This window comes from Megasphaera paucivorans (assembly GCF_900103535.1).
Taxonomy (GTDB): Bacteria; Bacillota; Negativicutes; order Veillonellales; family Megasphaeraceae; genus Megasphaera_A; species Megasphaera_A paucivorans.
On sequence record NZ_FNHQ01000005.1, the window covers coordinates 1 to 115,343 of the forward strand.

The 115,343-nt window shown below is 47.5% G+C and carries 111 protein-coding genes and 1 rRNA gene (1 of these 112 running past the window's edge); 18 read left to right on the plus strand and 94 right to left on the minus strand.

Annotated elements, in window-relative coordinates; translation table 11 throughout:
• The 26 genes from BLR11_RS03160 to uxaC all read right to left on the minus strand — a co-directional run.
• Positions 1-150: ribosomal RNA gene (locus BLR11_RS03160) — 16S ribosomal RNA — on the minus strand; the annotation flags it as partial.
• Between the two features lie 403 nt (positions 151-553).
• Positions 554-2,383, minus strand: a complete 1,830-nt coding sequence (gene glmS / locus BLR11_RS03165; protein ID WP_091648126.1) for a glutamine--fructose-6-phosphate transaminase (isomerizing) — start codon at positions 2,381-2,383, stop codon at positions 554-556.
• A 276-nt stretch (positions 2,384-2,659) separates the two neighbouring features.
• The gene (gene glmM / locus BLR11_RS03170) at positions 2,660-4,015 is read right to left on the minus strand and encodes a phosphoglucosamine mutase (RefSeq protein ID WP_091648128.1); all 1,356 of its coding nucleotides are present in this window, start codon (positions 4,013-4,015) and stop codon (positions 2,660-2,662) included.
• Positions 4,016-5,620, minus strand: a complete 1,605-nt coding sequence (locus tag BLR11_RS03175; protein WP_091648130.1) for an NAD(P)/FAD-dependent oxidoreductase — start codon at positions 5,618-5,620, stop codon at positions 4,016-4,018.
• Between the two features lie 15 nt (positions 5,621-5,635).
• The gene (locus BLR11_RS03180; protein ID WP_245675066.1) at positions 5,636-6,556 is read right to left on the minus strand and encodes a CdaR family protein; all 921 of its coding nucleotides are present in this window, start codon (positions 6,554-6,556) and stop codon (positions 5,636-5,638) included.
• The gene (gene cdaA, locus BLR11_RS03185) at positions 6,553-7,371 is read right to left on the minus strand and encodes a diadenylate cyclase CdaA (RefSeq protein WP_091648134.1); all 819 of its coding nucleotides are present in this window, start codon (positions 7,369-7,371) and stop codon (positions 6,553-6,555) included. The genes BLR11_RS03180 and cdaA overlap by 4 nt, the downstream gene beginning before the upstream one ends.
• Positions 7,372-7,545: 174 nt before the next feature.
• Positions 7,546-7,977 carry an RrF2 family transcriptional regulator gene (locus BLR11_RS03190; RefSeq protein ID WP_091648135.1) on the minus strand — a complete coding sequence of 144 codons (432 nt, stop codon included), beginning with the start codon at positions 7,975-7,977 and terminating at the stop codon, positions 7,546-7,548.
• A gap of 109 nt (positions 7,978-8,086) precedes the next feature.
• Positions 8,087-9,085, minus strand: coding sequence for an inorganic phosphate transporter (locus BLR11_RS03195; RefSeq protein ID WP_091648137.1), 999 nt, complete (start codon positions 9,083-9,085; stop codon positions 8,087-8,089).
• Positions 9,078-9,707 (minus strand): DUF47 domain-containing protein, encoded by a 630-nt coding sequence (locus tag BLR11_RS03200; protein WP_091648138.1) that lies wholly within the window; start codon positions 9,705-9,707, stop codon positions 9,078-9,080. The genes BLR11_RS03195 and BLR11_RS03200 overlap by 8 nt, the downstream gene beginning before the upstream one ends.
• A gap of 212 nt (positions 9,708-9,919) precedes the next feature.
• Positions 9,920-10,681 carry a triose-phosphate isomerase gene (tpiA, locus tag BLR11_RS03205; protein WP_091648140.1) on the minus strand — a complete coding sequence of 254 codons (762 nt, stop codon included), beginning with the start codon at positions 10,679-10,681 and terminating at the stop codon, positions 9,920-9,922.
• 29 nt (positions 10,682-10,710) lie between these two features.
• Positions 10,711-11,892, minus strand: a complete 1,182-nt coding sequence (locus tag BLR11_RS03210; protein WP_091648142.1) for a phosphoglycerate kinase — start codon at positions 11,890-11,892, stop codon at positions 10,711-10,713.
• Positions 11,893-12,036: 144 nt separating this feature from the next.
• On the minus strand, positions 12,037-13,050 hold the full coding sequence (gene gap / locus BLR11_RS03215; protein ID WP_091648143.1) for a type I glyceraldehyde-3-phosphate dehydrogenase: 1,014 nt from the start codon (positions 13,048-13,050) through the stop codon (positions 12,037-12,039).
• Between the two features lie 28 nt (positions 13,051-13,078).
• A complete protein-coding gene (locus tag BLR11_RS03220) occupies positions 13,079-14,101 on the minus strand; it encodes a sugar-binding transcriptional regulator (RefSeq protein ID WP_091648145.1) in 1,023 nt (340 codons plus the stop codon).
• Positions 14,102-14,143: 42 nt separating this feature from the next.
• Positions 14,144-15,157 carry a type I glyceraldehyde-3-phosphate dehydrogenase gene (gene gap / locus BLR11_RS03225; RefSeq protein WP_091648147.1) on the minus strand — a complete coding sequence of 338 codons (1,014 nt, stop codon included), beginning with the start codon at positions 15,155-15,157 and terminating at the stop codon, positions 14,144-14,146.
• A gap of 304 nt (positions 15,158-15,461) precedes the next feature.
• Positions 15,462-16,733 carry an MFS transporter gene (locus BLR11_RS03230; protein ID WP_091648149.1) on the minus strand — a complete coding sequence of 424 codons (1,272 nt, stop codon included), beginning with the start codon at positions 16,731-16,733 and terminating at the stop codon, positions 15,462-15,464.
• A 27-nt stretch (positions 16,734-16,760) separates the two neighbouring features.
• Positions 16,761-17,840 carry a mannonate dehydratase gene (gene uxuA / locus BLR11_RS03235; protein ID WP_091648151.1) on the minus strand — a complete coding sequence of 360 codons (1,080 nt, stop codon included), beginning with the start codon at positions 17,838-17,840 and terminating at the stop codon, positions 16,761-16,763.
• Between the two features lie 243 nt (positions 17,841-18,083).
• Positions 18,084-18,773 carry a GntR family transcriptional regulator gene (locus BLR11_RS03240; RefSeq protein ID WP_218118709.1) on the minus strand — a complete coding sequence of 230 codons (690 nt, stop codon included), beginning with the start codon at positions 18,771-18,773 and terminating at the stop codon, positions 18,084-18,086.
• 206 nt (positions 18,774-18,979) lie between these two features.
• Complete coding sequence (locus BLR11_RS03245; protein ID WP_091648152.1) at positions 18,980-19,558, minus strand: undecaprenyl-diphosphatase; 579 nt, start codon at positions 19,556-19,558, stop codon at positions 18,980-18,982.
• 20 nt (positions 19,559-19,578) lie between these two features.
• Entirely contained in the window at positions 19,579-19,893 is a 315-nt protein-coding gene (locus BLR11_RS03250; RefSeq protein ID WP_143006394.1) for a hypothetical protein, read from the minus strand.
• Between the two features lie 16 nt (positions 19,894-19,909).
• Positions 19,910-20,458, minus strand: coding sequence for a DUF1700 domain-containing protein (locus tag BLR11_RS03255; protein ID WP_091648156.1), 549 nt, complete (start codon positions 20,456-20,458; stop codon positions 19,910-19,912).
• Positions 20,459-20,773: a PadR family transcriptional regulator gene (locus BLR11_RS03260; RefSeq protein ID WP_091648158.1), complete on the minus strand. Its 315-nt coding sequence runs from the start codon at positions 20,771-20,773 to the stop codon at positions 20,459-20,461.
• 226 nt (positions 20,774-20,999) lie between these two features.
• Positions 21,000-21,419 (minus strand): HIT family protein, encoded by a 420-nt coding sequence (locus BLR11_RS03265; RefSeq protein WP_176762852.1) that lies wholly within the window; start codon positions 21,417-21,419, stop codon positions 21,000-21,002.
• 16 nt (positions 21,420-21,435) lie between these two features.
• Positions 21,436-22,881: a glycoside-pentoside-hexuronide (GPH):cation symporter gene (locus BLR11_RS03270; RefSeq protein ID WP_245675067.1), complete on the minus strand. Its 1,446-nt coding sequence runs from the start codon at positions 22,879-22,881 to the stop codon at positions 21,436-21,438.
• 39 nt (positions 22,882-22,920) lie between these two features.
• On the minus strand, positions 22,921-24,414 hold the full coding sequence (locus BLR11_RS03275; RefSeq protein ID WP_091648159.1) for a UxaA family hydrolase: 1,494 nt from the start codon (positions 24,412-24,414) through the stop codon (positions 22,921-22,923).
• Between the two features lie 3 nt (positions 24,415-24,417).
• Entirely contained in the window at positions 24,418-25,887 is a 1,470-nt protein-coding gene (locus BLR11_RS03280; RefSeq protein WP_091648161.1) for a tagaturonate reductase, read from the minus strand.
• 27 nt (positions 25,888-25,914) lie between these two features.
• Complete coding sequence (gene uxaC / locus BLR11_RS03285) at positions 25,915-27,324, minus strand: glucuronate isomerase (RefSeq protein WP_091648163.1); 1,410 nt, start codon at positions 27,322-27,324, stop codon at positions 25,915-25,917.
• Between the two features lie 293 nt (positions 27,325-27,617).
• Here uxaC and BLR11_RS03290 point away from each other — a divergent pair, with 293 nt between their 5' ends.
• Positions 27,618-28,616 carry a LacI family DNA-binding transcriptional regulator gene (locus BLR11_RS03290; protein ID WP_091648164.1) on the plus strand — a complete coding sequence of 333 codons (999 nt, stop codon included), beginning with the start codon at positions 27,618-27,620 and terminating at the stop codon, positions 28,614-28,616.
• A 132-nt stretch (positions 28,617-28,748) separates the two neighbouring features.
• Here the strand turns inward: BLR11_RS03290 and BLR11_RS03295 are convergent, their stop codons facing one another.
• Positions 28,749-29,861 (minus strand): alkaline phosphatase family protein, encoded by a 1,113-nt coding sequence (locus tag BLR11_RS03295; RefSeq protein ID WP_091648166.1) that lies wholly within the window; start codon positions 29,859-29,861, stop codon positions 28,749-28,751.
• Positions 29,862-29,999: 138 nt separating this feature from the next.
• Between BLR11_RS03295 and BLR11_RS03300 the strand changes: the two genes are divergently transcribed.
• Positions 30,000-30,890: a LysR family transcriptional regulator gene (locus tag BLR11_RS03300; protein WP_091648307.1), complete on the plus strand. Its 891-nt coding sequence runs from the start codon at positions 30,000-30,002 to the stop codon at positions 30,888-30,890.
• A gap of 82 nt (positions 30,891-30,972) precedes the next feature.
• On the opposite strand, the gene gpmI is transcribed toward BLR11_RS03300, so the two are convergent.
• The 6 genes from gpmI to BLR11_RS03330 all read right to left on the minus strand — a co-directional run bounded on the left by gpmI (position 30,973) and on the right by BLR11_RS03330 (position 37,514).
• The gene (gpmI, locus tag BLR11_RS03305; protein WP_091648167.1) at positions 30,973-32,502 is read right to left on the minus strand and encodes a 2,3-bisphosphoglycerate-independent phosphoglycerate mutase; all 1,530 of its coding nucleotides are present in this window, start codon (positions 32,500-32,502) and stop codon (positions 30,973-30,975) included.
• 17 nt (positions 32,503-32,519) lie between these two features.
• On the minus strand, positions 32,520-33,557 hold the full coding sequence (gene gap / locus BLR11_RS03310; protein ID WP_091648170.1) for a type I glyceraldehyde-3-phosphate dehydrogenase: 1,038 nt from the start codon (positions 33,555-33,557) through the stop codon (positions 32,520-32,522).
• A 212-nt stretch (positions 33,558-33,769) separates the two neighbouring features.
• A complete protein-coding gene (gene gap, locus BLR11_RS03315) occupies positions 33,770-34,855 on the minus strand; it encodes a type I glyceraldehyde-3-phosphate dehydrogenase (protein WP_091648171.1) in 1,086 nt (361 codons plus the stop codon).
• 154 nt (positions 34,856-35,009) lie between these two features.
• Complete coding sequence (locus BLR11_RS03320) at positions 35,010-35,765, minus strand: YdcF family protein (protein ID WP_091648173.1); 756 nt, start codon at positions 35,763-35,765, stop codon at positions 35,010-35,012.
• A 15-nt stretch (positions 35,766-35,780) separates the two neighbouring features.
• Positions 35,781-36,374, minus strand: a complete 594-nt coding sequence (locus BLR11_RS03325; protein ID WP_091648175.1) for a hypothetical protein — start codon at positions 36,372-36,374, stop codon at positions 35,781-35,783.
• Between the two features lie 141 nt (positions 36,375-36,515).
• The gene (locus tag BLR11_RS03330) at positions 36,516-37,514 is read right to left on the minus strand and encodes a nucleoid-associated protein (RefSeq protein ID WP_091648176.1); all 999 of its coding nucleotides are present in this window, start codon (positions 37,512-37,514) and stop codon (positions 36,516-36,518) included.
• A 172-nt stretch (positions 37,515-37,686) separates the two neighbouring features.
• On the opposite strand from BLR11_RS03330, the gene BLR11_RS03335 reads away from it, so the two are divergent.
• On the plus strand, positions 37,687-40,305 hold the full coding sequence (locus tag BLR11_RS03335; RefSeq protein ID WP_176762853.1) for a 3'-5' exonuclease: 2,619 nt from the start codon (positions 37,687-37,689) through the stop codon (positions 40,303-40,305).
• A gap of 15 nt (positions 40,306-40,320) precedes the next feature.
• Here BLR11_RS03335 and BLR11_RS03340 read toward each other — a convergent pair whose 3' ends face one another.
• Positions 40,321-42,255, minus strand: a complete 1,935-nt coding sequence (locus BLR11_RS03340) for a DnaB-like helicase C-terminal domain-containing protein (protein ID WP_176762854.1) — start codon at positions 42,253-42,255, stop codon at positions 40,321-40,323.
• Between the two features lie 396 nt (positions 42,256-42,651).
• Here BLR11_RS03340 and BLR11_RS03345 point away from each other — a divergent pair, with 396 nt between their 5' ends.
• Positions 42,652-43,827, plus strand: a complete 1,176-nt coding sequence (locus tag BLR11_RS03345; RefSeq protein WP_091648181.1) for a pyridoxal phosphate-dependent aminotransferase — start codon at positions 42,652-42,654, stop codon at positions 43,825-43,827.
• A gap of 65 nt (positions 43,828-43,892) precedes the next feature.
• Positions 43,893-44,219 carry a transporter substrate-binding domain-containing protein gene (locus BLR11_RS03350; RefSeq protein ID WP_176762855.1) on the plus strand — a complete coding sequence of 109 codons (327 nt, stop codon included), beginning with the start codon at positions 43,893-43,895 and terminating at the stop codon, positions 44,217-44,219.
• Between the two features lie 175 nt (positions 44,220-44,394).
• Here BLR11_RS03350 and BLR11_RS03355 read toward each other — a convergent pair whose 3' ends face one another.
• The 13 genes from BLR11_RS03355 to BLR11_RS03415 form a co-directional block, all read right to left on the minus strand.
• Positions 44,395-45,483 carry an iron-containing alcohol dehydrogenase family protein gene (locus BLR11_RS03355; protein WP_091648185.1) on the minus strand — a complete coding sequence of 363 codons (1,089 nt, stop codon included), beginning with the start codon at positions 45,481-45,483 and terminating at the stop codon, positions 44,395-44,397.
• A gap of 117 nt (positions 45,484-45,600) precedes the next feature.
• Positions 45,601-46,929, minus strand: a complete 1,329-nt coding sequence (locus tag BLR11_RS03360; protein ID WP_091648187.1) for an aminotransferase class III-fold pyridoxal phosphate-dependent enzyme — start codon at positions 46,927-46,929, stop codon at positions 45,601-45,603.
• 179 nt (positions 46,930-47,108) lie between these two features.
• Positions 47,109-48,245, minus strand: coding sequence for a PucR family transcriptional regulator (locus tag BLR11_RS03365; RefSeq protein WP_091648189.1), 1,137 nt, complete (start codon positions 48,243-48,245; stop codon positions 47,109-47,111).
• Between the two features lie 73 nt (positions 48,246-48,318).
• Positions 48,319-49,503 (minus strand): transporter substrate-binding domain-containing protein, encoded by a 1,185-nt coding sequence (locus BLR11_RS03370; RefSeq protein ID WP_091648191.1) that lies wholly within the window; start codon positions 49,501-49,503, stop codon positions 48,319-48,321.
• 55 nt (positions 49,504-49,558) lie between these two features.
• A complete protein-coding gene (locus BLR11_RS03375; protein WP_091648193.1) occupies positions 49,559-50,437 on the minus strand; it encodes a carbon-nitrogen hydrolase family protein in 879 nt (292 codons plus the stop codon).
• Positions 50,438-50,454: 17 nt separating this feature from the next.
• On the minus strand, positions 50,455-51,684 hold the full coding sequence (locus tag BLR11_RS03380) for a Zn-dependent hydrolase (RefSeq protein ID WP_091648195.1): 1,230 nt from the start codon (positions 51,682-51,684) through the stop codon (positions 50,455-50,457).
• 18 nt (positions 51,685-51,702) lie between these two features.
• Positions 51,703-52,395 (minus strand): ATP-binding cassette domain-containing protein, encoded by a 693-nt coding sequence (locus BLR11_RS03385; protein WP_091648197.1) that lies wholly within the window; start codon positions 52,393-52,395, stop codon positions 51,703-51,705.
• On the minus strand, positions 52,392-53,156 hold the full coding sequence (gene urtD / locus BLR11_RS03390) for an urea ABC transporter ATP-binding protein UrtD (RefSeq protein WP_091648199.1): 765 nt from the start codon (positions 53,154-53,156) through the stop codon (positions 52,392-52,394). Before urtD ends, BLR11_RS03385 begins: the two co-directional genes overlap by 4 nt.
• Positions 53,157-53,159: 3 nt before the next feature.
• Positions 53,160-54,266, minus strand: coding sequence for an ABC transporter permease subunit (locus BLR11_RS03395; RefSeq protein ID WP_091648201.1), 1,107 nt, complete (start codon positions 54,264-54,266; stop codon positions 53,160-53,162).
• A 15-nt stretch (positions 54,267-54,281) separates the two neighbouring features.
• On the minus strand, positions 54,282-55,145 hold the full coding sequence (gene urtB / locus BLR11_RS03400; protein WP_091648202.1) for an urea ABC transporter permease subunit UrtB: 864 nt from the start codon (positions 55,143-55,145) through the stop codon (positions 54,282-54,284).
• An 872-nt stretch (positions 55,146-56,017) separates the two neighbouring features.
• Complete coding sequence (locus tag BLR11_RS03405) at positions 56,018-57,556, minus strand: capsule assembly Wzi family protein (RefSeq protein ID WP_091648204.1); 1,539 nt, start codon at positions 57,554-57,556, stop codon at positions 56,018-56,020.
• Between the two features lie 150 nt (positions 57,557-57,706).
• The gene (locus BLR11_RS03410; protein ID WP_091648205.1) at positions 57,707-58,249 is read right to left on the minus strand and encodes a hypothetical protein; all 543 of its coding nucleotides are present in this window, start codon (positions 58,247-58,249) and stop codon (positions 57,707-57,709) included.
• Between the two features lie 66 nt (positions 58,250-58,315).
• A complete protein-coding gene (locus BLR11_RS03415; protein WP_091648207.1) occupies positions 58,316-58,888 on the minus strand; it encodes a hypothetical protein in 573 nt (190 codons plus the stop codon).
• A 258-nt stretch (positions 58,889-59,146) separates the two neighbouring features.
• Here BLR11_RS03415 and BLR11_RS03420 point away from each other — a divergent pair, with 258 nt between their 5' ends.
• The 3 genes from BLR11_RS03420 to BLR11_RS03430 all read left to right on the plus strand — a co-directional run bounded on the left by BLR11_RS03420 (position 59,147) and on the right by BLR11_RS03430 (position 61,616).
• A complete protein-coding gene (locus BLR11_RS03420; protein ID WP_091648208.1) occupies positions 59,147-59,674 on the plus strand; it encodes a DUF6803 family protein in 528 nt (175 codons plus the stop codon).
• 132 nt (positions 59,675-59,806) lie between these two features.
• Positions 59,807-60,508 carry a response regulator transcription factor gene (locus BLR11_RS03425; protein WP_091648210.1) on the plus strand — a complete coding sequence of 234 codons (702 nt, stop codon included), beginning with the start codon at positions 59,807-59,809 and terminating at the stop codon, positions 60,506-60,508.
• The gene (locus tag BLR11_RS03430) at positions 60,501-61,616 is read left to right on the plus strand and encodes a sensor histidine kinase (protein ID WP_091648212.1); all 1,116 of its coding nucleotides are present in this window, start codon (positions 60,501-60,503) and stop codon (positions 61,614-61,616) included. Before BLR11_RS03425 ends, BLR11_RS03430 begins: the two co-directional genes overlap by 8 nt.
• An 89-nt stretch (positions 61,617-61,705) precedes the next feature.
• Here BLR11_RS03430 and BLR11_RS03435 read toward each other — a convergent pair whose 3' ends face one another.
• The 6 genes from BLR11_RS03435 to BLR11_RS14570 all read right to left on the minus strand — a co-directional run bounded on the left by BLR11_RS03435 (position 61,706) and on the right by BLR11_RS14570 (position 66,649).
• A complete protein-coding gene (locus BLR11_RS03435; protein ID WP_091648213.1) occupies positions 61,706-63,067 on the minus strand; it encodes a sigma-54 interaction domain-containing protein in 1,362 nt (453 codons plus the stop codon).
• 192 nt (positions 63,068-63,259) lie between these two features.
• Positions 63,260-64,414, minus strand: coding sequence for an acyl-CoA dehydrogenase family protein (locus BLR11_RS03440; protein ID WP_091648215.1), 1,155 nt, complete (start codon positions 64,412-64,414; stop codon positions 63,260-63,262).
• A gap of 12 nt (positions 64,415-64,426) precedes the next feature.
• On the minus strand, positions 64,427-65,086 hold the full coding sequence (locus BLR11_RS03445) for a 3-oxoacid CoA-transferase subunit B (RefSeq protein ID WP_091648216.1): 660 nt from the start codon (positions 65,084-65,086) through the stop codon (positions 64,427-64,429).
• Positions 65,087-65,101: 15 nt separating this feature from the next.
• Entirely contained in the window at positions 65,102-65,860 is a 759-nt protein-coding gene (locus BLR11_RS03450; protein WP_091648218.1) for a CoA transferase subunit A, read from the minus strand.
• Between the two features lie 208 nt (positions 65,861-66,068).
• Complete coding sequence (locus tag BLR11_RS03455) at positions 66,069-66,557, minus strand: protease inhibitor I42 family protein (RefSeq protein WP_091648220.1); 489 nt, start codon at positions 66,555-66,557, stop codon at positions 66,069-66,071.
• A complete protein-coding gene (locus BLR11_RS14570; protein WP_281240839.1) occupies positions 66,524-66,649 on the minus strand; it encodes a hypothetical protein in 126 nt (41 codons plus the stop codon). The genes BLR11_RS03455 and BLR11_RS14570 overlap by 34 nt, the downstream gene beginning before the upstream one ends.
• A gap of 415 nt (positions 66,650-67,064) precedes the next feature.
• On the opposite strand from BLR11_RS14570, the gene BLR11_RS03460 reads away from it, so the two are divergent.
• The 3 genes from BLR11_RS03460 to BLR11_RS03470 are packed head-to-tail and all read left to right on the plus strand — an operon-like array spanning position 67,065 to position 68,707.
• Positions 67,065-67,394, plus strand: a complete 330-nt coding sequence (locus tag BLR11_RS03460) for a BMC domain-containing protein (RefSeq protein WP_245675068.1) — start codon at positions 67,065-67,067, stop codon at positions 67,392-67,394.
• A gap of 45 nt (positions 67,395-67,439) precedes the next feature.
• The gene (locus BLR11_RS03465; RefSeq protein WP_245675069.1) at positions 67,440-67,928 is read left to right on the plus strand and encodes a EutP/PduV family microcompartment system protein; all 489 of its coding nucleotides are present in this window, start codon (positions 67,440-67,442) and stop codon (positions 67,926-67,928) included.
• 29 nt (positions 67,929-67,957) lie between these two features.
• Positions 67,958-68,707: an MIP/aquaporin family protein gene (locus BLR11_RS03470; RefSeq protein WP_091648223.1), complete on the plus strand. Its 750-nt coding sequence runs from the start codon at positions 67,958-67,960 to the stop codon at positions 68,705-68,707.
• Between the two features lie 451 nt (positions 68,708-69,158).
• On the opposite strand, the gene BLR11_RS03475 is transcribed toward BLR11_RS03470, so the two are convergent.
• From BLR11_RS03475 to BLR11_RS03490, 4 genes are all read right to left on the minus strand, one after another.
• Positions 69,159-70,067, minus strand: a complete 909-nt coding sequence (locus BLR11_RS03475; RefSeq protein WP_091648224.1) for a metal ABC transporter substrate-binding protein — start codon at positions 70,065-70,067, stop codon at positions 69,159-69,161.
• 212 nt (positions 70,068-70,279) lie between these two features.
• Positions 70,280-71,806 (minus strand): DHA2 family efflux MFS transporter permease subunit, encoded by a 1,527-nt coding sequence (locus tag BLR11_RS03480; RefSeq protein WP_091648226.1) that lies wholly within the window; start codon positions 71,804-71,806, stop codon positions 70,280-70,282.
• Positions 71,803-72,867, minus strand: coding sequence for an HlyD family secretion protein (locus BLR11_RS03485; protein ID WP_218118711.1), 1,065 nt, complete (start codon positions 72,865-72,867; stop codon positions 71,803-71,805). The genes BLR11_RS03480 and BLR11_RS03485 overlap by 4 nt, the downstream gene beginning before the upstream one ends.
• A 73-nt stretch (positions 72,868-72,940) precedes the next feature.
• On the minus strand, positions 72,941-73,555 hold the full coding sequence (locus tag BLR11_RS03490) for a TetR/AcrR family transcriptional regulator (protein WP_091648228.1): 615 nt from the start codon (positions 73,553-73,555) through the stop codon (positions 72,941-72,943).
• 180 nt (positions 73,556-73,735) lie between these two features.
• Here BLR11_RS03490 and BLR11_RS03495 point away from each other — a divergent pair, with 180 nt between their 5' ends.
• On the plus strand, positions 73,736-74,242 hold the full coding sequence (locus tag BLR11_RS03495) for a GNAT family N-acetyltransferase (protein WP_091648229.1): 507 nt from the start codon (positions 73,736-73,738) through the stop codon (positions 74,240-74,242).
• Between the two features lie 166 nt (positions 74,243-74,408).
• On the opposite strand, the gene BLR11_RS03500 is transcribed toward BLR11_RS03495, so the two are convergent.
• The 24 genes from BLR11_RS03500 to BLR11_RS03615 form a co-directional block, all read right to left on the minus strand.
• A complete protein-coding gene (locus BLR11_RS03500) occupies positions 74,409-75,584 on the minus strand; it encodes an ABC transporter substrate-binding protein (RefSeq protein WP_091648230.1) in 1,176 nt (391 codons plus the stop codon).
• A gap of 164 nt (positions 75,585-75,748) precedes the next feature.
• Positions 75,749-76,453, minus strand: a complete 705-nt coding sequence (locus BLR11_RS03505) for an ABC transporter ATP-binding protein (RefSeq protein ID WP_176762861.1) — start codon at positions 76,451-76,453, stop codon at positions 75,749-75,751.
• A 10-nt stretch (positions 76,454-76,463) separates the two neighbouring features.
• Positions 76,464-77,234, minus strand: a complete 771-nt coding sequence (locus tag BLR11_RS03510) for an ABC transporter ATP-binding protein (RefSeq protein ID WP_425433748.1) — start codon at positions 77,232-77,234, stop codon at positions 76,464-76,466.
• Complete coding sequence (locus BLR11_RS03515; RefSeq protein ID WP_245675070.1) at positions 77,206-78,183, minus strand: branched-chain amino acid ABC transporter permease; 978 nt, start codon at positions 78,181-78,183, stop codon at positions 77,206-77,208. Before BLR11_RS03515 ends, BLR11_RS03510 begins: the two co-directional genes overlap by 29 nt.
• A gap of 3 nt (positions 78,184-78,186) precedes the next feature.
• On the minus strand, positions 78,187-79,158 hold the full coding sequence (locus BLR11_RS03520) for a branched-chain amino acid ABC transporter permease (protein ID WP_245675071.1): 972 nt from the start codon (positions 79,156-79,158) through the stop codon (positions 78,187-78,189).
• A 128-nt stretch (positions 79,159-79,286) separates the two neighbouring features.
• Positions 79,287-79,607: a P-II family nitrogen regulator gene (locus BLR11_RS03525; protein ID WP_091648237.1), complete on the minus strand. Its 321-nt coding sequence runs from the start codon at positions 79,605-79,607 to the stop codon at positions 79,287-79,289.
• A gap of 321 nt (positions 79,608-79,928) precedes the next feature.
• Positions 79,929-80,099 (minus strand): transposase, encoded by a 171-nt coding sequence (locus BLR11_RS03530; RefSeq protein WP_091648239.1) that lies wholly within the window; start codon positions 80,097-80,099, stop codon positions 79,929-79,931.
• Positions 80,100-80,434: 335 nt separating this feature from the next.
• Positions 80,435-81,562 carry a 1-propanol dehydrogenase PduQ gene (locus tag BLR11_RS03535; RefSeq protein ID WP_091648241.1) on the minus strand — a complete coding sequence of 376 codons (1,128 nt, stop codon included), beginning with the start codon at positions 81,560-81,562 and terminating at the stop codon, positions 80,435-80,437.
• Positions 81,563-81,577: 15 nt separating this feature from the next.
• A complete protein-coding gene (locus BLR11_RS03540) occupies positions 81,578-83,011 on the minus strand; it encodes an aldehyde dehydrogenase family protein (RefSeq protein ID WP_281240840.1) in 1,434 nt (477 codons plus the stop codon).
• A gap of 20 nt (positions 83,012-83,031) precedes the next feature.
• Complete coding sequence (gene eutJ / locus BLR11_RS03545; protein WP_091648245.1) at positions 83,032-83,841, minus strand: ethanolamine utilization protein EutJ; 810 nt, start codon at positions 83,839-83,841, stop codon at positions 83,032-83,034.
• A gap of 13 nt (positions 83,842-83,854) precedes the next feature.
• Complete coding sequence (locus tag BLR11_RS03550) at positions 83,855-84,499, minus strand: phosphate propanoyltransferase (RefSeq protein ID WP_091648247.1); 645 nt, start codon at positions 84,497-84,499, stop codon at positions 83,855-83,857.
• Between the two features lie 61 nt (positions 84,500-84,560).
• Positions 84,561-84,869 (minus strand): propanediol utilization microcompartment protein PduA, encoded by a 309-nt coding sequence (gene pduA, locus BLR11_RS03555; RefSeq protein ID WP_091648250.1) that lies wholly within the window; start codon positions 84,867-84,869, stop codon positions 84,561-84,563.
• Positions 84,870-84,925: 56 nt separating this feature from the next.
• Positions 84,926-85,186, minus strand: a complete 261-nt coding sequence (locus tag BLR11_RS03560) for a EutN/CcmL family microcompartment protein (RefSeq protein WP_091648251.1) — start codon at positions 85,184-85,186, stop codon at positions 84,926-84,928.
• Positions 85,187-85,204: 18 nt separating this feature from the next.
• Positions 85,205-85,804 carry a BMC domain-containing protein gene (locus BLR11_RS14720; RefSeq protein ID WP_091648253.1) on the minus strand — a complete coding sequence of 200 codons (600 nt, stop codon included), beginning with the start codon at positions 85,802-85,804 and terminating at the stop codon, positions 85,205-85,207.
• Positions 85,805-85,822: 18 nt separating this feature from the next.
• A complete protein-coding gene (locus BLR11_RS03570) occupies positions 85,823-86,566 on the minus strand; it encodes a hypothetical protein (RefSeq protein ID WP_091648255.1) in 744 nt (247 codons plus the stop codon).
• A 20-nt stretch (positions 86,567-86,586) separates the two neighbouring features.
• Positions 86,587-86,865 (minus strand): propanediol utilization microcompartment protein PduA, encoded by a 279-nt coding sequence (gene pduA / locus BLR11_RS03575; RefSeq protein WP_048513691.1) that lies wholly within the window; start codon positions 86,863-86,865, stop codon positions 86,587-86,589.
• 40 nt (positions 86,866-86,905) lie between these two features.
• On the minus strand, positions 86,906-87,700 hold the full coding sequence (pduB, locus tag BLR11_RS03580; protein ID WP_091648256.1) for a propanediol utilization microcompartment protein PduB: 795 nt from the start codon (positions 87,698-87,700) through the stop codon (positions 86,906-86,908).
• A gap of 13 nt (positions 87,701-87,713) precedes the next feature.
• Positions 87,714-88,649 (minus strand): glycyl-radical enzyme activating protein, encoded by a 936-nt coding sequence (locus BLR11_RS03585; protein ID WP_091648258.1) that lies wholly within the window; start codon positions 88,647-88,649, stop codon positions 87,714-87,716.
• Between the two features lie 37 nt (positions 88,650-88,686).
• A complete protein-coding gene (locus tag BLR11_RS03590) occupies positions 88,687-91,269 on the minus strand; it encodes a glycyl radical protein (RefSeq protein WP_091648259.1) in 2,583 nt (860 codons plus the stop codon).
• Between the two features lie 279 nt (positions 91,270-91,548).
• Complete coding sequence (metK, locus tag BLR11_RS03595) at positions 91,549-92,721, minus strand: methionine adenosyltransferase (RefSeq protein ID WP_218118712.1); 1,173 nt, start codon at positions 92,719-92,721, stop codon at positions 91,549-91,551.
• Positions 92,722-92,747: 26 nt separating this feature from the next.
• Complete coding sequence (locus BLR11_RS03600) at positions 92,748-93,647, minus strand: PocR ligand-binding domain-containing protein (RefSeq protein WP_091648318.1); 900 nt, start codon at positions 93,645-93,647, stop codon at positions 92,748-92,750.
• Positions 93,648-93,787: 140 nt separating this feature from the next.
• The gene (locus BLR11_RS03605) at positions 93,788-94,336 is read right to left on the minus strand and encodes a BMC domain-containing protein (protein ID WP_091648261.1); all 549 of its coding nucleotides are present in this window, start codon (positions 94,334-94,336) and stop codon (positions 93,788-93,790) included.
• Between the two features lie 3 nt (positions 94,337-94,339).
• The gene (locus BLR11_RS03610) at positions 94,340-95,662 is read right to left on the minus strand and encodes a 4Fe-4S dicluster domain-containing protein (RefSeq protein ID WP_091648263.1); all 1,323 of its coding nucleotides are present in this window, start codon (positions 95,660-95,662) and stop codon (positions 94,340-94,342) included.
• 231 nt (positions 95,663-95,893) lie between these two features.
• Entirely contained in the window at positions 95,894-96,568 is a 675-nt protein-coding gene (locus BLR11_RS03615) for a hypothetical protein (protein ID WP_091648265.1), read from the minus strand.
• 350 nt (positions 96,569-96,918) lie between these two features.
• On the opposite strand from BLR11_RS03615, the gene BLR11_RS13930 reads away from it, so the two are divergent.
• Positions 96,919-97,089, plus strand: coding sequence for a hypothetical protein (locus BLR11_RS13930; RefSeq protein WP_245675072.1), 171 nt, complete (start codon positions 96,919-96,921; stop codon positions 97,087-97,089).
• A gap of 242 nt (positions 97,090-97,331) precedes the next feature.
• Here the strand turns inward: BLR11_RS13930 and BLR11_RS03620 are convergent, their stop codons facing one another.
• A complete protein-coding gene (locus BLR11_RS03620; protein WP_218118713.1) occupies positions 97,332-98,162 on the minus strand; it encodes a helix-turn-helix transcriptional regulator in 831 nt (276 codons plus the stop codon).
• A 704-nt stretch (positions 98,163-98,866) separates the two neighbouring features.
• On the opposite strand from BLR11_RS03620, the gene BLR11_RS03625 reads away from it, so the two are divergent.
• From BLR11_RS03625 to BLR11_RS03635, 3 genes are read left to right on the plus strand one after another with little or no spacing between them, the layout of a single operon-like run.
• Complete coding sequence (locus tag BLR11_RS03625; RefSeq protein ID WP_176762856.1) at positions 98,867-99,487, plus strand: TetR/AcrR family transcriptional regulator; 621 nt, start codon at positions 98,867-98,869, stop codon at positions 99,485-99,487.
• A gap of 56 nt (positions 99,488-99,543) precedes the next feature.
• Positions 99,544-100,650, plus strand: a complete 1,107-nt coding sequence (locus tag BLR11_RS03630) for an efflux RND transporter periplasmic adaptor subunit (protein ID WP_091648271.1) — start codon at positions 99,544-99,546, stop codon at positions 100,648-100,650.
• A complete protein-coding gene (locus BLR11_RS03635) occupies positions 100,647-103,691 on the plus strand; it encodes an efflux RND transporter permease subunit (protein WP_091648273.1) in 3,045 nt (1,014 codons plus the stop codon). Before BLR11_RS03630 ends, BLR11_RS03635 begins: the two co-directional genes overlap by 4 nt.
• 480 nt (positions 103,692-104,171) lie before the next feature.
• On the opposite strand, the gene BLR11_RS03640 is transcribed toward BLR11_RS03635, so the two are convergent.
• From BLR11_RS03640 to BLR11_RS03655, 4 genes are all read right to left on the minus strand, one after another.
• On the minus strand, positions 104,172-105,035 hold the full coding sequence (locus BLR11_RS03640) for an isocitrate lyase/PEP mutase family protein (protein ID WP_091648274.1): 864 nt from the start codon (positions 105,033-105,035) through the stop codon (positions 104,172-104,174).
• Between the two features lie 14 nt (positions 105,036-105,049).
• Positions 105,050-105,928: an isocitrate lyase/PEP mutase family protein gene (locus BLR11_RS03645; RefSeq protein WP_091648276.1), complete on the minus strand. Its 879-nt coding sequence runs from the start codon at positions 105,926-105,928 to the stop codon at positions 105,050-105,052.
• Between the two features lie 38 nt (positions 105,929-105,966).
• Complete coding sequence (locus BLR11_RS03650) at positions 105,967-107,334, minus strand: MFS transporter (protein WP_176762857.1); 1,368 nt, start codon at positions 107,332-107,334, stop codon at positions 105,967-105,969.
• A gap of 194 nt (positions 107,335-107,528) precedes the next feature.
• Positions 107,529-109,427, minus strand: a complete 1,899-nt coding sequence (locus BLR11_RS03655) for a sigma 54-interacting transcriptional regulator (RefSeq protein ID WP_176762858.1) — start codon at positions 109,425-109,427, stop codon at positions 107,529-107,531.
• Between the two features lie 427 nt (positions 109,428-109,854).
• Here BLR11_RS03655 and BLR11_RS03660 point away from each other — a divergent pair, with 427 nt between their 5' ends.
• Both BLR11_RS03660 and BLR11_RS03665 read left to right on the plus strand, forming a co-directional pair.
• Positions 109,855-110,403, plus strand: coding sequence for a helix-turn-helix domain-containing protein (locus BLR11_RS03660; protein ID WP_091648280.1), 549 nt, complete (start codon positions 109,855-109,857; stop codon positions 110,401-110,403).
• Positions 110,404-110,418: 15 nt separating this feature from the next.
• Positions 110,419-111,084 (plus strand): YczE/YyaS/YitT family protein, encoded by a 666-nt coding sequence (locus BLR11_RS03665; protein ID WP_091648282.1) that lies wholly within the window; start codon positions 110,419-110,421, stop codon positions 111,082-111,084.
• A 214-nt stretch (positions 111,085-111,298) separates the two neighbouring features.
• On the opposite strand, the gene BLR11_RS03670 is transcribed toward BLR11_RS03665, so the two are convergent.
• From BLR11_RS03670 to BLR11_RS03705, 8 genes are all read right to left on the minus strand, one after another.
• Positions 111,299-111,934, minus strand: a complete 636-nt coding sequence (locus BLR11_RS03670; protein ID WP_091648284.1) for an RNA polymerase sigma factor — start codon at positions 111,932-111,934, stop codon at positions 111,299-111,301.
• 234 nt (positions 111,935-112,168) lie between these two features.
• Entirely contained in the window at positions 112,169-112,393 is a 225-nt protein-coding gene (locus BLR11_RS03675) for a DUF2922 family protein (protein WP_091648286.1), read from the minus strand.
• 38 nt (positions 112,394-112,431) lie between these two features.
• Positions 112,432-112,647: a DUF1659 domain-containing protein gene (locus BLR11_RS03680; RefSeq protein ID WP_091648289.1), complete on the minus strand. Its 216-nt coding sequence runs from the start codon at positions 112,645-112,647 to the stop codon at positions 112,432-112,434.
• 78 nt (positions 112,648-112,725) lie between these two features.
• Positions 112,726-113,262 (minus strand): N-acetylmuramoyl-L-alanine amidase family protein, encoded by a 537-nt coding sequence (locus BLR11_RS03685; RefSeq protein ID WP_091648291.1) that lies wholly within the window; start codon positions 113,260-113,262, stop codon positions 112,726-112,728.
• A gap of 62 nt (positions 113,263-113,324) precedes the next feature.
• The gene (locus BLR11_RS03690) at positions 113,325-113,564 is read right to left on the minus strand and encodes a hypothetical protein (RefSeq protein ID WP_091648293.1); all 240 of its coding nucleotides are present in this window, start codon (positions 113,562-113,564) and stop codon (positions 113,325-113,327) included.
• Positions 113,565-113,599: 35 nt separating this feature from the next.
• Positions 113,600-114,148, minus strand: coding sequence for a hypothetical protein (locus BLR11_RS03695; RefSeq protein WP_091648295.1), 549 nt, complete (start codon positions 114,146-114,148; stop codon positions 113,600-113,602).
• Complete coding sequence (locus tag BLR11_RS03700; protein WP_091648298.1) at positions 114,072-114,863, minus strand: phage replisome organizer N-terminal domain-containing protein; 792 nt, start codon at positions 114,861-114,863, stop codon at positions 114,072-114,074. The genes BLR11_RS03695 and BLR11_RS03700 overlap by 77 nt, the downstream gene beginning before the upstream one ends.
• Before the next feature lie 370 nt (positions 114,864-115,233).
• A protein-coding gene (locus BLR11_RS03705; RefSeq protein WP_176762859.1) for a GGDEF domain-containing protein crosses the window boundary here: on the minus strand, positions 115,234-115,343 show its 3' portion. The gene runs 781 nt beyond the window's last position; only the last 110 of its 891 coding nucleotides appear in the window; its start codon lies beyond the right edge, outside the window; it ends in the stop codon at positions 115,234-115,236.

Sequence of the window (115,343 nt, forward strand, 5' to 3'; positions counted from 1 at the left end):
CCCATCCTGAGGGCAGGTTGTTTACGCGTTACTCACCCGTTTGCCACTCGGTCTTTCAAGAAGCAAGCTTCTTGAAAAGCCTCGTTCGACTTGCATGTGTTAAGCACGCCGCCAGCGTTCGTCCTGAGCCAGGATCAAACTCTCCATGATATATGAAGAGCCATTCGGCTCATTCTTGCTATTGTTTTTGGTTCGTTTTCTTACTCGTTTTGACGTCTTGTTTCCAAGACCTCGCACTCTGGCGTTTGTTTGTTCGTTACATTGTTCAGTTTTCAAAGGTCATTGCCGTCTCGCGACGACTTAATTAGTTTACCATCATCACGAGTTCTTGTCAAGCATTAATTCGAAAAAACTTTTTTTCAAATTCCATTAAAATGATTGCTCATATCTTAATAGTTGCTCACGTCTTCCCTGATGGTTTGTTTATTATATCATACAAGCAGCATTTAGACAATAGAAAAAAATAGAAAGTTCTATGATTTTATAAAAAACCACCGTGATACACAACTAGGTGTATCACGGTGGTTACCGTGTGCTAAAAGAGTATACGTGTTTATTCCACGGTAACGCTTTTTGCCAGATTACGAGGCTTATCTACATCGTTGCCGCGAACGACAGCCGTATAATACGCCAGCAGCTGCAGCGGTATTACCGTCATAATAGGAACGACGAAATTAGAGGTTTTCGGTATGGTAATAATAGCATCCACACATTTTGCCACTTCTGTATCATGTTCCTGCACGACACCTACCACAAATGCATCCCGGGCTTTTACTTCCTTGATGTTGCTGATCATTTTTTCTTCTACGTTCCGCTGTGTAGCCAAGGCAATAACAGGCACGCCCGATATGATCAAAGCGAGTGTTCCATGCTTCAATTCCCCGCCGGCATAGGCTTCTGCATGAATATAAGAAATTTCCTTGAGTTTTAGTGCCCCTTCCATCGCCAAGGCATAATCCATGGAGCGTCCGATAAAGAAAACATCTTCTTTTTCCTTAAACTGGTTCGCATAGGCATGAATATCTTCCACATGGTCGAAAATCTGCTGGCACTGATCCGGTACATTCATCAGATCGCTCAAGATATTTCCTTCTAATTCAGCATCCAATTCGCCGTTCAGCTGTCCCATATACAAAGACAGCAGCAGCAGCGCTACCAATTGCGTAGTATATGCCTTCGTCGAAGCCACGGCGATTTCCGGTCCGGCCCACGTATATACAACTTGATCCGCTTCGCGGGAAATAGACGATCCCAGGACATTGGTAACGGCCAGCGAACGCGCTCCGCGGCGCTTGGCTTCTTTCAAAGCCGCCAGTGTATCAATGGTTTCGCCGGACTGGCTGATGACGATGCACAACGTTTTATGATCCGTCAACGGATCTCTGTATCTGTATTCCGAAGCAATATCTACTTCCACCGGGATCTTGGCGATTTTTTCAATAAAATACTTCGCCAGCAATCCGGCATGATACGCCGTACCACAGGCGGTAATCAAAATTTTGTCGATGGATTTAACATCCTCCGGCGTCCATTTCAATTCGTCAAATACGACATGCGTGCCATCATTGGCGATACGGCAGCTCATAGTGTCGCGAATCGCTTTCGGCTGTTCATAGATTTCCTTCAGCATGAAATGTTCAAATCCGCCTTTTTCTGCGGCTTCGGCATCCCAATTTACTTCAAAAACTTTTTTGGAAATAGGAATTCCTTCATAATCGGTAACCCAGATTTTATCCTTCTGGACAATCGCCATTTCCTCGTCGTTCAATATGTATGTACGACGTGTATAGCTTAAAATAGCCGGGATATCAGACGCAATATAATTTTCTCCGTTCCCAAGACCAATAATGAGCGGATTATCCCGTTTGCTGCAGATAATCTTATCCGGTTCAAAGCGGCACATGAACACCAGCGAGAAGGATCCGCGCAGACGCAGCAATACGTGGCGTACGGTGCTGGCAAAATCGCCGTCGTACATGTCGGCACACAAGTGTGCGACTACTTCTGTATCGGTTTCCGACTTAAAATGATACCCCTTGCCGATCAGTTCTTCCTTCAATTCCAGATAATTTTCGATAATGCCGTTATGAACAACAGCAAAATCTCCCTTTTCATCGGTATGCGGATGAGAATTCATGTCGGACGGGCCTCCGTGCGTAGCCCAGCGCGTATGTCCGATACCAACAGTTCCTACGTTCGGATGTTCCTCTACTACCTTTTGCAGATTGACCAGCCGGCCAACCTTCTTCTGTACGGTGATTTTGTCATCATGATACACGGCAATTCCGGCAGAATCATACCCTCGATACTCCAATTTTGCCAAGCCATCCATCAAAAATTCCGTTGCCTGACGATCACCAATATAACCTACGATACCACACATATGTTTAGACCTCCTAGCCTATTCTACTTCTTATGATGAGTTTGTCCACCGCGTTACCGCTGTGTTTTCCCAACATATGACGACTGAAGCTGCCGAGAGACATCCGCTGAAAACTCGATACTTCTCTACCTCGTCTACCCGGAACCCCGTTCCCGGGTACTAGCGCTATCCATTTTACGAACGGATTTCCAAACGCCTATAAAAAAAACAGGATGGAATCATAAAGAGATTCCATCCATACATTTTAATATAATCGGGTCCATTGGTCAATACCCTCTATTTTGCAGGTCCCATTTCATGCTCTACTACCGCAACAATATCATCCACGATCCGTTCCAATTGCTGCTGATCGGGACCTTCCGCCATAACCCGGATCAACGGTTCCGTACCGGAAGGACGGACAAGGATACGCCCATCTTCTCCCAGTTCATCTTCACCGGCCGCAATAGCTGCCATGATCAAGTTATTTTCTTCCCATCCCGATTTAGTCTGAACACGGATATTTTTCAAAATCTGCGGATATTTGACCATCATATCCGATAATTCAGATAATGGCTTGTTTTTGTTCTTCATAATAGTGAGCAGCTGTACAGCCGTCAGCAAGCCATCTCCTGTCGTGTTATAATCGGAAAAAATAATATGTCCCGATTGTTCTCCGCCGAGACAATATCCGTTTTTACGCATATTTTCCAATACATACCGGTCTCCTACGGCCGTGATTTCGCTGCGGCAGCCGATCTGCTGCAGCGCCTTATGAAATCCGATATTGCTCATAACCGTACCGACAACCGTATCATACTTCAAATGCCCGTCTTCTTTCAATTTGAGCGCGCAAAGCAGCATAATTTGATCGCCGTCCATTTCACGGCCCTTTTCATCGACAGCCAGACACCGATCGGCATCGCCGTCGTTCGCGATTCCCAAATCAGCCCCATGCTCCAGAACAGCTTTCTTTAAGCTTTCCAAATGAGTCGAGCCGCACTTATCATTAATATTGACGCCATTGGGTTCGTGATGAATCGCGATTACTTCGGCTCCCAGGCGCCGGAAAATTTCCGGTCCCAAAACAGAAGCCGAACCATTCGCCCCGTCATGAACAAGTTTAAGGCCCGTCAAATCCACATTGGTTGTGCTCAACACAAAATTCATATATTCCTCCTGCAGGTTATGCCAGTCGGAAATAGTCCCGATTGCTTCCCCCGTAGGGCGGCTGTGCAGTCCGCACTGTTCATCCTTGAGCATATATTCTTCCAGTTGATCTTCCTTTGCATCGGGCAGTTTAAAACCATATTTGTCAAAGAATTTAATGCCATTGTATTCAAACGGATTATGTGAAGCCGAAATCATAATTCCCGCATCCAAATGATGGATACGTGTCAAATAAGCGATTGCCGGAGTAGGAATAACGCCCACCATATAGCAATTCCCGCCAACAGACGCAATACCTGCTGCCAAAATAGAGGCTAACATCGTACCGGAACGGCGTGTATCCCGTCCGATAAGAAATGTCGGATGTTCCTTATCCCGACCGAAAATATAGGCAGCAGCCCGGCCTAAATGATATGCCAACTCCGGTGTCAATGTATCATTTGCAATGCCTCGTACCCCATCAGTTCCAAACAATCTTGCCATTTAAATTCCCTCCAAAAGTTTGTATTTGTTGATGATTTCTATTGCCGTTTCCATTCCATCGATCGATGCACTCATAATGCCGCCTGCATACCCGGCACCCTCACCGATGGGGTATAGTCCCGGCACGCCGGAAGCTGCACGGTCTTCCCCCCGCACGAGCCGGACGGGAGCACTCGTTCTGGTTTCAACTCCGGTCATGACCACCCCGCTGTTATCAAATCCGTGTATATGCCGTCCGAAATACGGCAGTGCCTGTTCCAGCGTCGCACTGACAAAATCAGGCAGTACGGTATGCAGATCTACCCAGGCAACGCCGGGTTTATAGGAATACACGAGCGGTTTGGCATCTGTCTCAGGGCGCTTCAGAAAATCTCCGACCGTTTGCGCCGGTGCGCAGTAATTGCTCCCTGCCGCTTCAAAGGCTAATCGTTCATAATGCCGCTGGAATGCAATGGCTGCCAACGGTCCGGTACCGCCTATATCCTCTGTCGATACGTTGACGACCAGTGCACTGTTGGCAATGCCGCTGTCGCGGTGATACAGACTCATGCCGTTGGTAACGACCATGCCTTCTTCTGATGCCGCTGCTACGACGACACCGCCGGGACACATGCAGAAGGAATAGGCGGACCGGCCATTTTTATCATGGTATACCAATGCATAATCCGCTGCATCTAATCCCAGTTCGGCTGCGGGGCAGCCATATTGCGACTGGTCGATCATATCCTGCGGATGTTCGATCCGCACTCCCATAGCAAAGGGTTTTCTCTCCATGACAATACCCTTGTCGTACAACATCTGATACGTATCACGGGCACTGTGACCGATTCCTAACACAACAATGTCTGTCGGAATTTCCTCTGCATCATTTACGGTTACCGAACGTACCGCTCCTGCCGCATCCCGGTTAACCGCGGTTACACATTGATTAAAATAAACATTGCCGCCCATCTCTTCAATGGTATGGCGCATATTTTTCACGACATCCCGCAATATATCCGTTCCCACATGAGGATTGTAGGCATACATGATTTCCTCCGGCGCACCGGCTTCTACAAATTGCTTCAAAATCATCGGTATGAGCGGATGATTGACACGCGTCGTAAGTTTTCCATCGGAAAATGTCCCGGCTCCGCCCTCTCCGAATTGAACATTGGACGCAGCCCGGAACGCTCCTGTCTGCCAAAACTCTTCGACATGCCTGGTCCGTGTATCCACATCACAGCCCCGTTCCAATACGATAGGGCGGTACCCATATTGGGCAAGCAGAAACGCCGCCGCCATACCGGCAGGTCCGGTTCCCACAACAACAGGACGGTTAGACAGCGCCAGCGGCCCCGGCACGATGGAAATCGGATCCGGTTCCGTTATCCGGCGGACATCCTTATCCTCCTGGCAGCGGGTATACACTTCTTTTTCATTTTTCAAACGTATATCGACGGTAAACACAAAATAAATTCTCGGTTTACGGCGTGCATCAATAGACCGACGCACAATACAGATATCCGTAATATCCTGCCAATTACAATGGAGCTTATATGAAATTAATTTCTCCAAGGTCTTTTCCATCGGCACTTTTGTCCGGATATTTAAAATACGTAACACAAGTATCTCTCCTTTTTACTGATCCGGCTCAACTTCAACACGTATTTGTACCGTATCCGGATTCATGACGACACCATCCAAAGGCGGAATCGCCACTTTCCATTCTCTATTCTTTTCCAGCCCGTCGACGCTGATAGGCATCAAGTTAATTCGATCAATATTCTTGACTGCATTGGCATTGCCGCGGATTTCTATTTCATTCGGCGTAATGACCACCTGTTTCATATGCACCTTAGGAGACAGTGCTCCATAGGTAATGAGATTGACCGGAACCTTCTTTGCCACGGCATTATGTGTAAGCGTAACCTTCACATTGCTCTGCCACGGCGTAATTTCAAGACCTTCTACCGGATTTCCATCCTTCTGCAGCAAATGAATCGGCGCCATCAATGAGAAATCCTTTACCTTGCCATCGACAGGAATATCGATCGCAACCCGATCGATTTTGTTGATTAATCGACGTGCACCACTAACAATAACCTTTTCTGGAACTAATTTCAAGTTTTCCACGGAAATATTTTCTTCCAAGCTGCCGACTAAATGCGGCGTGATCTGGAATTCCTGCACGGCGTAGACATCGATATACAGATTGGCAGTAGTCGTACTCTGCTTCTTCAGCTCCGTACCTGCTGGCAGTTCCAAATGGATCGGCACGGTCGTCTCTCCTTCTTCCGCCTTGCTCAGGTCAATATATGCTTTAATATCCGATGCCCCTATATTGATGATCGTATTGCGAGGTCCCGACAAACGGACATATACCGTCTTAGGCGCATTGGTCGCAATGTACTTGGAATCCAGATTTTCTATAACGACCGGAACCGTATAGCTTCCTTCACTCGTGGGATTTTGCTGATAAATAACTACAAACCAAAGCACAATAGCCAAAAGCAGGCAAATAATCTTTAGCTGCCAATTTTTACCTAATGTTTTCATCATTTCGAAGGCCTCCATTTAAAGATATTTGCCAATCCTTTAGAAGGTCTATTTAAAAATGTCATCAATACATTGCGCAATGCCGTATTATCCAAATGCCGATAAATATGACCGCCGTACGTATACGAAACAGATCCCGTTTCCTCACTGACAACAACGACAACAGCATCTGCCAATTCACTGATGCCGATGGCCGCCCGATGACGCGTTCCCAGCTCCGTCGACAAAGAACGATCTGAAGTTAATGGCAATAAACACCCCGCCGCCATAATCTTATTCTCACGTATAATAACCGCTCCATCATGAAGCGGCGTATTGGGAATAAAAATATTGCCCAATAATTCCCGTGAAATTTTGCCATCAATCGCAATTCCTGTATCGATATAGTCATTAAGCCCTACTTCTCTTTCAAAGACGATCAGGGCTCCGACTTTTTCCTTTGATAAATTATCTACGACCGCTACGACTTCATCCAAAAGCCGTTCCACTTCCTCCAAGCTGATGACCTGTCCGGAACGCAGAAAACGGCCGCGGCCGATTTGTTCCAGCGCACGCCGCAGCTCCGGCTGAAACACTACCGGAAGAGCTACCAGAATAATCGTCATCCCCTGCTGCAGCATCCAGTTAATAACGTGCAGATCGAGGATCCTGCTGACTACCGTAACCACGCCCAGAACCAGCAGCCCTTTCACCAAGGCAACGGCCCGGGTATTGCGGATCAGCATGAATAATTTGTAAAGAACAAAAGCAACCAGAATGATATCTAATATATCCAGTAGTCTAAAGCTGCTGATAAATCCTTGCATCGGAATAAACATATGCGCTCCCCATATATAAGAAAAATACACTATTCACAAAAAATAACCTTATCATCATATGTAGTCTTATTTTACTATATATTTTGCATAATGGCAAAAATATGACAAAAATAAACGTGGTATACATAAAATATATACCACGTCCGCTGCCACAGTGTCGGTTAGATCACCTATTCATTTATTAGCATGAAACGTTCTTTCTTGTTCTGCCAACCCTTCAAAATTAATAGCCTTCAGCCGTTCTGCCAACTGATGCTGGATGTCTGAAAAAGCTCCGTAAATAGCACACATACCGCCGCATTCGCGTGTACAGGAACTCATGTCATGCAAGCAGCGCTGTAACTCCGTCTGTCCCTCTACTGCTTCTATGATATCAAACAATGTAATTTCTGATGGATGACGCTGCAAAGCAAACCCGCCATCCACACCGCGGTAGGATTTCATAATGCCTGCCGCCGTAAGGCTCCGCATGATTTTTAACAAAAAGCGTTCGGGAATATGTTGATTTTCAGCCAATGCCGCTCCGGTCATTTTCGTTCCTTCCGGCAGTGAGGCCAGATACAATACCATTCGAAATGCATAATCCGTAGCTTGATTCAATTTCATGTGATGACACCTCCCATGCCGCCATTATACAATAATTAACCGAAAAAGTATAGTTTAATGCGTAAAAAAAACTGCATAAGCAGCTCGCCTTATGCAGTAAAAGCAATCATTACAAACCAAACAGCACTTTCATAATAGAATAAATAATAGCGGAAATAAGAGCACTGGTCGGAATCGTAATGACCCATGCCAACAGCATGCTGCGGGCAACTCCCCAATGAACGGCGCGAACGCGTTCTGCCGAACCGATCCCCATAATAGAACCGGATACGACATGGGTAGTAGAAACTGGCAGATGCAGGAACGTTGCGGTAAAAATAACAATGGAAGAATTCAAATCAGCAGCAAAGCCGTTGATCGATTCCATCTTGAAAATTTTGGTTCCCATCGTGGAAATAATACGCCAGCCGCCGGCCGATGTACCTAATGCCATAGACGTAGCACACGCCATTTTGACCCAGATCGGTATTTCCAAGGTATCTATATATCCTCCGCTCAATAACGCCAGTGCGATGATTCCCATAGCCTTCTGCGCATCATTGGATCCATGAGAAAACGCCATCAAGCTGGCCGAAACAAGCTGCATCTTGCGAAATTGGTGATTCAGTGTAATAGGCGAAAAATTACGAAATATCCATAACAGGGCGATCATGACAAAATAACCGGTTCCTAACGCAACGATTGGAGAAAGTATCAATGCCATCACGATTTTTCCGATACCGTAATAGGATAAAGCCTGCGGTCCCACACTGACCGTAACTGCGCCGATAACGCCGCCGACCAGGGAATGGGACGAACTGCTGGGAATACGATAATACCAGGTAGCTAAATTCCAAATGATCGCACCGATCAAAGCTGCGACAATAACTTCCAAACTGATGCCGGCAGGATTCACTACGAGATCGCCGCCTATAGTTTTTGCGACCCCTGTACTGATCATTGCCCCTGCAAAATTAAGCGTAGCCGCCATCAAAACAGCATGGCGAGGTGAAATAGCACGGGTCGAGACACTCGTGGCAATGGCATTCGCCGTATCATGAAAGCCATTTATATAATCAAAGAGGACAGCAAATAAAACGACTGTCCATATGACCCAATGCTCAGGCATACTTTAACACAACCCGTCTGAACGTAATGACTAAATCCTCGCAATCATCAATAACATCCTCCACGGACTGAAGAATTTCCTTCCATTTGATGATTTCAATGGGATCCTTGCAATCCGTAAACAACTTCGCCATTTCCGAATGATATAAATCATCACCTTCTTGTTCCAGTGCAAGAATCTTATTACTGCGGGCTTCGACTTTCAAATAATCTTTTTTCAGATTTTTCATATACGCGATATTTTTCCGGGTTTCCTTAATGGACTTAGCCGCAATAGACGCCAGCTGCTTGGCCCCTTCCGTTGCATCCCCGACTTGGTATATGCACATCTTATCCATGATTTCCTTAATCGCGTCAATGGCATGATCCAGCTGATCAATAAGCTGCTGAATATCTTCACGGTCCATAGGGGTAATAAACGTTTTCTGCAGCCGTTTCATTGTTTCCATGACCAGCTCATTGGCCTTACCTTCTAATACAGAAATTTGTTCCAAAGCTTCGTTTTTTTCGACATCGCCATCCATAGCCTGCTTCAATAAATTTGCAGCTTCATAGCAAAGCTGGGCATGTTGTTCCAATAACGAAAAAAATTTTTCTTCCTTAGGCTTCAATCGGAATGCCATAATAATCAATTCTCCTTATAGATGTAAGAACAGAGCATATAACGATACATGCTCTTTACAATAAATTATAGCATAGGAAAATTCATTAATCTACACATAACCGCCATCTACCTTAAAAATATTAACAACTTTAAAATGCAAAATTTGCATACGGCCATGCAAAAAACCGGCATCCAGAGTAATTTCCCCCTTGATACCGGTTTGACGATAGACTATTTTATGACTGCATGGTCAATAATATCCATGAAGTCATCGGCCTGCAAACTGGCGCCGCCAACCAAGGCTCCGTCAATATCCGCACACTGTGTAAGCGCTGCTATATTGCCGCCTTTGACGCTGCCGCCGTAGAGAATGGAGATCCCGTCCGCAAGAGACGGATCATACAATGTCCCTATCTTATGCCGGATAATAGCGCATACCTCCTGCGCTTGTTCATGCGTAGCCGTCCTGCCGGTACCAATCGCCCAAATCGGTTCATACGCAATAACGACCTGCGTCATATCTTCTGCCGCAACATCAGCAAAAGCCTGTTGGATCTGTCCTTCAATCCATACTTTCATTTCGCCCCGTTCTCGTTGTTCCAGCGACTCTCCGCAGCAGACGATAGGAGTAAGCTTGTGAGAAAGGGCGGCCTTTACCTTCAAATTTACCGTTTCATCTGTTTCATTAAAATATTCACGGCGTTCTGAATGGCCGATAATCACATGGGTAACACCAATGTCGACCAGCATAGCCGGTGAAACTTCACCGGTGTACGCCCCCGTATCCTTCCAATGCATGTTCTGGGCGGAAATGGTTACAGAACTCCCGGCAGCAATCTGCACCGCAGACGCCAAATAGGGGAATACCGGAGCTACAACGACCTCCATACCCTCTTTTGCCGTGACTCGCGCAGCCAGTGATTGCAAGACAGCAGCACCTTCTTCTCCGGTATGATTCATTTTCCAGTTACCTGCAATAATTGTTTTTCTCATGAGCTTAACTCCTTCTCTTCATTGCTATATTATTTATCGGATAAAGCTTCAATTCCCGGAAGCTTTTTACCTTCCAAATATTCCAGCGAAGCACCGCCGCCGGTGGAAATATGACTTATCTTATCAGAAAGTCCCGTTTTATTGACAGCCGCAACGGAGTCTCCGCCGCCGACGATAGAAACAGCCTGCGAATCAGCTACAGCCTTGGCAACCGCCTCCGTGCCGCGGGCAAACGCTTCCATTTCAAATACCCCCATCGGACCATTCCAAACAATAAGCTTCATAGAATCCAGGACCTTGGCAAAGGCCTGCCGGCTTTGACTGCCGATATCCAGGATCATCCAGTCCGCAGGAACCGCATCAATGGGCACTTCTTCTTTATCTGCATCATTAGAAAATGCAGAAGCCACAACGACATCCGTCGGCAGCATAAGCTGCTTTCCTTGCGTTTTAGCCTGTTCAATCAGACTCTTAGCCAATTCGATTTTATCCGTTTCCACTAAGGATTTTCCAATCGAATAGCCCATTGCCGCAATAAACGTATTGGCCATGCCGCCGCCAATAATCATGACGTCGATCTTTGGCAGCAGATTGGAAATAACTTCAATTTTGTCGGACACCTTGGCGCCGCCGATAATAGCGGCAAAGGGATGGGCCGGATGACTTACCGCGCCGCCGATAAAGCGGATTTCCTTTTCCAGCAGGAACCCTGCCGCCATAGGCAAATAAGCCGTAATGCCGGCAACTGACGCATGCGCGCGGTGAGATACGCCGAAGGCATCGTTGATGCCGATTTCAGCCAATCCCGCCAATTGACGGGAAAATTCGGGATCATTTTTTTCTTCTTCTTTATGGAAACGAAGATTTTCCAGCAGCAGTATTTGTCCCGGCTGCAACGCATCTGCCATAGCCTGCACATTGGCACCGATGCAGTCCGGTGCCATCTGCACGGGTACGCCAAGCAGTTCGCTGAGTCTGCCGGCAACAGGACGCAGCGAATACGCAGGAACTGCCTGTCCCTTAGGACGTCCTAAATGACTGGCCAGTATCACTTTTGCATGATGTTCCAGCAAATAGCGGATCGTCGGCAAGGTCGCCTGAATCCGTGTATCATCCGTGATAGTACCTGCATCATTCAGGGGTACGTTAAAATCAGCCCGTACAAATACTCGTTTATTATCTACTATTATATCGGTTATATTTTTTTTCATACTATCGTCCTCCTTTATATAACACCCGGCATCGTGTGCCGTTATATTACATATAGTTCTTAACGCTATACTTAGTATATAACGAATGCGCGACGGAGTACACCCCCGCCGCGCATTACATCCCACTTATATATATTACGCAGCCTAATGGCAAAAACCTTTGCGGGCAAGGAATTTAACAAGATCAATGACCCGGCGGGCGTAACCCCATTCATTATCATACCAAGCCAAAATTTTTACCATGCCGCCTTCCATGGTAATATTTAAAGGCAAATCAATGGTCGTCGTATTTTCATTTCCTCTAAAATCAACGGAAACAAGTTCATCCTCTGTCCAGTCGATGATCCCTTTGAAAGGTCCTGCCGCCGCTTCCTTAAATGTACGTTTCAATTCCTCTGCCGTAACTTCCGTGTCTAATTCCAAAACGATATCGACAATAGAAACATCGGGAGTCGGCACACGAACAGCATAACAGCTCATCTTGCCGGCATATTCCGGAAGCACCTTGGTAATCGCTTGTGCCGCTCCTGTCGTGGTAGGAATAATAGAAACTGCCGCTGCCCGGGCCCGGCGCAGATCCTTATGTGAAACATCCAATATCTTTTGATCGTTCGTATACGAATGAATGGAAGTTGTCATGCCGCGTACAACGCCGTAGGTATCGTTCATGAGTTTTAAAATAGCCGCTAACACGCAAGTCGTGCAGGAAGCCCCGGAAATCACATTATGCTTGACCGGATCATAGACATCATCATTGACGCCCAAAACGATCGTCAAATCCTCATGCCGGGCCGGTGCCGTGATCAAGACCTTCTTCACCGAGCCGCCCAATTCCACGCGAGCCTTATCGGCATCAATGTATTTTCCCGAAGCTTCTACGACAATATCGGCACCCAAGGCATCCCAATCGACACGGGTAACGTCTTTTTCACAAAAATAAGGATATTTTTTACCATCGACGATGATATGGGTATCATCATAGCTTACTTCGGCATTCATTCTCCCGTAAATACTGTCATATTTCAATAAATGCGCCATATTCTTTGCGCTCGTAATATCATTGATTCCTACGATCTCAATTTCATCTTTATATCGCATGGCAATTTTAAACGCAGATCTGCCAATACGTCCAAAGCCATTAATCCCGATTTTTACCATTATATACACCCTTTCCCACTCTATATCCTCAAATCAATTTGGCTATTTCCGATGCTGCTGCTTCATCTGTGACCAGCGTCCCCGTATGACAAGCCCGCATAACGGCGATAATAGCCTTGGCCTTGCTCGATCCGCCGGCCACTGCGATAACATGCAGATTATGTTGCAGCTCTGTCAGGGAAATACCCACATTATTCGTTGCGTAAACCACCTCGCCGGACACATTGCAGTACGATCCCAAGGCTTCCCCCAGGGCACCGCCATCCGCCAATTTCTTGCGTTCCGATACTGTAAGTTCCCGTCTGTCTGCCATGATATCGGACCGTCCGATACCAAATAGAATAACCTCTGCTGTTTTAGCCATCGCTACTATTTTTTTAGTCTGCATATCGCTGCGAAGCATGACCCGCAAGGTCGATTCGCTCAACCCGTCGGGAATGTGAAGCATATGATACGTACCGTTTGCTTTCGAGGCGATCTGTGCCGCAATGACATTGGCCTGAAATTCTACACGATTCCCAATACCACCGCGGGCAGGCACGACAGCAACTCCCGACGCATTTTCCGGAAGCGTTGCCGCCACTCCGGCCATCGTCGAACCACCGCTGATCGCTACCGTCTTTACGCCGTCCAATAAATCGGCCAGCAGCAGCGCCCCCTTGCGGCTTAACTCATCCTTTGCCGTTTTGTCGCTATCGCAGTTTCCCGGTACGATGCATACTTCTTTCAACCGCAGTTTCTGGCGAATATACTGCTGCATTTCATCTAACCGGTTCAGCCGCAAAAAGCATTCCAGCAGATCCGGCATCATTGCTTTCCCTTCCGGTTCCAAGGCGATGCCCATCGTCGTAAAGCGGACGATACCGCTGCGCCGCAGCACATCGACATGAGCTCGTACGACCCGTTCGGAAAGGCCCGATATGCCGGCTAATGTCCGCCGTCCCACGGGTTCTGCATCCGAAATATGACGCAGCAATAAATACCGTTCCTTGACGGTCCCCATCAAATCCGGGGCAATTTTTTGAAATATTTCTAAGAAATCTTGCTTCATATAAGTTCCTCCGCTATATATCGCGCTGCCCGTACCGTGGGATCAAAATCCCTTTTTCGCAATATAGGCTGCCAAATCGTTGACGCGCAGCGAATATCCCCATTCATTATCATACCAGGCAACGGTCTTTACCATGTTGCCTTCTACGACTTGTGTATCCAGTGCATCGACAATAGAGCTGTGCGGATCACTGATATAATCAGACGATACCGTATGTGCTTCGGAATAGGCCAAAATTCCTTTTAACGGCCCTTCTGCCCATTTTTTCAATGCACGGTTTACGTCCTCTACGGTAACATTTTTTTCTAAAATAGTAACTAGATCGGTCATGGAAACATTCGGAGTCGGCACCCGCAGCGCCATGCCCGTAAACTTTCCTTTGAGTTCCGGCAGAACAAGCGCCACGGCCTTAGCGGCACCGGTAGACGTCGGAACAATAGACTGTGTTGCACAGCGGGCCCGGCGCATATCTTTATGCACGCCGTCGACCAGCAGCTGATCATTGGTATAGGAATGGACCGTCGTCATCATGCCGCGAACGATACCAAATTCACGGGACAGTACTTTGGCCACCGGAGCCAGGCAATTCGTCGTGCAGGAGCCGTTGGAAATAATATGATGCTTGTCCGGTTCATACATGTCTTCATTGACGCCCATGACGATCGTAACATCTTCATTCTTTCCGGGTGCCGTAATAATGACTTTTTTTGCACCATCAGCTAAATGTTTAGCTGCCGAATCGCGGTCCTTGAATTTGCCCGTTGATTCAGCTACAATATCGACGCCCATTTTATTCCAAGGAATATTGGCGGGATCGGTTTCACTTGTAACCGGAATCGGTTTGCCATCAATGATCAACTGCGATTTTTCCGAATCAAACGATACCTCATGATTCCACGTGCCATGAACGGTATCGAACTTTAACAAATCGGCCATAATAGGTCCGACTGTCCGGCTGTTAATAGCCGCAACCTCAACATCCGGACGCAGGAACGAAGTCCTGAAGGTACACCGTCCAATTCTTCCAAACCCGCTGATACCCATTTTTACTGTCATTACTTTTCCTCCTTACATTTTAAGTGGTACGATTTATGTCCCACTTAAGCTAGACAAAGGTCTTTTACCAAGGGACACTCGGCCCTTTACTAAAATCTTACAGCTATAGTGTATACTAAACTTTATTTCTTGTCTACTACTTTTGCATTATTTTTTAATTAGAATAAACAATTGAAGAAAGAAAAGGCTAAATACTTGGTATTTACCTTATTTTATAAGAAACAACGCATATCCTCGTTTGAATATGCGTTGTTAAAAATATCTTACATACATTATATAATAAGTACCATAAACTATAAAAATATTATTTTATATCTATAGGTAAAGGTTCTACCCTACCTACAAGAAATAAATATGACAGAGCTCCTACAATACATAAAATACCAGCAACGGCCAGCGGAATAAAAAACGATCCTTGTGTAATAGTCAACATTACCCCCGTAAAAGTAGTAATAAAAATACCGGCTAAATTACCAGCAAAATTCATAATTCCACCAATAGAAGCTACGTGTCCTGGCGTTGGCGATATTTCCCCAACTATTACCCATGTATTAGATCCTGCAAAAGACAAACTAGCATAAGATAATGCAAATAAAGCTAAACAAATCCATATGCTATCGACAAAAGCACACAAAGCAATACAAGAAGAAGTCAACATCCCACCTACAAGGCAAACTTTACGAGAAAAAGTAGCGGTATGTCCTCGACGCAAAAGCCAATCGGAAGTAAATCCACCTAACCAGCCCCCCGGTATCGCTAATAATGCGGGCAACATACCTAAAGTTCCCAGTGCCTTCAAAGAAAATCCTCGTGTATCCATTAAATAACTCGGAAACCATGTAATAAAAAAATAAATTGCAAAATTCAAACAAAATAATCCAATCATAAGTCCCCATACGGTACGATAATGAAATAAGCTAGACCAAGCCACTTTCTTCTGAGAAGTTTCCTCTGTTGCTTGTTCTCCTCGTTCGGCCAATAAAGCTTCTACCTCTTTCGGTGCAATATCGCGGTATTTTTCCGGATCACGATAGATAAACCACCATGCAAAAGCCCAAAGAATACCCATAGCACCAGTAATAATAAATGATCCTCTCCATCCAACAATAGTAATAATCCAAGCAATGAGAGGTAATGACAAAGCGGAACCAACGCGAGAGCCACTATCAAAAATACTGCAAGCTATTCCTCTTTGACTATGAGGGAACCAATTATAAGCAACCTTAGCAAAAGATGGCATAGCTGCCGATTCACCGACACCAAGTAAAAATCGGGAACCAATCATTTGTCCTATGCTATGAGCAAGCCCCGTCGTTGCCGTAAAAATAGACCACCACCCCACAGCAAATGCCAAGCTAACACGTACACCGACTTTGTCAATAAACCATCCAGATGGCAATTGGAATAGTGCATAAGTCCAGAAGAACGCACTTAATACTAACCCCATTGTAGCTGCATCTAATCCCAACTCAAGTCGAATATGCGGTGCTGCTATCGCTAAATTAGCTCTATCAATATAATTGATAGCATTCGCTAAAAAACACAACCCAATGAGTCCCCAACGCATTTTAAACATAAAACCACTCCTTTTTTTATGTATCACTTATTTTTGTCCGCAGATACGACAAATTGCATCCCACAAGCCGCATAAATAATTGGCTCCCAGCGCTCTGTCGAACAATCCATACCCCGGACGGCCTTCTTCATCCCATATCATACGGCCGTGATCCGGGCGGATCGGTCCGTCGAAGTCAATATCATACAAAGCCTTCATAATTTCAAACATATCCAGGGATCCATATTTTGATTTATGTGCCACTTCGTTAAATACCCACGGTTCATGGACCTGAATATTGCGGACATGCATAAAATTGATGCGCTTTTGCTTGCCAAACTTCCGAATAATATGAGGAATATCATTCTGCAAATTAGATCCCAGCGACCCGGTGCAGATAGTAAAGCCATTGCTTTCACTATCTACCATAGCCGCAATTTTGTCCAGATCCTTTTCATTTTTGACAATCCGCGGAAGTCCAAACACGGAAATAGGAGGATCATCGGGATGAATAGCCATCTTGATACCGCATTCCTCAGCCACCGGAACAACGGCCTTCAGGAAATATTCCAAATTCCTGCGCAATCCGTCTTCGTCCATTCCGGCATACTGTTCAAATAAAGAGGACAATTCCGTCAACCGTTCCGGTTCCCATCCGGGAAGAATAAAGCCATTGCTGTTGTCGATAATTTCTTTGGCCATATCCTGCGGTGTTTTACCGGCAATCAAATGATAATCATAGGATAAGACCGTAGAACCATTATACAGCGGCTTCGCCAAATCCGTCCGAGTCCAGTCAAATACGGGCATGAAATTGTAGCAAACCATTTCGATACCCGCTTTTGCTGCATTGCGCAGAGACATAATATAGTTTTCAATATACTGATCCCGGCTGGGAAGACCCAACTTAATATCTTCGTGAACATTTATGCTTTCCAAATCTTTAAAGACCAGATGATGTGCTTCTGCCTGCTTCCGGATCGCCATAAGCGGTTCCACCGGCCATGCCGCTCCTACAGGAACATCAAACAAAGCCCCTACGATGCCATCCATGCCGGGAATCTGCTGAATCTCCTGCAATGTGATTTTATCATCTTTCTCTCCATACCAACGAAATGTCATTCTCATTGTCGTATGCCTCCATTATGAAATATATAGTGTATTCTGCCATCGACTTTTGCTTCTTACACAGATATACTACCATACTAGTATATCTGTTTGCAATATACGCGCTTTATAATGCAAAAAACATACTATTTTATCAGCATCCATGCATTTTTCGAATATATGCACATAAAAAATGACCGGCTGCTTGTACGTACACAAACAACCGATCTTCTTTATGCGCATCGTATAAAAAGCACCCTGCGTTTATTTAAAATACTCCGGATACTGCTTTTTCAATGCATCTACGTCGCCGATTACTTTATTGACATGCTTCGTTATGATATCGATCCCCGCCGACACATTATGTTCGGCAATAGACTGCACGATCAGTCGGTGCTGCTCATAGAGCAGCTGCATTTCCGTCTGCGCGGCAGACACATTCAGTACGCGGGCACGGATATAATTGATATTGGCATTTTGCAGCAGCTGCCAAATACTCGGCTTATCACAGCCGGAGAAAATGATATAATGCATTTCATTATCCAATTCATAAAACCGGCTGGCATCGAATTTCTGCAAAACCTGTTCCTGCCCCTCTAAACATACCTTCAGGCTTTTTAAATGTGCCTCGGGAAAAGACCGACAGGCTAGTTCCATGACAGCCCGTTCCAACGTTACGCGCAGAAAACGGAACTCGGTGATCTGCGCCGTATCAATTTTCGATATATAGGTCCCGCGCTGCGGCAAAATCTCCAGCAACCCTGCCTGAGCCAAGCGGATAAACGCTTCCCGTACGGGAGTTCTGCTGATGGATAATCGATCGGATATTTCTTTTTCGGATATTGCCGTTCCCGGAACCAAATGCAGCGACATAATATTCTCAAAAATAACACGATATGCATACTCTCGTACAGATTCATTTGCTTTCTGTTCCAACATTTCCAACTTGCTCACACTGGCACGCCTCCATTTTACGTGTTGACGGAATCCGGTCTCCCGTGACCCCTTTCATACACGGACATACATATATTTATTAATTATACTACCATACTACAATTAGATTATGCAAACAAATGGCAAGGCATCTGTACATATTTTCTGTCCTATACATTATATCATTTACAATAATCGCATATTCACGGACATCTTTACTATATAAGTTAACCTAGATGGTATCGGCGGCATTTAGTTAAAACAAATCTCTCTATACGCTGGTACGCAATCATAACCATCGTTCCTAAATAACGATGGTAAACTATAGAGGTACACCAGACAATAATAAATCCTCCCAATACATCCATAGGATAATGATGACCTACGTATATACGAGAAACCCCCACTAGTATCGACAATATAAATAACAGGCGTCCCACCCAAGGGGAACTATATAGAATTCCCATAGCTATGCTCATAGTCCCAACTGCATGATCACTTGGAAATCCGGCATCGGGAACATGAGGCAGCAGCATATTGACTTTGTGATCTACAAAAGGACGGTTTTCATAATATACCCTGCCAATACAAAGAGTAATAAACAAGGACAATATCACATATACTCCTGTAGCGAAAGCCTGTTGACGCAAATGGGAGTTTTTATAAAAAACTCCCATACCATACATTCCCATTAAAATAAGTATAAACACAATCGGCACATATTCCGTACATGCTTTCATTATGATGTCCAAAAGGTATATGTTGCCAGCAGCTCCATTGATCAAAGTAAATACTTCATAATTCATAGTTCCGTTGTTCCCTCCGATTAATTTCCATCATCAGCAGCAGTAGTATGCAATGGAGCTGAATTGGAATTATCCTGTTGTTCGAATGATTTTTTCCCTTTCATAAAATCATCGGACGGTTCTTGTTTAAGTTGTTCCTTATGATTGCGCCCATCCTTTGTATCGTGAACATATTTTCTATAATGATCCTTCTCCTGTTTTTCAAAATGTACTACCTGTTTGCCATAGTCGGTATACCAAGAAGTAATATGGGTAATGTCATTTACTATAAAAGAAGTGAAGCCTATTCCTAAACAAAATAACGACAATATAGCTGTAATTAATATTTTTTTCATATTCCGATCCGCCCTTTCAAACATGGTTACGCCATTTCATAATTTCCTTACCAATAAAGAAGAACGTCAACCCTCCGCAAAACCCAAATCCGGCAAGTGCTGTCAACGTAATCGGTGAAATCACCGGCAATGGCGGTAAATTAGTAAAAGGCTGCCATACTATTGATAATAAATACACCAAAATCGGCGTCACAAACCAGAATAAGATAGTCAATATGTATGACAAAACCCCGGAAGCCAATATAACGGTTTTTGATACACTTCTAGCCATATAAGGCAGTTGTGGCTGCACGGTTGTCTTAAATGATTCTTGTGCTCGTTCTACCATTTCTTGTATATTTCCTTTAAGCAATCCTTTCCGTTCACTTATAACGCCTTCACTCATATAAGCCTCATAGATATCTTTAGGACTTCCCAGCGATTCTATTATTTCTTGTTCGGTAAGGCCTTGTTCTGCCCCAATTCGAAAATGTTCTTCATAATCATATAATATTTCAGTTAGGTCATCTTTTTTAGCTTTACTAAAATAGTATCGCAATAAATCTATAAATTCTGTTTTATTCATTTATTTCACCTCGTTTAGTAACTGATTTACCGCTTCCGAAAAAACAATCCACTCATCTCTCATTTTTAAAAAAGCCCTTTTTCCCATTTCTGTCATTTTATAATATTTACGTGGAGGTCCGCTATTTGACTCTGCCAAATAGGTTTCTACAAACAGATCTCTTTTTAAACGATTAAGCAAAGGATATATCGTTCCTTCTGATATTTCCATATGTTTTGATACTTCTGCCACAATTTCATAACCATAACAATCTTTATGGACAAGTTGTGCTAAAACAAGCAATTCAATAACACCTTTTTTTAATTGAATATTCATTCGTTCACCTCCCGGGTCATATTTAAAACTGCAAGGTTCTTATTTTTACTACTTTTTTAAACTTACTGTTATTATATAGCATAGTATCTTTTATTGCAAGGTACTATGCTATATAATATTTATTTTTTATAAAAATAAATACAAAAGTTATATGTACCTTACCAACTATATTCTTATAATATTAAAAAGCTCTCTGTAAAAAGAGAGCTTTTCCTATCTGCTGCGCTTACAAATTATCTTTGATTTTTTGGATCATAGCCGCATAGGCTTCTTCTTGTAAAAAAGTTTTCTGCGGATTCATTTGAAAAACTCCGTTCCATTCAAATTGATCCTTGTATTTTGGCACGAGATGCATATGAAGATGATGTCCTGTATCCGCATAAGCCCCATAATTGATTTTGTCCGGATGAAACGCCGCATGGATCGCTTTCGCTGCCCGATTGACATCGGCAAAGAAGGCGTTCCGTTCCTCGTCACTGATATCCGTCATTTCACTGACATGTTCTTTATAGGCTACGATACATCGTCCCGGATGACTTTGTTCCTTGAACAAAACCAGCATGCTGACAGACAAATCACAAATATATATGCCGAAGGCATCCAGCGGTTTTCCTTTTACGCAATATCCACAAGTAGTATCTATCATGACTTCGTCCCCTTTGTTATTCAATATTTCCTTGTTCCCATTTGCCGTTATTCAAATCTTCGGCAATTTCCTTGAATTTATCATCTGTAAGACCATAGAAGAAGAATAATATCAATGCGGCTAAGCCCAGCGCAACCCCCGGATAGAGGGTCATCGCCGCCTTGATCCCGGTCAGTGTTTCTTGATTCTGTACCTGATTGGCAACATATCCCGTAAGAGCCAATATGCCGGAACTGACGATCGCCGCAATAGCCTGCGCTATCTTACGGGAGAAGTTGAATGCGGCATAGGTAATCCCTTCCTTGCGGATGCCGTTGTGCCATTCACTATAATCGATTACATCCGAAACAAAAGCCCACGTTACACCATTGGGAATAGCCAGCGCAACATAACCGATAGTCACAAGAATAACGAAGGTATACAAATTGGTCGGAATAACAAAATTGAGAAGATCCGCAGCACACCCGATCAATAAGCCGCCGATAGCGGTCTTTTTCTTACCGAACTGTTTTACCAGCCGGGGAATCAAGAGAATCCCGACGATGGAGCAGCCCATCATGATGCCGTTAACAATTGGCTGTAATCCCATACTTCCTAAATTATACTGGCAGAAAAAAATCATCATCTGATTATTTGTATTCATTGCAGAAATAGTAAATAAGGTCATTAAAATGATACATAAGAGCGGTTTTTTTGTAAATACGATTTTAATATAATCAGAAAATTTCGCTTTTTCTTCTGCGTGCGTATTTCGTTTGACCGGAACATGTTCCTTGCAGTTTAAATAACAGATTGCAAAGCCGATGATACCGCAGATCGCCATGACAATAGCCGCAATGAAAAAGCCATGATGCGGTGAAGCAAACATCAATACGATCGGCACAAAGGCGATTCCCGTAATCAGCTGCGCCCCAATAGATCCCGCCTGCCGTGTCGTCGCCATTTGACTTCGTTCATTCGTATCCCGGGTCATGACGCTCGCCATGGATGCATAGGGAATATTCGTAAAAGAATACACCAGTCCCCAGGCCATGTACGCTCCATATGCAAACAAGATTTTTCCGGTAGGAGATACATTCGGCATCGTAAAAGTAATAATCGTAAGTATGGCCAGCAAGATACTGGAAATCATCATGACCGGTCGAAATTTACCGCGGCGTCCGATATGTTTGCGTCCGTCGATAACAGAACCGGCGATAGGATCCATAAACGCATCAAATATCTTGGTAAAAGCAAAAATTCCTGCTACCGCTGCTGCCGGTATCGTACAAACATCGATCCAGTACTTCGTCAAATACGCCTGTCCCAAATCAAACATAAATCCATTGCCAAAATCGCCGAACCCATAGCAGATTTTTTCCCGCCAAGATAATTTCACATGACCGCGATCCGCTTTTTCCGGTACGTCTGCCGCTGCAGTTTCCGTTACTGCCGCATCGGTACCCATCATTTTTTCACTCATTAGTACGCCTCCTAAGCATTAGTTTCACGAACTTCTTTTTTATAAAGTCACGCCATCCTTAAAGATAGCAAGATCATGCTTATCGAGCTTTTCTGATTTTGCATGCTTTTTTCCCGATGCCACATCGAGTATATACTGCATCAATCGGTCAGCTCCTTCTTCCATAGATTCTCCCCGGATCAATCCTTCGGCGTCAAAATCTATCCAGTTTTTTTTGTATGCTGCCAGCGGACTGTTGCTCGAAATCTTGATCGTCGGCACGGGACAAGCAAACGGGGTGCCCCGCCCCGTCGTAAACAAGACCATATCGGCACCGGCTGCCGCCAATGCATTGGCGGCTACCAGATCATTGCCCGGTGCCTGCAGCAACTGTAATCCAGACCCTTGTATCCGGTCACCGTACGCAAGGACATCTTCAATGATTGCCTGTCCGCCCTTTTGCACGCATCCCAGAGATTTATCCTCCAGCGTGGTAATGCCACCGGCTTTATTTCCCGGTGACGGATTTTCATTGATTTTTTCTCCGTACCGCATAAAGTATTCTTTAAAATGATTGATAAGAGCCGCAATCTTATCGAATACAACCCGATTCCGCGCCCGGTTCATCAATAACGTTTCAGCACCGAACATCTCCGGCACTTCGGTCAATATCGAGGTACCGCCGGCTGCAATGATCCGGTTGGATATTTCTCCGACCAGTGGATTGGCGGTAATACCGGATAACCCGTCAGAACCGCCGCATTTTAATCCGATCGTCAACTGGCTGGCATCGCAGGGTACCCGTTCAAATTGATCGGCATACCTGCATAGTTCCTCGACGATCGCCGTTCCCGCAGCTACTTCATCTGCTACCTCCTGGCAGACAAGGAACTTCACCCGATCCGGATCATACTCACCGATAACAGCCTTCATCTGGTCGATTTGGTTGTTTTCACATCCCAGACCCAACACCAATACGGCTCCGGCATTGGGACTATGAACCAACCCGCTCAATATTTTCTGAGTATGGATATGATCCTCTCCGAGCTGAGAACAGCCGTGCGGATGACTATAGGCAAAAATACCGTCGATGTGTGCTGTTTTGAATGGCTGTGCCGCTTCTTCGATCGCCCGTGCGATCGCATTGACACACCCCACCGTAGGAATGATCCAAACCTCGTTGCGGATACCGGCTTTTCCAAATTTCCGCGGATATCCCAGGAATTCGTACTGCCGCGTCCCGGCAAGTTCGGGCCGTACCGCGGTGTCCGGTTCATAGGTATAGGTCAAAAGATTTCCCAGTTTGCTTTTCATATTATGGGTATGCACCCATGCACCTGGTGCGATCGCCTCCCGGGCTGCGCCGATGGGGAAGCCGTACTTAATGATATCCTCCCCAGCTGCAATCGGTCGTATCGCCATCTTATGGCCTGCCGGAATAACAGCTCCGGCCACAATAGACTGGTGCTGCACAACAACCACCGTACCTTTGGAAATAGGGGCTGCCGCAACTGCCACATTGTCTTTTTCGTTGATCTGATACATATCTGCCATCGCTTAGACCTGCTCTCCCAATTCAGCAATATGCGCTTTGACTCCGATTTCGGCCATGCGTTCCAGATGGGCTGTAACCGCTTCGGCCAACCCTGCTATCCGGGTCAAATCTTCCCCCCAAAAGGAGGCATGCGCCATCATGGCCCGTACATAGTCAGCAGCAGCAAGACCGGCATGCGTGCAGACGAATGCAAGATTATCCGGTTCATCATGAATCTCATACACCGCAGTCCCGCGATTTCCGATCAGACAGCCGTCACCCTTATGCTCGCTGCGATAAAACGCCAACAGCGCCGCCAAAGAATAGGTCAGCCATTTCGGCAGTCTGCCCGTCTGCGCTATGCTATCCTTCAGTGTCGGCAATACCCGGCCTTTCCATTTTGCAATGGAATTCAGCGAAATAGAAAGCAGAGCATGCTTTACAAACGGATTTTCAAACCGTTCATATACATCTGCCGCAAACGCTTCGGCTTTTTCCCGCGACATATGCACCGTAGGGATGATTTCACCATATACAGACTGATCCAGCTGCCGACGGATCACCGGATCCGCCATACAGTCTCCCACATACTCCTTGCCGGCAAGATAGGCTCCCAATACCATGGAGGTGTGCGCCCCGTTCAAAATACGGATTTTCCGTTCCCGGTACGTCTCCAGATCATCGGTAAACTCCACCTGCCACTGCGGACTGCTTACCGGAAATTTTTCCTTCAAGGATGCCGCACCGATGACCCAGCTGTTGAACGGTTCCGCAATGTCCAGCAGTTCATCTTCATATCCCAGTTCTTCGTACATTGCCGCAATTTCTTCTTCTTCCTTGGGATATCCTGTTACAATGCGGTCCACCAACGTACTGACAAAGGCACACTTTGTGTCTACCCAATTTCTAAAATCTGCCTCCATCTGCCATACGTCAATATATTGAAAAACGCATGTTTTAAGCGCTTCGCCGTTATTATCGATCAATTCCACGGGAAGCATCGTCAACGCCTTATCGGCCGCTCCCTTAAAAAATCGGTACCGTTCATACAGGAATTGCGTCAATTTACCGGGAAACGTGTTCGCCGGTGTATCCGGCAGCGGCTGATCCGTATCATCAAACAGTATTCCTGCATCTGTCGTATTGGAAATCACAAATTCCAGCGTATCCATATGAGCCAGACGGAGAAATCCGCTGAAATCATAATTGGCGGATACAACCGTTTCTACACAAGTAATAATACGGTTTTCCCGATAAACACTGCCGTTCTTCTGCCCGCGCAGGCAAACCGTATACAAATTATCCTGCTTGTCAAAGGCTTCTTTTTTAGGAGAACGCGGCACGACCATCGCAACATTGCCATTATAATCCAATGTTTCATTCGCTATATCAATGCCATACTCAATGAATGCTCTCAAAAAATTTCCTTCGCCGATCTGCAGAATTTTGACAGGCCGGGAAACACGTGACGATACATCTTTAACATTTTTCATTCCAGATACTGCCTCCCTCCTTGCCGTTTACATCTTGAATTGGAAATAGGCAGCGGCATTGTTGAAACAAATATTTTGCACCAGTTGTCCTAAAAATTCCATATCCGCGGGATATTCTCCGTTTTCTACCAGATTGCCGATCCAGTTGCAAAGAATACGGCGGTAATATTCATGCCGTGCATAAGACAAAAAGGAGCGGGAATCCGTCAGCATCCCCAGTATATTTCCGAACACGGAAAGATTGGCAATACTGGTCATCTGGTCGATCATGCCCTGCTTGGTATCGTTGAACCACCAGGGAGCTCCCTGCTGGATTTTGCCGCAAGCTTCCGTTCCTTGGAAAGAGCCGATAATAGTCCCGATCATTGTATTATCGGCCGGTGTGCCGGAGTACAATACCGTTCTCGGCAAAATGCCCCGTTCATTCAAATGATCCAGGAACGCCACCAAGCCCTTGCCGCAATTTCCTTCTGCGATGCAGTCAAACCCCGTGTCAGGTCCTAACTTTTTAAACATCTGTGTGTTATTATCTCTAAGCGTCGCATAATGGATCTGCATGACCCAGCCGCGTTTTGCATATTCACCGGCCAAATACGTAAGCAGTGCCGTTTTATAGGCTTCCATTTCTTCTATGGAAACCGATTCGTGCCGCAGTGCCTTGTCTACGATAGCATCCAATGTTTTTTCATCTGCTTCCCGGCAGAATACATATTCCAAGGCATGATCCGTTGCCCGGCAGCCCATGGTTTCAAAGAAAGCAATCCGGTTTCCCATGGCGGTGCGGATATCCTGCATCGTCCAAATAGATACGCCTGCCGCCTGTCCCAATACAGCCATGTACTCCGCAAACCCGGGTTTATCTATATTAAGTGCTTTATCCGGCCGCATCGCGGGGTATACCTTGGCACTGCAGGACTGTTCCTCCTGCAGTTTTTTATGCCATTTTAAATCATCTGCCGGATCATCGGTCGTACAAATAACTTTTACATTGGATTTTTTGATAAGGCCTTGTACGCCCATATCCGGCTGTTTTAACTTTTCGTTGCAGAAATCAAAGATTTGTTGTGCTGTTTTTTCACTAAGTGGTGTGGTACAGCCAAAATACCGCTGTAATTCCAAATGGCTCCAATGATACAGCGGATTTCCGACCGCTTTTGAAAGAGCTTTCGCATATTCTACAAATTTTTCTAAATCGCTGGATGCTTCACCGGTGATTTTTTCTTCCGGTGTTCCATTGGAACGAATCAAACGCCACTTGTAATGATCACCGCCAAGCCATGCTTCCGTAATACTTCTGAACATGTGGTCCTCTGCTATTTCCTGCGGAGAAATATGACAATGGTAGTCAATTATCGGCATATCTTCGGCATAATCATGAAATAATCGTTTTGCTGTTTCCGTTTCCAATAAAAAATCTTCATCCATAAATTTTTTCATTCTATTCGTCTCCATTCATTTTTTTATCTCTGAATTTTATCTCGGTTATAATGTAACCGCTTACATTTATTAATGATAATGTATCATTCGTTTCCTGATTAGTCAATATGATTATGACAAATCGGCATGAAAACGTGAAAAATAGCACACACATATATCATATTCACATAATACATTGCAAATCTTCGGCAAACCCCCTACTATTATCCATGAGGGCTTCTCTCTTTCCATGTTCCGCAAATCATGTTATTATATGTAGTTATACGTATAGTAACAATATAAAGAGGAAAATCATGACTATTTACGATATAGCAAAAAAATGCAATGTATCGATCGCTACGGTTTCACGTGTATTGAACGGCAGCGATCGCGTAAGCGAAAAAACGAGAGCCAAAGTACTGGCTGCCATGAAAGAGCAAGATTACGCTCCCAACCCATTTGCCAGAGGCTTGGGGCTGGATTCTATGAAAATGGTCGGAGTCCTCTGCTCGGACGTAGCCGACGCATTTTATGCCAAAGCCGTATCGCTCATCGAAAACGCCCTGCAAAAACATAATTTTGATGTGATGTTATCGTGTACGGGGGAATGTAACGGCAAAGATATCAAGGCCCTCCGTTACCTGATGCAAAAACATGTGGATGCCGTCATTATCATCGGGACTCCCTTTGCCGTGCAAGGCAATGTCGCTGCAATAAAAAAAATAGCGGAACAGATTCCCCTCGTCACGATCAATAACAATTATAAACTTCAGGGAACCTACAGCATCGTCTGCGATGAACAAACAGGCATGCGAAATGCCGTATATGCCCTGGCTAACAAAGGCTGCCGCTCTATTCTGTATCTGTATGACTCTCTTACCTACAGCGGACAGCACAAATTAACCGGGTATAAGCAAGGTGTTCTCGAGCTCGGACTGGACGCCCAGCCTGCCTTGATACAAAAAACACCGCGTACCTTCGAAGCGGTAGAAAGCATGATCCATATGCTCCTGAAACAGAAGGTACCGTTTGACGCCATTCTCACTTCCGAAGATATCCTGGCAGTTGCCGCACAGCGGATCGCACGAAGAAATAATCGCTGCGTCCCCGTCATCGGCTGCAATAATTCAATCATTGCCGAATGTGCGACTCCGACGCTTACCAGTTTAGATAACCAGCTGGATTGTCTTTGTGAAACGGCGATCAAAACGGTCATCCATCTCATGCAAAGCAATGCTCCGGCACTTCCCAGCAAAACCGTATTCGACGCCAAATTGATCGAACGGGAAAGTTTTCAAATTCATCCCCAATAATAAAACTATGCCAAACACCAACAGGAGGTATCCGCTGCGGATACCTCCTGTTGGTGTTTGGCGTGGAAGCAGGGTGCGCACTACCTGCTTTTTTTGCTTATATATACGAATGCCGAGAATACAGGACAGCCATTAACCATCCTCGAGAATCGCCCGCACGATATCGGCAGTATAAGTATAATATGCGGCATTTCTCCTGGCATTAACAGCGATCAGCGGGATGTCTCTTTCATACAGGGAGCCGTGGGTACGGCTATGTATATACATTTCCGATGCCTCTCCGTCCAGTTCGGCAAAAACAGCGTCTTCACTGCAGAAAGCAAGGATGTCGCCTATACCGTGGACAGGAAGATGATATGCACCGGCGGCGGTCGCTGCATCATAGGCTGCATCAATATAGTCACACTGTTTCATATACTCCAGCACGGCGGGAATATGTGCCTCCTCCCATACGTACACATATGCAGCTCCGCCCTCCTGATGCGGGTGATTTTCTATATATCGGTCCTTTAATGGCAGCAGGCAAAATGTTTTATACCCTGCTGCGGCCAGCTTCTTCTGCAGATCGATGCATCTGCTTTTGGGATTCATGCCATGATCCGCGGTAATATATATTTCCCGGCCCGGATCCACCTCATATAGTTTGCCGATCCATCGGTCTATGCACTGCATAACCGCATGCGCTTCTTTCGAATCCGGCGCATAGTGATGCATCATATAATCATTGGTCGTACAATATATAAAATCAGGATCCTCGATAGTCAATACCTGATAACACGCCTTGAAAATCCACTCATACGTTTCCAGCGAAGCAACCTGCGGCGGAGCCTCCAATTGCAGCCGCTCCCACACGGCCGCCTCCGGTCGTTGAAGATTGATGCCTATATCGGCCTGCCTGCCGAATACATCTAACACCTTGCCTTTTACCGTAAGCAGTGCCGTACGTTTCCCCCGCCGTCTGTAAACATCGATAACCGATTCCGTCTTCATCGCCTGCGAAGTCTCGATACATCCTTCCTTGCCAGTCTGCCTGTCATAATAATAATTTCCTAAAACACCATGCTCATCGGGAAATTTCCCAGAAAGAATACTGGCATGATTTACATTGGTAACAGAAGGCATCGCCGCCTTCACGGTTGAATAAAAGCCGGCTTTTCCCATCTTGTACAAATGAGGTGTATAGTCTTTGGAAATATACGCTGCCGCGCATCCATCAATAACAATGAGTATTGTTTTTTCTGACATGCTATCCCCTCCTTTTTTATACACGGTCTTGTTTTTATAGGTGTTGCTATGTTAATTTTACATATAGAAAAAACAATTGTAAAACAAATATTTTATGTATATCATATAGAATTATTTTATATATCAGGAGGGATATATATGAATGCTGCCGGAATAGAAGCCTTTCTGGCTATTATGCAAGTTCACAGTTTGAATAAAGCGGCGGAACGGTTGAATGTAACGCAGGCGACCGTCAGTTACCGTCTGAAAATGCTCGAGGAGGAAATGGGCGGAACACTGATCGCACGCAGCAAAGGAACGCATACCATAGAATTAACTCCGTTTGGGGAGAATTTTGCTGTCATTGCCGAACGCTGGCGCATATTAAAACAAGATACAGAAGTACTGCAAGCTGTCGGACCGCAATTACGACTGACCATCGGCGGCTCCAACAGCCTAAATACCTATGTATTGTCGCCGCTGTACACCGCCTTGATGCAGCATGTTCCCCGCCTGTCGCTCCGCTTTCGCACACAGCATTCCACGGAACTGTACGATACCTTGGAACGCCGGGAAATAGACGTTGCCTTTGTAAAAATGAAAAAAAATCTGCCGAATATCACGGTCGAACCGTTTTTTGTCGATACAATGGTCTTGATCCGATATGCCGCACCGGAAAATAAAGCATCCGATATACTAGACCCCGCCTCGCTGCAACGGAAAGATGAAATGTATATGAATTGGGGCCCTGCCTATGAAGCCTGGCACAATACGTGGTGGGATCCGTTGGATCATACCTATATTCCCGTAGATACGGCCGGACTGATTTACTCTCTGCTATGCAATGCCAAGCAATGGGCTGTCGTGCCGCAATCGACAGCCCGTGCCTTTGTTAAATCAGGCCGTTTTGTCATACAGAAATTATCCGATCCTCCGCCGGCAAGAATTTGCTATAAAGCGACCCATATCCATCTCTCCGCTGCAACACGCAGTGCACTGGAAATTCTGAATCACTATATGGAGCGGATAAAAGAACCGCTGTCCCAGTGATACCATTTTAACGCAAAAACAGGGACTACCTACACATCGGCTAATTGTCCGCGTGTAGGTAGTCCCTGCTTTTCAGTTTCTTTTATTTTGTTATCAGTAAATTTTTACCGGTCATTTCCTCCGGTTGTTCCATTCCTGCCAGATGCAGCAAGGTAGGCGCTACGTCTGCCAGAATTCCATTTTCCAGTGTATCCGCTTGATGCTGTCCGCTCACGAGAATACATGGCACGGGGTTTGTCGTATGTGCCGTATAGGGAGATCCGCTTTCCGGATCGACCATTTTTTCAGCGTTGCCGTGATCCGCAATGATCAGGATTTGTCCCCCTATCGGAAGCATGGCATCGACAATGCGTCCCACGCAGGCATCTACTGTTTCCACTGCTTTGACTGCCGCGGCAAATACGCCTGTATGGCCTACCATATCGACATTGGCAAAGTTAAGCATGATCATATCATAGGTACCTGTTTCGACAGACGCAATAACCTTGTCGGTAACAATAGAGGCATTCATTTCCGGCTGCAGATCATACGTCGCCACCTTGGGAGAGGGCACCAGAATACGGTCTTCTCCCGGAAAAGGTGTTTCTACGCCGCCATTGAAAAAGTATGTTACATGCGCATATTTTTCAGTTTCTGCAATACGCAGCTGTTTTTTGCCGGCAGCACTCAGCACGTCTCCCAGCGTATGCGTGAGTTCTTCTTTTTCATATATGACATGCGCCGGAAGCCCTTCCTCATACAGGGTCATCGTGGCATAATATATTGCCAGTTTTTTAGGACGAGAAAATCCTTGAAAATCCACTGCAGTAAAAGCTTCACTTAGCTGCCGCGCACGATCGGGACGGAAATTGAAAAATATCACACTGTCTCCCTCTTCGACCGGATGTTTGTGAATGACCGTCGGAATAACAAATTCATCCGACACATCGGCAGCATAGGATTGCTGCAGCACCGTCTGCGCATCGGAGGCTTCCGGACCCTCTCCTAACGCAACGGCGGCATACGCTTTTTCTACCCGTTCCCACCGCTTATCGCGATCCATCGCATAATATCGTCCGCTGACCGTAGCGATTTCGCCGACTCCTATGTCTTTGCACTTCTCTTCAAGTTCCGCCAGATACGCACCGGCACTGCGCGGCAACACGTCTCTTCCATCCAGGAATGCGTGGATATAGACCTTGGAAAGGCCATATCGTTTGGCCATTTCCAGCAGCGCATATACATGTGCCTGACTGCTGTGCACACCGCCTGGGGAAACCAATCCCATAATATGCAGCGCTTTATTATTCCGAACAGCTTGCTGCATCGCTTCTATGAGAACCGGTTTTTGAAAAAAAGTACCTTCTTTTATATCCCTTGTAATGCGTGTCAATTCCTGATACACTACACGCCCGGAACCAATATTTAAATGACCGACTTCAGAATTGCCGATCTGTCCCTCCGGCAGCCCCACGGCCTCACCGGAAGCCTCCAGCTGTGCATGCGGATAGGTCTGTACGAGCTTAGGCAGTACCTGCAGATCGGCTTGTGCTACGGCATTGCCGTCCCGCAGGGAACTGCAGCCAAAGCCATCCATAATAATTAACATAATCGGTTTTTTCGCTGATGTCATTCGTTCATTCTCCTTTGTTACTCGTGATGAGTGCTATTGTATCGATCCATGATCTCGATCAGATTCACGACCTGATTCGCATAGCCTACTTCATTGTCATACCAGGCTACCACCTTGATAAAATGATCATTCAATGCCAATCCGGCCGTCGCGTCGAATATAGAGGTCGTGGTCGTACCCAAAAAGTCGGAAGATACGACTTCCTCTTCCGTATACCCCAAAATACCCTTCAATGCTCCCGACTCGGAAGCTCGTTTCATGGCCTCGCAGATTTTTTCATACGGTGCCGGATTTTCCAGCACGACCGTCAAATCTACGACGGAAACATCCAATGTCGGCACCCGCATGGACATACCGGTCAATTTTCCGTCCAATTCGGGAATGACCTTGCCCACAGCTTTTGCCGCACCGGTTGCCGCCGGAATAATGTTGCCGAACGCAGCACGGCCGGAGCGCCAATCCTTAGCCGAAGCGCCGTCTACCGGATTCTGGGTAGCTGTAATGGAATGGACAGTCGTCATGAGACCTTCTTTGATGCCGAAATTATCGTACAGGACCTTCGCCACCGGAGCCAGCCCATTGGTCGTGCAGGACGCATTGGAAACGATCTGCTGTCCATGATATCGGTCCGTATTCACGCCGCAGACAAACATATCCGCCTGCCGTCCGTCTTCCCCTTTTTTAGAGGGTGCGGACATAATGACATACTTGGCACCCGCCTTCAAATGCTTTTCCGCTTTATCCATTTTCAGGAAAAGCCCCGTCGATTCCACGATATAATCGGCACCGACAGCACCCCAATTGATTTTTTCCGGTTCTTTTTCCTGTGTAATCCGGATCACTTTCCCGTTGACGATAAGGCAATTATTGGCAACATCCGCTTCTACCGTACCGTCAAAGTGTCCGTGCATCGTATCATATTTGAGCAAGTATTCCATATAATCTACATCCATCAAATCATTGATCGCGACAACTTCAATGCTTTCACGCATCAACGCCATACGCAGTACAAAACGGCCAATACGCCCAAACCCATTAATACCTACTCTGATCATAATAAGCCACCTCTTTCTGCTGCAAATACATAAGAATAAACGTGTTGATTACTTCTTATGGATATTATGGCACATTAAGAGAAATAATACAATTTTATCCCCTGCAGCCGCAGCAAAAGAATCGGTTCGCACAAAAAAGATTCCGGCTTTTGTCAAAAAGAAAAAAGCAAAAAGCGGCGAAGTTTCCCTCGCCGCTCCCATCTGCGTATATATTATACAGCCGCTTTTTCCGCGCCGTTTTTCATATCAAATTGGCCTGCTACACAATCATTGTGTTTGGCATTGTAGCTTTCCATCTTGGAAACGAGATCCAATACCTTGTTGGAATAGCCTATTTCATTATCATACCAGGAAATAACCTTGACAAACGTATCCGTCAGTGCAATCCCGGCGGAAGCATCAAAAATGGAAGTCAGCGTGGTTCCGAGAAAATCGGAAGAAACAACGGCTTCATCCGTATAGCCGAGAATTCCTTTTAATTCCCCTTCCGAAGCGTTCTTCATCGCTTGGCATATCGCTTCATAAGAAGCCGGCTTTGCCAAGTTGACAGTCAAATCGACTACCGATACATCCAGCGTAGGAACGCGCATGGACATCCCCGTCAATTTTCCGTTCAGTTCGGGAATAACCTTGCCTACTGCCTTTGCTGCCCCTGTCGAAGAAGGAATAATATTACCGGCCGCGGCACGTCCGCCTCTCCAATCCTTCATGGACGGACCATCTACGGTCTTTTGCGTAGCCGTCGTGGAATGAACGGTCGTCATCAAGCCGTCTGCAATTCCAAACGCATCATTCAATACTTTCGCAATAGGAGCCAGGCAATTTGTAGTACAGGAAGCATTGGATACGATACGCTGTCCTTTATAGGAATCCGTATTTACTCCGCAGACAAACATATCCGCCTGCCGGCCATCCTTGCCCTGCTTGGAAGGCGCAGACAATACTACATATTTAGCCCCGGCCTGCAAATGTTTTTCCGCCAGATCCATCGTAAGGAACCGGCCGGTAGATTCTACAACATAGTCCGCTCCGACTTCGTCCCATTTAAGATTGGCCGGATCCATTTCCGCCGTTACGCGAATCGCCTTGCCGTTGACAATTAACCGGCTGTTTTTCATATCTGCTTCGACAGTACCTTCAAACCGGCCGTGCATAGTATCATATTTGAGCATATAAGCCATGTAATCGACAGGGCACAAATCATTGATACCTACAATTTCAATATCATCACGAGATTGTGCTGCACGGAAAACAAACCGACCAATACGGCCAAACCCATTAATACCTACTCTAATCATATCGTACACTCCTTTGAAAAATAAATGAACAACATGGAATTTTTAATTTCATCGTTCTTACAATGCCATTATGCCACTCTGGGTAGTTTAATGCAATGCCATGGACAAATGTTGTCCCAATAAATAAATAGAAAAATTGAAAAAAAAACAGGCCTTATTGCAGACCTGTTTTTGCGGCAGCGATGCCTACATATTCTTTTATAGCCAAACACGAAGTATATAACGTAAACGAATTCGGGATAACGGAAAACGCCGACCAATGATATGGCTCATCTGTATAATAATCGCAGGGATACGGAGTAATATCCATGCCCGCCCGTTTAAAAAACACAACAGACCGCGGCATATGAAATGCACTGGTGATCACAATAGGATGCTTCCATCCTTGTTCTGTGCAGATGTCTTTGGAAAACCGGGCATTTTCCGCAGTATTGCGACTCTGATTATCCAGAAAGATCCTATCCTCCGCCACCCCCAGGGAAAGAAGCATGCGCTTATCGATTTCCGCTTCGCCGGCATCATAGGAAAAAACCGCGCCGCCCGAAAGCAATATCGGCAGATCCAGTTTACGCTGCATCCGCACTGCCGTCAAAAATCGATTAGCCGCCGCCGAGCCTACCTGTCCGGTTCCGTCAAAATCAGGAACGCCGGCGCGTGTGCCGCCGCCCAGCAGGATGATGACATCTCCCTGTACGGTGTGCGGCGGTGCATAGCTGTTTTCCAAAGGCTTCATGAGCATATTGGAAACGGGCTGCACCGACAAAGCATACAACAATACGGTAATCACCAGCAGCGGTTTCCGCCCCGGTGACCGGCGCCAATATAAATATATCGTCAAAAACACCAAAGCCGCTGCAATGCACCCGATAGGCAGCAACCAGGCATATATCCATTTAATCAGAAAAAGCATGTTCTACTCCTATAGTTAATAGTCACGCCGTACGGTATATTCAAATTCACGATTCACCGTAAGGTTCTGTCCCTTTTGTATCGTGATCCGGCGCAGAGAATATTCATTGCCGTCAAGAACAAAGGCGTTGAAATAATCCCAATTGCGGATATACTGAAGTACCTCATTCTCCGGATAGGCATAATACGCCCTGGCCTTGGCAGACACAATAAACAGCATGTATTCCCCAGCCGGAACATCGTTGATTTCATAATATCCGGCATTATCTGCCTCTACAAAGAAAATATGGGTTCCTTCCGGCGGCAGGTTCGAGCTGTACCAGAGCCGTTCTTGAACATCAGTAATGCTGTTTTTGTTGAAGGTGACAGGAATCAATTCTATTTTAGCCCCCACATCGCCCCGGGGCTTGGCATATTCCTTATCCCGCAGTGCATTGAGATTCAGTCCGCCCTGAGAAACACCATTATATCCCCGTTCCCGTATAAACTTACTGTACTTCCAGGTAACAACCCCTCGAACACCGCCGGTGTCCGAAGCCGCCGCTGAAACATACACCGCTCCGCAAACCAATATAACCAAAAATACCCATACCCGCATCATTCGCTTCATGTTATGATCACCCTTTTCTATGCTGTATACAATACTCCGCAAATTTTACATATCATCTATAGTATATCGTATATTTTGCTACAGCACCAGCACGAAAAAAGACGGCAGATTTCTGAGAAAAATCCGCCGTTTTGCCGTATGCTATTTATCCGTGATTTTGCCGATATTTTTGATTTCGATGGAAATAGTCCCATTGGGATTATTAACAAATTCGATATATTCCTGATTTTCAAAATAAGCTGCCGGAAATATAACTTCGATTCCGGTATCCGTCTTGATTTTATGATTTTTTCCGGTCTTGACGGCAACCTGCTTTTCTACCTTCACATCAACCGGCAGTTTTTCCTCTGCCACCTGGGTTTCAAAAGCCTGCTGCATCTCGCGGGAATCGGAAAATACTTCTTTTCCCAATGCCACCGGAGAAAATCCATCAGATACGGCTGCGTTCTCCATAATATAACTTTTCGCCTTGGAAAGCGCTACCGCGGAATTAGCCCCATATTCCTTTGCCACCTTGCCGACCGTTTGATTGACTTTTTTAATAGCATCTTTAGCCGAGATCTGCGTCGTGCACTGCAATACACGGTCTGCCAGAACAAACACCTCTTGCCCGTCTATGATCCGTTTCTTATCAAATAAGCGGATCGACAAATCATCGCACCGAATGACTGCATAGGACTCTATCTTCTGTGTCACATTAGGCAAAATAGCAAAATGGCGGATAAGCTGATTGGAGATCCTGCCGTCCGTCCGGTTCACTTCATGCGTATACGCCGTCTTATGCCCTAACAGCAATACCGCCACATACGGGATATCATTATCCGTATAATCAACCACCACCAGATCAACCGACGCCGTCTCCTCGCTCCCCGACAGTCCTTCATACAGCGTATTTGCCACCTCCGCCGTAAAGGAAGCAAACTCCATCTGCTCGCTCCTATACTGCTGCAAGCGCAGTTTAAACGGACTGGACTCATAAAAAATACCCGTTTGGCTGGCGGAATCATTCTGCGCCCGTTCTATATGTTTCTCTAAAAATATATCTACCTCTCCACGAGAAAAATCCAGTTCTTCCTGCGATAAAATACACACGCCTGAATTAAAATCCAAAATATGGAGAATTCCTTTGCGAATCATCATAATAAAAATCACCTCTGCCTAAGGCAGTATACCACCGGAAACCGCTATCATGCAAGAAAAAAAATGTGCCGCATTTGCCGCAGCACCACCCTGCACGCACAGGGACAAGTATGGTATGATAGATGGTATATACAAGTCCTGCCCCAAGGAACCGAAAAGGAAGTGTTATACTATGCTTGATCTGTCTCAATTAAACCCTGCCCAGCGCCAAGTAGTAGAAGAATGGGACCGCAACATCCTGCTCATCGCCTCTGCCGGTACCGGCAAAACCAATACGCTGGCCTATCGGGTTGCTTACGGCATCGAATCGGGACGTGCCAAACCGGAGGAAATTCTGTGTCTCACCTTCACCAATAAAGCCTGTCGTGAAATGCGGGAACGCATTATATCCTGTGTCCGCGAAAACGGTACCCGCGTCGTAGTGCGCACCTTTCATAGTTTCTGCTCCGACGTCGTCCGCTCGGAAGCAAAACGGCACTCCGATCTATATGCGGACTATATGATCTTCGATGAAGAGGACTGCAAGGAAATCATCGCCTCCCTATATCCGGACTATGCCGTGCATGCCCTGCAAAGCTTCATCGACCTCGTCAAAGAAAGCCGGCCCGCCTATGACTATTACTCGGAGGATGCCGCCCATGACTATCAGCAGACCATTGCCCGCCTGTATGTCGAAAAGGAAGCACGCCTGCGTGAAATATGCGCTGCTTCCCGGCACACGCTGGACGAAGGACTGTATACCCTGCTGAAAACCTCCGGCGAAACCTTCGTCATGACCTATAATGCCGCTCTCCGTGATACACACGGTCTTGATTTCAACGATCTCATCATTACCGCCTATGAATGCTTCAAAAACGAAACGATTCGCACGACCTGGCAGAACCGCTTCACGTATATCAATATTGATGAAGTCCAAGACACGAGCGAGCTGGAATATCATATTCTCGCTTCGATTTTCGGACACAATAGGATACTGCTTTGCGGCGACTATTTTCAAACCGTATATGAATGGCGCGGGTCCCATCCCAAGGCCATACTCGCCAGTTTCAAAGCAGACTATGATCCGCGCTGCATCCTGTTCAACAAAAACTACCGTTCCACGCAGACGCTGCTGCACGCTGCCGCAGACTGCCTGAAAAATTTATTTGGTTCCGAAACGGTCACCGCGATGTATACCAAGGATCCGGAAACACCCCCGGAACAAACAATCGGCAGCCGGATCACGATCAAATCCTGCCGCAATATTACCGAGGAAGCCCGCTGGATCTATCGCCGCATACAGGAAATCCGCAGCCTTTCCGAAGATCCCGCCATACTATCTAAAATCTGTATTCTCACACGCGTTAACCGATACAACAGGCAGCTCAGCCAGCAATTGGATTTTCTGAATCGACAGCATACAGAAACCGCACCCCTGGACTTTATGCTCGTCGACGAATTCAAATTCTTCCGCCGCCAGGAAATAAAAGATGTGCTGGCTTTTGCCAAAGTAAGCATCAATCCCCATGACACAATCAGTATGACGCGTATCATAAAGCGATTTGTTCCGGGCATCGGCAGCGCCGCACTCCAAACCATTGCCTCCGAAGACTGGAAAAAGGCCGGCATCCGCCTTACAGATTATCTGGATTCCTCTACGCTGAACCAGAAAGATGCCTTTGCCGTACTGGAACAAGAACTGGAGAAAGAAAACATCGTTGTCTTTGACGTAGAATCTACGGGTGTTGATACCCTAACCGATGAAATCATTCAAATAGCCGGTATCCGTCTTGACAAAACAGGAAACATAAAAGAAAAATTCATGCACTTGCTCAAGTTAAAGGATAAAACAACCGTCGGTGATTCCGTGTGGATCCACCATTTTACCGATGAACAACTGCAGCAGCAGGGAGAAGAACCGGAAACCGTATTAGCCGCCTTTCTTTCTTTTATACAGGGAGCCGTACTCGTAGGACACAACGTTTCCTATGATATCCATATTCTCAAAAGTTATCTGGGCCGGCTGCACATGGCGCAGCCACAGTATCTTACCTATTACGATACACTGGATATATTCCGCCGTTTCCATCCCAATTTAAAAAATCATACACTGGAATACTTGGGCCGGTATTTCCACGTGACCCATCGCTCATCTCATGATGCTGCCGACGATATTCTGGCAACAGCGGAGCTGCTATGGTATGCCGTATCTCACGATATTCGCCCGACAGCGGCAGTACGCCGGGCCTATACGGAAAAATACCTGGAAAAATTCAAGCCGGCAGCCGCGGTTCTGCAGGCGCTGCGGCAAAAAGCAGCGGTCCTGCGTCCCTGTGATTTTCTCTTTGAAGTCATTAAAACCACCGGCATTGTCACCTATTACGAAAAAAAAGGAGAAGAAAACCGGGTAGAAAATTTGCGTTCTCTTTACCGCAAGGCCAAAGAACAGGATATCCCCGGCCAAACGTCTCATGATGCCCTGCTCAGTCTGCTTACCTACACTGCGTTATCCAATACGGAACTGGATATGCTGCTCGCTAAAAAGCCAAAAATACCGATCATCACCATCCATCAGGCCAAAGGCAGCGAATTTGACTATGTCTTCCTTGCCGGCATGCAGCAAGGCACTTTCCCAACAGGGTTCGCCTTAAAAACCAACGACCTGGATGAAGAAAAACGTCTCTTTTACGTAGCCGTGACCCGGGCCAAGAAGAAATTATCCATCACCTGGTGCCAGCAAAGCCGCAATACAGAACACACACAAAGTCAGTTTTTAAATACCCTGCCCAGTATCTATACCGACTACGAATGATCCAGACGCCGGCATCTATTCTTCAAAACAGTTGTACATCGTATGATATCGGTAAGACAACGTATCCCCGGACTTCCCGTAGCGGTTTTTCAATATGGCCAGCTCAATGCTGCGAATGGGATGTGCGCTCTCTATGTCGTTATAGGTCTCTCCGGCCAGCTGCATGCTGATGAGCACATCACTGGAATGTTCGATGGCCCCAAGTTCCTTTATCTCACCGGGAGAAGCATACGCATAGGTACCGCCGTCTACACTGTCTACCCCGGAAACAGCAACCACAGGGACCTTGAAATCCCGGCTGATCCGCTTCAATTCCAATACGGCCTTATTGGTATTCTGCCGATCGTTCATCCGTTCATCATACGGCGACAGCCGGTGAATATAATCGACGATCACCACGGGGCGGCGGCCGGTAAAACGGATATGCTTGTCCACCATTTTCCGGATATCTTCTACTCCGATATCCCCCAAGCCTTCACTGATATACACATGACCGGCATATGTTTTATACGTTTCAATCGCGGCATTGATCAAATCTATCTCTTCTTGATCATAAGAGGTATACCGGCGGCCCGTGCTGATAGCCCGCGCCGTCTTGGCCAGTTTGGCCTCCGCCGACTGCTGCATGGCCTTTTCAAAGGTAATGCGGGAAATACTCTTAGCCATTAACGCGGACCGGCCGGTCTCCAGAGAAAAGAAAATGACATCGGAGCCGCCCTTTTCGGCATGCTCTCCTTTGCCTGCCGCAATTTGGTCGGCCATCTGCAGCACAAACGTCGTCTTTCCCAGCGAACCGGCGGCACTGATAATATACAGTCCTTCATACAGGCCGCCGTCCAGCACTGCATCCAACTTGGCAAACCCTGTAGGTATAATGGAAGCATGGACGCTGGTATTGATGGCACGAATGAAAGACGGTATATGATTCAGCATACTATTTTGCAAATATCCTTCTTTGTCGACCTCCCGCGCCGGTTCCTCGATACTTTCATTCTCCACCACGATCGTCCGGAACCCATCCCGTGCTTCTACCAACGCCTCACTGGCATCCTTATACGGTCCCGTCAAGTTGACACAATAAAAGGGAATATTCATCTGCTTCAAGGCGATCTGCAGTTCTCGGGACGCAGACCGGCCCTGGGAATCGTTATCCATGGCAATAAGCAGTGGATGCTTGGGACGGCACGTCTTCAGCAATTCAATAAACTTGTTGATATTAGAGGTCGTACCCAAGGCCACCGCATCTCCGCCGACTTCCATAATGCTCAGCGCATCGAGTTCGCCCTCCACGACGAATACGGGCTGCTGGGCATTTTTGATGGCAATCGCATTATAAATCGAATTCGGGCCAGTTTTGCGATACCGTTCGTTCGATGCCGTATCTGTATTGCGAGCGATAAATCCCGATTTATTTTTAGGGATAATGACAGCTTTCCAGACCTTGCCGCCTGTCCCCCGCGTATAATTGGGATCATAGCCGAGCCCGGCCCACTGAATAATCTCATCACTTAACCCCCGCTGATGCAGATAGTTTATTTCCCCTATACGCTTGGCACACGCCTTGAAATACTCCGTATAATCTACAGCGCCGCGGCGCCGCATCATAGCCTCACGCCGTTCCCGCAGTCCCTCATAGAGAGGCCATGCTTCGGGAACAGTTTGTTCATCTTCATCCACTACCACGTCAAAAAGCTCGCAAGCCCGCCGAAAAACGGCTTCTCTGTCGGATATATCCTCCAACACGCGAATCACATCAAAAATATCATAATCTACACCGCAGCCAAAACAATGTACTCTGTTCCGCTTTTCATTAAACCGCATCGATTGAATTTCTTTTTCCGCATGAAGTGGATTCAAACACGGAAACGAATCACTCGTACTAATCCCGCGATTTTTCAAATACTGTCCCAACTGTCCGCGAATAAACTCCACTGCCGCATCCCGCTTCATAAAAAAACCTCCCATGTATGCTGTATTTAAAAACGCCGGTCCCTTCCCTGCCTGTTTCTTCTGCATCAATTGCCGGGTACGAGTTCCGTCCGGCGGCGACCTAAAAACAGCTGCTTTTTGGCTATACACATAGTATTATATCGCGCAACGGCCAAATACACCACATAAAAACGTGAATATATCACACAAAACAAAAAAGCTTTTATGCTATCATTTTTGACACTGACAGTGTCTATGTTAAGCCTGCCACCATGGAATACTTATATATAACATCTGTTGACACTGCACAAAAGTCCCTTTATAATAGAAAAATCAAATGTATAAATTTATAGGCAAAGACGCTGTGATTTAGGGGAATCACGGCGTCTTTTTGTATGTGGAGGGGGAAACAAGTACATGAAAAAATTATCGTCACTGCTTGATCATATGCCGCCAAAGGGAATCGGCATCGTTACGGAAAAAGCAAAAAAAATGGAACAAGAGGGCGCCAGCGACATGATCTATATGACCAGCGGCCGTCCTGATTTCGATACGCCGGACTATATCAAAGAAGCCTGTATACAAAGCCTGCGCAGCGGCAACACCTCGTATACGCCGACGCAAGGCCAGCTGAATCTCCGCACCGCCATCGCCGGTAACCTCGCCAAAGAGTACCAGCTGTCGTATACAGCCGATGAAATCGTCGTAACCTCCGGCTTATCCGAAGCGGTGTATGACGTATTGAACGCATTGGTCGAAGAAGGCGACGAAGTCCTGCTGCCCGATCCCTGCTGGCCTTCTTACAACGGCATCTGTCATATGCTTAAAGCTGGCATCGTAGAATACAGTCTGCAGGCCGACAATGATTTTCAACTTTCAACAGAAGAATTGGAACAGCGTATAACGGCAAAAACAAAGGTGCTGGTCTTGATTACTCCGCATAATCCGACAGGCACGGTCCTAACTAGGGAAACCTTGGAAAAAATTGCCGCCCTTGCCCAAAAATATGACTTTTATGTTGTTGCCGATGAAATATATAACCGCATTCTATATGATGATCTGGAAGCTCCCAGCATCGCGGCACTGCCGGGCATGAAAGAACGGACGCTTACCTTGAACGGCTTTTCCAAGATATACTCCATGACCGGCTGGCGTGTCGGGTATGTGGCCAGTTCGCCGGCGCTCATCGAAGCGGTAACCGCGATACACAGCTACGGCTCCAGCTGCCTTCCCGGCTTTATTCAAGACGCGTGTGTTACGGCACTGCAGGAAGAAGATGAATCGATCGCACACATGCAGGCAGAATATAAAAAAAGACGGGATTATGTATTTCAAGCCATAAATGAAATAGACGGACTCTCTTGTCCCAAACCCACAGGTGCTTTCTATGCTTGGATAGATATACAGGCATTGCACCTGAGTGCCCAGGAGGCCTCCGACTTTTTCATGAAAAACGCCCATGTAGCCTTAGTCCCGGGAAATGTCTTTGGCTCCGCTTGCGGAAACACGTATCTGCGGATGTCCTATGCAGCCAGTTTAGACATCATCAAAGAAGCCTGCCGGCGGATGAAAGCCGCCGTAGAAGCACGGTAAGCACATATTTTTATAACACAGCAAGAGCAACGACGCTTTGTATCTGAGGGGAAATCAAAGCGCCGTTGTTTTTATATGCAAAAAAAGCCAACATCAAACTGAAATTCACAGAATTCCCAACGAACACGGAAAGCCTGTCGGCCATGAGTTCCGGACGTGCCGCGGCTTACAGCACGGACTCTTCCATCCTGAATAGTATGAAAACGCCGGACATGATGATCCTGCCAGAAAAATTTGCGCCGCAGGACTATGGCATTGCCGTACGCAAAGACAACAATGCCCTGCTGCAGGAGCTAAATAAAGTCATCCAGCAGATGAAGGCTTCGGGAGAACTCGAATCCCTGATAAAGAAAAATGATTTAGTAGATTTCCACGGAGAAGGGGAAGAGTAACTCCTTCACTCTATAGCATCCCATACGCAAAGACAGCCGGAAATCGTTGTATCTATTGGGGTATAGATACAACGATTTCCGGCTGTCTGCCATGTACATATATAAAGGAAATATATAAAAAATTCCCGTAAACCAGCGAACTGCAACAGTATCGCGGAGGTTCTCCTCCTTGCGATCAGCCTAATGTACCGTAAATATGAGCGACCAGTTCCGCGGTTACATCATAGGAGGTATGCTGCACTGCTTTAGTCGGCATCGTCAATTTTGTAAATTGGTCGATTTCTTCTTGGGTAAGTACCACCGTATCCGGCATCAGTTGTTTCATGAGCGCCGTGAATTCCGCCAGCCCGCTCACGTCCAAAAGTTCCCAGATCGTATCGACTTTATCCGGCATCGTTTCGCTCATGTATTTCATATACTGGGGAAATAGTATCCCATTGGCCCGGCCATGTGTCAGCCCTTTATAATAGGTCAGCGGATAACCCATGCCATGGATCAAGGTCGTGCCGGTCTGGGCAATGACGATACCTGCCAGCGTCGAGCCGTACATCAGGTCCTCCCGGGCATCATAGGTCAGCGGTCCGCCCAATGCCGGCAGCTGGGAACCCAGAAAACGCATTGCTTCTTCCGCCCATACATCACTGACCGGCGTCGCCGTGCGGGCCATATACCCTTCCACCGCATGCGATACGGCGTCGATAGCCGTATCCACGGTAACCGACTCCGAAACGCCCAGGGTAAACGCCGGATCTGCGAAGGACAGCGTCGGGAAAATAAGCGGATCTGCTACGGATTGTTTGGTCCCTGCGTGTGGATTCGTGAGTATCGCCGCTTTGGTCACTTCGCTTCCCGTTCCGGCGGTCGTCGGGACGGCAACAATAGGCAGCGCGTTGTTGTAGGGCCCGGTAAAAAGCTGTGTGTCGTCCAACTCGTTGGTACATAATAAAGCAATGACTTTCCCGGCATCCATCGGCGAGCCGCCGCCGATAGCCACCACAAACTCCACCTGTTCCGCTCTGCCTATGGCGGCAGCGCGGCGTACCGTTTCAATGGACGGATTGCTTTCCACTTCATCAAATACGACCCAGGAAATATGCAGTGCCTCCAGCACATCGACAACAGCCTGCTGTGACCCATTCACTTTGGCAGAATGACGGCCCGTCACCAAAAGTGCTTTTTTTCCGAGCCGTGCCAGTGCCGCTCCGGACTGGGCAATGCAATCTCTGCCAAAAAATAATGTTGTCGGCATTTCATACGTAAACATACGATCATCTCCATGCAGTAATAAGTATATAGAAAATTTCCAAAAAGAGATATCTACCTGCGCAGATACCTCTTTTTAGGATGCTTTGTGTATATTTCAAAAACTATCCGATTGCACTTACAAGGCGATCATCGCATCGACTTCACATAATACGTCGTCCATGATCGCCATGGCTTCCCGCAGCTGTTCCTCTGTAATAATAAGCGGCGGTGCCACCATAATAATATTTTCATGAGAATAAGTGAAAAAGCCTTTAGCAAGAAGTTTTTTAATGATGGCCGACATGACACCGTCAGGATCTTTTCCGTACGGCACCAATGCTTCCTTAGTCGCTTTATCTTTGACCAGTTCGATCGCCGACCACAAGCCGATATACCGGACATCGCCGACACAGGCATGCTTTTCCTTCAATCCTTCTTCTATCTCTCCCAGCACGGCCCCGACTTCGTTTACGTGTTCCAGAATATGCGCCGTATCATAATAATTCAAGCAGGCAATACCCGCAGCACAAGCCAGCGGATGGCCGCTGTACGTCAAGCCGCAGGATAACACATGATCATCAAAGAAGGCCGCAATCTTCTTGGATACCGCTACGCCGCCCAATTGCACATAGCCGCAGGTAATACCCTTGGCAAAGGACACAATATCCGGCTTGACATCGAAATTTTCGAAGGCAAACATTTTACCCGTCCGGCACCAGCCGCCCATTACTTCATCACAAATCATCATGATACCGTAATCATCACAAATCTTGCGTACGCCTGGCAGATACCCCTTCGGCGGGATAATGATGCCGTTAGAACCTGTTACCGTTTCCATCACGATAGCCGCAATGCTGTCCGGTCCTTCATACTGTACCTGTTCCCGTAATTTAGTGATATAAAAGCGTGTTGCTTCTTCTTCACTGGCAAACGAAACGGCTTCACGATACACATACGGATCAAAAAATTTCACAAATCCCGGAATGCCCGGTTCCAAGGCATACCGCCGCGGTTCACCCGTAATATTCCCGGCGCCGAAGGAGGACCCGTGATAACTGCGGTACCGGCTCATGATCTTATGCCGTCCCGTATACATTCTGGCAATTTTAATGGCGTTTTCGTTAGCATCGGCACCACCGTTCGTAAAAAACACCTTTCCCATCGTATCCGGCATGCGGTCAATGACCATCTTAGCCAGCTTGGCTCTCGGTTCCAGCGCGAAAGCCGGTGATAAAAAGCAAAAGAGGTCGGCTTGTTTCTTAATGGCTTCTATAATATCCCGATTGCCATGTCCCACATTAGAGTTGACCAATTCTGACGACATATCCATGTATCGTTTGCCGTCACTATCCCACAAATAGATTCCTTCCGCCTTAGTAATAACCATGGGATGTAAAGAACCTTGCTTCGCCCACGAATGCAGATTATATTGCAAATCCATTTCTTTGATTTCCTGTCCGGTCATATCCCCGTCACCCCTTAAATATAATGAAATACATAAAATAAAAAAACAACGGAACCATCTAGCACGACAGCACCATTGCTTTTTTTCTGTATCTTCATTATAGCATTGTCCAGAGGCAATACAATTAGTCAATTCCTCGACTTTATTGTGCACGTGCACTATGCGGACATCACCGGATTTTACTTTTGAAATTCAATATCTCGGATTTTAAATGCCATGAGAATCGCTAATTTGTTTTCCTCCACTGCAATATCCATTCCAATAATACTGCCGATCTTATTGAGTTTATACATGATGGTGTTCCGGTGTACATATTCATGTGCCGCCGTTTCTTTTACATTACAATCGTGCATCAAATAGTAATATAACGTATCGGTTAAATTGGCATTGTGCATGGCATCGTGTGTCTCCAGCGCTCCCAATACTTCATTATAATAATCCTGCAGAAGGGCCGGGTTGTTCCCCTCGAGCAGGAGCTTGTAGATTCCCAGTTCTTCATAGAAAAAGATATGCTTTCCTTTTTTGCACGCCAGATGCACGATCGTATGTGCCTGCGCATAGCTGCAGGAAAGTTCCGTAATATGGGAAACCGCCGCGCCGATGCTGATGCAGACCTTTTTCACCCGGCTGGTCAGATAGGCATACAATTCCTCCGTAATCCGCCGTTCTGCTTCATAGGATGCCTCCGTCAATACGACGACCAGATCATCATGATAAGAAAACACGATAACATGATTATTCCACATTTTCAGCAGCGCCATAATGGCATCTTGATCATATTCCCGCGACTTTGACCAGATAATGGCTGCCCGAAATCGTCCCGCCGCGCTGAATCCTTGATTTTCCAAGGACAAGCAGATGGATTTTCCTTGTTCCGGCATGATCAGTATCTGCTGCAATAAGTTCAAAATACTCAGCCGCTGCTTTTCTTCGTTAATGATAAACCGGCATAAATACCGGGTAATATCAACAAGGTGCACACTCCAGGGCAGTACGAATAAGGGAAACGCATGTTCATCACAATAGCGCACCGCCTCCTGCGGCACCTTTTTGATATACGGTCCTATATTGAAAACGACACCGGCTCCGCCATGCAGATGCAGCTGCCGGACAAAATCAACCAGCCAGGCTTCGCCCTTGTTCATAACCCCTGTCGTAAATACCAGTTCGCCGCCGTGAAGAAAAAAAGCCGAATCGGGACTTTCCAGCATGTGTATCCATTCGACAGGATGATCCACCCCGCTTTTGCCGCCTATGAGCTCCATGCGATAAAGATGCGAGCTCTTTTCATATAAATACTCAATGGAAACTCCCATAATTACCTCCTATATACGGAAAGAGCCCTCGATAACTACAAACGGCATCGAAGGCTCTGGTTCCTGTCACTATTTATTCTGCTACCGGTTTTACGAGTCCATCCGACTGATAGACAATATCAAACGCGAGATTGTCATTTACTTTGCCGATATAACTGTTAAGCCAAGCATGATGATTGGTATCATCCATTTTTATCTTCCCTGCAGGCGTATCGATTTCCAGCCCTGCCGCTGCCTTGATGATATCAGCCGCACTCTTGGAATCAGCCTTGGCGATCGCCGCCGCCAGCATATATACACCATGGTACGCCCCTTCAGCCTGATTGGTTACGGTCGTATCGGTGCCGAATTTTTCCTGATACTTCTTGATAAAATCTTTATTAGCCGGCGTATCGATCGTATTGAAATAATCAAAGGACGAATAGGTCCCGATAGCCGCTGCACCGATTCCCTTCAAGGTCGCTTCGCTGGTAGAAATGGAGCAGATAGGCACCTTTTTAGGATCCATGCCGTACTGGCTGTATTGCTTGTAGAACGGAACTGCCGCATTGCCGGCTACCACCGAGAAGACAACATCCGGTTTTGCTTCCTTGATCTTGTTGATCATCGAAGAAAAGTCCGTCTGCGTCGTCGGTACATATTCTTCTCCTACAACAACACCGCCGTTATCTTGGACGAGCTTCTTGGCAATGGCGATGCTCTTCTTGGGAAATTCATAATCCGTACCCGCAAAGAATACCCGTTTCCCGAGATTCTTCATCATCCAAGGTACAAAGGCATCGATCTGCTGACTCGGCACGCTGTTGGTATACAGCACATTAGGCGACGGCTTTTCCCCTTCATAATACGTATTGTACACCAGCAGCGAGTCATTCTGTTCCACTGTCGGAATAACCGCCAGCCGCGTCGCCGACGAATTGGTCCCGACGATCGCACAAACTCCGTCTTTCAGGATGAGCTCCTGGGCCTTCTGTGCCGCCATCGTCGGATCCGAACCGTAATCCATGTAGATCGCATCTATCTTTTTGCCGTTTATGCCGCCTTTTGCGTTAATTTCGTCGATCGCCATTTTGGCAGCATTCTGCATCGGTGTTTCATTAATGGAAAAGGCCCCCGTCGTTGAGTACAGCACCCCGATTTTCACACTGTCACCCAATCCCTTTTCCGCGGTTTTCGTCTCTCCGCCGCAGCCGCTAAGCGCCGCACAGCATACCATTGCCGACACTCCCAATACCAATAGTTTTTTTAACTTTTTCATGTACTGTTCCCCCTATATATATAATTCCTATCTATCGTCAATCGGATACCCGATGTTATTTTCCAGTCAGTTCTGTATACATAGCAGCATAACAAGCCGGCCGGAAATCTGCTTCCTTTCGTCCCTCCTTCGGTACATACAAACTCCGTGATGCCAATGTCAAATCGATAACGGCGCTGTACATTTCTGATTCCGGAGCCGCCGGATCATCAAACGTCCGTCCGGCATAATAATGAACCTCGCCATACGTCCGTGACGGCCCCATGATACTGCTGCCGCCCAGAAAATCAGTAACCAGATCCACTCCGCCTAAATTGGCCGTAGCAATATATATATCTTCGCGCAATACAGACGCCTCCAGCGTAGTTCTGGCACGATTCGGATTACGCGATTTGGCAAAAGCCGTCGCATTGATATACAAGCGGCACCCCTTCGCCGCATAATATCGTATTAACTCCGGAAAACTGTACGCGTCATAGCAAATACTGCACCCAATAGGTCCCCAAGGCGTAGGCAGCAGCAGCGGTGTATCTCCATGTGCCGCCCAATTGGGTTCCTGCAGGGGCAGATGCATTTTTTTATACGAAACGATTGTCCCCTCCGGCGAACAAGCCGCCAGAGAATTATACACCCGGCCCTCATACATCTCGGGCATGCCGAACAAAACATAGATACCATGAGCTTTCGCCGCCTGTGCCACCGCCTCCGATGCCGGACCAGGAATCGTCTCGGCCAGCCGTGTCTGCATTTTCAAAGCGGCCGGTACCTGTCCTTCATCGTCATACCCGGTCAAGCTCATTTCAGAAAACACGATCAAATCGCTTCCCTGTCGTGCCGCATGCTCTATATATCCCAGCATGCGCTGCAGATTTTCTTCTTTCTTTCCCCATTGTGCCTGAAACGTCACAACGGATATGCCTATAATATCTAACATGAGTATCGTTCCTTTCCCTATATGTTTACGACGGTATCAGCCAGCCGCAAAAAAGCACGGATCGCCTGTTTTAAAACAGGCAGCGGTGTATCTTCTTCCTTGCAGTGGGACAAGCCGTTATGGGACATGGCAAACATCATAACAGAGGGTACGACCTTGGAAATTTCGACTGCATCGTGAAGAGGTCCGGAATACATCGTCGCAGCCTCGCCCGTTTCAGCTTCTACAGCCTGTTGACACAATGCCGTTAAGGACGCATCAAATACTGTCGGCGGCGTATACCATATTTCTTCAAAGGAAACAGTGACGCCATTGTCTGCAGCTGCTTGTTCAGCTGCCTGTTTCGCTTCTGCCACCATGATATCCAAGGTCGCACCCTCAATGGAACGCTGATCCAAAGAAATAATGCAGCGTCCCGGAAAAATAGTAACCACATCCGGTTCTACCGCCACCTTGCCGACGGTGCAGTACCCTTCGTGCCGTATTCCTATCTCGCGGAAGGCCAGCGATGCTTGAGCGGCCGCCAAAAACGCATCGTGCCGCATAGCAATCGGGGAACCGGAATGGGACTGTTGTCCGGTAAAGGTAAGGTACTGGCGGTAACACCCTGTCACCCCGTATACACAGGCCACAGACTTATGCGCCTGTTCCAGCACCGGTGCCTGTTCAATATGCAGTTCCAGATACGCCGCAATCGGCTTTTCCAAAAATTCCGCCCTTGCCTTGCTGAAATCTTCTGCCTGCAGTCCGTAACGCTGCAAGGCTTCCTGGAATCGTACTCCCTCATTATCCGTAAGATTCTTTGCCTTTTCGGCAGTAAACATGCCGCTGATCGCTGCCGATCCCATGCAGCTTTGACTGAACCGGGCACCTTCTTCATCTGCCCAGCAGACGATATAGATCGTCTTTTTAGGTTTTACCCCATGTATTCCATACCGCTTGCCGATCCCCATACCGGCAACAACGCCCAGCGCACCATCCAGCCAGCCGCCGTCAGGAACACTATCCAGATGGCTGCCGATGATGACCGCCTCCTCCGTCTCTCCGGCAAACTTCGCCCACACATTATGCGCCGAATCCACGGTAACGGTTGCTCCTTCGGCTGTCATTTTTTCCTTGAACCATGTTTCCGCAGTATCCCACACCGGCGTCCAAGCTACACGCTGTGCGCCTTTTTCATCAGACGTCAGGGCTGCCAGTTCCTGCAGGTCGGCAATAACGCCTGCCGCCGTATATTCTATATCCATGCTATATTCCCCTCACTCTTACACACTTAAATACGCAATGCTGACTTCATCTGTCAATTTTTCTATCGGACCGGATTCGACAATAGTCCCTTTTTGAATAATCAGGAATTTGTTTCCCAGTTTTCGTGCAAACTTTAAATTCTGTTCGACCACGATGAGCGGAATATGCTTTTCCTCGTGATACCGCGTCAAAATATGAGAAATATGAGACACGATATTCGGCTGGATGCCTTCTGTCGGTTCGTCCAGCATCAATACGGCCGGTTCACTGATAAACGCTCTGGCAATCGCCAGCTGCTGCTGCTGTCCGCCGGACAGGACCCCGCCCTTGCGCTTCATGTGCTCTGTCAAAATGGGAAAATACTCGAGTACCTCCGCCAATTTATTTTTAAAATCGACCGGGTGCGACATGGCCCCGATCTGAAGATTTTCTTCTACTGTCAAATCGGGAAATATTTCCCGTCCCTGCGGCACATACGCTATGCCGCTGCGGGAGCGCTTCGATGCGGAATAGGTTGTAATATCCGTATCCTTGAATGTCAGCGTTCCTTTGATCGGCAAAATCCCCATAATGCCCTTGAGCAAGGTCGTTTTGCCTACGCCGTTGCGGCCCAAAATGATCAATTTATCGTCTGCGTTCACAGTGAAGGAAACATGCGATACGATAGGTCCCGCTCCATAACTGACAGATACATCTGCTGCCTGCATCATACGCTTTCTGCCTCCTCTTCCTCCGTATCATCCGTTTTTAAATATACGCGGATGACCTCTGCATTATGCGAAACTTCTTCATACGTGCCTTCCGCCAGTATTTCTCCCTGGTTCAGCACCGTTACGGTCTTGGCGATCTGCTTGATAAAATCCATATCATGCTCCACGACGATGACCGTCTTATCCTTCATGACCGACTTGATCATTTCCCCTGTTTTAAAGGTCTCATCATCCGTCATGCCCGCCGCCGGTTCGTCGAGCGTGATAATCGCCGGATTCTGTGCCAGAATCATGCCCATCTCCAGCCACTGCCGCTGTCCGTGAGATAAGAAACGCGGCAGCATATCCCGCTGTTCCGTCAAATTGATCTGGCTCAGTATTTCCTCCAGCCGGACATCTACTGCCCGCGTCCGGCGGTACGTAAACGCCTGCCATAAACTCGTATGTCCGGAAAGGGCTACCTCCAGATTTTCATACACGCTCATTTCATCAAACACATTCGGTCCCTGAAATTTACGTCCGATCCCATAGGTATTGGAAATATCATAGGACTCCTTGCCGGCGATATTGACACCGTTCAGCAGTATCTCTCCCTGCGTCGGCTTTGTCTTTCCCGTGATCATATCGATAATAGTCGTTTTACCGGCCCCGTTCGGCCCGATAATGACTCGTGTTTCCCCTTTTTCGATTCCCAAACTTACATCATGCACGGCCAAAAAGCCATTAAAATCAACGGTCAAATGCTTTAATTCCAAATACATCGCCTACACCTCTACTTTCCGCGCAGGAGGAACCGGATCTGACCCGGGATTTGCATGCTGCCTGCCGTGAATGCGCCGCATATACTGCCAATCGATCAAACTGCCTATCAGGCCTTTGGGCAGAACCATAACGATAAGGATCAAGCCGACACCCAGAACGACCTGCCACATGCCGCCGAAATATCCGGATAAAATGTTTTGCAGAAAACTGACCAATAAGGCTCCGGCCATCGCTCCCGTCAGGTTTCCCCTGCCGCCTACGGCCAGCCAGATGATGATCATCGTAGAAAAGGCGACTCCTGAATTTTCGATCGACACAAAGGAGGACATCGGTACGTACAAAAGTCCTGCAAAGCCTGCAATGGCCGCTGAAATAGTGAAGATAGCGATCTTAAAAACCGCCGGATTATACCCTAAAAACTGTACCCGCATTTCATTATCGCGGATAGAATGGATGATTTTGCCAAACCGGCTGTGATTGAGCCATACGCAGAACATATAAATAATCACCAGAGAGGCGAACGCAATATAATACCAATCAAAAATCGAAATTTTGCTGCCGAACAGCCGCAGCGTCATAAGGCCTGTCGGGATGCCGTTGACACCGCTGGCTCCGCCCGTATAAATCTGCTGATCTGTAATAAACAGTTCAAAAAGTGCTACAAAAGCCAAGGTAATAATACTGTAAAAAACGCCTTTTATTTTGCTCGTAAATACAAAATACCCGAGGATCAGCGCGACCAGTCCGGGAATCACGATGCAAAGGAGCGCGGCGACGGCCGGACTTTGAAGCGGTACATATAACCAAGGCAGTTCCGTAAGTCCGCCGAAGGACATAAACGCCGGCAACCCTTTTTGTATCGCCATGGAAATCCCGAAAATGTAACTGCCTAAACCGAAGAAAATGGCAAAGCCCAGATTCATAAGTCCCGTACTGCCCCAGAGAATATCCAGCCCCAGAGCCAGTATAGTATAGGTAATGTACTTACCGAATATCTGCACGCTGTACCGCGAGGAAAGCAGCGGCAATATCAACAGTCCGATAAAAATAAACAACGCGATATATTTATCAATCGTCATATTTTCCAATATCGATTTTATGTTTTTCATGTCGTCCTCTCCCTCCTAGCGCTTATCCTTGTTGAAGAACAAGCCCTGCGGCCTGAACCGGATAACTCCGATGATTACGATAAAAATCAAAAGCTTCGCCGTGATTTCACTCATGTATCCGGCCATGACCGTAGACGATTCACTGACTACAAAGGAGCCCATAAAACTGCCGAAAATAGAATTCAGGCCGCCCAGTACGACTACCATGAAGCTATCGACGACATAGGTAACTCCCATATCCGGCGTAACGCTCTTGACCGGTGCGATCAGCGCTCCGGCCAGACCCGCCAGTGCACAGCCGTAGCTGAAGGTCAGATTATCAATGCGGGCAGAATTAACACCCAGGCATTGCACCATCGTACGATTCTGGACATTGGCCCGGAGCTGCATCCCGAATTTTGTTTTGATCAACAGCAGCAGCGTTCCGGCCAAAACGATGACAGAAACAACGAGCAGCACCACATTATAAACCGGCACGACAATAGATCCGAAATGCAAGGTCGTATCAATGGGAAGCGCCATCAGCTGATCCTCCGGCCCGAAAATAGTGCGGACAAGCTGCTGGAAAATATAACTTAAGGCAAACGTCCCCAGCAGTGTTTCCGCCACCTTGCCGTACAGCCGCTGAATGATAAATCGTTCTACGACCGATCCGATAAGAGCCGTAAACAACGCCGCGATCAATACTGCCACGACAAACGGCAGATGCAGCGTATTGACACATACCACGGCACTATAGGCACCAAACATGATAAATTCCCCATGGGCCATATTGACGACATCCAGCAATCCAAAAATAACGACCAATCCGACGGCCACCAAAAACAGAATAGATGTATTGGTTAACCCGTTAATAACTTGCGATGCAAGCAATCCCATCTTGACTCCTCCTTATATACATGAATTCCTCCAGGACCTCCTGCCATGCAAAAAAAAGTGTTCATTCCACCCCTTGCAAAGAGGCAGAAGAACACCATTGTCCTGTACAGATTAAAGTAATAAAAAAAGCAAAGAAACTATTTCAAGCTTCTTTGCTTGAAAATAGTATACTAAATAAAATTATTACGTGCAACATCAATTATTTTTAATTTTATTAGTATAAATAGCCAATAAATCAAAAAAACACAAAGGCAGCCTATATGAAAACACGCCCTTGTGTGTATGCCTATGGTTTAATGTACATGGTATAGTATATCCACTTCATCGTATAAATTCCATCAGTAAATCATACAATATTTTCGCTATATTTTGTATAGTTGCACAACGCACGGCTCCTGCGCCGGCCCCCAGCCGGCAGATGGCACCACATTCGAGCCTCAGCATATGCACAAAATGCAGTAAAAAACCAGACGGCCCCTAAAAAATCACTCGCCATATTGCAATGACATGATCGTCAACAATACTAAACTGAAATAAATGAATACGATGTAGTATATTTCAAATTTATACTCTTCCAGTATGCCTTTCATCATATCCTATCTCCCCCTCAATACCGTTTCCCTTCCACCTGTACCCGGACACATTCCCCCACAATGACACAGCGTGCTCCTTTCCCTGCAATAAAAAAAACGACGGCATCCATGTAAAGATAACGCCGTCGTTATGTGCTATTTTTTATTTTTATTAAGTATAACATCATCATGCGCACGAAACAATTGTGTAACAGCAATAAAATTGCCCTTCCGTTTTGTGCATATGCCCAATTGCGGACACCGCAATTCTCCGTGTCCCGTTTTTGTCTGACAGCGCCATTAATACAGCCATTTCACACTGGCCATGGCAAAGGTATCATGATCGGTGCTGCTCGTATAGTTAGCATGTTCTACCCGTGCCGCTCCGATCGTGCCGTTCAGATAGACATTGGCACGCAGTTTCCGCTGTCCCGTAATGCCGATTTCATCGACCGTGGGATGCTGGGCCGTTCCCCGATCCATATCCGTCCGCATGACATAGACGCCGATAGTCCCTTCCCGGCGAAAATGCCGCGTAAGACCCACATAATATTTGCGGGCATTGGTTCCCATGGCATCGCCTATGATATCGCCGCGGTACGTCCAGCCGTTCTGGAACTTACTGTGGATATACCAGCTGTTATTTGTATTTACGATTTCAGCCGTCATATCCCAGCTGCCATCCTTGGTAAGCTGCGGCAGGTAGACGCCTGCCCGATATGCAATATCCGAAGGCAGATATCCGGCCTGATCCTCTCCGTACAACTCTCCGTACAACTGCACGCCGGGAAAGCGCAGCCGGAAATCCACCCCGGCAATATCATCCCACCGGTCCTTCCGATTATCATCGTTGCGTCCGTATATCCAGTGTCCCCAGTCGGAGGCATTCAAGCCGTTGCCGTTGCCGCCAAGCATGGATATCCGTTCCAACCCCACGGTAACATACGATGTCGGCGTAATATCGACACGCATACCGAGCAGTCCGGCATCATCATACTCCGTCCGGCCGTACGCTGCCGCCCGATCCGATCGGTCGCTCTCCAGTTTTCCGTAAAACAGATGAACGTCGGCCTGTCCGAGAAAACGGAAAAACCCACCGACCTGCTGCGGTTCCATAAAATGGGCCTGCAAAGTCGTCAAAGGACTCATCGTATTGCTGAGAGCCAGCGTGCCCGTGGCTCCCTGTCCCCATCGCATAGCCTGACGGCCGGCTTCAAATGCCCAGATACCGCTGCGCGTTTTGATATATCCTTCCTCCAAACTCATGCTGAGATGATTATTCTTGTCGTAGCTCACCCGCGGGCGGATATAGACTGCCGTTTCATGCCCGATCATGCCGGAGGCTTCAAAGGAAGCAATCGCATTGCCATCCGCCCCGTACTGGTATCCGTTGCGATTTGTCCCAAACGGCTGCCAACTGCCGTGGACTCCGGAAGGATAGCGGTACGAAGACGCATCGCCGCCTTGATAAGCCAGCGCCGCCGTCACGGAATACAGCCGTACCCCGTCATAGGTACGATGTCCCTGCAGCGTCGCCAGTTCGGGAGCAAACTCCGTCTCCATAGCTTGCAGCACATCCTGCAAATAGCCGGGCATCGGCTTTTTCTTCGCCGTTTTTTCCGCCTCCTGCACCCACTTGGCCATTTCCATGCGGCTGTACGGTCTGGCACCATTCGGCAGGGAGGTAATATATCCCATGCCGCTTAACTTGTCTACATACGAATAATACACACTGTCCGCCGAAACATTTGCCGTCACAACCGGAGCCGCCGCCATTCCTACTGCCGGCAGCGCCGCCAGACACACACTCATACCAAAACGCAACACCTTATTCATCATACATCGTCTCTCCCATACATCCCAAATCAATGTCTCATATGATAAAAATCTATATAACGACAGTCTTTCCGTCACCGTTCCTGAAAAATAAGCAGAATATCCGTTTCTCTTTCAGGAACAACGGCACTTCGGGCTGCTTTATCCCGCCGATCACAGGTTCGGAATATCGGCGGGCAATACATTTCTCATTTTATGTGTATCTATGCTCGTGCCGGATACTTGTTCTATCGTCGTATTGCTTCCGCCGTTTTCCACTAATTTATAATACTTGCCGTCCGTATCTTCAAAATACGAAGTTCCTCCCAGATATGCCTGCAAGCTGTTGCCGCCGCCCCGTGCGCTCATTCCCACTTTATATTCTTTATTTCCCTTACCGCCGTCGTTGATGAACCAGTATACCCGATAGTCCTTGGTCGGATCATTGCTCCCGTTCCTCGTCTGATAGGTCAGCGTGGTCTGATGCCATACGTTTCCCTGTGAATCCGTAACGGTGATTCCCGTATCGTAATCCGTTTTCTGTCCGTTCACAATAGAATGTAAATGGGTAGAGGCCGCACTGTACAGTGAGCTGATGTTTTGGCCTATATTTCCCGAATAATATTCACTGACTCCCAAGAGTGCGACAAATAGCAGAATTATGCCATATTCAGTTATACCTTGCCCTTTTTTATTGAGTATTGGGTGTAAAAACATGTAAATAGGTTCCTTATCTGCACGTAACGTATCATTGTAACTAAGCGATTCGTTTCCCCTTGTCGATCAGCTGCGGTCATATGCCGTAACATTCCGGTAATATGGCTGCCGCTGAATCGTACTTGTATTGCCGGTGAATACGGTCAGCTGTGTATCCGCATTGCCGTAATCTGTAATTTGATAATAGTACTCCCCCGATTTAAAAACCGTTGTCCTGCCGCCATCCTCTTCGATACGGACATGCGCATCATTGCCGCCTTGTATCGGACTGCCGTAATAGGTGTAACGCTGTCCCTCATGATATAAGGTATAGACCTTCTGCCCATACCGGCTCTCATACCAATATACGGTATAGGCAGTATCCTTGCCCACGGTCAAATTGGTCTTATGCCCCGTCACCGGCTTGATTCCCAATGGATCACTCTCCATAATAGTAAAGGTTTCGCCTGTATCAAATACATCTCCGACTCCCAAAATGGACTGCAGTTTTTCCGTAATAGCCGAATATATTCTGTGTTCGGAGCCTTTCAGCTGGTACACCGTATATATCCCGGTCCCGATAGACAAGACAATCAGCAAAATAAGGCCGTACTCTACCAATCCCTGTCCCTTGCGATTTATAAAAATGACGATGGGCACCCCCCTTTATGCAGCACCCACAGGGTACTGTCTCCTCCCGGATACGATCCCGCCATCCCCCCGACCGCAGGGACAGCAACGATTGCTTATTTAAAATATTCGGCATCCTGTACCAGACTCCTGCTGCTGTTGCATTGCAAAATGAATATTGGAAAAATAAAAGTGCAAATCTTAACAAGTTCTTGACAAGTTCTTCATATCCTCTGTATATGCCCTTTGTATACTAAAGGCATATCAAAGAAAAGGAGTGCATATCCTATGATAATGACACATTATATGGAACTATTAGCAATGAATCAGCCATGGAACTTAATCCTGTTCATGGTCATCCCCGTCGGAATGGCGGAGGCCCTCGTAGCAACAGAATTTTTTACACTGTATTGGGGAGAAAGCAAAAACAAGTACTGGCGTCTGTGGAATAAATATATCGGAATGATATTAGGAGTATACTTCCTTATCGTATTCCTTTATTTAGCGCGTATCGTCGTGCCCTCTCTGACTTGGCGCGGATGGATCGATCAGGTCGCGGTATATGCCTACATGCTGGGTGTAGTCCCCTTATTTTCCATCACCCTTATGGAATGGGGTCTCCTCGGCTCCGGCCGCAGCGAACATAAGCGCCTCAAAATACATGCGGTACTGTTGATCGCATTTCTCGTCGTCAGCCATATTGCCATGATTTTCGGCATGGTAAATCCCACCTTGGGCGGCTGGCAGGAACCCCTGCCTGCCGGATACAGGCAGATGGACCATTCCCAAATGAACCATGACAGGAACCGCCCCTAGCAGCCTATCCGCCGGGAACAGCCTTTTCACGCTGTCCCCGGCACTGTTGTACCGGAAAATAAATACGCCGCAGCGCTTGAAGTATCTATCCCGGACAGTGTATAGTAAAGAAAAGAGACAGGAGGGATCGCGATGCTGCAACATTCTATTTTGATCGTAGATGATGATGTCAAACTGATTCAGGTACTGCGTACCTATTTCGAACGGGAACAATTCGTCGTATATACAGCCTTTGACGGCCGGAGCGCGTTAGCTCTGCTGCGGCGCTATGAACCGCAGATCATGATTCTGGATCTGATGATGCCCGATATGGACGGCTTTGAGGTTTGCCGCCGTGTCCGGCAGAACAACGATCTTCCTATTTTGTTTTTGACCGCCAAAGATGATGAAACCGATCGGCTCGTAGGCTTGAATATCGGCGCTGATGACTACCTGACGAAACCGTTCAATATCAAAGAACTCGTGGCCCTGGTATATGCACGGCTGCGCCGCGTCCGCGGCGAAATCGTGCAGGCGTCGACGCATTACGTCATCGGTGATCTGCACATTGACAAGGAAAAATATACCGTATACCGCGGTACGGAGCCCATCCTGCTGACCCCGACGGAATTCAATATGCTGGAAGTGCTCTCGTCTTCCCCGGACCGGGTGTACAGCCGCCTGCAGCTCATGGAAAAAGCCCAAGGCGGTTACAGTTTCGAAGGCTATGAGCGAACCATCGACACCCATATCCGCAATCTGCGGAAAAAACTGGAACGGGATCCCGCCCACCCTGAATATATTCTAACGGTATACGGTATCGGATACAAATTTTCCGGAGGCAGCCATGCGTAAATATAACAGCATTGTCTATCGCTTGACAGGAATGTCGTTTATTCTTCTCATCTCGACGATCGGGATCCTGCTGTTCCTTGTCAATCTGCAAATGGACCAGCATTTTTCCGAATACCTGCAGTATAACGGTGCGGCACTGACGCTGCCCTACTCGGCACACGGAACGCCGGAACAGCACTTTATGGCCTCCGTCCATCACTCTCTTATCTGGGTAGGCGCTGCCATCTTGACGATCAGCCTGTTCATCAGCTATTTGACAGCCCGCAGCATTACAAAACCGTTATGCACGCTCAATGAAGCTGCCCAAACGCTGAAAGAAGGAACCTACGGAAAAACCGTGGCGATTACGAGGCAGGATGAAGTCGGCATGCTGGCCGACACGATCAACGCCATGTCCCTGCAGCTGCACCAAAACGACCAGATGCGGCATCACCTTTTTACCAATATTGCTCACGAGCTCCGGACGCCGCTGGCTATTATACAAGGAAATCTGGAGGGCATGATCGATGATGTGATTCCGGTCAACAAAACCATGCTCCTGTCAATGGAGGAGGAAGTACTGCGGGTCAATCGTCTGGTACAAGATCTGCGTGATTTATCCTTGGCGGAAATCAACGAATTGGAACTGCACAAAGAGGATACGGACATCAATGCCATGCTATCCCGTGCCGTCAATATGCTGCAGCCCCTGATCGATGAAAAAAATCTATCCGTGCAGCTGGATTTGCTGAAAAACGGCTGTACCGCCTATATCGACAAAGACCGGATCAATCAGGTACTATATAATATCATCAGCAACGCGATCCGCTATATTCCGGAAAAAAGCAGTATTTGTATTGTCACGGACCGGGTCGAAAAGGAAAAAGTTCCCTATATCAGCATACGGATCACCGATACGGGCCCCGGCATCGCCCCGGAGGATATCCCCTATATCTTTCAATATTTTTACCGCGGCGAAAAATCGCGGAACCGCAAAAGCGGCGGCTCCGGCATCGGATTGGCACTAGCCCGGCAATTTGTCCTCAGTCACGGCGGCACCATTGCGGCAACAAGTCACCCCGGGAAAGGCACTTCCTTTTCCATACTCCTGCCGGCAGGGCCTGCCTGATCCCATTTTTTACCGACAACATAACACACCGCCTCCTTCCGCAGTGCAGTCGCAGATGGAAGCGGTGTGTTTTTTGCGGAATTCGGCGTTTATCGGTGTATGTGCGCCAGTTTCCGATACAAGACAGATCGTGAAATATGCAGCAGCTGTGCCGCTTTCGTTTTATTTCCCTCCGCCTGTTCCAAAGCCTGTAAAATCAATTCTCGTTCATTCTCCTTAAGAGATAAGGGCGCCTGCTGCGCCGTCTCCCCTGCTGCATAGGTACACTCCCAGGGCCGGAAAGGTATCTTATTGACATCGATCACGGGTTCATCATTCCAGCAAATAGCCTGTTCCAAAATATTTTCCAACTCCCGTACATTTCCCGGCCAGGAATAACTCTTCAGCAAGTCCAGTGAAGTTCGCGTCACGCCCTGGGCATTAGAACCGATCCGCACATTGATCCGATGGATCAGCCCCGGCACCAGCATATCCAGATCCTCCAGCCGCTGCCGCAGCGGCGGCATGTTGATCTCCAGGACATTGATGCGATAAAACAAATCCCGGCGGAATTTTTTCTCCTCCACCAATTGCCGCAGATCCGTATTCGTAGACGCCATCACCCGGACATCCAACGGAATCGGCATCGTCGCTCCGATACGCCATACGTTCCGTTCCTGCAGGACACGCAGTAATTTGACCTGCATATCCATCGGCATATCTCCGATTTCATCCAGCAAAATAGAACCGCCGTTGGCAAGTTCAAATTTCCCCGGATTGCCGCCTTTTTTAGCCCCCGTAAAGGACCCGTCAACATAGCCGAACAACTCTGATTCCAGCAGATTTTCCGGGATAGCCCCGCAGTTCACGCTGATAAACGGCGATTCCCGGCGCACCGAACGCGTGTGGATCGCCTGCGCAATAATTTCCTTGCCCGTCCCGCTTTCCCCGGTGATCAGCAGGGTGGAATTGGTCCGTGATGCTTTTCTTGCCAATTTCTTGACATACAACATCTGCGGCGTCTCTCCGATAATATCCATGCACGTATATAATTTTGTGCAGGCTCCGGCCATGACGTTGACGTTTTGGTGGGACAGTTTGCTGACAATTTCCTTGGCAACCATTTGATCCGGAAAAATCGTCTTGACCACTGCGCCGACTACTTGATGTTTATTGCGAAGGGGAAATCGGGCAACCAAAAAACTCTTATCTTTGATTTTCAGCGTTTCACCCCAAATCGAGTAGCCCTGTTCGATGGTTTCATTCAACCGGCAATGGGGAATCACATCGACGACTTTTTTCCCGATAATATCTTGGCGTTTGCAGTCCAGCGCTTTTAGAAAAAAATCATTGACAAACGAAATGCACCCATCCAGATCGATTGCTAAAATGCCCTCGAACGGCGTGTCGGCAATCGCATTCAAATATACGTTATTAAAAAACGTCTCCGGCATTTTTACAGGCAGTGTCATGGGGCTCCCTCCTTTTCTATCGTTGCATATATGGTATATATACTATTATATCATGTAATGCCGTTTATGTGAGGAGGCGGCATTGCAAAATATCCATTGTATTCAATTGTATCTTGTATATTTCGTATGCGCGGCTGTCCAAAAAATATGCCACTATGCAGTATAGTGGCATATTTCCGGAAACAAGCAGCGTTATGTTGTCGTGCGTATATCCTTGGCGATCGTCATGCCGACCACCATTTTCAAAACCTCGGAGGCTCCGACTCCGATATCCAGAAGCCGGGCATCTCGGGCATACCGCTCTACATCATTGTATTTCATATATCCATGGCCGCCGTATATTTGCAGCGCCTGATGGCAGATATCCGTGATGACACGGCTTACAAATAATTTCGCTGTCGACGCCTCCAGCGAGTATTCCGCCTGTGTATCGCGCTTCTCCGCGGCAGCACGTACCATGTGTTCCGCGGCTTGGATCTGTACATACATATCGGCTATTTTTTCCTGAATCGCAAACAACGATACTAAGGGCTTGCCGAAAACCACGCGTGTATTGGCATACGATACAGCATCCTGCAAGGCGGCCTCGGCAATTCCCAATCCCATGGCCGCCATCCCCAGCCGACCGCTTACCAATCCGTACATCGCAATTTTAAACCCGCCGTTGACCGGACCGATCCGCTGGTCGTCCCGTATCAGGCAATGGTCAAAGTGCAATGCCGTCGTACGCGAACTACGGCAGCCAAGCTTTTCCTCCGAGGGACCGACCGTAAACCCCGGTGTCCCTTTTTCCACCAAAAACAGGCTGATTCCTTTGGCCCCCAATTCCGGCGCCGTTTTAGCCGCTATGATATATACCTCCGCCAACCCGCCGTTGGTGGCAAAGAACTTCGCTCCGTCAAGCTGCCAGCCGCCGTCCCGGGCTGTCGCCGTCGTCGTAATGGCAGCGGCATCCGAACCGGCCTGTACTTCACTGATCGTATAAGTCGCGATTTTTTCACCGCGTATCAGCCCCGGCAGATAGGTTTGTTTTTGTTGCTCCGTCCCAAACTGCCGCAGCACATCGACTGCCATCCACTGCACGATCAAGGTAAGTGCCACACCGGCACTGGCTTTGGCCAATAAGGTCAGCACCGCATAGGCCGTCAAAAAGGAATACCCCCTGCCGCCGTACTGCGGATCATAGGAACTGCCGAATAGGCCGCAGGTTCTCATTTCCGGAAGAAGTTCTTTCGGAAATCGGCTGTCCCGGTCCAATTCTCTGGCTTTAGGCTGCAGCTGATGCCGGCAGAATGCACGGACTTGCTGTAAAAACTCTTCTTCATGGGCCGCTATAGCAATCATCATAGGCTCCTTTCCTTATACCTTCATTTCACAGAAATCATCGGCAACGACAAAATCAGCAGCTGTAGAAGCGCGTATTTCCTCCAGCGTGATTCCCGGTGCATGTTCACGAAGGATCAAACAATGATTGCCGACAGAAAATACAGCTTTATCCGTAACGATCGTTTTCACGCAATGCTTGCCCGTCAGCGGCAAGGTACATTTTTTCAGTACTTTCGATTCGCCGCTTTTATCGGTATGCATCAAGCAGGCAACCACGTCTTTGGTCCCATAGCAAAGTTCCATGGCACCGCCCGGTCCGGGCCACCATTTACCGTTCCGTTTCACGGCCCAATTGGCAATATTTCCCTCCTGATCGACCTCCAGCGCACCTAACACGGTAATATCCAAAACACCGGCACGCATAGCCCCCAAAGAGGTCGGCAGATCCATAACCGCCGCTCCGGGCATCAAGGTTACCGGTTCGGAACCGGCATTGGTAATATCTGCTTTAGCCTCCTTTGCTGACGGACGCGGACCTACGCCGAACAAACCGTTTTCGGCATGAAACATGACCGTAACGCCCTCCGGCAAGTAATTTGATGCTTGTGTCGGCATACCAAACCCTAAATTGACTAATTGGCCGTTCTTAAATTCCTGGGCCACGCGTTTTGCAATCAAAACTCTCGGATTCATTGAAATTCCCTCCTCTTATTCTTCTACCAATTTGCCCGTACGCAGCCAATGCTGACGATAGATTTCATCATGTTCTGCCAGACTCAGCCCCTTGACGACAGCTTGAACAAAGGGTGCCGCCGTTCCGACCCGGTCCGGTGAAATCGTCCCGACAGGAACAATTTCTTCTACTTCCGCTACGGTATAATCACAAGCCATGGCGACAATAGGATTGCAGTTGACTCCCGTATACCGATACTCTAAATTACCGGCTTCATCGGCACGCCATGCTTTAATCAATCCGAACGGTGCCCGCAATGCGGCTTCTACAAAGCAGGGAATTCCATTGATCTCTATCACTTCCTTGGGTTCCTCCAAATCAGCAAACAATCCCGGTTCATCCAAAATCCCTACGCCGACAGGAACCAATACGCCGCCTAATCCGACAGCTCCGGCACGTACTTTTTCCGCCCAAGTGCCCATGGGGTAAAACTGTTCTACCTTAATATTTCCTTTTAGATATTCTTCCGTTGATTCCTGCGTCGTACCGACATGAGAAGAAATCAATTCCTTGACCCGTCCGTTTTTATACAACATGGCACGGCCAAAACCATCCAGTCCCGGTTCATTCGTAAGCAATGTAATATCCGTGATCCCATGTTCGATCAGCCAGTCGATGCAGCACGTAGGCTCCCCGGCGCCCACAAATCCCCCCATCATGATTCTCGCATCTGTTTTAGGGATACATCCTAATGCTTCATCCATAGACCGTACCTTATTACCGAACTTTGACATGATATCTACCTCCTTTTATTTGTATACCGTTCTTGCCCGAGCATACATTTATATGCAATATACATGCCAAATAAAAGTCTCCGCAAAAAAGCCTATATTCTGCGGTCTCCCCATTATTTTTAATCATGCAGGCAAAAAAAAACGTCCCCCAACAAGACAACTCGTCCCAAATAGGGACAGTCATCCGGGAGACGTTCCGTCAACACGATCACATAGCGGCAGCGGGCATAGACGCTCCGTTCCGAACACGGACATCACAATATACATGTTTTGCTGCCATTCCGGCAGGTTCCCAAGGACGCCGCAAAGAAAACACCACCGTTTCCTTCCCGCGCACTCCTTCTTTAGCCTGTAAAATAAATACGGTCCGCACCGGTCCTCCTGTAAGTCCGTTCGCATGCATCACCGGTGCCTCCGTGTGGTATTTCACCTCCAGCAGCTGCAATGCCGTATTATCGATAACCCAGTCATACCCCGTTCCTCCGGCAGCCAACAGTTCTACCCGCAGACACTCTCCCGGCGTTATTTCGACTCCGACCGTCGTCGTATCCCTCTCATCGATGCGGACAGTCACTCCCACGGGAAGCTCCCGATACGCCATCCCCTCGGCAGCCGCCGTTGTGGGTGCCGCCACCCACATCACGACTCCGCAAATACCAATCATCAATCCCCATTGGATCCGTTTCCATATACGCATACCCAATTGCCTCCTTCGCTACCACGCCGCTTCCGCAAGCGGGCTAGACAGCGTGCCGCTGTATCCGGTCGATCCGATTCCTGTTCCGGCAAAGAACGGGCACGCTCCTTACTACTGAAAGTAATTCGGCATCGCCTGCGGATTTCCTGCCACCCAAACTAAGCAATCCTATGATCGGAAACGAACCAGCCTGCAAAAGCCCGGAACATAGGCACTGTATCCCACCTTCTGGCAAAAGATAAAGGATATGCCTTATTTAGTAATAGAAAGATAACAGATTATAGCATAATCTTGTAACGCAAGTAGATAAAAATGTGTTATAAAATAACCTATTTTATGACAAAACGCAACAAAGACAATAATCATCGTCCTTGTTGCGTTTTTTAAAATTCATTACAATAAATACATAGAAGCTATTACCATCACTCATAGCACTTAGAAAGGAGTTTACCCCACATGGAGTTTACTACAACGTCAGATATCATGCAAAAAGCCGCCCGCATCATCATGGAAAGTGTCCCGGGAAAACAAATCACGCTGGCACACGTCATCGCCAGTCCCGATCCTATATTGTACCGCAAGCTGGGATTAGATCCGAATATCGATTACCATAATGCAGCGATCGGTATCTTATGCCAGACCCCGTATGAAACCGCTATCATCACCGCCGATATCGCATTGAAATCCGCCTCCATTACGCTTGGATTTGTGGATCGTTTCAGCGGAACGCTGGTTGTGACCGGCTCTATTTCCGATGTTACCATTGCCTGGGAAAAAGTACTGGAGTATGCGTCCCAAGTTCTCTGCTTCGAAGTGTGTCCCATCACCAAGGCATAAAAAATCTTCCCGTCATAAGAAAGGAGGTCCCGAATGAAGAAGATCATGCTGGTAGGACGTACCGGATCCGGCAAGACTACATTAACGCAGGCACTAAAAGGTTCCCGAATTACCTATCATAAAACCCAATACATACTACACGGAGATGTAGTCATTGACACCCCCGGCGAATACTGTGAAAATACAGCGCTGGGCCGGGCTCTTATCGTCTATTCCCATGAAGCGGATATCGTCGGTCTATTGGTAAATGCGGCAGAAGCGTATACCCTCTATAGTCCGAATATCGTCTCTCTTGCCACACGCGAAGTAATCGGCATCGTTACCCATATCCACGACGCCTATGCCAATCTGCCGCAGGTTTCCCTCTGGCTTGAACTCACGGGATGCAAAAAGATTTTTTATGTTGATTCCATCACCGGGGAAGGGATTCCGGAACTGCTCACATACCTGAAAGAGGAGAACGACAAGCTTCCCTGGGATGAAAAATACGCAAAAGAAGTAGCAGAAGCAAAACAGGCAGTACCATATAAATAATAGGCATCTAATTTAAAGGAGGTATTCAAATGTTTCCGTACATATGTGAATTTGTAGGTATGTTTATGTTAATTCTTCTCGGCAACGGCGTTGTCGCCAACGTCACGCTGAACAAATCAAACTTTAAAGGCGGCGGTCTTTGCATGATAACCTGTGCCTGGGGCCTTGCCGTTATGATCCCTGTATATATTTTCGGGCCCTTTTCCGGCGGTCATTTTAACCCTGCCGTAACCATCGGCCTCGCCGTCGGCGGTCTATTCCCTTGGAGTATGGTTCCCGGATATCTGATCGCTCAATTCTCCGGCGCATTTGTCGGTGCCGCACTCGTTTCTATTCTCTTCCGTGATCAATTCAATGCAACCGAAGGCGATCCCAACGCCAAATTAGGCATCTTCTGCACCCAGCCGGCGGTCCGCAATATTCCGCTGAACTCGCTGAGCGAATTTGTCGGTACCTTTGTCCTTTTATTCTCTATTATGGGCATTTCCAACGCCGCTGGACTGCACCCGGCTCAGGGCATGGGACTTGCCGTCGGCATGGGAAATCTGTACATCTTCGGCATCATCGTTGCCGTCGGCCAATCACTCGGTGGTCTTACGGGATATGCCATCAACCCCGCTCGTGACTGGGGCCCTCGCCTGGCATACACCGTAATGCCGATCCACGGCAAAGGCTGTGCCCACTGGGCAGACTACGCCTTAGTTCCTATGATAGCTCCTATCTTGGGCGGCTCCTTCGGCGTATTGCTCTATGAACTTATTTTCAGCATGGCCAGATAAAATATACTATCCGATAATCGAGTAGGAGGTCACCCATTAGTTGAGTGACCGACCTCTCACACCACCCCGTACGTACCGTTCGGTATACGGCGGTTCAATTGTTTGCGTGCTGTTTTCGTAATCGCTCGTATTGGCTTGGAAAATCATAATATCCGGCCAATGCGAGCTTTTCGTTTGTAATAGAACATGTTACTATAGGGCTTCCGGCTATAGCTTGTTGCGCACTCCGGTTCGGACGGTACCCATAGCTGCCGTCAGCGAATAGTGGTTCGTATATCAGTTGCAACGTTCACCCAAAAACGACCACGTTGAAGCCCTTCTGCTTCTGCGTGGTCGTCTTTTGGTGCGTCCTCCTATTCCTTGAAAAAGGTGTGCTGTTTTCTCCCGTCAAGAGAGCCCGGGCAGCACCTATAAGTCGGATGTATCTCAACAGTCCCCTCCCTGACAGGGGTTATTGCAGACTGCTGTAAATTTCATCCAAGTTTTCTTTCATCCGGTCGAGATAGGAGGCACCGCCTTCACTGGCTTCCATCGTGTGTATCTGCTTGACCGAGGCGCCTACTTCGTCAGCCAGGGTTTGTGAGGTTTTCGGGCTGACCATGTCTTCGACAAAAATAGTTTTTACATGGTGCTGGCGGCAATATTCCGTCAGACGGACCAACTGCTGCGTACTCGGTTCTCCATCGGCAAATACAGATTCAATGCTGTTTTGCTGCAGTCCCATATCACGGCACAGGTAGGCAAACGCGGCATGTCCCGTGACAAATTGCTTGTTTGGCAAGGCTTGGAATTTACGGGCATATTCCTCCTCCACCTGCTGCAGCTGTGCCGTATATTCCGTTGCATTCGCTTGGTAGAAGTCCGCATTGTCAGGATCCGCTTTTGCCAGTGCCTCGGCAATATTTTTCACTTCGATCTGCGCATTTTCGAGGCTCAGCCAGGAATGCGGATCATATTGGCCATGTTCCTGTATTTCCTCTGTATCGGTCAGCGGAATCGGCTTAATTCCCTTAGATGCTTCCACCACGATCAAGTTTTTATTTCCGGCGGTTTGCACCGCTTTTTCTACCCAAGGTTCCATCCCCAGGCCGTTGTATACAAACAAGCGGGCCGTCCCCAATTGTTTTAATGTTTTTATCGTAGGTTCAAATCCATGCGGTTCGGTTCCATCCGGAATCATATTGACGATTTCGACTTTGTCTTTGCCTACAGCCTGTACAAATTCCCGCATCGCATCAAACGTGACCGCTACCTTCACTTTGGAAGAAGAAGTTTCTTCTGCCGTTTTACCCGGACTGCAGGCAGTCAGCAGCCCGACGGCCAGCAGTGCACTGATAGCCAGTACTATCCATTTTCTCATTACCAGGTACCTCCCTTGCATTAGTTGCAAATAATTTGCATTCGCAATATAGAAGATATCATAGCATGAAATTACGTAGCCGTCAACCCGCTTCCCCCTTTATGTGCGGGATGTCTCCCTCTCGAAACGCAGTTACACCTTGCCATCCATCGAAAACTGTTTTTTGAAGGTACGGAGTATACCTCTTCGACGGGAAATGGAAAATATAATTCTTACGTATGCGTCTTTACCGACAGGAGTACGGCCAATACCGTAAGTCCTAAAAACAATCCGGCCAATAGCTGAAATGTATCGACAAAGGCAAGAATACCGGCTTGCATCTGCAGCGCCTGATAGATTTGCAGAAGTACACCGTGTGTCAGTGCTCCGGCAGAGAGCAATGACGGCACATGCGCCTGCTGCATAACACCGGCATATTGGTTCAGTCCCAGTACATACCCTACATGGTCGGGTGTCAGCTGCGATACTAAATAGGCTTGTTCTATCTGCTGATGATGCGTCAAATAACTGGTCATCAGGGAAATTCCAAAACTACCGCCCAAATTTTTCATGAGCGAAATAAGAGCCGAGGCATGATTGCTTTCTGCCGCAGGAATACGGGAAAAGGCTACGGCCAAGAGGGAGACAAACAGGAAGGGCGTCCCTAAAATTTGCAGTATCCGCATGCCGGCAAAATAAAAGGAATCACTATACAGTGTAATCCCCCGGGATACCCACATGCCCACCGCACTGATGAACATACCGAACACGATCAGATACCCGGGCTTCACCTTCTTTAATAGTTTGCCGGTTAGCGGAAGAAGCACCAGCATGACCAATCCGCCGGGAACCAAAATCATCCCTGCCGTAGTCGCATCGTATCCGTAATACTTCTGAACCAGCTGAGGCAGCAGCATCACGCTGACATTGACCAGCATTCCCGTGAAAAACATCATCACACACGCAATCGTAAACCGGGGAATCGCAAACAGCCGCAGATTGACAATGGGGTGTTCCTGCCGCAGCAGCCACAAGATGGTCAGGGTCATACTGATAAAGGAAATACTGAAAAGTGCCGTGATCCCGGCATCGGCAAACCAGTCATGTTGTTCCGCCGTATCCAGCGCGACTTGCAGTGCGCCTATGCCGACGGCCAAAAAAGAAAAGCCCATATAATCAAGGGACAGCTTGACCGGCGTGTCGCCCTCCGACGGGACCAGTTTTTTTACTAATACCGCCGCCAAAATGCCTACGGGGACATTGATAAAGAAAATCCACCGCCAGCTCAGCGCATCCGTAATGCAGCCGCCTAAAGCCGGACCGATCACGGGCGCACACACATTGACGAGACCGACAACAGCAAAGGCGCTGCCAAGTTTTTCCACGGGAAAACTATCCTTGATAATCGCCTGCTGACTCGGCTGCAAGCCGCCGCCGGCGATTCCCTGCAGGGACCGGAAAAACAATAATGCCGGGAGCGAAGTCGCTATGCCGCATAAAAAAGAAGCTATCGTAAACCCGACAATGCATCCGATAAAATATCGCTTGCGTCCAAACCGTTCGGAACACCACCCGGAGACCGGCAAAATAATGGCATTCGTCACCAAATACGACGTCAGTATCCACGTGCTTTCCTCCATACTGGCACTCAGATCGCCGGCAATATGTGTCAGCGCCACATTGGTAATCGTCGTATCGAGGATTTCCATGAATGCCGCTAGGCTGACGGCAAAAGAAACAGCAAAGGGCTTCGCCGTCATAGGAAACCATCCTTTATATAAACCGTAGGAACCACGGACATGCCCGGTCCCAATAACAGGGCAGCCGACGGGGGAAGCGAATCCAATTTAATTTTGACGGGAATACGCTGTGTGATTTTGACAAAATTACCTGTCGCGTTTTCGGCGGGAAACAGGGAAAAATAAGATCCCGTTCCTGCTTGAAAACTATCGACCACGCCTGTCAGCTTCCATGCCGGGTAGGCATCCACGATTATCTGCACCCGGCAGCCGGGATGTATATGTTTGATCTGGTTTTCCTTAAAATTCGCCGTCACCCACAGGTCTTGGCTGACCAGTGTACATAGCGGTGTGCCGGCCTCTACATAGGATCCCGCTTCTACACTGCGTTTGGTGATCCTGCCATCTGCCGGCGCCACTATTTTGGTATGCTGTAAATCACGCTGTGCCTGGGTAACGGCCGCCTGGGCTTGTGCTACGTTTGCCTGCAGCTGTTCCACCGTACTTTGCGACGCCGCAATCGCCTCCGGAGCCGCTTGGGCAGCCGCCAGTTCCGCCTCATATTGGGCTGCGGCAGCCCGGGTCTGGCTCTCGGCGGCAACAGCTTGATCCAATTCCTTCTGCGCACAAGCACCGCTTTGAGCTAATACGGTCATCCGCTGCTTATCCAAAAGTGCTTTTTTCCAAGCGGCCTGGGCTCCCTTCAGCTGTTCCTCCGCTGCCGTCACTTTGGCCGGAGCCGTGACCGCTGTTTCCTGATGTTGATGCTTAGCCGCATCAAATGCCGCCTGAGCAGCCGCCAGTGCGGTCTGAGCGGTCGTCAATTTTGTCTCGTAATCTGCCGGATCTACCTCCATCACGATCTCACCGGCATGGACCTGCTGATTATCCTGCACATAAATATGCTTGATATACCCTTGTACCTTAGGGCTTAATACGACGGTATTTCCATCTATAGCCGCATCATCCGTAGAAACCGTTTGCCCGCTATAATATGCGTATCCCCCTAATACTCCTGCGATCAACAGAACCGCGGCAATAATACAGCGCATAGTTTTCTTGTTGATCTGTATGTTGTTCATCGGTATCCAAACTCCTCTCGTATGCATTTTAATAATCATGAACAATCGTTCAATATTGATTCAAAAAAACGAACTACCCCAAAACTCGATACGAATCCTTGAGCAGGGAATCGACACCTGAAAAATATTGCTGCGTAAAAAGCCGCATCATATCCTCGGCCCATTGTTCATTCTTATAATGTCTGGCGATTTCCAACAGACTTTCTACAAAATTGTTCGCCAGCATATGATAAAATAAACTATCTATTTCCAATTCATCCTTCAGCTTGTATTTCAATTGTGCCTGTATGTGTTCTGCCGTCAGCCGGATAAACTCCTCCTTTGTATTTTCATACACCGTCCCCTGGCTCTTATCGCTCAAAATAATAATTTCCCGGCGGTTATTCTTGAGCATATGCAAAAGAAATGGCAGTTCCACCTGCACATGGAAATTTTGCTTGTGCTCATACGGCATATTCGGCGATTCGGCTGCCGTCAACATATGCTTGATCGCCGCATACACGGGCCGGACGATCGCATCAAACAAATCGGCTTTATTCTTATAATAACTATAAATAAGGCCGACCGGGATTCCGGCATTGCCGGCAATATTCCGCAAGGTCGCCGTCTGATAATCATGATGATAAAATTCTTCGATGGTCATCTGATATATTTTATTTTTGATTTCTTCCTTCAACACCTGCGCCATCTGTTTGCTTCCTTTCCCTGTAAAAAAATTAATACTGAACTCGAGTTCAATTATAATACAAAAAAATAGATATGGCAAGTCTCCTGAAAAAAACAGAGTCCCCTTCCAACGGGAAAACTATGGTACAATACAGGATAGGAACTTGCGCAGAGAGCGCCGGAAACAGGAGGGAGAATTACCATGAATTTTCAGTTGCTGCCTGTATGTGCAGAGGATATGCCCGTTTATAAAAAAGATATGCAGGAGGCCTTTCAGCAAGGCGCCGCCAACGAGTTTGCCCATATATCCGTTGAAATACTGCCGGAGGACGATATAAATAACTCCCTTGCCGCAAAAGGAGCTGTCGCTTACAAAGCCGTCGCAGACGGAATAATGGCAGGCGGTGCTATCGTCGTGATCGACGAAGAAACGCAGCATAATCATCTTGATTTTTTGTATGTCAAATACGGGATCCAGAGTACCGGTATAGGCAGTGCGATCTGGAAGGAACTGGAAAAACGCTATCCCCATACGATCGTATGGGAAACCTGTACCCCGTATTTTGAAAAAAGGAACTTGCATTTTTATATCAATCATTGCGGGTTTCATGCCGTAGAATTTTTTAACCCCTATCACAAGGACCCCACGATGCCCGACACGATGATCGGCGGCGATTATTTCTTTCGCTTTGAAAAAGTAATGAAATAGGCAGGTCCACTGCAACCAGCATAAGAACAAAAACACGCCGAAACACGGCAGCCGATGAAGGCCGCCGTGTTTCGGCGTGTTTGGCAGGCGCAGTAGAAAGGGCAGCTGTGCCGCAACCCTTTACTATCCTATCGCCTTTCGTACTGCGGATAAACGACTAACGCACTCAAGGTGCAATTTTAGTTACAAATGCTTGCTGTCCGCCTTTAAAGGTCAGGATGACCGCTGATTTAACGGGATCATGGAATTCGTTAAAGGTGATTTTACCGCTTACTACATCAAAATCTTTTATCTTGCCTAAGGCTTCTCTTACTTTATCTTTATCAATGCTGTTGGCATCTTTGATTGCTTTCGCAACGATCATGACGCTGTCATAGGCCAGCGCTGCCGGTGCATCGGCTTTTTGATTGTACGCTTTTTGGTAATTAGCAACAAAGGTTTTTACCTTTTCCGACGTGTCATCGGCTGAATAATGATTGGCAAAGTAGCAGTTTTCCAAATTAGCCGCACCTGCTATTTCCGCTAATTTAGAGCTGTCCCAGCCATCCCCGCCGACGATCGGCTGTGTAATTCCCATTTCACGAGCCTGTTTGATGATCATCCCGACTTCCTGATAATAGCCCGGTACGAAGATGACATCCGGATTAGACGCTTTGATTTTCGTCAAAGCCGCTTTGAAATCCGTATCCTTTTGCAAATAGGCTTCTGACGCTACCACGTTGCCGCCCGATTTCTGGAATTCTTCTACGAAGAACTTCTGCAGCCCCTTCGAATAGTCGCTGGAATTGTCTACATATACAGCGGCGGTTTTAGCATGCAGCTGGTTGGTGACAAAGGTCGCCATGACTTTCCCCTGGAAGGTATCGATAAAGGCAGCGCGGAAGACATACGGACGAACCTGTTTCGTAGCCGGATCCACCGTGATATCCGGGTTCGTGCCGAACGGCGTCAGCAGTGGTATTTTTTCCTTATCTGCCGTACTGACACACGCCAGAACTCCGCTGGAAGTATCCGGTCCGATGATCAGATCGACCTTGTCATCCAGCAATTTCTGCATGGCGTTGGCCGCTTCCGTTGCTTCACTGCGGTTATCCGCAAAATCGACTTCTACCTTCTTGCCCAAAAGACCGCCGTTGTCATTGATTTCCTTGACAGCCATTTCAATGCCGTTTTTGGCAGATGCCCCGTACGATGCGCTGTTGCCGGTAAGTTCAAGATTCGCTCCCAGCTTGATCGTATCTGCTTTTTTCCCTTCTGAACCGCCGCATCCGGTCAGTATGGCCGCCATGGATAGTATGGTTATTGCGGTCAATACACACTTGCTCAATTTAAATTTTTTCATGCTCGTTCCTCCCCCGTATAGGTCCTCTGCATATGCCTTTGAAGGCTCATCCCAGAGAAAAAATATAATAATGTAGTATTACATGAATACCCTTGCCATGAAAAAACATAAAAATCACCAATCACACCCGCAATCCCTTGGAAAACGCAAGGAACAGGCTGCTATCATCCGCCTAGATAGGCTTTTTTTACATCTTCGCTTTCCGATAAGGCCCGCGCTTCTCCCTGCAGCGATATCTTTCCGGTTTCCAGCACATAGGCATAGTCGGAAATAGATAATGCCATGCGGGCATTTTGTTCCACCAGCAGGACTGTAGTGCCGATTTCATGGATCTCTTTGATAATCGTAAAGATTTCCTTTACCAGCAGAGGTGCCAGCCCCATGGAGGGTTCATCGAGCAGAAGAAGCTTAGGTTTGCTCATCAGCGCCCTGCCCATCGCCAGCATCTGCTGTTCCCCGCCTGACAGCGTCCCGGCCATTTGAAACATGCGTTCCTTCAAGCGGGGAAAATGTTCATATACCGTTTTGAGCGTTGCCGCCACTTCTTTTTTATCTTTGCGGGTAAACGCTCCCATTTCCAAATTTTCGCTGACTGTCATATTCGCAAAGATCCGCCGTCCTTCGGGACAATGGGAAATCCCGCTGCAGACAATATATTCTGCACTTTTTTTTTGGAGCGGTTTGTCAAAAAACGTAATTCCTCCCGTTTTAGACCGAAGGAGTCCGGAAATCGTGCGCAGCGTCGTCGTTTTGCCGGCACCGTTTGCCCCGATAAGGCTGACGATTTGTCCCTCTTCCACAGACAGCGTAATTCCTTTAAGCGCATGAATAGCGCCATAGTATACATTAATATCCTCCAACTGCAACATCGGCATGCGACTACACCTCCTCTCCCAAATACGCTTTAATGACCTCTGTATTGGACTTGATTTCATCCGGAGTCCCATGGGCCAGCATTTTGCCGAATTCCAGCACATAAATGCGTTCACAAATACCCATGACCAGAGACATATCATGCTCGATCAAAAGGATCGTCAAGTCAAACGTTTTTCGGATCCAGCTGATCATATCCATCAATTCCTTGGTTTCCTGCGGATTCATCCCGGCCGCCGGTTCATCCAGCAGCAGCAATTTAGGCTGCACCGCCAATGCCCGGGCGATTTCCAGGCGCCGTTGCTGGCCATACGGTAGGTTGGAAGCCAATTCCTCCTTTTTATCGGTCAAATTGAAGATAGACAGCAGTTCTATGGCCTTTTTTTCTACCAATTCTTCCTCTGATCCATACCGGCCGATGCGCAGAATCGCTTCGGGCAGCGTGTACTTGATATGGTAATGATAGGCAATTTTTACATTGTCGAGTACCGTCAACTTATCAAATAGCCGGATATTCTGAAATGTCCGGGCGATTCCCAGCTTGGTAATTTTATACGGTTTCAAGCCGACAAGACTTTTGCCGTCAAACTCAATGGTTCCCGTCGTGGGAGTATACACGCCGGTCAGCAGATTGAACGCCGTCGTTTTTCCGGCTCCGTTCGGTCCGATCAATCCGACCAGCTCTCCCGAATGTAAATAGATATTAAAATCCTGAACAGCCTTTATGCCGCCGAACGATTTCGACAAATTACTTGTTTTCAGCAACGGTTCCATCATTCTTACCCCCCTTTTTAAACCTGCCCAGAATAACGTTGACCAACTCTTTATCCCCGCATATGCCATTCGGGCGATACAGCATGAGTATAATCAGGAGCAGGGCATAGACGATCATGCGATATTCCGGATAGCTCTGCATGACCGCTGCAATAAACGTCAAAATAACAGCCCCGATGATAGAACCGGACAAACTCCCCAAGCCTCCCAGCACGACCATGGTCATGATATCGAAGGACCGCATAAAGGTAAAGCTGGACGGATGAGCGATGCCGAAATAATGAGAAAATAAACCGCCGGCCAAACCGGCAAAGATAGAGGCAACGGTAAAAGCAAATACCTTGAACTCCGTCGTATTGATTCCCATAGCCGAAGCAGCAATATCATTTTCTCGGACCGATAAACAGGCCCGCCCCTGATTGGAGTTAATGATATTCTTCAGCACGAAAAGCGTCACGATCATGCAGAAAAACAACCAGGTAAAGGTCGTTTCCGTCGGGATCCCCGACATCCCCGACGCACCGCCGATCTGCGGAATGTTGAGAATCGTGATCCGGATGATTTCTCCCATCCCCAGCGTGGCAATCGCCAGATAATCCCCCTGCAAATGGAGTGTCGGTACGCCGATGCAAAATCCCAGCACGCCGGCCGCCGCCGCTCCGGCAAGGATACTGCAGATAAAAGGCAAATGAAAAAACATCGTGCACACAGCGGACACATAGGCACCCACCGCCATAAATCCGGCATGCCCCAGAGAAAACTGGCCCGTTATGCCGTTGATCAGATTGAGACTGGAGGCCAGAATAATATTCAGGCAGATAACGGCAATATTCAGCCGCCAAAACGAACTCAATATCCGTTCAGAAATCAAGAATTGGAATACGGCAAAAACAACAAAAGAAATAAGGAGAAATATCGCATCTTGCTTACGTAGTCTTTTTATCATCATCATCGCCTACACTTTCTCATGTTCATTTTTGCCCAAGAGGCCTGTCGGCTTAATAAGTAAAATGATAATTAAAATAGCAAATGCCGCAGCATCGCGGAAGGTAGAAGAAATAAAGCCGCTGATCAGCGCCTCGACGATGCCCAGAATCAGACCGCCGGCCATCGCTCCGGGAATAATGCCGATCCCGCCGAGCACCGCCGCGATGAAGGCCTTCATGCCCGGCATGATACCCATGAGCGGTTCGATGGAATTATAATAAATACCGACCAGCACACCGGCGGCACCGGCTAAACTGGAGCCCACAAAAAACGTAAAGGAAATCGTCTTATCTACATTGATGCCCATCAGCTGTGCCGCATCGGGATCATAGGAAACCGCCCGCATCGCTTTTCCCATTTTTGTATGATTGACAACATACGTTAACAAGATCATCAAAATAATGGATACTACTAAAATAACCAGCTGCTGAAAAGATACGATCAATCCGCCGACCGTGTAAATCGTCTCCGGCAAAAGCGGCGGAAACGTCCGCGGCTGCGGAGTCAGCACCAGCATGGTCGTATATTCCAAAAATAAACTGACCCCGATGGCAGTCGTTAAAATGGCTATCTTCGGACTGTGCCGCAGCGGCTTATACGCCAATCGCTCTACGGCCATCCCCAAAACACCTGTAACCACCATCGCCAGCAATATGGAGGGAAAAAACGGCAGCCTGACAGCTGTCGCAGCAAAAAATCCAACATAGGCCCCCACCATATACACATCACCATGAGCAAAATTGATCAATTTCATGATCCCGTAAACCATCGTATACCCCAAGGCAATCAACGCATATATACTCCCCAGTGATATTCCGTTGATAAGCTGTTGTATAAATTGCAAAAACAACGTATCGCCCAACATAATCGCCCCTCTCCGAATCCCCTCAATCTCTATCGGTATATGCAATACGCCATACCGTATGCTTCTTCCATACAAAGGTGCCTTCTTCTTTCCTATGTGAGAAATCCATATGGCCGGACACTCTGTTTTTTACATTTTTCCAATACGATTGTACAATCACACAAACCGCCCCCGACGGCTGCCACACGTCGCTGCTTTTCTGCTTACATCAGCTGTGTACTGATCGTATAACTTTCATCGATTCGGCGGACAAAAATCCGTCCGTCTCCGGCCTTCCCTTTGGGTAGGGTTTTGGCTGTATGAATAATCGTCGTGACAACCTCCGTTTTATCCTCATCCTGCACGACGAGGTACACCATTTCCTTCGGCAGTTCATCATAACAAACTCCGTCTATGACAACCCCCTTTTGCTTTCCGCGGCCCATCACATGCCAGTGAGTCAAGCCGTTAAAGCCTTTTTCCGCCAGCTGCTGTTTCACTAAATCAAATTTCTCTCTCCTGATAATTGCCTTGATTTCAACCATCCTGATTCCCCCTCGGCATTCATTTTTTCCATAAAAAAACGACGCAAATCATGGTATCATGACCCCGTCGTCGTAAAAATTTGTTATTCAATTTTACTAAGTGTAACATTCTTATCGATAATAGACAATTGTTCATTTGCACAAAAAAAAATACAAAAACTATACATCGGCACAATCCCCTGCTCCCTTTGTACGGCGGCTTTAAAAAGTACGGCGGCATCCCGCCGAAACCACGTAAACACCGGTGAGAAACAGAAAAAAATAAGGGCGGCAAAACATTATTAAAAAAAACAATCCTTGTTTTTGCGTACGATTATCACATTATTTTGCAGAACCTGTAGCATCAATTCTACGTATCCAGTTATTAAGGGCTGATAGAGTTAAGTCATACTCTTTTGCAATTTCAGAACGAGGTTTTACACTGTTGTATAATTTAACCATTGGGACCTTGAATTCATTCATAAATTCTCTTTTTTCTCGTCTAGGTGTCATGTAAATCTTTCTTCCTATTCCTTTGTTTATATTTTTACATGACCTTATAAAATTTGTCTAGTTTAGTATAGCCGATCCAATTTTCGAACATACTTTTTTGAAATTTAAAGGAAAAGTCTTATTAAGTGTACTCACTTTCTGGGAATCCTTTTGAAATCTTTTCTTTTATAGAGTTGACATATTACTAGATTGCTTATAATCCGTTTTACACCATCAGCCCCGATTAACACCGTTTTCCAATCAGCACCATAAAGCCGGAGTTACGCCCCGTGTGGCGTAACTCCGGCTTTATGGTGCTTCTATAGGAGTGCGTTAAAATATCTATTGTTCATCCATTATTCATAGATTTCATGGAAAATACGAACAGCTGCCGCATACGTAAGCAGTACCGGATTTTCCGGCAGACATCGATCTTGCAGCGCATTTTGCGCCATAAGAGATATTTCTTCTTCATATTTTTGCTGCGGTATGGGTTCCGGTGGTGCGGATATGTATCCCGGCATTTCCATATTGTCCATCAGTGCCAGCAATACGGCACGCAGTGCCGCTATCGCTCCGTCATGTGACAGGGATCGCGGAGCAATGCCGACTTTATATGCCAAGTCGGCATATTTCGCTTTGACTTCAGATAAGCAGCTGTTATACGTGATGCTGGCAGGCAGGAACATCGCACAGGCTAGTCCGTGGGGGACATGGAATATGCCGCCCAGCGTATGCGCCATGCTATGTGCCATGCCCAGACCGCTCAGATTAAAGGCCATGCCGGCCATATTGGATGCGGATAGCATTGTTTTGCGAGCTGCTATATTTTCCCCGTCATGGTAACAGACCGGCAGGGACCGCAGTGCTAATTCAAAGCTTTTACAGGCTACTCCATCGGTAAAGTTCGAGGCCGATACAGAGACATAGGCTTCGATGGCATGGGTAATGACGTCAAACCCCGTGTTGGCTGTAACCGACGGCGGTACCGACAGGACCAGATGCGGATCTAAGATCGCCAGGTCCGGATACAGGGTGTCGTCTATGACCGGCAGTTTTCGCCGGGTCTGCGTATCTGTCAGCACCGCAAAGGCCGTCATTTCCGACCCAGTGCCGCTCGTCGTCGGGATCGCGATGAAAAACGGTTTCTGTGTTACGACCTTGCCAAATACAGAAAAATAAATAATGCCTTTGGCCGTATCGATAGCCGCTCCGCCGCCGAAACCGATGAGGATCGTAGGCTGCATGCCCGCCGCCATGGTGACGCCGCTGGCAATGACCTCCAAGGTCGGGTCCGGCACCGTGTCGGCAAAGAGGGACACAGTGTTGCTGGGATCCAGTTCTTCCGTTACGCGTGCAATGGTACCATTATCACGCAGAAATCGATCGCAAATAATAAGTATCCGTTCTTTCCGATATGTCCGCAGCATTGTTAGCGAATGAATGCCTGTAACGACTTTTGTAACAATTTGACATTCGGCCATAGGGTTTCCTCCTTATCAACGGATATTGAACATGTCCTTCAAAACGCATTCCCGGCGGCGGCAGAAGGATTTAGGACTGGTCAGTCCTTCTCCTGTCGGTCCGGCGATGGTAAAGGTAGGATATCCTTCCCCGCCGATGCCGAGTCCGGCAAAAGATGGGCCGTTCTTTACAAAAATAGTCGTTTGCAGCAGTTTTGCCATTTTGCTCAATTTCGCAATATTAGTAGAATGCATCATCGCACTGTGGCGATTGCCATGTTCGCTTTCATAGGCCCATTCGATGGCCTGGTCAACGTTATCGCAGCGGACCAGCGGCAAAATAGGCATCATCATTTCTGTCTGTACAAAGGGATGTTCCTTATTTACCTCCATAATGATCAGATGAATAGAACCCTCTACTTGAATTCCGATTTTATCCAAGATATATTGCGCGGATTTACCGACAAATTCGACCTTGGGGCCGCCCTTTTCATTCGAAACGACGCTCCACAGTTTTTCTATGGTTTCCCGATCCTTGATTTCATAGGATCCGGCACCCTTCATATTGATCAGAAGGTAGTCAAAAATAGAATCGACGGCAAAAACTTCTTTTTCGGCAATACACGGTACGTTATTGTCAAACGAACTGCCTGCCACAATATCTTTCGCCGCTTGTTCGATATTGGCGGTTTCATCTACTACGACCGGTGGATTTCCCGGACCGGCGCCTATCGCCTTTTTGCCGGAAGATAACACGGTCTTGACAATTCCCGGGCCGCCCGTCGCCACGAGCATGCGGACCTTGGGGCTGGCCATCATTTCATTGGTTGCTTCGATAGAAGGATTTTGCACCATCGTGATCATATTGGCCGGTGCGCCTGATTTTTCCAGCGCCCGGTTCAGCGTCTGCACCAAGAAAGCCGAGGTTTTGCGAGCCCGCGGATGCGGACTGAATACAACCGTATTGCCGCCGGCGATCATGCAGATGGAGTTGTTGATAATCGTTTCCGTGGGATTCGTTGTCGGGGTAATCGAGCCGATAACGCCGAACGGACAATATTCAAATAACGTAATCCCATGGCCGCCGGTCCGTGCATCGGTCGACAGATCTTCAATACCCGGCGTATATTTGGCCGCCGCCGTATTTTTAATGATCTTGTCTTCATACCGTCCGATCGCGGTTTCTTCTACGGCCATACGGGACATCATTTCCATATTCCGCTTATCCAAACAGGTATGACGGATGACCTCTACCCATTTCTGGCGTGTTGCCGGTGTCTGGAACAGCAGTACTTCCTGTGCCTTTGTCGAGGCATCAATGCATTCACTCATCGTCGGAAATACGCCATATAGGGTAGCCGCTGCCGTCGGTGCCGGACAGCTGGTTCCCGCTCCCTTTTCTTTCAATTCTTTTATAACCTGCGATACTAATGTCCGCATAACTTCAGGATCAATATTGGTACTCATCATTCACCCTCCCATGTATTCTTTTATCCGTTCATGGCAATACCCAACGGAGTAACAAACAAGCAGTCGTTCGGTTTCCATACGGGAATGTGCAATTGCTTTTCAAATACGTCTTCAAATTGTGTAAAGCAGCAAGCGCCGCCGACAACGTAGATATCGGAAACGGGACGTCCGGAAATAAAGCGCCCGACAATAGATGCCATTTTTTCAGCTACCGGCTTGATCACAGGAAACACATCCGCCTCTTGAGCCGGATCCAATTTCATTTGCTCTGCCGCATCAAAATCGATGCCGTGATATCCGGCTAATACCAGGGACATATGGGTTCCTCCGGTAGCTTCATCTGCCGTGAAGATAACCTCCCCGTCATGCAGTATGCTGATTCCTGTCGTACCGCCGCCTACATCGACGACCGCGCCGTCCCGTATTCCCAGTACCGTAGCGGCAGCCGTAGGTTCATCAATGATATTCGTCACTTCAAAATCGGCTCCGGCCACACAGTTGGCAATACAGCGTACATTGCCTTCTATGATTCCCGGCGGTATAGCCGTAGCAGCCTTCGTCAATTCCACGCCGAGCTTCTGTTCCAGTACGTCTTTCATAGTCCGGACAGCATGCACGGCCCCTACATAATCAACGACGATTCCGTCCTTGACCACCTTAGAAGGCGTGGTCATTCCGGCTACCGGCTGGTTATGGCTATCCACAACGGCCAGCACGATATTGGCGGTTCCCAGATCGACGCCGGTCTTCAGAGGACCTGTAAACGGCTTCGTCTGTCCGCTTCGTACCAATTCGGCAAATTCTGCCAGCAATTTATTTTCTATCATCATACGCGCCTCTCACTTAGTAACTCTCCGGGCAAATCATGACATAGTCTTTATTTTTTAATGAACAGGCATTGGCTTCATCCACATCGACGTGTATTTCCAGGGCCGAAGCTTCCGATACGCGGATAACCACATCGCCTAACACCCCCTGCCGTTCGCCGAAGGTTTCGACCGATACGATTTGATTATCATGGAGTCCCCGTTCCGCTGCCTGTGCCGGTGTCATGTGGATATGCCGCTTGGCTATAATGACTCCCTGCGGCAGTTCTACAGAACCGCGCGGACCGATGAGCGTAATGCCCGGTGTCCCCTCCAGATGGCCCGAAAGGGTGATCGGAGCCGCGATACCCAAGCGAAAACTATCGGTCTTACTGATTTCCACTTGACTTTGCCGGCGGATAGGCCCTAAGATCCGTACATTCTTGAATTCGCCTTTCGGTCCTTTCAAGGTCACCGTTTCTTTCGCCGCAAATTGTCCCGGCTGGCCCAGCTTGCTCTTTTGGGTCAATGCGTAATCGGTACCGTATAATATATCCAGATTCTCACGACTCACATGCACATGGTGATTGGATACACCTACTTTGATTTTTCCTTTGTCATATTGAATAACCTTATCTTGTATGCGTGCCGTAATAAGGTCAAATAAATCTTGCTCCTCCATTATTGCAAATGCCCCTTCCTATACGGCAGTTCATGAGATATACGCAAACTGCCTTTTTTTCCTACTCCGTTTCTGTCGTCCCCGGAGCGTCTTGTACCAAATGGGGCAGGATCTTTTCCACATCCGCATGCGGACGAGGAATAACGTGGACGGATACGACCTGTCCCACGACTTTCGCCGAAGCAGCCCCGGCATCGACAGCCGCCTTGACAGCTCCCACATCACCGCGGACCATGACCGTTACCAGTCCCGAACCGATTTTTTCATACCCTATCAAATATACATTGGCGGCTTTTACCATCGCATCGGCCGCTTCAATAGAACCGACCAGGCCTTTTGTTTCTACCATTCCCAATGCTTCATTTGCCATTTTTTATTCCTCCTTATGGTATATATCATGCAGCAGGCGAAATACTATCGCACAGTCTAATTCACGTAATCAATAATGCCGACGATAGCTAAATCCACTGGTTTTTCATGATTTGCATCTCGTGTACGAACAGCGGACCCGCTGGCTACCAGTACGAGTTCACCGACTCCGGCACCCACGTAATCAACGGCAACCTCTTCATTGCCGTATGCGGCTCCTGTACTCGATTCAAATTGGACAATCATGAGCTTAGATCCCACTAAAGCCTCTTCCTTTTTAGTTGAAACGACGGATCCTGTTACTTTTGCAATTTTCATGATCGAATCCCTTCTTTACTATTCATCCTGCGTCTTTTTCGAAGTTTTTCGGCGTTTAGCCGTTGTCTTGCTTTTCCGTGTTCTTTTTACGGGTGTTGCCGATACTGCCTTTGTGTCTTGGGGAGAAGCGCTGGATCCTTTTGTTTCCGGCTTCTCTGGTTCTGTTGCCTCTGCCGTTTTCAAATCTGCCGCAGCCACTGCGTCAGACACGGTTTCCGCTGCTGCCTCACGGGCGGTCGGATCGGAGTGTGGTTCTTCCGGCTGCGGTGAGCTCGCAGGAGAATCCGCGACGGCTGCCGGCAACATCTGGCTGTTGTAAAACATCGGCCGTTCACGCCGTCTGGACGAATCCAGGAACATTGTTTCCGTACTGGCAATGGGCCGGGCAATAACATCGGCAGAAATAAACGCACCGCAGGCAATTGCCGCTGCACTGCCGGCTTCCACCGCCGCTCTGACAGCGCCTACGTCACCGCTTACTTTTACCGTCATCATCCCGCTGCCGCGGGCACTTTCCAGTTCGACCAGTGTCACATTGGCCGCTTTGACCATAACATCCGCTGCCGCGATCGCCCCGCTTAAACCTCGTACTTCAACCAGTCCTAAAGATTGTTCCACTCGTACTCACCTGCCTCTTTACCTAGTTACAAATTGAATGTCTTTCTCTGCTGCTCGTTCTTGTGCCAAAGCAGTAATGATCGTTCCCTCCGGAATCGATACCTTGCTCCCCGCTGCGTATCCGGCTGCATCGGCAGCTGTAATGATCTGCCGCCCCGAAACACAGGCTGCGGGAACTCGCAGTGTATCGTGATTTTCCCCCGGCAGTGCCTGAAAACGGGCATCCGGCACCTCTTCCCGGGGATCCCAGGAACCGATCCATACGTCATACGTCAATAAAATGCGATAGTAGGATAGGATTCGTTCTCTGTACGGTTCCGGTTCGTTTCCCGTAAACGGTTCCAGTCCCGACAATACGATGCGCACCTCTGCGCCCGCCGACAGGCACCGTTGAAACCATCGCGTTTCAAAGGTATCACAGATGCCCAGAGCCGCCTTGACAATGCCGCTCCGCGAAGCTACCGGATAGACGGTCAGTGAATCAGCTGCAGATAGATTCACTGACGCCGTCCGGCCTATCAGCTTACAACAAGTACAGGAAGCCGTGATACGCTGTGCCAAAGGAGAACCCAGCCAGTGGTCGGGGACAACAGCGCAGATTTCATAGTCCCCTGTAAGAGAACGCAAGAAGGTATCATACCGAACATCAAAGGAATCCTCAAAGATGATATACAATCGGCGCGCCGAATGTTGTTGTTCTTGCAAGACCTGCCGCACAATACGCATGACCATTTCTTTGAACTCATTTCCGTTGATATCCAAAACATCACCTCATCGACGACCTAGTCCAAATGCGGCAGGATTTTTTCTACATCCGTATGCGGACGCGGAATAACGTGGACAGAAACAACTTCACCGACGATTTTTGCCGATGCCGCACCTGCATCAACAGCTGCCTTAACAGCACCTACATCGCCGCGGACCATAACGGTTACCAATCCGGAACCGATTTTTTCATACCCTATCAAGGTTACATTAGCAGCTTTTACCATTGCATCGGCTGCTTCAATGGAGCCTACAAGGCCTTTCGTTTCAACCATACCTAATGCTTCATTTGTCATGATAATTCCTCCAGTTTATAATTTTCCATCCTAGTTGTACTTAAATGTACGGTGTCGTCGTAGACTTAGGTTCACCGCCGAGTGTCCCCAACAGTTTTTTGCCTACCACGATCGCTGCCTTGACAGCCTGCCGTACCGCACCGGAATCACCGCTGAAACACAAGATAACTTCGTTGGAATAGCTTGTGCCGCCATTGCACGGAGACGAATAGCCGACAACTTCGACATTCGCCGCTTTGACAGCTGTATCCGCCAATACGACACCGATAGCTGCCGGTCCGGCACAGGTCATGCCAAACGCTTTGCCAAATTTAGCACCCAATGCTTTTTCCAAGCAATAACTGGCACGCGCGGAGTATTGGAATTCCAAATGTCCGGCTTCATTGCCGTATACATCGCCAAAATACTTGGGCAATACGGAAAGTGCCGTTTCTACTGCACGGCGGGCATCGGATACATCTTCCGCCCCGATGATGATCAAGGAGCCGTGACCGGCACCGCCTTTTGTATCACGCGGCAATTCAACAGAAATAATTTCTGTATTCGTTGCTTTAACGGCATCATCTACTGCCATGATCTGCGGTCCGGCACCGGTACGTCCGCCGATAATTCCGATCGAACGGAATTTTCCCAACTTCATCGAATCTTTGAGCATCGGATCTACACTGGCAATAACCAACCCGATCGTATCCCCTACCGATGTTCCTACAAACTCTGTTGTTCCTGTCGCATGATTGATCCCGGAAGCATCCCCTTTACTGCCATGTTGTTCGCCGGTAGTATTGAGTTCTGCCTTTACCTGGTTCATCACTTTTTCTAATAATTCCTGATCCATGAATGTCCCTCCTTTAGGATTCATCGCCTATTCTACAAGGCACTCCTGCTTGTTCCACAAGGGAACGGTACTTTTCTAACGCTTCATTGTCTAACGATTTCGCACTCAAACGATTCATCTTGTACTCACGGCCGAGCATCTTATATTTGTTCTCACCTAACGAATGATACGGCAGCAGATTGACGCATTGTACATTAGGCAATGCAGCGGCAAAACGGGCAATATCTCCGATTTCTTTTTCGGTATTATTTACATGCGGGATTACCGGCACCCGTATCGTAATCGGTGAAAAAGCGGCAACAGCCCTGATATTATCTAAGATCAACCGATTGGAAACACCCGTAAATATGCGGTGTTTTTCTTCATCCATATGCTTGATATCGACCATGATATGATCGATATACGGAACGGCCCGCAATATATTTTCTCTTTCGGCACAGCATTCCGTTTCGATAGCCGTGTTCCATCCCTGTGCTTTACATGCCTTAAGCAATTCGACAGCAAAATCGATCTGCATCAGCGGATCGCCGCCGGACAAGGTAACTCCGCCGCCGGAACGCCGGAACATGGAACGTTCTTTTTTCAGTTCGTTGATCAAATTCTCCACGGTTATGCGGCTGCCTTTCATGACGAGTGCCTGTGACGGGCAAACCGCCGCGCAATCGCCGCTGCCGATACATATATCATCTGAAAAATGTCGTACGCCGTCCTCCGTAAAGGTAACGGCATGCTGCTTGCAGGCGCTTTCACAGCGTCTGCAATGCAGACATTCCGCTTCATTATACATGACAACCGGTCTGCGCCGCTGTGACTCAGGATTGCTGCACCACCAGCAGGAAAGGGGGCAGCCCTTCAAGAACACGATCGTTCGGATCCCCGGACCATCATTCAGTGAGAATCGCTGGATATCAAAGATATCTCCCTCTGTCTGGTACTGAATTTCCATCATATCCTCCCTTTCTCACGGGTACTATCCGCAGCGGGAATCAAAATGTATGTTCCGTTCTGGAAATGATATTGTCCTGTACTTCTTTAGCCAAAGAAATAAACTGCGCACTATACCCGGCAACACGGACAACCAGATCCTTGTGATTTTCCGGATGCTGCTGTGCATCAAGGAGCGTAGCTCTGTCGATAACATTGAACTGCACATGCATCCCTTTATTTTCAAAATAAGCACGGCACATGGCTTCAAAACGTTTCAAGCCGTCATCTCCGGCCAAGGCGGACGGACTGAATTTCTGGTTATACAAGGTCCCATTCGAGAAAATTTCATGTCCCAGCTTAGCTACAGACATAGCTGCCGCCGTCGGGCCATTCGTATCACAGCCGGCACGCGGAGATACGCCGTCGGCCAGAGGTGTCCAGGCAAGACGTCCATCCGGAAGCGGTGCTACATCTTTGCCGAAAAGCACGTTTGCCGATACCGGATAGCAGCCGGCTTGGAATTGTCCGCCGCGGGGGTTCTTGTATTTTTCCACTTCACGGGCATAGATCTGTCCGGCTTCCCGTGTGATCTGATCGACAAAATCATCATCATTGCCGAACCACGTGGTGTTTTCCATAATGCGTTTGATATTTTGATATTGTGCTGTATCTCCGGTACTCGCCGGAGCTGCGCAATTTTCCGTTCCTGTTTTGAGATCCCGCTGCAATTGATCAATATCAATATTGCCGTTGGCACTCAAAATGCGTTTTACCGCTTCATATATCTGCCGTTCATCCATGTTGGCATCGCTGCTGCAGCACTGGCCGCCGCCCGTACCAAACCATTGCTGTATCTTTCCGGTCGCATCGTCATACCCGAAGTTGTGATCCATCGCTTCCGCTAACTGCGCCATCGTAACTTCTTTATTTTCAAATACGTGTTTCTGTATCGCTGCGAAGGAGTCGCCGTTATCGGCAACACCAAAGGCCTGCGGACCGGTAAAGTTATAAATAGCGCCGCCTTCCTGCACGCTCTTGCCGCGTCCGATACAGTCATCTACCATCGCCGATTCAAACGGCAGCGGGCAGCGTTCCATGTGGGCAAAATCGACACAGTTATCCGCTTCGGCCAAGAGCCGTACAAAATAACTCATCTGTTTTTTATACGCTACCATCAAACTTCCCAGATTCTGGAAATCTTTCATTTCTCCGGTCTTAGGTCCTAACTGCGTCTTGCCGCTGCGGCCGTTATGCAGGGTAACATCGAGGACCTTGGCAATATTGAAGAACGCCGCATCATGCCAGCCATCCGTCTTATGCGGAACCTGCGGTTCCACGCAGCCGATGATGCAGTAATTGCGGGCATCCTTTAAATTGATCCCGCGGTTTTCCAGTGCCGGGATAATGACTTCGTCATTGTACATCGCCGGATAGCCATATCCGAGACGGACCAGTTCACACGCCCGGTATAAGAATTCATCCGGTGTCTTGTTCCAGTACCGAATAGAGAAGGACGGGGCTGCCATAGCTACATGGGCACCGGCATCGATCATCATGTAAGAAAGCGGATTGGTAACATCGATGCCGTCTTCATTCTGACCGCCGCACTGGATATTCTGGAACAGTGCATACCCGGCAAACGCTTGGTCGGATACGTCATCCCGCGTTTTATTCAAATCATTGAATTTGATCCAGATATTATCCAGGAGTTCCTGTGCAAAATCATGGCTGATGTTCGTATCAGCCGCCAGGAACGGATACATATACTGATCAAAACGGCCCGGCGAAATAGAATGGCCGCTGGATTCGATCTGCAGAATCAACTGTACAAACCAGAAGGACTGGCAGGCTTGCCACCACGTGGTTGCCGGATGTTCCGGCACTTGGCGGCAGTTGGCGGCGATCTGCGTCAATTCCGCTTTGCGGGCGGCATTGCTTTCTTTTGCTGCCAGCTGGCTGCACAAATCAGCATAGCGGTTGGCATACTGGATCGCTGCCCGATACGAAATAATAACGGCATCATAGAACTGCTGTTTCTTGATGGATTCCGGATCCAGCGGCGTCAAGTTGGCTTTCGCTTCTTCCGCTTCCTGAATAATGCCGGCAAACCCTTTCTGCAGCACTTTGCCATAATCAACGCAGACATGACCGATTCCGTTGAAATAGTAGTTGCCGACAGTGAAAATGCCGTTAGCCTGTGCATCCAGGCACGGTTGGGACATATAAGATGTTGCTAATTCGCTTGTTGTCTTACCCGGCCAGTACTGAAATACTTCATGCAGACGCTTGGCTGTATCTTTAGGAATAGCAAACGGATCCGCCATCCGAGTAGCCATCGTATCAAATTCTTTTTCCACCCAGTCATAGGAATATTCCGGATAAATCTGGCAGCCATGCACGCTGACCGTAAGTACCCCGGCAATTAAATCATTGTCGCGAATGGCAATCGGGATTTCATTTAAAATCTTTTCCACCGCTTTAGCCCGGCGAATAACGATTGGCATCCCTTCTGTTTCTTTATACGAAGCCGTTATTAATTCCGCGCGATCTGCTTCTACAGTTGGTGTCGCATCGTAAATTGCATTCCGTAACGCTTTGATTCGATCCGTCGGTTGGGAAAACCCTTTTTCTAACACATCCATAACAATACCTCCTTAGTATTTTACTGCTAACGTATGACATCAAATCGCGATGTATCTAGGCCTATGCGATAATCTCAATTCGATGTTTCGAATAGATTATAGCATGATCTAATACAACAAAATTATTCGCCTATTTCGGAAATAACACTTTTTTGATAGTCTCCCTTTCCCACGAAAAAACAGCCGTTTCGGCCGCTGGGATATCCCCCGCTTCGAGCAGCCGGAAAACAAAAAAGACACCATCCGTACTACCCGTGATGGTGTCCTGTGTTATACTATTTATTTTCCTGCTAACTGCCGCAGTTCGTCCTTCTTATCCGTGCGTTCCCACAAAAAGCCTTCCTCTTCCCTGCCGAAATGGCCATATACCGCCGTATTTCGAAACTGCGGCCGGCGCAGTGCGAGCGTCCGGATAATATCGGCGACCGTGAAGGAAAATACCTGTTGGACGGCTTCTTCAATCCGGCTGTGCGGCACATGCTCCGTGCAAAAGGTTTGAATCTGCACCGCCTCCGGATAAATTCCGCTGATGGCATAGGCAATAGATACCTCACAGCGGTCGCACAATCCGGCGGCTACAATATTCTTGGCAACATACCGTGCCATATAGGCGGCACTGCGGTCGACCTTAGTCGCATCCTTGCCGGAAAAAGCCCCGCCGCCGTGCTTGGCGATAGTTCCATACGTATCGACCATGATTTTTCGCCCCGTCAGCCCCGTATCTCCTGCCGGACCGCCTACCACGAACCGCCCCGTAGGATTGATATGGATCCGCGTCTGCGGCCGGAGCCAAGTCCCGCAGACCGGTTCGATAATGACCTGCCGAATCAGCTGCCGCAAGGCCTCCTGTTCCACCGTTTCCGCATGCTGTGCCGAAACGATAACGCTGTGCAGCCCGTCGGCATGCCCGTCGGCATCAAAATGCATGGTGACCTGCGACTTTCCGTCCGGCCGCAGCAGGTTGCCCATGACCGTCTGATGCCGCACCGTATCCAGCCGCCGCACCAAGGCCTGTGCCAAATTGCAGGTAACGGGCATATAGTTCGAAGTCTCATTGGTAGCATACCCGTACATGATGCCCTGGTCGCCGCTGCCGATCTGCGTATCGCCGTCATCCTTTTTTACCCCTTGAAAAATATCGGCAGATTGCTGATGCATATTAGAAAATATAAGACACGTATCCGCCGTAAACCCCAGCGCCGGATCGGTATACCCAATATCCCGGATTACTTGACGGGCAACTGCCGCTATATCTACATGACCTCGCGAAAACACTTCTCCGGCAATGGTCAATGAATTTCCCGATACAAACGATTCTACCGCTACATGCGATGCTTCGTCCTGTATTAAATAAGCATCTACAATAGCATCTGAAATCTGATCACATATTTTATCGGGGTGTCCCTCGGTCACCGCCTCCGACGTCATGTACGTATAATGACAGTTTCCCATTCCCATCATCTCCTCCAGGCAATTGGTTAATCTATTTCATGCTTCTTTCGATACGCATGCGGCGTATCTCCGGTAAACTGTTTAAATATCTTGCAGAAATAACTGGTACGGTGATATCCCAGACGGCGGCTGATCATATCCACAGACCATTTGGATTGCGTCAGCATCCGCTGTGCCTCAATAATGCGGCACTGATTGATATACTGCATCAAGTTCATTTTCATTTCTTGCTTAAATAATTTGGAAAGATACGACTCACTGAGAAATACTTCATCCGCAATGCTGTGCAGCGTCAAATTACAGCACAAATGAGATTTGACATATTCTACCGTCTTGCAGATCTCCGGCCGCGTGATCGCGCTCAAATCACGAGTCGGCTCGCTGCCTATCTCATTGGTAGGGAACAGCGTATTCAGCTGTGTGTCGCTGAAAGGAAAATAACACGTCGTCAAGGTATTCAATACGCGCGAAGCACTCATGATCTCTTCGTACCGGTAATGGGGACAATCTTGATACCGCTTGTACATCCCGTTAATATCAGACCACTCTGTCACATTTTGAAACTGCGGGATCCGCGTGTCCTCTGAAGCCATCTGCCCGGAAACAATAAACCCGTTCAACTGGTTCGTACTGACAATGGGCACTGCAAAATCCACTAACCCGGCATGACATCGATAAGGAAAACAAAATCGGTTTTTAAAAGTTTCTAACCCGCCGTTCACATCGCATTTGTTGCACTTATCACGAAACTGGGGAATACTCCGCATAAATTGGCAAAAACTGGTAAAATTATATTTATAGGATCGTTCTTTTCCCTTAATATCTACATACACGCAGGCGATTCCCGTCGCATTGGTGTAATCATTCATGATACTGTTTACTACTTGTTTGACTGTAACGTCCTTAGTCGGTGTAAATGTCGTCATTTTATATTCCTTTCCACAGCTTTTCATAGAGCTGTAATAGTTAAACACGCTAACACAACACTATCCTAGTTATCTGCCAGACGTACCGAAATATATAATTCAACACGATATAGGAACCGAAGAAATACGGGCGCCAAGACTTAAAACAACGTGGCCCAGAATTTTTCAGACGGGTGAGGAATCACTTCCGTATCTAAGAGAAGTCCGTTTTCCCCGGCATCCGCCACGACCGCCTTGACGGCCGATTCAACAGCTCCCACGTTTCCGGTAAAGGTAAAATATGCCTTGCCGCCCAGACCCGTTCCCAGACGCAGTTCGATCGCCTCGATCGCCGCCGTTTTTAATGCAATATCGGCAGTACGGATCATAAATGCCAGCGAAAAAGATTCTATAATCCCCAGCGCATCCCGATGTTCCGGCATCGTAGTTCCCGTAATGGCCGGAAAAATACCTTCATGCACATTGGGAATCACAATAGAATCGACATACTGGCCTTCACAGGCTTGGATGCCTACCTTGACCGCATTCTCTACCGCTGCTACATCTCCATGGATAATGGAAATATATTTTCCCGGACAAACAGAGCCGCACGTAACGACTCCTACCTCCGAAGCCTTCAACATCAAATCGTTTGCATACATACCCTTGCCAATACTGGAAACCTCCAGCATTCCTATTGCTTTGTACATGAATTATCCCACCTTTATCGTAATTTCCTTCTCATTGACCTGTGTCACCGTGCCATGCACACTGGCATGAACGGCCGCACTCAAGGCTCCCTCCGGAACAGCCGCAATCAATTGTCCCTTCTCGACAACCGTACCGGCTTCAACGATCGGCTGAGCCGGAGCTCCGACATGCTGCTGCAGGGAAATCCGAACCTCTGGGGAAACATACGACCATGCGGTTAACGGCGCCTCCCGATCAAATTCCGCGAGCCCCAGTCGCAAAATCAGCCGCTTCACGGGCACCCGCCTGTACGCACGGGCAGAATGAACTTCATAATTCGTAGTCTTAGGTATATACCGAATGCGGTTAGCACCTAACTGCTGTTTCAGCATAAAATTGATTTGATGCGGTTTCAAATGCGCCGGACAGGCAAATAATGTACACACGCCGCACTGGCTGCATAAGTTGGCCTGCGTCAGTTCCTCCGGCCGGGCGAGAGTATACTTCGCGGCTCGCATAAGCAAATGAGGCTGCAGATTATGTCCCAGCAAATGACGCGGACATATATCGGTACACATGCGGCATTGTTCGCAGGCGCTTCGCCCTTCCAGCAGGGCCTGCCGATCCGTCGCCGTTTTTGTCACGATAAGAGGATGCGTCTTTTTCAAAATGATATAGGCCTTGGTTTTTTTCATGACCGTCGCCCTATCATCCGACAGTACCTTGCCCATCATCGGACCGCCGTCAATGACTGCATACTCCGTAAGATCCGTGATTCCGGCCTGTGCGGCTGCCGCCTGCATGGGCGTCCCTACGGGAATCGCTGCCGTAAACGGCTGCGGTACATCGCCCGACACCGTTACAAAGGACTCCGTAACCGGAAGTCCTTCCATGGCCCGTCCGATATTAAGCGCCGTTTCTACATTCACTACGACACATCCGACCTTGATGGGGATTCCCCCTTCGGGGACAATGCGGCCTGTCACTTCATAGACCAGGATCTGTTCATCCCCTGCCGGGTAAAAGTCCGGCAATTCAAAAACCTCGATATTCATTTGCAGCTCGCCGATCCGTTTTCGGAGCAGCGCAATGACCTGGCTATGCTTTTTCTTAATGCCGATAATCGCATGACTAGCCTGTACTGCCTGCGCTGCCGCCTCAAATCCAGTCAATATGCGATCCGTATACACAGCTAACAACTGCTGATCTACCCGCAGCAGCGGCTCACATTCCGCCGCGTTCATCAACATATACTCAGCCGCAGACCCCAGCTTGGCATACGTAGGGAATCCGGCCCCGCCGGCCCCGATAATACCTGCATCCTTAACCTGTTCTATCAAATCCAATCCCAGTCACCTCTATACTAGTCTTTTACCCTTGCCCATTCGTCATATTATTACCCTGTTTCATCAGAATTCTTCAGATAAATTATTATATCATTTTAGTTTTGGTAATAATATACATGTGAAAAGTGCAAATAATAAAGTAAAAAAACTAGACAAAAAAGTGTTATTTTTTATACACGCCCCTTTGCCATATCTATCTTATATATTATACCCTGTCTCTGCTGCCATTCCTCAGCCGAAATAATATTCCCACTCTTTTTCCGACAACGTACCGTAAGAACGCCTGCAAAATTTTTTCTGGCATTTTCGGCACTGCCGTACCGTCAAGGGGGCTTCAATCCCCTTCTGTTTTTTCAACTTTGAAATCTTTGAAAACGCCCTGAAAAAATTGTCATTTTCAATATTCGGATCATCCAGCACGATCTCCTGCAAGCAATCAAACCCGATGGGTTCATGGGCATTCCTGACGGCCACATACTGGCAGATATCTCCGGCACAAAACTGTTCCTGCATCTCCTGCACGGAACGGAAATACAACTCTTCCCCACGTTCCCCTGCCCAGCGCAGCGGATGCTCCCGCGTAATCAAGACCTCCTGTCCGGCCAATTGATCCAGTACCTCTAAGGAATACACATACAGCACCGGGCCGTATAAATTATACCGTTGCACCCGGTCATGCTCATCACAAGAAGCAAAAAAAACATCATGAAACATCCCTAACGGACGTGTCTCCGCATCACGACGCCGGGACGGCGGCATCACGCCGGACACCTCCCAGGCATCGCCGGGCAAAAGCCCGCCGCTCTCTAAATACAGCAAAGACATCGCAACCGTATCGGCATGATACAAAGAAGTTACCCCCTTGTCACGAAGAACCTGTTTAATTTCCTTAACTGAAATACTCATATACAACCCTCCCTCTGATAAAAATATTCCAATTCATTCCACTTCATCCGCACATATCTATCTTCCTCCATTATACACGTTCCCAAAACAAAGTCGAATACTAACAAACAAAAAAACAATTTCTATACCAAACAACGATCTGCCGGACACCTCCCGCATTGCACAGAAATACTCCCGCAAATCCGCTCTCTGCCTAGCGATACTGGCAATACAACCAAGAATTCACGGCAAAAGGTTTCCACTGGATTGTATCTATTAACGAGGAATAAATATTCACAAATCCCATACAATCTGCTATAATAACATAACACCATGAAAAACCCTCAGAAAAAAACAAGGAGATGATACTCATGCACCGGTTAGAAGAAATCAAAAAAGCGATCGTCGGCTTCAGCAAAGGCTGTACGGAAAATACAGGAGGCGGCTGCTGCGGCATGCAAGTTCCCCCTGCCGAACTGCGAGAACTGCAGAAACTAAAAGAAGAATATAAAAAGAAAAATAAATCCCATGAAATAAAATAATACCTGCACGGATCCACCCGCTGCAACCCAAACATACCCGGCCATCAAAAAAAGATGGCCGGGTATGTTGTAACCTAGCAAAAAAAAAGTAATGCAACCATATTTTTTTATATACAATAAATTCTTAAAAACTCACCCGGACAAGAAATACGCAATACACAGCTTGGGCAGAAACGAAATAACGCACAAAAGCACGCGAATCGCTTAGTTTGTTTTCTAGGGGATTCACTCTTTTTTACACATCAGCGTGAAAGCAGCTGTTTCAGTTTTGCCTCGGTTTCCGTATGCCGCAGGGGCGTATCGATATGTAACCGCAATTCGTTTTCCGGTGTCATGAATACGGTATGTTCAAAAAACAAATTTCCTACTTCAGGATGCCGGATCGTTTTCGTTATTTCACGCTCCGGTTCCACCTCATGCAGCGGCCACCAAGTATTGAATTCCTCACTTTCCTCCCGCAAGGATTCAATGCCCCGTCTCAGCCAGGGATCCTTACTATATCCGGCGCAGGAAACACGAAATCTTGCAAGCATTTCCTTCGCCTTGATTTCCCAGTTTTCAAAACGCTTTTGATACTCGCTATGGGTAAACATCATTTTAATAAGATTTCTATGGGATATATCTATCTGACTAACGTCGACAAAAGCAGCCGTATACGCAGCATTCCATCCGACGACGTTCCAATATATATCCAACAAGATTGCCGGCGAATACACCAAACTATCCAATACATGCTGAAATATAGGTTTGAGTGTCTGTATAGGCTGCAGCGGTTTTTCCGGCGTCAACTTTGCCAATTCAAATAGATGCAGCGTTTCATACTCATTCAGCATCAGTACCCGGGCAATGCTGTGCAACACGGAAGGCGATATTTGAATATGACGCCCCTGCTCCAGCCAGGTATACCACGTAACCCCGATACCTGCCAACATAGCTACCTCCTCCCGCCGCAATCCCAAAGTACGCCGCCGGGACGTATCCGATATCCCGACTTGGGAAGGATGTATCCGCTCTCTCCGCGTTTTGATAAAATTCCCTAGCTCCTTATATTGCTGCGTATCAATCTCCATCATATCCCCTTTATTGTTATACTGGTAGAACATATTCCATGATAAATAAACCCCTTGTACTAAGATATCGACAGTGTACAATGAATTCCATTACTCGTCAATAATGCAAAAGAAATCTATCATAAAGCAACAGCAGCACTCCCATTTATTAACCCGCCGGTCAGTATGGATCAGATCCGTTGCCAATATATACATCCCCCCCTGCTATCCCATCTGGAACCCATCACCTCACACCATTCCAAGCCGGACTCAGGATAACACTCACGTCAATCGGCTCTACTCTAAGTTTTCTTTTCATTCTGCCTTTAGCAGAGCACCTGGAAAAGAATTGAGTAATCCTGACCGTAATATCTTTTTCCTGTATCGCTCTGATTCTGCTCTATATAACCCATACTATCCAGTAACACCGTAAAGATTGCGGCTTGATCTAATAAAAAATTTTTCAATTTTTTTATTAGAGAAGATATATTGATTGATAAGTAAATCTATGAAATTTTTAAAAGAAGCGCGCTGTCATCCTGAGAAGCCTCGTGATTATAAAACGGAGTATTGATTCTAATAAATATCATACGAAACCTATCATCGTATTTTCAGTCTTGTAATACTTTTATAAGAAACTTGGCATTTAAAATTTAATAGATTGACAATCACTATAAAGTATAGTATTATTTTTTTACTGACCTAAGTCAATAATGGAGATGAAGATAATGACAAGAATTCGAAAAAATCCGTTAGAGCGCCGGCAGGAACTTATCGATATTGCAATGGAATGCTTTTGTACAAAAGGGTATGAAGCGACCATGGTGCAAGATATCTGTAACAAAGCCGATGTTGCTAAGGGGACTTTTTTTTATTATTTCCCAACGAAGGACGATGTGCTCAAGGCAATTTTTGAACACTGGACACAGGTTTTTATTGATTCGTACAGTCGGCAGGTTAAGACGGCTGATGCTGTCCAGAAACTGCAACTATTCCTCAAGATTTTTGGTATAGAGACCCCTATAGACCATCTGATGAATAAGCTTTCGGAAGAGAATCGCTATGATATTTTGTTGCGTTTCTGGACGCAATGTATGTCGGTGAGCTTTAACCAATTGCTCAATGACGTCATCACACAAGGCATGGCAGAAGGCTCGATGCAAGTGGCGCATACGGAGGAATGTCTTGATTTTTTCTGGGGAATCATGGATGCGATGTGGCCTGAGGGAAAACAGAATATTATCACGGAAAAGAGTATCACTATCCGTGAACAAATTGCGGGGCAGCTGATTGAGATGCTGTTTGGGATGAAAGCAGGCAGTCTGGTTCATTTTGAAGATGCGAAGTAATATTCGCATTTTCTTTTTACTGACTACTGACCAAAGTCAATATAAAAAGGAGACGAATGATGAATAAAAGCGAGAAAAAAAAGACACGTATCATTATGCTGAGTTTATTGATTGTTGTACTCGGAATTATGATCTGGCGATTGGTAGGAGCTGAAAAAGGACTGGTCGCTATCCCTCAGCCGGTTGCCGTGTCAACTGATACAGTAAAGGTCATCGAAAAACCAGCGACAATGCTGTTTGTGGGAAATGTCGAGGGCCTGACCTCTTCTATTATCAGCAGTCGCTTTTCGGGAAAAGTGAATAAAGTGCTCATTGAGGATGGCCAGTCTGTCAGCAAAGAGCAACCGCTTTTTGTCATGGATACGATTGAACTGTGCAATGCACTTCGCATCGCACAGAACAGTGTCAATCAATCCGCAGCAAAATATGCCAACGATCGTGATGAGTATCAACGATATGCCGTGTTGTTCGAGCAAGGCGCATACTCCCGGCAGCAATTTGAAAGCGCCCGGACAAAGATGTTCTCCAGTCAGGCGGATCTCGATTCAGCGCAGGCAAACCTCAACAGTGCTGAGAAGCAGCTGGCTGAGGCTACTGTCGTAAGTCCGGTCGACGGCGTGGTCGCCAATAAAAATCTGACAAATGGGCAAAATGTTTCGGCGGGCAATCAAGTTATGACGATTGAACAGCTGGATGCGGTGCATGTGGTTGTCAGTGTTGAGCAACGCGACATGATGTATCTCAAAATAGGCAATACGGTCAATGTGACGGTAGATGCCTATCCGGAAAAAGAGTTCGTCGGAACGGTCGATGTCATCAGTCCCGTGGCGGGGAAAGAGAGCCGTATGTTCCGTGTAAAGGTGCGGGTGGATAATCCCGATCAGTTGCTGAAGCCCGGTATGTTCGTGCAGGTACAGCTGAATCTTGGTGTACCTCATTCGGTTCTTTCAGTGCCGCAGCAAGCGGTTCTCGGGCAGAAGGGACTGCAGTATATTTTTACCGTCGAGGATGGTCATGCGAAAAAGATTCGCGTTGAGGCTGGCGATATTATCGGCGACCGTATCGAGATTACCAATGGCGTTGCGGAAGGCATGGTTATCCTGACCGATAATCTCGATAAAATCAAGGACAGCGATTTGCTGCAGTTTGAGGAGGAATCATGAGTCTACCAGAAATCAGCATCCATCGGCCGGTATTTGCGACGGTCGTCTTAGCTGCCATGATTCTCATGGGTATCGTGAACTATAGCAAGATGAATGTCGATGAAATGCCGGATACAAGTTTGCCCTATGTATCGATCAGTATTACCTATGAAGGAGCGCAGCCGGATCAGGTCGATACGCAGGTTACGCAGAAAGTCGAGGAAGCCATCGGCGAAGCGCGCGGCGTGAAGCATATTGAATCCACTTCGCGTGAAGGCGAGGCGGAAATCAATGTCGAGTTCAATTTTGGCGTCAATCCGGCTGAAGCGGCGCAGGATGTGCGCGACAAAATCAGCGCGATACGCGGCGATCTTCCGGATACAATTAAAGAGCCGGTGATTTCGCGCTTTGATATGAATGCGCAGCCGGTTGTATCCGTGGCAATTACTTCAGAGACGGCGAGTATGCGAGAAATTAGCATTTTTGTTGATGACGTATTGAAACCGCGCCTGCAGAAAATCAATGGTGTCGGACAAGTGACCATCAGCGGCCGGCAGGAACGTGAAATTCAACTTTTGATAAATCAGGATAAACTCAATACATTCGGGCTGTCCGTTGCCGAGGTCGGTCAGCAGCTCAAGCAGGTCAATCAGGATGTGCCGGCCGGTAAGCTTAGCAATAAGCGGCAGGAACTTTCCGTGCGCATGGCGGGGAATTTCCAGATGGTGCAGCAGTTTGATTCGGTCATTGTAGGAATGCGTGATCAGATGCCAATCTACTTCTGGCAGGTCGGCGCGGCGAAGGACACCGTTAAGGACGTCTTAACAACCGCCCGTTACGATGGTAAGCCGGCCATCGGCATTGCCATCGGCAAGCAGTCGGGCGGCAATGCGGTCAAAGTAGCGACAGCGGTCAAGCAGGAGCTTACGCAGTTGGGGAATGAATTGCCCGCCGGGATGGAGCTGCAGTTGGTGCGTGATGATGCGCAGCGCGTCGCTGAATCGATTACGGAGGTCTGGTTCGATCTGATTATCGGCAGTATTTTTGCCGTTCTCATCGTGTTTTGGTTTCTGGGAGATTGGCGCAGCACGGTTATAAGCGCGCTAGCAATACCGGCTTCGATTGTTTCGACTTTCCTCTTTATGAAGATCGCGGGATTTTCCATTAATAGCATGTCGCTCCTGGGACTGTCTTTATCCGTTGGCTTGTTGATCGATGACGCAATTGTTGTCATAGAGAATATCATTCGCCACCGGCAGATGGGAAAAAATGCAAAACAGGCAGCTATTGACGGTACGAAGGAAATCGCGCTAGCAGTCATGGCGACGACCTTTACCGTAGCGGCAGTATTCCTGCCAGTCGGCTTCATGTCGGGCATTGACGGGCAGATGTTCAAAGAGTTTGGACTGTCGATCGCATTTGCCGTACTGGTGTCTCTGTTCGTTTCATTCACGCTGACGCCGATGATGGCGGCGCTTTATCTGCCGGTCGGTAAACCGTCTATGCCGGCTATATTGCGAGGACCATGGCAGCATTGGCAGCATGGCTTCGAACATGTGACCGAATGGTATGGTAGGACGCTTAGGAAGCTTTTGCAGTCCTATCGGCTGCGGGTGCTGGGCGCAACTTTGCTGTTATTCCTACTGAGTCTGGGCCTTTTGCCGCTTCTCGGATCGACTTTTATGCCGGTGACGGATCAGTCGCAGTTTACTGCAAAGGTACAAGCTTCTTCCGATGCTACGATCGATACGATGAATGAGCAGTCGGCAAAGCTTACGGCCGTTCTGCAAACCATTCCCGAGGTTCGTCATGTCTATGCCACAACTTCGAATCGCCAGCATAATCTTTTTGTACAGCTCGTGCCAAAGAAAGATCGTAACCGCAGTCAAAAAGAGGTCATTGCAGATGTGCGCCAGCGCTTTAATGCACTGCCGGGAGTTCGCGCCGATTTTATTGAAAGCGATGATAAGCCAATTGCGATATCCATTACCGGACCGTCGCTGGCCGAGCTTGTTCCACTGGCAGAAACTGTGCAGAAAGAGCTTGAAACCGTGCCAGGCGTACAGGATATCGCTTCCACTTATCATGCGGGCATGCCAAATCTCAATCTCGTACTTAAAGAGGAGCGTGCCAGCGACCTTGGTATCTCATCAATGGCCATTGGTACGACGATGCAGACGATGCTTAACGGCTCAATTGTTGGTAAGTTTGGCGATAAAGATGAACGCGTGGATATCCGCATGCGGTTGAATGACAATGGGCGCAGCCGATCGGATATGCTGCGGCAGGTCTATGTGCCAAGCGAGCACCAGACGGACGGGCATCCGTTACTCGTGCCTCTTTCACAGGTGGCTGACTGGCAGTACACGACAAGCGCGAGCGATATCCGCCGCTATGATCGGCAGAAAGAAATCCGTTTGACCGCCAATACGGACGGAACTTCGATGGGCGACGCGAATGATGCCATCTTCAAGCAGGCGCAGAAGATACAGCTGCCTGCCGGCTATAAGATCGGTCAGGCTGGCGCTGCTAACGATATGGATGAATCATTTTCGAATATGGAGATGGCGCTGTTCATGGCCATAGCATTTATATTTATGATTCTCGCGGCTCAATTTGAAAGTTACAGCGAGCCTTTTGCCATCATGTTTTCACTGCCGCTGGCGATGATTGGCGCGTTAGCCGGACTTTTCCTGTCCGGCAGCGAACTCAGTCTCGTATCGTTGATCGGAATTATGATGCTCATGGGACTTGTAACGAAAAATGCCATTTTACTGATTGATTTCGCGAAACAGCGTATGCAAGAAGGCATTGATTGCAAGACAGCCCTGACTGAAGCCGGAAGCATACGTCTGCGTCCAATATTGATGACAAGTATCGCGATAATCTTCGGCATGTTGCCAATTGCACTGGGCCTTGGACCAGGCGCTGAGGCGCGTGCTCCGATGGCCCATGCCATTATCGGCGGTGTCATTACATCAACTTTATTGACACTGGTTGTCGTACCGATTATCTATGATTTGATCCATCAATGGAGAAACAGAAAAACGGTAAAAAAATAAAGAAAATTGTAAGTTATTAATTTTAATATAATTCTTCTTATTAAGGAAAATATGATGCAGTTCAAGCACGATATGCAGACAATGTTCAAGTTGGATACCAAGACTGTGAACTCAAATTCCGCATATTCAAAGCATACTTATAGTTAGAATACTGGACGTAGGACTATGACTTTATGCACTGTATTTCAAACACCTTCTCCACAAAAGTCGTATATCTTTTCCAGCAATAAATTGAGTATCTTGCCCATTTTTTATTAAAATTTTTCTTTTTTCATGTCAATTAGTTTTTTAGGACTAATGTCAAGGTATTAATATCGCATGAATAAAAGTATGCGAATCGCTTAGTTTGTCTATCAGGTAGATTCGGACACGGGTTTCGTCCGAGGTCGGAGAGGTTAGACCCTGCCCTTTCCATTGCCCTCCAAAAAAGCAGATATCTCGTCAAAACGCCTCCGCATATGCGGGGGCGTTTGCATCATACTATTTCATAAAAGACCGTTCCAGTTCGCGTATGGCGGGCAATCCAATTAGTTCATTGAAATCAGGAAATTCCACCATATGCTCCGTATCGTGTTTTGATGTATCGTCTTGTTTTACTTTTTTCAGCATAGTCATCATTGCCTGCGTCACGGTATAGAGTGCCGTTACCGGATAGATAACGATTTTAAAACCAATAGTTTCCAGTTCCTTTCCCGTAAGCATTGGGGTTTTCCCATGTTCCACCATATTGGCCAGCAGCGGTTTATGGATCGTATTGGCTATGGTCTGCAGTTCCTCGACTGATTGCGGAGCCTCGACAAAAATCACGTCAGCTCCGGCTTCAGCGTACAAGGCTGCCCGCGCCAGAGCTTCGTCAAAGTCGATGACGGCTCGCGCATCGGTTCTGGCAATGAGCACCGTATCCGGGTCTTTTCTGGCATAACAGGCGGCTCTGATTTTTGCCGCCATTTCTTCTTTGGGGATGATTTGTTTGCCCTCCATATGACCGCAGCGTTTCGGCGTAACTTGATCTTCGAGCTGGATAGCTGCCAGTCCGGCTCTTTCATATTCCTGTACGGTCCGAACGACGTTCAGCAGTCCTCCGTAGCCGTTGTCTGCATCGGCAATAACGGGAATATCCACGGCTGCCGCTATATTTTTCCCTTCGCCGGCCATTTCCGTCAAAGAAAGCAGTCCGATATCCGGTCGACCGATCAAGCTGGCAGATAATCCGTAGCCGGTCATATATACCGCTGGAAATCCTGCTTTTTCAATCAGTCTTGCCGACCATGCATCATAAGCTCCCGGTGCCCGGATAATCCCGGGTTCGGCCAACATTTTTCTTAATTTTTTTGCTTGTGACATACTCTCCATCTCCTCTAGGAACGCACGGTGTAGGTTTCTTCCATAGCAGTATAAGCCGGAAGTCCGATAAGCTGATTAAATTCCGTAAACGACATCATCGTATCCGCCAAGGATGCCGTCGTTCCGTTTTGCTTCAAAACCGCAAACAATTTCATCAACGTCTGGGCCATGGCATAAATGGCCGATACGGGAAATACAACCGCATCAAAACCTATGTCTTGTAAATCATTCGCCGTAAGTCCCGGTGTTTTTCCGTGTTCCACCATATTAGCCAACAGCGGTTTCCCCAGTGGCTTTAAGACAGAGACGATACGTTTCATTTCCTCCAGAGACTGCGGTGCCTCTACAAATAACATATCCGCTCCGGCTTCCGCATAAGACCGGGCCCGGTCCAGCGCATCATCCAATCCGTTGACGGCACGGGCGTCCGTCCGGCCGATGATGACCAGATCAGGATCTTTTTTGGCTTCTGCAGCCGCCTTGATTTTCATTACATGTTCTTCTCGGGAAATAACTTTTTTCCCTTCCATATGGCCGCACTTTTTGGGCCATACCTGATCCTCCAGCAAAATCGCCGCAGTTCCGGCATTTTCATATTCCCGTACCATCCGCCGGACATTCATCGCATTGCCGTATCCCGTATCCCCATCGGATACAACGGGAATCGTGACGGCATTGCATATATTGCGCAGGGAAAATGTCATTTCCGTCAGCGATACATACCCTACATCCGGTTCACCGAGCATGCTGGCCGCTACCTGATATCCGCCCATGATCACACCGGAAAAACCTGCTTTCTCTGCCATTTTGGCACTAAAAGCATCATATACCCCCGGCAGCACCAGGATATCCGGAGCCGCCAGCAGTTCGCGAAACTTCTTTTTATTCGTCATAAAAAACACCCTCTTTATCTTAATAGTAATACGACACGCTATGCTTCCACTTCTTTTTCTATCGATTCCAAACTCTTGTTTGTTGTTTCTCTCCCCAGTATGGCTACACAAATGGCAATAATGACATACATAATAAATGAGGAAATAAACACAGCGGCTTTCCCGCCGGAATTAAACAAATAGGCGATCATGAACGGCGACGCGATCGTCCCCGCCCGGCCGAACGAATTGGCCAGAGAAGCTCCCATCATACGCACCGAAGTCGGAAACAACTCCGGAATATATCCCATGATGACCGCAATAAGCACATTGCCGCCCATGATAAAGGCAAAACCAAAAGCACTCATCGTATATATATTGGTAGAATAACCGTAGAGCAAGGACAAAAATGCCAAAACAACGGCATCGGCGATAATTGTCTTTTTCCTGCCAAACTTATCACTGACCCACGCAGCCAATATATTCCCCGGGATAGCCCCCAGCATAATAAAAAACGTAACGCCGAAGGTCATGACCTGGCTGAACCCCTCCTTGATGAAAAACGTAGGGACCCATGCCGTAAACGTAAACCACGCCGGCAGATACAATAAGGAAATAATAATAGACAAGAACGTCATCTTCCGGATACCCGGAGACCATAGCGATACTTTCTTTTCTGCTGCACTTTGTTCTGTTTTTTCACCCTCCCGTACTATCTCTGTCTGCGTAAGCGGCGGCAAATCAGGAATACCTTTTTCAAATTGCTGCAGTGCACTTTCTGCTTCTTCCAACCGATGCTGTTCCTCCAGCCACCGAGGAGATTCCGGCATAAATTTCAATTGCAGGAGCCAGATAAGAATGGGAGGAATACCGGCAATCCAGAACATCGACCGCCAGCCGTACGTAGGAATCACGACCAATGCCAGCAGTGCGGCCAAGGGCTGTGATAAATTGACCAGAAAAGATAAGGCGCTGAACCAAAACCCGCGTGTATTTTTCGGAGACAATTCGACCCAAAACGTATATCCCGTGATAATGACGCCGCCCAAGCCAAACCCTGCAATCGCCCGATAAATGACCAGATGACTGAACTCCGGAGCCAATGCGCAAGCACAAGTTGCGGCACTGTAAATCAAAAGCGTATATTTCATGGCAAATTTTCTGCCGAATTTATCACCAAAATACCCCGCCAGCAACGTACCGAAATACAGTCCAATAAAAGTAAACGAAATAAAAGTTGCATTTCCTGTCACACTGGAAAAGCCACCGGCCGCCATAGCTGCCAATACACCCCCAGCCAAATATAAATCAAACCCATCAAAAAAGCTGCCTCCGGCAATAAGAAAAAAACTCTTATAATGCGTCTTAGTCATCGGCAGCCGATCCATACGCGGACCTGCCATTACGCTTTTGCGCTGTTCCGCCATGATACATACCTCCTTCAATACGATGTGGACATTGCTCATTCATGCATGCATTTTTATAATCCGGATTATTTGTTCCAATCATATATATGAAATTATCATGCCATATAGAGGAATACGCCGTATCCGCGTATACTAGCCAAAAACACTCTTGAGAAACGGCGTATTCTCTCAAGAGTGTTTCAAATTGTGTTTCATTAGTGTTTCACTGATACACTTTCGGTTGTCGTAGCGGATTCTCCTGTTTCCGTTTTTTGCAGTTTGCGCCATAACGTAGCACGGCTGATACCCAGCTTTTTCGCTGCCAGCGATTTATTGCCGTGTACCTCTCTGAGTGTTTTGTAAATTTCGTTCAGTTCCGTATCCGTTCCCTTAAGCAGTACCTGTTGCTGCAGCAGCGTCTCAATAAGGTCCGAAAGACCTTGACTGGTCTTATATAAAACGGCGATGCGTTCGATCATATTGCGCAATTGCCGTACATTTCCATCCCATTCACATCGTTTCAGCAGCAGATCGAGTGCTACCTGCTGTATTACGTCGTTCGGCAAATCCGGCCGGAAGTCCGACAAAAATTTGGTAATAAGCAGCGGAATATCCTCACTCCGCTCCTGCAGTGACGGGATTCGCAATTCCAGTACACACAGACGATAATACAAATCCTTGCGGAAGGTACCGCGCTGCACTAATTCCCATAAATTTTTATTCGTTGCCGCCAACACGCGGATATTGATCGGTATGATCCGTTCCCCGCCGATCCGCAGTACTTCATGCTCCTCCAATATCCGCAGGACCCGCGACTGGATCGCCATCGGCATTTCTGCTATTTCATCAAGAAAAATCGTTCCCTCATGAGCCAATTCAAAAAGCCCCTGCCTGCCGCCTTTTTTTGCTCCGGTAAACGCGCCGTTTTCATACCCAAACAACTCACTTTCCAGCAGACTCTCCGGAAGCGCCGCGCAGTTGATTGCCACAAACGGACCATTGCTGCGCAAACTGGCATTATGGATCGCCTGGGCAAAGAGTTCTTTTCCCGTACCCGATTCGCCGGTAATAAGAACCGATGCCTTCCAGCGTGCATACTGCAAGGCCATATCCTTGACTTCCTCTATACGTCGGCTGTCCCCTAATATATCCTCAAACGTAGTCTTAGCAATAAACCCCTTTTTATGCAAGGTCTCTCGGATCTTTTTTTCTGCCTTCTGCACCATTCCTATATCATTAAACGTCACGATCGCTCCGGAAATTCCCTGCTTGGTCTGAATCGGCACGCGATTCGTCAAGATCTGTACCTCGCCGATTTGCTGCACCTGATTAAGCTGCGGTTTTCCCGAATGCTGTACCGTATGCAGTGACAACGCAGGCAGCACCTCATCAGCCCGTCTGCCCACTACCTTTTCATGCTGTATCTTGGTGATTTTTTCAGCACTGGGATTAAAAACAGTCACGATACCTTCGCCATTAATCGCAATGATTCCCTCCTGCGTAGAACGCAGCATCGTTTTGATTTCTATCGTCTTGACCATTTCCTGCCGTTTCGTCCGAGCAACGGCAACCGCTGTTTCCAACGCCCGGATCACACTATCCTCGGAATACAAGAAAAAGCAGGAGTACCCCGCCCTCGTCACCGATTCGTACACAAAACTGCTGCCAATAAACGTCGTGATCCCCATGCTGATAAACTGCTGTATCATCCGTTCCGCCTCGTCCGCCGTCTTATACACGTACTGAACCACAGGATGCAGGAATAACTCCTTTGTATCATTCAAATAATCAATTCCTGTATGATACTTCAACAAGGCGATCGGTTCCTCTGACACAGCCGACTTTTTCATCGCCAACAGCACATCCGTCACGGACGGCTTGATTTCCACCATAGGCTCTGTAATATACGCCGATAAAACACTATAATTTCCGCTGGCCGAAACAAACACATCGACCTCCTCCTGCAAAGCTAACGACTCTTTGATCCGCTCCGGCTGCGTCAGCAAATTACAATTCACAACACGCACCGTTACATCCGGCGGCAAAAACTCCTTTGCTCGGTTGACCACCTCTGTTAACTTATAATAGCTAATGATTGCAATCGTGATTGCCATAACAATCTCCCTCTCTGCCGCGCGGCACATACGAACTGCACGAAAAATCCCACCAAAACCATACCATATTATATTCCCTGCGTACGACAAATATCCTTTATTGCATACCAATTATGCAATTAACGTATAATAAAACAAAAAGCAAGAGAGTCGAAAGCATCACAGAGCCCTTAAGCCTTCCTTGACAGGAGATACGCAGAGAGCTGCTTTTGCAGGAACGCAGTAATGCGCAAAAGCACGCAAATCGCTTAGTTTGTTTTCTAGGTGGATTCGGACACGGGTTTCGTCCGAGGTCGGAGAGGTTAGACCTTGCCCCTTCCCCCCCCTACGCATCACTATCCCGTGCTATCTTGACAAATGACGTGATACAGCGTACTGTATTCACTATAATAAAATTTATCCATTATAGTGGACAGCAGGTGTTGTAATGATTTCAGCAAACGAAACCGTAAGTAGAAATCTTAAACGAATCCGGCAGGAAAGAAACCTTACCTTGGATGATTTAGCTATATTGACAGGTGTCAGCAAAAGTATGCTGAGTGAAATCGAGCGCTGTACCAAAAGTCCAACAATATCAGTACTGGAAAAAATATGCAGAGGAATTAAAATTCCCCTGGTACAGCTGACATATTTTGAAACGCCGCAGGTATCACTCACTACCAACGATACGGTCAAGCACTATTCCGCGTGGGAGGGTTTCGAATTATTCGTTCTATTCGAATTTGACCCGGATAAAAAATTTGAAATTTTCCGCCATCGTATTGCCCCTCATTCCCAACGAGTCTCAGAATGTCACGAAGCAGGCATACGGGAATATATTATTTGCACAAGAGGTGTGTTTAGTGTACAAGTCGGAGAGCAAACCTTCCCATTGCAGGAAGGGGAAGCCCTCCAATTTCTGGCCAATTGCCGCCATGCCTATGGCAACGAAACAGACAAGGAAGTACAAATTATTATGCTTCTATATCATGAATAAACGAGGAGTCCTGACATGCATACCTATATAATAAGAATAACCCGTTTGATAGTTGGACTATTTCTATTTTCCCTTGGCTCCTTTTTGACCATACAAGCCAATATCGGCCTAGCTCCTTGGGAAGCTTTCAGTATGGGCTGTGCCTATCTGACGGACCTCTCCTACGGCAATATTGTCGTCATCACCGGACTCCTCATCATCCTGATCGATCTGACATTAAAGGAAAAAGTAGGAGTCGGTACAGTCCTCAATGCCATACTCATCGGGAAATTTGTTGATCTGATCCAATATGCCGATATAATTCCCCAAATGCCCACCATGGAACTCGGTCTGGCAATGCTCCTCATAGGGCAAATCATTATCTGCATCGGAAGCTATTTCTATATCGGGGCCTCCCTTGGCTGCGGTCCTCGTGACGCGTTGATGGTCGCACTGGGAAAACGGCTGCCCTCCGTACCTATCGGAGCGATCCGCGGATTACTGGAAGGCACGGTCTTGATCATTGGCTGGCTGCTAGGTGCCAAAGTCGGCATGGGAACTGCCATCTCCGTATTGGGCATCGGAATTATCCTGCAATATACCTTTAAACTGCTGCATTTTGACGTAAAAAGCGTCGAACACGAAAGCATATACGACACTATGAAAATAACCACGCTATCAAAAAGTAACCCAGACATATAAAAATTAAAAAACAAGGAATAAAGAAAAAAGGCAACTTCTCAGTCACCTTGCGACGCCAACTAGCAAACAAACTAGGTGAGTCACTCTTTTTTACGCGTCGCGTTGTTCCTTTAAAAAAGTCCCCTCCTTTTTCCGCTTCCGGGTAAATGCAGGCAAAAAAAAAGACTCTATCTTCATCATCAGAAGATGAAGGGAAGTCGTCTCGATAGGAATTTTACATGCATATACAACAGCAAGTATATAGGTATAGTACAAGATAACCGGTGGGCGACCGGGATCTTTTTTTGCGGATGATTTGAAGACTGCGATAGAAGCGATGACGTACTACGCTTTCCGTAATATACAGTTTTTTAGCGATTTCAACAAAACTGTATCCTTGATATTGCAGGATAAGTATCTGCTGCCATTCATGCGGCAATTGGTCTATGATTTTCTTGATATGACCGATTTCTTCTTTTTTGATAATCGCGTCAGCCGGATTGATGGCTTTCGGGTCGCAAAACCGGTCGAAGTTGTCTACGCCGTCCTCATTCCCTCCTGAATCATATATATCTACTCTGTTTTTGTGATGCTTCATGACATCCCGTTCACTGTTGCTTACATGCCGGCGGACGTATTTCGTAATATGGTATTGAATCGACTCCGGCCAGTTGAAATCGTAGTCAAAAATACATTGCAGCATGCCGTGGTATGCTGCAGAAAGCGCTTCGTCCCGGGAAATCAGCCGGGCATGATGGTGTTTCCGTACCGTGTGATGAATCAGCGGCATAAAACGATCCGTAATAAAAGCAACGGCTTCCTTGTTTCCTTGCTGTGCAGATCGTATCCAGGGTCGTAATGATTCTGTCATAATTATCAATCCTCCATGTATTACTTACGTTAACAATGACTATATCGTAACGTAACTTAATTAATATATTCTTAGAAAATCATCCCATATAATTAAATTTATATTAAAAATATTTTGTTTTTACCGCAAACATTAAAATAAAATGAGAAGATGAATCTCCCATCTCGCTTGGGTATCAAAGAATGTGTCCGTACACGCGTGTACGGACACATTCTGTTGTACAATACCAATCACTTAATCCATCGTCTCAACTGTATGAGTCACGATATTACCGGCTTTAAGTTCAGCAAGGTCACCGTTTTTCGTAGCAAATAATTTGCTCTCGATAATCGTTTTTGCTGCTGCATCGATCGCTGCTTTATCCAAATCATCCTTCGGGTTCTTTACCGCGTAGCTGATTTTAGTTCCCTGCACATCGGCAAATTGGAGCTGCAGTGTTTTCGTTTCAGTTTTTATCATATTCCGTTCCTCCTTCCTCTAATAATAAAATGTACCGCTTAGGCTTCGATGACGTTTTCCGTTGTTTCAACGATTTTTGTCAGCGTATCTGCCTGAAGACCGGCGATTGCGCCTGCAACCTGCAGCAAGGACTGCGGTTCTGCACCCGCTTTTAATTTCGCAAATGTAATTTGACGATTTTTTTCCTTGTTGTTTGCATCTTTATAGGTCACAACCAGTTTCAACTTGTTGGACACTACATTGCGTTCTGCCATAGTTCATCCCTCCTTTCTTCCCAATATATAAAAAGCTCATGAGCTTGTTTATCTTTAAAACAGGGACCCACAAACCGGCTATACGGCGACAGCGGCTTGCTGTTCCATATATTGCTTGATGCCGCGGGCAATAGCCGCTGCAGTTTCCCGTTTTTTTGCATTGTATCGTACCATATCCGCCATATGATCAATAAAACATACCTCAACCAACGCGGCGGGCATGATCGTCCCTCGCAATACCCATAACTTAGGACGTTCCTTCAAGCCGCGGTTCGGCAGTCCCAGCACGGCTTGTATCTGCTGCTGGATGCAATGCCCCAATACCAGGCTGGCCGGAGTCGTATTGACCAGTGTTTCCGTACCGCTTGCCTTCCCGTTAAAGGCATTGAAATGAATAGACACAAAGAGATCGGCCTTCCTATCGTTGGCTTCATCACAAACCGCCGCCAGGTCATCATCCTGACGCAGCCGCACTGCGACACCGGTTTGTTCCAAGCATTCCTGCACCATTTCTCCCAAGACAAACGCCTCATCACATTCTCGTACTCCGGTAACCGGATTCACTGCCCCGCTGTCAAGCTGCCGGTCGTGACCGGGATTTATAAAACAAAGCATACTATTCCTCCTAACGTGTCATGAAGCATGGGCTCCATAACAGCTCCACTATATACTATTCGCTAACGATCTTGAAAAACATCGGTCCGCTGACACGGACACTCCTGACTGCCGGTCAGATTCATGGTAACGGAATCACCGATGGCGACTCCCGTTGTTTCCTGGACCGGTGCCGACGGGCAAGGACAGCGCGGTGCATATCCGCACGAAGCATAGGGCTTCAGGGGAATGATCGCCGACAGCACGCGCTGCATGATGAGCACGATAGCCTGCCGGTCTATATGCCGAAGAAAATAAAACATTCCGATTCCTCCTTTCTGGATAATGGTTCCTGCTATTAGGGAGAGATACGCCGCATACGCAGCTCTATCGATCCATCTTGACACAAATGCATGACGGTCCGGTACGGGCTGTGTTCCCGTTCCTGCTGCTGCCGGTGCTGCATGCAATTCGTGATTTCAAGCCAATTCCGCTGAATCAAGGTATCACTGATCTCCGGATAAAATAAGCGGGCAAACATCGTGACCTCCGGATCGACTTCCGGCTCAGGAAATCGGTTACCTGCTGCAGCTTCCTGCCGGATTTTCCGCAGGCGATGCAATATGCGCGATTTTTCCGTATCCTTCACACCCGTCTCGGGCCGAGATGTTTTCATATATTCCTCCCTTGCCATCGCTCGCCATTCTTCGACAATTTCAGCAATGGAGGGCAGAAATCGATACCGGATGATCAGTCTGCGCGACAAGTTCCTCGCTTGATCCAGCGTCATCGTATCCGGCAGCAGTTCATCAATGATAGTCGTCCAGCGGCTATCGATCTGCTGGGCCTGTCTTTGAAAACAACTGATTAAGTTTCCGAGCAACAGCTGGCGAGAATCCAAATTCATTGTCTTGTTCCTCCTGCGTGTATCGCGGACTATTCCGCAAAATGCCTTGTATATATCGGATATGCGATTTGCCTTGCACATAGGCTTTATCAATAGCGTCGCAAACCGCCTCCGTTCCCCAATCCGCTTCAAGTTCCCGCAGTTCCTGTACCGTCCCTGCCGAAATCATCCCGAAATGCTGCTGATAATAGTCCCCCGCTCTTTGCAGCGGTTCCGGCAAATCAGCCTTTTCCGCCTCCTCGCAAGACACCTGGGATTCCGTCTGTGGAGCCGCTGCGAAACAGGATGCCTCCACTAGGTGGTGTGCGTCCGTCTTATCGGCAGCCGCTGCCTGCCGCTGTCGATAAGCGGCCACGCGCTTACGGGTATGTTCCCGGCGGCGCTGCAGCGTATCGTAGTCCTGATCCTCCTCCCACGTAAGCAGGCGGATCATACCGTTTTCCTCACGTACGAGAAGTTCCAGTTCTTCGAACAGTTCCAACACCTTTTCCATAAAAGGCTTCCGTCGTCCCAGATGACGAGCCAGTAATTCGGCCGTCATTGCCTGTCTGCTTGATAGATATATGTACCCGCGGTCATTGATTTTGCCTGCCATATCCTTGAGCATGCACCAGATAACATAATAGGAATCACCATTGGGCTGATGCAGCATATACCGCACCTTGGGAGTATCAAATATACCTACCTGCGTTTTGAGCCACTGTAACTGTTTCACAGAAAAACACTCCTTTTATATGGATAGTTTGGTTTGGGAAAATTACCCCTCTACTTATATAAGGGATTTTTCCAAGGCGAAATCGCAACGTAAATTCAATTGTTTATAATTTATTTATAATTTGTTTATTATCGGCCCATGAAAAAGAGGGTATATTTCTTTCTGTTTCTATTCTGCTTATCATTTTTTCTTTTTCTGCTGCGTTACGTAACGCGTTACCCATATTCCGCCGGCAGACTCATACGATCCACGTTTTTCCCCTATATAACAGAACTGCAGGCAAAAAAGACCACCTCCCGCTGCCTATCGGCAGCAGAAGGTGGTCTTTTGATACAAACACATAAGTCCGTAACAATAGAGAAGAAACGTATTATAAACCGCATATGGAATTGCGGCCTTTTTGTTTTGCTTGATATAAATTCCGATCTACCTGCTCCAGCCATTCCTGCATTTCCATATCTGTCTGAAGTGGACAGAACC

Excerpts from the sequence above, each read along its gene's own strand:
- gap (WP_091648170.1), bottom strand. The coding sequence starts at position 33,557 with ATGATCAGAGTAGGTATTAATGGGTTTGGGCGTATTGGCCGTTTTGTA.
- BLR11_RS03585 (WP_091648258.1), bottom strand. The coding sequence starts at position 88,649 with ATGATGGAAATTCAGTACCAGACAGAGGGAGATATCTTTGATATCCAG.
- BLR11_RS03480 (WP_091648226.1), bottom strand. The coding sequence starts at position 71,806 with ATGACGGCGAAGCCCTTTGCTGTTTCTTTTGCCGTCAGCCTAGCGGCA.
- BLR11_RS03340 (WP_176762854.1), bottom strand. The coding sequence starts at position 42,255 with ATGAAGCGGGATGCGGCAGTGGAGTTTATTCGCGGACAGTTGGGACAG.
- BLR11_RS03590 (WP_091648259.1), bottom strand. The coding sequence starts at position 91,269 with ATGGATGTGTTAGAAAAAGGGTTTTCCCAACCGACGGATCGAATCAAA.
- BLR11_RS03500 (WP_091648230.1), bottom strand. The coding sequence starts at position 75,584 with ATGAAAAAATTTAAATTGAGCAAGTGTGTATTGACCGCAATAACCATA.
- BLR11_RS03275 (WP_091648159.1), bottom strand. The coding sequence starts at position 24,414 with ATGGCAGATATGTATCAGATCAACGAAAAAGACAATGTGGCAGTTGCG.
- metK (WP_218118712.1), bottom strand. The coding sequence starts at position 92,721 with ATGGGAAACTGTCATTATACGTACATGACGTCGGAGGCGGTGACCGAG.
- BLR11_RS03630 (WP_091648271.1), top strand. The coding sequence starts at position 99,544 with ATGATGAATAAAAGCGAGAAAAAAAAGACACGTATCATTATGCTGAGT.
- BLR11_RS03410 (WP_091648205.1), bottom strand. The coding sequence starts at position 58,249 with ATGTTTTTACACCCAATACTCAATAAAAAAGGGCAAGGTATAACTGAA.
- BLR11_RS03430 (WP_091648212.1), top strand. The coding sequence starts at position 60,501 with ATGCGTAAATATAACAGCATTGTCTATCGCTTGACAGGAATGTCGTTT.
- BLR11_RS03560 (WP_091648251.1), bottom strand. The coding sequence starts at position 85,186 with ATGAAAATTGCAAAAGTAACAGGATCCGTCGTTTCAACTAAAAAGGAA.
- BLR11_RS03530 (WP_091648239.1), bottom strand. The coding sequence starts at position 80,099 with ATGACACCTAGACGAGAAAAAAGAGAATTTATGAATGAATTCAAGGTC.
- BLR11_RS03535 (WP_091648241.1), bottom strand. The coding sequence starts at position 81,562 with ATGGCCGAATGTCAAATTGTTACAAAAGTCGTTACAGGCATTCATTCG.
- BLR11_RS03670 (WP_091648284.1), bottom strand. The coding sequence starts at position 111,934 with ATGACAGAATCATTACGACCCTGGATACGATCTGCACAGCAAGGAAAC.
- BLR11_RS03680 (WP_091648289.1), bottom strand. The coding sequence starts at position 112,647 with ATGGCAGAACGCAATGTAGTGTCCAACAAGTTGAAACTGGTTGTGACC.
- BLR11_RS03695 (WP_091648295.1), bottom strand. The coding sequence starts at position 114,148 with ATGAATTTGGATTCTCGCCAGCTGTTGCTCGGAAACTTAATCAGTTGT.
- BLR11_RS03180 (WP_245675066.1), bottom strand. The coding sequence starts at position 6,556 with ATGATGAAAACATTAGGTAAAAATTGGCAGCTAAAGATTATTTGCCTG.
- BLR11_RS03375 (WP_091648193.1), bottom strand. The coding sequence starts at position 50,437 with ATGTTAGATATTATAGGCATATCCGTTGTGACGTTTCAGGCACAATGG.
- BLR11_RS03620 (WP_218118713.1), bottom strand. The coding sequence starts at position 98,162 with ATGATGGAGATTGATACGCAGCAATATAAGGAGCTAGGGAATTTTATC.
- BLR11_RS03665 (WP_091648282.1), top strand. The coding sequence starts at position 110,419 with ATGCATACCTATATAATAAGAATAACCCGTTTGATAGTTGGACTATTT.
- BLR11_RS03290 (WP_091648164.1), top strand. The coding sequence starts at position 27,618 with ATGACTATTTACGATATAGCAAAAAAATGCAATGTATCGATCGCTACG.
- BLR11_RS03600 (WP_091648318.1), bottom strand. The coding sequence starts at position 93,647 with ATGACGACATTTACACCGACTAAGGACGTTACAGTCAAACAAGTAGTA.
- glmS (WP_091648126.1), bottom strand. The coding sequence starts at position 2,383 with ATGTGTGGTATCGTAGGTTATATTGGTGATCGTCAGGCAACGGAATTT.
- BLR11_RS03385 (WP_091648197.1), bottom strand. The coding sequence starts at position 52,395 with ATGATGCAGGCAGCAGATGTATCTGTCAGTTATGGAGCGGGACCTATC.
- BLR11_RS03640 (WP_091648274.1), bottom strand. The coding sequence starts at position 105,035 with ATGTCACAAGCAAAAAAATTAAGAAAAATGTTGGCCGAACCCGGGATT.
- BLR11_RS03455 (WP_091648220.1), bottom strand. The coding sequence starts at position 66,557 with ATGCGTATATGGAAACGGATCCAATGGGGATTGATGATTGGTATTTGC.
- BLR11_RS03320 (WP_091648173.1), bottom strand. The coding sequence starts at position 35,765 with ATGCTTTTTCTGATTAAATGGATATATGCCTGGTTGCTGCCTATCGGG.
- BLR11_RS03330 (WP_091648176.1), bottom strand. The coding sequence starts at position 37,514 with ATGATGATTCGCAAAGGAATTCTCCATATTTTGGATTTTAATTCAGGC.
- BLR11_RS03325 (WP_091648175.1), bottom strand. The coding sequence starts at position 36,374 with ATGAAGCGAATGATGCGGGTATGGGTATTTTTGGTTATATTGGTTTGC.
- BLR11_RS03250 (WP_143006394.1), bottom strand. The coding sequence starts at position 19,893 with ATGAAAAAAATATTAATTACAGCTATATTGTCGTTATTTTGTTTAGGA.
- BLR11_RS03505 (WP_176762861.1), bottom strand. The coding sequence starts at position 76,453 with ATGTTGCAGTTGGAGGATATTAATGTATACTATGGCGCTATTCATGCG.
- BLR11_RS03300 (WP_091648307.1), top strand. The coding sequence starts at position 30,000 with ATGAATGCTGCCGGAATAGAAGCCTTTCTGGCTATTATGCAAGTTCAC.
- BLR11_RS03260 (WP_091648158.1), bottom strand. The coding sequence starts at position 20,773 with ATGAATATTCAATTAAAAAAAGGTGTTATTGAATTGCTTGTTTTAGCA.
- pduA (WP_091648250.1), bottom strand. The coding sequence starts at position 84,869 with ATGGCAAATGAAGCATTGGGAATGGTAGAAACAAAAGGCCTGGTCGGT.
- BLR11_RS03435 (WP_091648213.1), bottom strand. The coding sequence starts at position 63,067 with ATGACACTGCCTGTAAAAATGCCGGAGACGTTTTTTAATAACGTATAT.
- BLR11_RS03470 (WP_091648223.1), top strand. The coding sequence starts at position 67,958 with ATGTTTCCGTACATATGTGAATTTGTAGGTATGTTTATGTTAATTCTT.
- BLR11_RS03445 (WP_091648216.1), bottom strand. The coding sequence starts at position 65,086 with ATGAATCCGAGAGTTTTGATTGCAAAACGCGTGGCCCAGGAATTTAAG.
- BLR11_RS03650 (WP_176762857.1), bottom strand. The coding sequence starts at position 107,334 with ATGGCGGAACAGCGCAAAAGCGTAATGGCAGGTCCGCGTATGGATCGG.
- BLR11_RS03495 (WP_091648229.1), top strand. The coding sequence starts at position 73,736 with ATGAATTTTCAGTTGCTGCCTGTATGTGCAGAGGATATGCCCGTTTAT.
- BLR11_RS03485 (WP_218118711.1), bottom strand. The coding sequence starts at position 72,867 with ATGAACAACATACAGATCAACAAGAAAACTATGCGCTGTATTATTGCC.
- BLR11_RS03270 (WP_245675067.1), bottom strand. The coding sequence starts at position 22,881 with ATGAGTGAAAAAATGATGGGTACCGATGCGGCAGTAACGGAAACTGCA.
- BLR11_RS03645 (WP_091648276.1), bottom strand. The coding sequence starts at position 105,928 with ATGACGAATAAAAAGAAGTTTCGCGAACTGCTGGCGGCTCCGGATATC.
- BLR11_RS03550 (WP_091648247.1), bottom strand. The coding sequence starts at position 84,499 with ATGGAGGAGCAAGATTTATTTGACCTTATTACGGCACGCATACAAGAT.
- BLR11_RS03220 (WP_091648145.1), bottom strand. The coding sequence starts at position 14,101 with ATGAAGCAAGATTTCTTAGAAATATTTCAAAAAATTGCCCCGGATTTG.
- BLR11_RS03245 (WP_091648152.1), bottom strand. The coding sequence starts at position 19,558 with ATGAATTATGAAGTATTTACTTTGATCAATGGAGCTGCTGGCAACATA.
- BLR11_RS03540 (WP_281240840.1), bottom strand. The coding sequence starts at position 83,011 with ATGATGAGTACCAATATTGATCCTGAAGTTATGCGGACATTAGTATCG.
- BLR11_RS03190 (WP_091648135.1), bottom strand. The coding sequence starts at position 7,977 with ATGAAATTGAATCAAGCTACGGATTATGCATTTCGAATGGTATTGTAT.
- BLR11_RS03675 (WP_091648286.1), bottom strand. The coding sequence starts at position 112,393 with ATGATAAAAACTGAAACGAAAACACTGCAGCTCCAATTTGCCGATGTG.
- BLR11_RS03625 (WP_176762856.1), top strand. The coding sequence starts at position 98,867 with ATGACAAGAATTCGAAAAAATCCGTTAGAGCGCCGGCAGGAACTTATC.
- BLR11_RS03355 (WP_091648185.1), bottom strand. The coding sequence starts at position 45,483 with ATGTTTACGTATGAAATGCCGACAACATTATTTTTTGGCAGAGATTGC.
- BLR11_RS03655 (WP_176762858.1), bottom strand. The coding sequence starts at position 109,427 with ATGGCAATCACGATTGCAATCATTAGCTATTATAAGTTAACAGAGGTG.
- gpmI (WP_091648167.1), bottom strand. The coding sequence starts at position 32,502 with ATGACATCAGCGAAAAAACCGATTATGTTAATTATTATGGATGGCTTT.
- BLR11_RS03200 (WP_091648138.1), bottom strand. The coding sequence starts at position 9,707 with ATGGCATTCCGATTGAAGCCTAAGGAAGAAAAATTTTTTTCGTTATTG.
- BLR11_RS03265 (WP_176762852.1), bottom strand. The coding sequence starts at position 21,419 with ATGATAGATACTACTTGTGGATATTGCGTAAAAGGAAAACCGCTGGAT.
- BLR11_RS03365 (WP_091648189.1), bottom strand. The coding sequence starts at position 48,245 with ATGGGAGTTTCCATTGAGTATTTATATGAAAAGAGCTCGCATCTTTAT.
- urtD (WP_091648199.1), bottom strand. The coding sequence starts at position 53,156 with ATGTATTTGGAATTAAAGCATTTGACCGTTGATTTTAATGGCTTTTTG.
- BLR11_RS03690 (WP_091648293.1), bottom strand. The coding sequence starts at position 113,564 with ATGTTTTATTTTCTTCGGCATATAGACCGGCAGGCTATCGTGCTCATC.
- cdaA (WP_091648134.1), bottom strand. The coding sequence starts at position 7,371 with ATGTTTATTCCGATGCAAGGATTTATCAGCAGCTTTAGACTACTGGAT.
- BLR11_RS03460 (WP_245675068.1), top strand. The coding sequence starts at position 67,065 with ATGGAAAGTGTCCCGGGAAAACAAATCACGCTGGCACACGTCATCGCC.
- BLR11_RS03515 (WP_245675070.1), bottom strand. The coding sequence starts at position 78,183 with ATGATGATGATAAAAAGACTACGTAAGCAAGATGCGATATTTCTCCTT.
- pduA (WP_048513691.1), bottom strand. The coding sequence starts at position 86,865 with ATGACAAATGAAGCATTAGGTATGGTTGAAACGAAAGGCCTTGTAGGC.
- BLR11_RS03420 (WP_091648208.1), top strand. The coding sequence starts at position 59,147 with ATGATAATGACACATTATATGGAACTATTAGCAATGAATCAGCCATGG.
- BLR11_RS03335 (WP_176762853.1), top strand. The coding sequence starts at position 37,687 with ATGCTTGATCTGTCTCAATTAAACCCTGCCCAGCGCCAAGTAGTAGAA.
- gap (WP_091648171.1), bottom strand. The coding sequence starts at position 34,855 with ATGATTAGAGTAGGTATTAATGGGTTTGGCCGTATTGGTCGGTTTGTT.
- BLR11_RS13930 (WP_245675072.1), top strand. The coding sequence starts at position 96,919 with ATGCACCGGTTAGAAGAAATCAAAAAAGCGATCGTCGGCTTCAGCAAA.
- uxaC (WP_091648163.1), bottom strand. The coding sequence starts at position 27,324 with ATGAAAAAATTTATGGATGAAGATTTTTTATTGGAAACGGAAACAGCA.
- uxuA (WP_091648151.1), bottom strand. The coding sequence starts at position 17,840 with ATGAGAATGACATTTCGTTGGTATGGAGAGAAAGATGATAAAATCACA.
- BLR11_RS03295 (WP_091648166.1), bottom strand. The coding sequence starts at position 29,861 with ATGTCAGAAAAAACAATACTCATTGTTATTGATGGATGCGCGGCAGCG.
- eutJ (WP_091648245.1), bottom strand. The coding sequence starts at position 83,841 with ATGATGATAGAAAATAAATTGCTGGCAGAATTTGCCGAATTGGTACGA.
- tpiA (WP_091648140.1), bottom strand. The coding sequence starts at position 10,681 with ATGAGAAAAACAATTATTGCAGGTAACTGGAAAATGAATCATACCGGA.
- BLR11_RS03370 (WP_091648191.1), bottom strand. The coding sequence starts at position 49,503 with ATGAAAAAGTTAAAAAAACTATTGGTATTGGGAGTGTCGGCAATGGTA.
- BLR11_RS03475 (WP_091648224.1), bottom strand. The coding sequence starts at position 70,067 with ATGAGAAAATGGATAGTACTGGCTATCAGTGCACTGCTGGCCGTCGGG.
- BLR11_RS03440 (WP_091648215.1), bottom strand. The coding sequence starts at position 64,414 with ATGATGATTGCTATAGCGGCCCATGAAGAAGAGTTTTTACAGCAAGTC.
- BLR11_RS03255 (WP_091648156.1), bottom strand. The coding sequence starts at position 20,458 with ATGAATAAAACAGAATTTATAGATTTATTGCGATACTATTTTAGTAAA.
- BLR11_RS03450 (WP_091648218.1), bottom strand. The coding sequence starts at position 65,860 with ATGTCAAAGTTCGGTAATAAGGTACGGTCTATGGATGAAGCATTAGGA.
- BLR11_RS03525 (WP_091648237.1), bottom strand. The coding sequence starts at position 79,607 with ATGGTTGAAATCAAGGCAATTATCAGGAGAGAGAAATTTGATTTAGTG.
- glmM (WP_091648128.1), bottom strand. The coding sequence starts at position 4,015 with ATGGCAAGATTGTTTGGAACTGATGGGGTACGAGGCATTGCAAATGAT.
- BLR11_RS03660 (WP_091648280.1), top strand. The coding sequence starts at position 109,855 with ATGATTTCAGCAAACGAAACCGTAAGTAGAAATCTTAAACGAATCCGG.
- BLR11_RS03615 (WP_091648265.1), bottom strand. The coding sequence starts at position 96,568 with ATGAGTATTTCAGTTAAGGAAATTAAACAGGTTCTTCGTGACAAGGGG.
- BLR11_RS03210 (WP_091648142.1), bottom strand. The coding sequence starts at position 11,892 with ATGAAAAAAAATATAACCGATATAATAGTAGATAATAAACGAGTATTT.
- BLR11_RS03380 (WP_091648195.1), bottom strand. The coding sequence starts at position 51,684 with ATGGATATAGAATATACGGCGGCAGGCGTTATTGCCGACCTGCAGGAA.
- BLR11_RS03395 (WP_091648201.1), bottom strand. The coding sequence starts at position 54,266 with ATGAAAAACATAAAATCGATATTGGAAAATATGACGATTGATAAATAT.
- BLR11_RS03195 (WP_091648137.1), bottom strand. The coding sequence starts at position 9,085 with ATGCCTGAGCATTGGGTCATATGGACAGTCGTTTTATTTGCTGTCCTC.
- urtB (WP_091648202.1), bottom strand. The coding sequence starts at position 55,145 with ATGGGATTGCTTGCATCGCAAGTTATTAACGGGTTAACCAATACATCT.
- gap (WP_091648143.1), bottom strand. The coding sequence starts at position 13,050 with ATGGTAAAAATCGGGATTAATGGCTTTGGACGTATTGGCAGATCTGCG.
- BLR11_RS03405 (WP_091648204.1), bottom strand. The coding sequence starts at position 57,556 with ATGATGAATAAGGTGTTGCGTTTTGGTATGAGTGTGTGTCTGGCGGCG.
- BLR11_RS03510 (WP_425433748.1), bottom strand. The coding sequence starts at position 77,234 with ATGATGGAACCGTTGCTGAAAACAAGTAATTTGTCGAAATCGTTCGGC.
- BLR11_RS03465 (WP_245675069.1), top strand. The coding sequence starts at position 67,440 with ATGCTGGTAGGACGTACCGGATCCGGCAAGACTACATTAACGCAGGCA.
- BLR11_RS03490 (WP_091648228.1), bottom strand. The coding sequence starts at position 73,555 with ATGGCGCAGGTGTTGAAGGAAGAAATCAAAAATAAAATATATCAGATG.
- BLR11_RS03345 (WP_091648181.1), top strand. The coding sequence starts at position 42,652 with ATGAAAAAATTATCGTCACTGCTTGATCATATGCCGCCAAAGGGAATC.
- pduB (WP_091648256.1), bottom strand. The coding sequence starts at position 87,700 with ATGGATCAGGAATTATTAGAAAAAGTGATGAACCAGGTAAAGGCAGAA.
- BLR11_RS03280 (WP_091648161.1), bottom strand. The coding sequence starts at position 25,887 with ATGAAAAATGTTAAAGATGTATCGTCACGTGTTTCCCGGCCTGTCAAA.
- BLR11_RS03685 (WP_091648291.1), bottom strand. The coding sequence starts at position 113,262 with ATGCTTTGTTTTATAAATCCCGGTCACGACCGGCAGCTTGACAGCGGG.
- gap (WP_091648147.1), bottom strand. The coding sequence starts at position 15,157 with ATGACAGTAAAAATGGGTATCAGCGGGTTTGGAAGAATTGGACGGTGT.
- BLR11_RS03230 (WP_091648149.1), bottom strand. The coding sequence starts at position 16,733 with ATGTTTAAAATGCGTTGGGGACTCATTGGGTTGTGTTTTTTAGCGAAT.
- BLR11_RS03605 (WP_091648261.1), bottom strand. The coding sequence starts at position 94,336 with ATGTACAAAGCAATAGGAATGCTGGAGGTTTCCAGTATTGGCAAGGGT.
- BLR11_RS03425 (WP_091648210.1), top strand. The coding sequence starts at position 59,807 with ATGCTGCAACATTCTATTTTGATCGTAGATGATGATGTCAAACTGATT.
- BLR11_RS03635 (WP_091648273.1), top strand. The coding sequence starts at position 100,647 with ATGAGTCTACCAGAAATCAGCATCCATCGGCCGGTATTTGCGACGGTC.
- BLR11_RS03360 (WP_091648187.1), bottom strand. The coding sequence starts at position 46,929 with ATGACCGGACAGGAAATCAAAGAAATGGATTTGCAATATAATCTGCAT.